An 83,137-nucleotide genomic window follows, 5' to 3' on the forward strand; every position below is an offset into this window, starting at 1 on the left:
GGGTACGGATGCGGACCGATCACCGATCCGACGCAGTAGTACGAGTCGGCGACCGCGCCGACCCAGTGACGCATCGCCTCGTTGCAGGCGTCCTTCAGCGTCCGGCTGCCGGTGCCGACGGGCACCACCTCGGCGCCGAGGGCCTTCATCCGGAACACGTTGAGTTCCTGTCGTTCGATGTCCCGCTCGCCCATGAACACCGTGGCCCGCATGCCGAACAGCGCCGCGGCGGTGGCCGTGGCGACACCGTGCTGGCCGGCCCCGGTCTCGGCGAGCAGCCGGGTGCGACCCATCCGCTGCGCCAGCAGCGCCTGCCCCAGGACGTTGTTGATCTTGTGTGACCCGGTGTGCGCCAGGTCCTCCCGCTTGAGCAGGAGCGTGATGCCCAGTTCGGCGGACAGGTTCCAGGCCGGCGTCAGCGCGGTCGGCCGACCCGCGTAGGCCGTCCGGAACCGGTCGAGCCGCTGGTGGAACCGCGGGTCGGCCCAGGCGTCGCGGAACGCCGCCTCCACTTCCTCGCACGCCGCGATCAGCGACTCCGGCACGAACCTGCCGCCGTGCTGGCCGAACCGCCCGCCGGCGGACGGCTCCGGCATGCCGCCCCGGACCGCGGTGAGCACGCCGCCGTCCGGAAGGGGCCGCGGGATCGACTCCATGGGACCTCCAAAGTTCTAGAACTGTCTGACCAAAGATGTCATACAGTTCCGAGGAAGCCAAGAGCGCGGGATCACACCGGGATGGTCGCTCGGTTCCGCCGCCTGGTGACGAGATATCCGAAGGCGGTGGCGGTGAAGAACATGACGAGGCCGTACACGGCCGCGGGAATCGCCATCTCGGTGCTGTTCAACAGGGTGGGGCTGATCGCGATCGTGATCGCCAGGGTGCTGTTGTGGATGCCGATCTCCATGCCGACGGCGATCGACTCGCGTCGGCCTACCCCGGCCAGCCTCGGCGCGCCGTACCCGATGGCGAGGCTGACCACGTTGAAGATCAGGACCGCGATGCCGACGGCGACGAAGTAGTCCGCGAGGTTCTCGCGCTCCTTGAGCACCGCACCGGCGATGACCGCGACCAGCACCACGACGGACAAGATCTTGACCGGCCGAGCCAGGCGGTCGGCGAACCCCGGGAACCGTGCCCGCAGCGCCATGCCGCCGGCGACCGGCACGAGGACGATCGCGAAGACCTGCACCACCTTGTCGAATTGCAGGCCGATGGGCCCGGCGCCGTCGAGGAAGTACGCGGCCGAGAGGTTCACGATGACCGGCAGCGTGACGACCGCGAGGACCGAGTTGACGGCGGTAAGGGTCACGTTGAGCGCCACGTGCCCGCCGAAGAGGTGGCTGTACAGGTTGGCCGTCGTGCCGCCGGGCGACGCGGCGAGCAGCATCATGCCGACCGCCAGTGCGGGCGGCAGGTCCAATGCGACGACCAGTCCGAAGCAGAACGCGGGCAGCAGCAAGGCCTGGCAGCCGAGCGCGATCAGCGCCGCTCTGGGATATCCCACCACGCGGCGGAAGTCCGCCACGGTGAGGCCCAGCCCGAGGCCGAGCATGATGATGCCGAGCGCGATCGGCAGCCCGACAGCCGTCCATGACGAGTCCATGGCGCAGTATTGTGCCCCGGCGCACAGACGTGAGGGATCCTCATTTCGGCTTTTCCGATCGATGAGGTCGTCCACTCCCACCAGCTCACCTAACCGCCGTCGCGGTACTAGGGTTGGTGAGGGTCCTCGCAGACCCGCGCCGCCGACGACGAGGAATGCGATGACCCGGACCAACGACGACGTCGCCCTGGACGCGGCGCTGGACCCGCTGGTCCTCGCGTTGGACATCGGGTCAACCGCCACCCGCGGCGGCGTGCACGACGCGTCGGGTCGGCGGGTACACGGCCTGCAACGCAAGGTGCCGCACGCCTTCACGGTCGCGCCCGACGGCACCTCGGTCATCGACCCCGATCAGGTGACCGCGGAGGTCGAGCAGATCCTCGACGCGGTGGCCGGCGACCCACGACTGGGGACCCGCGTCGCCGGCGTCGCGATGGACACCTTCGCCGCGTCGCTGATCGCGGTCGACGCGGCCGGCCGGGCGCTCACCCCGTGCCTGACCTACGCCGACTCCCGCAGCGCCGGCGCGGTCGCGGCCCTGCGGGAGGAGCTCGACGAGCACGCGGTGCAGCAGCGCACCGGCACCCGCCTGCATACCAGCTACCACGCCCCGCGCCTGCGCTGGCTCGCGGCCGTGCAGCCCCGCGTCGTCGCTCAGGCCGCGGCGTGGTGGTCACTGGGCGAATACATTCTGGCCCGGTTGATCGGGCACCCGCTCGCCGGAACATCCACGGTGGCATGGACCGGCCTGCTCGACCGTCGCACCGGCGGGCTCGACGCCGAGCTGCTCGCCGCCGCGGGCATCGGCCCCGAGCAGCTCTCCCCGCCGCGAGACCTGACAGAGCCGGCGCCTTCCGCGGCCCTGCCGCGCTGGCCCGCCCTCGCCCGGGCCGTCTGGTTCCCTGTCATCACCGACGGCTTCGCCAGCAACATCGGGTCCGGAGCGACCGACGCCACGGTGCTCACCGCGGCGACAGCCACCAGCGGTGCGCTGCGGGTGCTGCTCGACGGCCCCGCCGACCCCCTGCCGTTCGGATTGTGGAACTACCGTGTCGACTCGGGACGCACGCTGCTCGGCGGGGCGATCAACGACGTCGGTCGCGCCGTCAGCTGGGCGCAGAGCACGTTGCGCCTCAGCCCCGCACTCGCGGCCGTCCTCACCGCGCCGCCGAGCGACGCCACGCCGCTCGTGCTGCCGTACCTCACCGGCGAACGCGCGCCCGGCTGGGTCGGCGGGGCACGCGCCGTGCTCGGCGGGGTGTCCGCGGCCACCGACGCCGACACCCTGTTCCGCGGCATCGTCGAGGGCGTGGCCATGACCTACGCGCGCGTCGCCGACGAACTGCACCCGGCCGCCCCCCGGGTCCTGGAGGTCGCGGCGGCGGGCCGGGTCAGCAACGACCAGCCCGAGTGGCTCCAGGTCCTGGCGGACGTGCTCGGCCGCCCCGTCACGCACGTGACCCGGCCACGCGCCACACAGCGCGGCACGGCGCTGCTCGCGCTCGACGTGCTGGCACCGGACGTCCCGCGCGCGCCCCGGGCGACCGGGTCCACATACGAGCCCCGGCCCGCGCACGTCGGGCACTACGCGCAACGACGCGCGCGGTTCGCCGAGGTGTACGACGCGCTCCTGCGCGCCTGACGGATCCCGATCAGGCGTCCCACCATGTCCGGCGGGCGGCGACAACCGTACGGTGGGTCGCGTCGGCGGCGAGTCCGCACCTGACCGGCGGTAGTTTGCCGTTGCTCACCCACGGGTTCCCGTGCCTGGTGCAGATCGACATCAAGTCCTTGCGGAAGACGTCGTTCACCCGCTTGAAGCTCGCCTCCGAGGTGTCGAGCCTGAGGTTCCTCGGCCCGAAACTCTTGTTGCCGAAGTCGTGCCGGATACAGGCGGGCTCGAAGATCTTGTCCAGCTCGCCCCCGGTGGGACCGGAACAGCCGTCGGTCCTCCACTGGATGGTGTCCGACTTGTCGACTCCGCGCTGCACGGCCATGAATTCGTCCAGGGTCATCGCCTGCAGTGTCCGCGCCTCGGCCCGCCGATCGGCGGCGGACAACTCCCGGACCCGGGTGGCGCGGCCGTCCCACACGATCGAGCCGCCGACGAAGAAGGAGGCCTTGCCGCCGGCCCAGTCGCCGGACCCGTTCACCTCGTCGGTCAGCGGCATGCCGAGTCTTCCCTCGGCGAAGTTGTTCGCGGCGTAGACGCGGTGGATCTCGCCGTGCACCTCGTGCGCGCCGGTGGCACCGGAGAAGTAGATGGAACCGTTGGCGAACCGGCTGCCCCAGTGGCCGTTGGAGAAGAACTCGCCACCGACGGGCATGCCCAGCAGACCCCGTTCGGCGGCCATCGAGAACCACTTGTCGCGGATCGCGCCGCGTACGTCCCGGGCGCCGGTCCGTGCCGACCAGTAGATCGAGCCGGACGTGAAGTGCTGGCCGAGACCACCGTTGAGCACCCCGAACTCGCCGCTGGTCGGCTGCCCCAGCGGACCGCCCGGCCCGCCGAGCGCCCGGTAGCGGGCCCGGATGTCGTGGCAGACGGCCCGGCCGGAAAACGACTCGCAGCCGGAGTCGCCGTTGCCGTGGTAGCGGGCGGTGCCGTACGCGTACACCTGGCCGGTGCTGGACAGGGCGACAACGCCGCGCCCGTCGGCGGTCAGGTCGAGGGCGATCATCTCGCCGGAGAAGTTTCGCGGGTTGGACTGGGCGGTGGCGGTGCCGTAGGCGTAGAACTGTCCCGCCGAGCTCAGCGCCATTGCGCCCCGGCCGTCGGCGGTGATCGACAGTCCGACGACGCGTCCGGTGAACCCGGACGGGTTGGGCTGCGCCTTCGCGGTGCCGTAGGCGTAGAACTGCCCGGTCGAACTGACCGCCATCGTGCCCTGCCCGTCGGCGGTCAGCGCCACGTCGACGATCTCGCCGCTGAACCCGGACGGGTTGGGCTGTGCTTTCGCCGTGCCGTACGCGTAGAACTGTCCCGCCGAGCTCACCGCCATCGCGCCGCGACCATCCGCGGTGAGCGCGACGCCGGCGATCCGGCCGCTGAACCCGGATGGGTTGCGCTGGGGCGTCGCCGTGCCGGAGGCGTAGAACTGCCCGGTGGAGCTGACCGCCAGCGCGCCTCTGCCGTCGGCGGTGAGCGCCACGTCGACGATGTCGCCGGCGAACCCGGCCGGGTTGCGGACCGCGGCGGCGCCGCCGAAGGCGTACATCTCGCCGCGGGCCGAACTGAGCAGGTAACCGTCTCCGCCGGAGCGGACGTCGATGCCGGTGAAGACCCGGGTCGCGGCCGCGTCGGCGTCCGGGACCAGCGGCGGCGCGACCGCGGCGATCACCGCGGCGGCGAGCACCCCGCCGGTGATCACCCGCCGCCGGGGAATGTGGGGAGATTTAGTCACGCGAATGCCTTTCCGATACTGATAATTGCGGCCGAAACGAACGTATCCGCCCGCGCCGCCGCGGCAGTATCGGGAAATTGCCATTCGATCCCGAACGAATTAATGAGAATCGTCAGGATCTCCGGCCCGGCATTCGGCGTCCCCTGGGCCGTTCAGCCGAAGGCGCGCGGCAGCCCGATCACGACAGGGCCTTGCGCACCGCGGCGACGATCCGCTCCTCGTCGGCCTCGGTGGTCCGCCAGTTGCTGAAGGCCAGGCGGAGCCCGGGCGTTCCGGCGTACACGGTGGGCGTCGCGAACGCCTCGCCGGTCTCGGTGAGCGCGCGGACCACCGTGTCCGGGTCGTCCGGGACCGCCAGGCAGACGACGTTGAGCCGGACCGGGGCGAGCAGACGCACCCCGGGCAGCTCCGCGAGGCGCGCGCCGACCCGCTGTGCCGAGGCGACGTTGCGCTCCACGATGTCGCGGTGCCCCGCCCGGCCGTACGCGGCGAGGGAGAACCAGGCGGCCAGCGCCCGCAGCCGCCGGGAGTTCTCCGGGGTCAGGTGGACGAAGTCCGGCTGCTCGGTGATCGGGCCGAGGTACGCGGCCGCGTTGCCGAACACCCTGGCCTGCAGGTCCGGCCGGCGGGTGAACTGCACCGCCGAGTCGTACGGCACGTTGAGCCACTTGTGCAGGTCGACGCAGACGGAGTCGGCCTCGACGAGCCCGTCCAGCAGCGGCGCGTACGTGGGGCTGAGCGCGGCGAACGCGCCGAATGCCGCGTCCACGTGCAGCCAGAACGGGAATTCCTCGCGCAGCGCGGCGATCGCCCGCAGGTCGTCGTAGTCGACGGTGTTGACCGTGCCGGCGTTGGCAACCACGATGGCCGGCCGGCCCCGGCGGGCGGCCAGTTCGGCGCGAAGCGCCGCCACGTCGACCGCCTCCCGGTCGGGGAGGACGGGCAGCTGGCGCACCGCCTCGCGACCCAGGCCCAGCATGGACAGCGCCTTGTAGATGCTGGAGTGCGGCGAGCCGGACAGCACCTCGACCGGCCCCAGCGCGTGCACGCCTTGCCGGCCCACGTCCACGCCGAGCTGGTCGCCGAGCCATTCGCGGCCGATCGCCAGGCCCACGAGGTTGGACATGGTCGCTCCGGTGAGGAACGCTCCGGAATGGCGGGCGGGCAGGCCGAACAGCTCCCGCAGCCAGTGCAGCGTCTCGTGCTCCAGAGCGCTGGCCGCGGAGCCGATCTCCGAGCTGGCGTTCTGGTCGAAGACGCTGGTCAGCCAGTCGCCGGCGAGGGCGGCCGGGGTGGTGCCGCCGGTGACGAACCCCAGGTATCGGGGGCCGGCGCTGCCGGAGAGCCCGGGCGCCCAGCGCCGCGCGAACGTGGTCAGCGCCCCGGCCAGCCCGGCGCCCTCCGCGGGCAGCGGTTCGGCGGTGCGCGGCGTGGGCGGGTGGGCCGCCGGGCGGTCGTCCAGGCCGTCGAGTACGTCGGCGGCGTACCTCTGGGTGGACTCCAGGAGCTCCGGTAGCGCCGCGAGGTCGGCGGCGAGTCGAGGATTCATGAGCCCACGCTAGGACTCGCGATGCGACTCCTCATGATCCAATTCCGAGGTCTTGGCCTCGCCGACGATGGTGGCGAAGGCAGCGTCCAGGACCCGGTCGGGAAGGACGCGCGCCAGCACGCTCGTGAGTCGCGAATCGAAGCCCACGCGGTAGCGGGACTTCGGCCGCCGGGCGGTCATCGCGTGCGCGACGGCGTCGGCGAACCGTTCCGGCCGGGTGGCGCTCGCCCTGGCCCGCCGATCGTTGCCTTCCAGGAACCGCAGGAAGGAAGCGCGATACAGCTCGGCGACCTCCACCGGTGCCCCGTCGAGGGTGCGGTGTCCCACCTCGGACACCTTTTCCCAGATCGGCGTCCTGATCGCGCCCGGCTGCACGATGGAGACGGCGACGTCGAAGGGCCGCAGTTCACGCCGGAGGGCGTCGCTGTAGCCCTCCTTGGCGAACTGCGACGCGGCATAGGCGCCCAGGTACGGACTGGCGATCCGGCCGAGACCGGAGCTGACGTTCACGATCCGCCCGTGTGCCGTGCGCAGCAGGGGCAGGCTGGCCTGGATCACCGCGTGGTGGCCGATCAGGTTGGTGTCCAGCTGGTGGCGCAGCTGAGCGGGAGACACGCATTCCAGCGGTGCCGAGACGCAGATGCCGGCGTTATTGACCAGTCCCCACAGGCCACGGTCGCCGACCTGCGCCGACACCAGCGCCGTGGCCCGCGCGACGGACTCCTCGCTGGTCACGTCGAGCATGATGGTGCGCAGCCGGGGCGACGACGCGGCCCGCAGCGCCTCGGCGTCGGCAGACCGGCGGACGCCGGCGAAGACGCGGAAGCCGAGATCGTCCAGGTGGCGGGCGCACGCGCGGCCCAGCCCGGTGGACGCACCCGACACGAGGACCGTGCGGCCTTCTCCGACGAGTTGCTCAGACAACGGTGGTCCTTTCTCGGTGCGGGTCCTCCGCCACGGCGGACAACAGTGTGGTGACGCACGCGTCGGCGAGTCGTTCCGCGCGGGCACGGGGCACGATGCCGTCGACGTACGTGAAGTTCCAGAACAGGTGGTCGTGGGTGGTGTTCACGGTGGCCACGAAGTAGCCGGAGACGGAGATGCCGGCGACGAACTGCGCGCCGGACAGGTGCCACGGGCCGATCTCGTCGGGGAACCGGTGGCGACCGAGGTTGGACAGGCACAGATTGCCCGGCCCCCGCCGCTCCACCCGGCGCACGAACGGGTCGCTCGCCGCCAGGTCGGTCGGGCCCGCCCAGCGCAGCAGACTGATCATGGAGAGGTGCTCGCCGCGCCGCCGCCGGCGGGCGAGATCGCCGGTGACGGCGCGGGCCGCGGGCCACAGCGGTGTGCCCGGCTGGTGGGGGACGAACGAACCGACCGTCGCCACGTACGCGCCAACCTCGTCCGGTGACACCGGTGGGTCCAGCTCCGGTCGGAAGTCGACGGGCGAACCGACGACGACATGACCGCCCGAGCCGATGCCGGCGTCCTCGGCGACAGCGGTCGCCATCGCCGCGGCGAGCGCCCCGTGCACGGTCGAGCCCTCCCGCCGGCACGCGTCGACGAGCGCGTCGACCTGAGCGGCGGACAGCGACCGGTGGATGAACCCGGTGCGCCGGCGGTCGAACGGCACCGCCGCGCTGGCCGCGATCCGCCGGGGTCGCCATCGCAGCCTCGCGATCTGGTCACGCAGCTGGGCGCGGACGACGGCGAGGGCGCCCTTCGTGCCGCGGTGACGACGCGGGAACAGGTCTTCCGGGGCGGGCAGGCTCCGGGCGCGGGACGGTTCGCCGGCACCCGACCGGCACCCGTCGGCGATCCGGATCCACTGCTGGAGCAGCGAGAGCGCGGTGGTGCCGTCGGCGACGCAGTGCGAGACGGTCAGGATGAGGTCGTGGACGTCGTCGCCGACGGTGACGACGACGGCGCGCAGAAGCGGCCCGGCGCGCCAGTCGAGCCGATCGACCAGTTCCCGGTCGTTGATCTCCCGCTGCCACCGCGTCTCCGCGTCCGCGTCCGTCGCCGTGACCTGCCGCAGCGCGATCGCGGTGGTGCACGGCACGAAGGCCGCCGCCCGGCCGGCCTCGTCGGCGATCGCGACCCGCAGCAGCGGGTGGCGGGCCTGTAGCCCGGCGAGCGAGCGTCGGGCCAGCTCCGGCGGGAACCGTCCGCGCAGTCGGACCCGGGCGATCACGTGGAGCGGCGAGAGCTGGTCGGCGATCCAGTACCACCGTTCGAGCGGGCTCAGCGGCCGCCGGCTCATGGCATCGCCGCGGGGTACGTCAGGACGGACTCGTTCTGCCGGTACAGCACGGAGGCGGGCACCCACCGGAAGTACGCGTCCCGTAACCGCCTCGGCAGGGGACTTTCGAGCTGCTCGATCAGGCTGAGCTGGCGTGACGTCCGCACCATCCGCCGGGTCCGGGCCCGGCGGCGGCTCTCGTAGGTGCGGAGGGCCTGTGGCAGGTCGGTGGCCCCGGCGAGGCTGCCGGCCAGCACGACAGCATCCTCCATCGCGGTGCCCGCGCCCTGGCCGAGGCTGGTCAGCATGGGGTGTGCCGCGTCGCCGAGCAGGGTGACCGGACCGGTTCCCCACTTCTCGAGGAAGGGCCGGTCCCGCGCGGGGACGCTGACGATCGCCTCGGCCGGGGTGACCCGGATGGCCTCGCGCACCTCGTCGGCCCAGCCGGCGTACGCCCGCGCGATCCTGTCCTTGCCGCCGCACCAATCGCGGGCCGCCGCGGCCCGCATGTTCTTCGTGCCCCACCAGTAGACCCGCCCGTGGCCGATGTCGATCAGCCCGAACCGCTGCCCCGCCCCCCAGTAGTGGTGGACCGCGCCGTCGGGGAGCCGCTCGTGGCGCAGGGGTGCGACCGCCAGCCAGCACACGTATCCCGGCTCGTGGGGCCGGGCGGGACCGGCGATCTGGCGGCGGATCACCGAGTGGAATCCGTCGGCGCCGATGAGCACGTCGCCGTGTGCCTCGCCGCCGTCCGCGAACCCGACGCGGACGCCGTCCGGGGTGGCCTCGAAGCCGGTCACGGTGGCACCCAGCTCGATCGGATGCCCGTCGAGGCGGTCGAGCAGGGCCTGCTGCAGTTCGGCGCGGCCGATGTTGACGCTCGGCGCGCCGAGCCGGTCGCCGATCTCCTTCAGCGGCAGCGTCCGGATGGGACGGCCGTCATGGGTCAGGAACTGGAAGGTCTCGATGGCCCGTCCGCGCTTGTCGAGATGCAGGTCGATGCCGAGCGTGCCCAGGGCGGACACCGCGTTGCTCATGATCGACAACGCGGTGCCGGCCGGGCGGAGCTCTGCCGCCCGCTCATAGATCGCCACGTCGATGCCGACCTGACGCAGGGCGACGGCCGCCGTCAACCCGCCGATCCCGGCGCCGACGACGATCACCCGGGGCCGCCGGCCCCGCCTCATCGCGCGCTCCGCTGGGCGCGGGTCAGCTCGTGGATCCGCCGGGCGACCGTGGTGATGTGCGGCGGCTCCATCATCCGCAGGTGGTCTCCGGGCACGTCCACGACGTCGACGCGACCGTTCGTCCAGGTGGACCAGCCGTTCGTCGGGTTCTGGTGCATGCTGCCGACCGCGTGGTGCGCGGGCGCGAGCACGTCCGGCAGCGGTCCGCTGGCCCGCAGCAGCGTGAGGTCCTGGTCGACCGGTTCCGGCCGATAGTCGAGCAGTGCCCGCCAGTTGGCCTCGAACACGCCGAACAGGCGACGAACGTGGGCCGGCGAGCATTCGGCGGGCAGGACACCCGCGTCGACCGCGTGCCGCAGGATGGCGTCGAACGCCTCGTCGTCGTCGAGTCCCCGGGGAAGGGTCGCCGCGGCGGCGGCGCCACCGCGTTCGAGCCACAGCAGCTCCCAGAGGAACCACTCGAACAGCAGGTCCCGGTTCACCGAGGGATACCCGTCCACGGTCGGGATGATCGTGTCGAGCAGCAGGAGGTTGTCCACCTCGGCGTTCGAGGCCCGCAGCTGGCGGGCCATCTCGAACGCGACGAACCCGCCGAACGACCACCCGCCGATGCTGTAGGGGCCGTCCGGTTGCACCCGCCGGATCGCCTCCAGATAGCTGCGTGCGAGGTCGGACAGGTCGCGCAGCGGCTCGGTCCCCGGCTCCGTTCCCGCCGCCTGCAACGCGTACACCGGCTGGTCCGCGGGCAGCGCTTGAGCCAGCCGTACGTAGCACAGCACGTTGCCGCCGATGGGGTGGACCAGGAAGAGCGGTGGCCGGCCGCCCTCGGTCCGGATCGGTACGAGGGGGTCGAAGGCCGCGGGCGTGCCACCGCGAAGCCTGCCGGCCAGCTCGGCGACGGTCGGGGTTCGCACGAACGCCGACAGGGGAACGTTCAGGCCGTAGCGCTTCTCGATCATCACGACGACCCGCATGGCGCTCAGCGACGTACCACCGAGGGCGAAGAAGTCGTCGTGCGCGCCCGGCGTGGGCACCCGGAGCAGCTCGGCGACCAGGTCGGCCACGACGCGCTCGTATTCGTCACGGGGTGGCATGCGCCGCACCCCGACGGACACCGGTGCCAGCGGGACCTCCCGCAGCCGCGCGTCGTCCCGCTTGCCGCTCGGGGTGCGTGGCAGCCGGGGCAGCCAGGCGAACCGCGCCGGAACCAGGTGTTCGGGCAACGACGCGCGCAGCTGCCGTCGCACCTCCTCCACGTCGACCCGCGACTCGTCGCCCACCAGGAACGCGGCCAGATAGGCCTCGGTGTCCCGGCGTCGGGCCACCACGGCCACCTCCCGGATGCTCCGGTGGTGTGCGGCGAGCCCGAGGATGGCCAGCTCCACCTCGGCGGGTTCCACCCGGAAGCCGCGCACCTTCACCTGGGTGTCGACCCGTTCGAGGCAGACGATGTCACCGCCCGGCAGCCGGCGGCCGAGGTCTCCGGTGCGGTACAGGCGGCCGCTGGGGTGCGCGATGAAGCGTTCCCGGGTCAGGTCCGGCCGGCCCTCGTAGCCCTGGGCGAGGCAGGCGCCGCCCACGTAGATCTCTCCCCGGGCCCCCTCGGGCACCGGCCGCAGGCGTGCGTCGAGAAGATGCACCTCGGCGCCGTCGATGGCCCGCCCGATCGGCGGCAGTGCCGGGAAACCGTCCGGATCACCGCTCAGCTCACACGCGGTCACGACGTGCGTCTCGGTCGGGCCGTACTGGTTCTCCAGCAGCGAGCCCCGCAGCGCGCGGCACAAGCGCCGGATGTCGGCGGTGACCCGTAGCTGCTCACCGGAGGAGATCAGCACCCGCAACTTCCGCGGGTGGATGTCCAGGGCCTGCGCGGTCTCGGCGAGCTGTTGGAGAGCGACGTACGGCAGGAAGACCCGTTCGACGCCCTCGCGGTCGAGCAGGCGCAGCAGCGAGGCCATGTCACGCCGCTCGTCCTCGTGGACCAGCCGCAGGATCCCACCGCCGCACAGGGTGGAGAAGATCTCCTGGAAGGAGACGTCGAAGCTCAGCGGCGCGAACTGCAGCGTGGTCCCGCCGGGAGCGCCGCTGGCCCGGCGGTTCTGCCAGGCGACCAGGTTGGCCAGCGCCCGGTGCGGCATCGCCACGCCCTTCGGCTCGCCGGTGGAGCCGGAGGTGAACAGGACGTACGCGACGCTGTCCGGGTCGATCGCCGCCGCCGCGAACCGTTCGTCGGCGGTGTCAGCCGCGGCCGCCGCCCCGGCGCTCAGCAGCGGGTCCGGGTCGTCGGAGTCGCTCAGCAGCAGGTCCGGGTCGTCGAAGTCGCGCAGCAGCAGGTCCGGGTCGTTGAAGTCGCTCAGCAGCAGGTCCGGGTCGTCGAAGAGGTGGGCGTGCCGCGGGTGCGCGATGATCCGGAACGGGCGGGTCACGCCGACCATGGCGGCGATGCGCCGCAGCGGGTAGCTGACGTCGAGCGGGACGCAGGCGGCGCCCGCCTTCGCGATGCCGAGGACGGTGGCGATCATCTCCGGCGAGCGGTCCATCGCGATGCCGACCCGTGCGCCCGGGAGCGCCCCGAGCGCGAGGAGCCGCCGCGCCACCCGGTTCGCGGCAGCGTCCAACTCCTCGTAGGACCACTGCCGGGCGGGCGACCCGAACGACAGAGCGACCGCGTGGGGGTTCCGCAGCGCCTGGTGTTCGAACCAGCGCACCACGTCGGTGCCGCCGACGCTGAGGAACGCGAAGTCCGCGGTCTCGCGCGGGCGATCGACGATCCGACGCAGGATCCGCAGGTAGTGACGTCCGAACAGGTCGGCCAGCGCGGCGGTGACGGTACGGCCGTCGCCGTCGACGCGCAGCTCCAAACGCCCGTCCCGAGGATCGGTGATCGCGTTGACCAGCAGCGCGAAGTTGGTACGTTCCCAGATCTCGAAGTCGCACAGCTCGACGCCCGCCGTCGCCAACAGCGGCGTGAGCTGATGGAAGTTGACGTAGTTGAAGGCGGTCCGCACCTCCACGCCGTGGTCGGCCTGAATGGCGCTGAGGGGATACCGCCGGTACGGGTAGCCGTCCCGCTCCTGGTCGAACACCGCGCGCACCGTGTCGAGCCAGCCGCGTGGCGTCGGGTCGAGCCGGACCGGCACGGTGTTCAGGAACAGCCCGGCGAGCCGATCGGCGTCCGGCTGCTCGGTCCGCCCGTGGGTGACCAAGCCGGTGACGACATCCTCGCCGCCGGTCAGCAGCCGCAACGTGAGGCAGTGCGCCGCCAGCAGCACCGACTTGACGGCCAGCGCGTGGTCGTGGGCGAAGCGGTGGACCGCCCGGTGGAGCCGGTCCGGCAGCGGGACGCGACGGGTGACGGGCGCGCCGTCGCCGGGCGGTTCGTACGGTCGGAAGCTTTCCAGCGCGGCGGGTGCGGCGCCGTGCAGCCGGTCCTCCCAGTACCGCCGGGTCGTCTCGTCGGACAGCGCGTTCCGCTCGGCCCGCACGTAGGCGACCGGCGACGCGGTGAGGGCCGCGGCGACCGGCTCGACGTTCCTCCCGAGCGCGTGCAGATAGTCCCGCACCAGCTCACCGATCAGGTTCGCCACGCTCCAGCCGTCCAGGATCGCGTGGTGAAAGCTGAACACGAGGTCGAGGCGGCCGGGCCGGACGTGCGCCCGGAGCAGGTGCAGCTCGGGTGACTCGAAGGCGTACCTGTGGTGGCGACGTGCGGCGATGTGCTCCCGGACCACGGCCTCCGCCGCGGTCTCGGTGTGTGAGCGCAGGTCGACGACGTCCACCGTCCTTCCCGGGTCGCGGTGCACGACCTGTAACGGCTCGGAGAAGTCGGCCAGGTGCAACGACGAGCGGAGAACGGGATGGCGGGCCACCAGGCCCGCGCGGGCCCGCCGGAAGGCGGCCTCGTCCCAGGCGAGCTTGAGCGTGTAGCGGAAGACGTCGTGGTAGAGGTCCGAGTCGTCGTGCCCGCGGCTGTGGAAGAGCATCCCGAGTTGGAGCCGGGTCATCGGGTAGGCGTCTTGCGCCGCTGCCAGGCGAGCCCGATCGACGCCCGCGACCAGCGCGAAGGCGGGCCCGGGCCCGCCGGCGTCCGGCGCGGTCGTGGTGACGCGCGTGGCCAGCTCCGCGACGGTGGGGTGGGTGATGAGGTCGGTCAGCGCGAAGTGCAGCCCGTGGCCGGCGGCCCTGGCGCGGATGCGGAGCATGAGGATCGAGTCGCCGCCGAGGCCGAAGTAGTTGTCGTGGACGCCGACATCGGTCGTCTCGAGCACGTCGCGCCAGATCGCGGCGAGGGTGGCCTCCACCTCGTTGCGCGGCCGGGTCCCAGGTGCGGCCTCGGCGAGCGACGGTGCCGGCAGGGCGCGCCGGTCGGCCTTCCCGTTCGGCGTCAGCGGGACGCTGTCGATCCGTACGAAGTATGCCGGGATCATGAATTCCGGCAGTGTGGTCGTCAGGTGGGCGCGCAGCAGCACCGGATCGATCTCGTCGGCGGCGACGTAGTACCCGACGAGGTGGAGGCCGCGGACCGCCGTGTGCCGGTCGACGACCACCGCGCCGGCCACCCCGGGCGCTCGCGACAGGGCGTTGCGTACCTCGCCGAGCTCGACCCGGTTACCGCGGATCTTCACCTGGTCGTCGACGCGCCCCAGATATTCGAGGGTTCCGTCGGCGAGCCACCGGGCGAGGTCGCCCGTGCGATACATCCGCTCGCCCGGGTGGAACGGGTCGTCGACGAACTTCTCCCGGGTGAGCTCCGGCCTGTCGAGATATCCGCGGGCCAGCCCGGCGCCGGCTATGCACAGCTCCCCGACGACGCCCACCGGCTGCGGCTGGTCGTCGAGGTCGAGCACGTAGAGCCGGTGGTTGTCGATCGGCCTGCCGATCGGCACCCGGCGCACCGGCCGGGTCGCGTCCGCCGGGCAGTCGAAAAAGGAGACGTCGACGGTCGCCTCGGTCGGGCCGTAGAGGTTCACCAGCCGCGGCGCCCCGGCGGTGGCGAACACCCGGTTGTACCGCTCGACCAGCGTCGCCGGTAGCGCTTCGCCGCTGCAGAAGACATAGCGCAGCGACGCGGCCTCCGCCCGCCGCTCGGGCGCGCTCTCCAGAAGATCAAGAAACGGACCGAACATCGACGGTACGAAGTGGAGCACGGTCACGCCGTGCTCGGCGACGGCGCGCAGGATCCGGCCCGGTTCCTTCTCGGCGCCCGGTGGCAGCAGGGCTACCCGGGCTCCCTCGACCGCCCACCAGAACAGTTCCCAGACCGACACGTCGAACGAGCTCGGTGTCTTCTGCAGCACGACGTCCTCGGCGCCGATCGGGTAGCGCTTCCGCATCCAGGCCAGGCGGTTCACCACCGAGTGGTGCTCGATCATGACGCCCTTGGGCCGCCCGGTCGAGCCGGAGGTGTAGATCACGTAGGCGAGGCTGTGCGGCGACGCGGCCTCGGCGAGCCGCGCCACCGGCCCCGCGTCCGGGCGCAGGGCGGGGTCGTGCGCGGTCAGGACCGCCTTGGCCCCGCTGTCGGCCAGCAGGAACTCTTTCCGGTCGCTCGGATAGCCCGGATCGATCGGCACATACGCCCCGCCCGCCTTCAGGACGCCCAGAAGCGCGACGATCAGGTCGGGGCCGCGCTCGATCTGGACGGCGACCCGGTCGTCCGGCCCCACGCCGCGTCCCCGCAGCGCATGCGCGACGGTGGTGGCGCGCGCATCGAGATCGGCGTAGGTGAGACCGCCGCCCGTCCCGTTTCCGACGACGGCGACGCGGTCCGGTGTCCGGGCGGCCTGCTCGGCGATCAGCGCGTGGAGGGTCACGTCCGCCCGGTACGGCGCCCGCGTGTCGTTGTTACGCCGGACGATGTCGTGGAATTCCTCGCCGGAAATCATCGTCAGGTCGCGTACGGGCGCCAGCGGGTCGTGGATCGCCCGCCGCATCAGTGTTTCCAGGTGCCGGGCCACGGACGCGATGGTGAAATCCTCATCGAACACGTCGAGCGCGTAGTCCAGGTCGATCCTGATCGCGTCGCTGTCGTCGTAGTCCCTGATATACACCGTCAGCACGTCCTGGTCGTGCCCGTGCGGCAGCTGGGACCGTTCCACCGACAATCCGGGAACCTCATCGGAGGCGGACAGCCGGAGATAGGAAACGGTGACGTCGAACAGGCGACGGGGTCCTTCCGCCGTTGACGGCAATGCGCGGAGAACGTCGCCGAGCGACAGTCGCTCGTGGCGTTTGGTGGCGATCGTCGCTGCGGAGATCTGCGTCGCGATATCGGAGGTCGACATGGCGCCCCGCACCGCCACCCGAAGCGGAAGCATGTTCGCGAAATAGCCGACGGTTCGCTTTTCCCGGATGTTGTGCCGGTTGAGATGGGGGATGCCGAGCACCACCTCGTCCGTGCGGTGCACCCGGGCCAGATAGGTGGCCAGCGCCGCGGTGAGAAAGGGGAACACGGACATCTGCCGGTGGCGGATGCGGTCGACCAGCTCCCGTTCGATTCCGAACGTGTGGCGGCCGCTGCGCCGGGTGCCGTCCCCCTCGGCGGCCGGGGTCCTGGCCGGGAACAGCGCGGGACGGACATCCGCGAGGGTGCGCTCGTAGAACGTCCGGTCCCGCTCCCACCGCTGCGATCCCTGGTAGCGCGCGTGTTCCTCGACGTGTGCGAGGTAGGAGCCGGCCGTGATCTCCAGGGCTCGGCCCGTGGTCGTGGCGTGCGCGTAGTCGGCGAGGATCTGCCGTACGAGCTGGTCGACGCCCCAGCCGTCGATGATGATGTGGTGCACCGTCCCGTACAGGTGGGTGACCGAGTCGCTCTCGAGGATCAGGGCCGTCTCGTAGAGCCGCCGGCCGGTGAGATCGACCGGGCGGCGGGCCGCGCGCTCCATCCAGGACCGGCACGCGGCCGCGGGATCCGGCGCGGCGGAGAAGTCGTGGATGTCGATCCGGGCAGGTTCGGGTTGGCGCCACTGGACGGGGGTGCCGTCGCGTTCACCGAACCGGAGTGTGAACGCGTCATTGCGTTCAATGCCTCGTTCGCAACACTCTTTGAGCACCGCGAGGTCCACGTTCCCCGCGAGTCGAGCGGTCGCCGTGACATTGAAGCGGGGGAGCCCCGGAAATCGCGCACTCGCGGCCCAGACGTCGCGTTGGTAGGCGGTCAGCGGAATCAACGAATCGGCGATCATGACATCCTCGCAGATGGTGAGCCGGTCAACATCGGTAGGTTCACAAGCGCGAAACGCGACATTCACACATTCGGCACGGGGCGCTGATGCTTGCAATGTGGACGACCCTATGCGCGGCTCGGCAGCGGTGGGAACCCCTGCCATTCATTGATTCCGGTGACAGATCCAACATCCGCTCCGGGTGGCTACCGGAGGAGATTTCACGTAGCGTCTCGCCGGTCCAAAGCGGAGAGCTGTCGGTAAAGTCAGTTCGAGGCTCGGTGGTGGTGGGCCAGGGCGGTGAGCGCGACGTGCAGGCCGGCCGTCGGCAGCGACGCGTCCGGATCCTGGAACCAGCGGGCGATCGAGGCGCCGCCCGCCACGCTGAGCAGGAATCGCGCGAGCTCCTCGGCCATCGGTGAGGTTCCCGGGACGGTGAACACGGACCCGAGCGAGTCCGCCAACCATCGCCGTAGCGCCGACCGGTACTGCGAGAGTTCGGCCCGCGCCGCTGTGCCGGCGCTGTCCTCGAGCATGCTGATGCCGACCAGCAGGCGAAGGTCGTGCGGGTGCCGGTGGAACAGCTCGTCCACCGAGTCCAGGAACAGGGTGAGCCGCTGGGACTCGTCGCCGCCGGCGACGGTGGCGCTCGGGAGGCCGGCCAGCAGGGCATGTCGGGCCTGCCGCAACACGGCGAGGTAGACACCCTCCTTGCTGCCGAAGTGCCAGTAGATGGAGCTGGCCGGCAGGCCGCAGGCGACCGAGATGCGGGAGATGGACGTGGCGGCGTACCCGTGCCGGGACATGAGCGTGGTCGCCGCTTCCAGGATCGCCTCGCGTGACGGTGTCGCGCGCTCACCGGCCGCCGTGTCCTGCATGGGATGACCATAGGCCGCCGTGCGCGGTTGGCACCATTCGCAGACGCGTAGACGGGCCTCGATCTGTCTGGAACGCTCGTTACAGAGATGTCCGTCCATGACGCGTGCAAGGAGTCCCGATGGCCGACAGCGCCCTACTTCCCGTGCACCCCGTACCCGCTGACCTGGAGCGGCGCCCCGACCCGTACCCCTGGCTCAACCACCTGCGGACCGAAGGTCCGGTGCAGCGGATCCGGCTGCGCGACGGCAGCGAGGCCTGGATGGTCACCCGCCACAGTGACGTTCTCGCCGCCGCCGGAGATCCGCGGTTGTCCAGCGACCCGCGCACGCTCACCGGGCAGCCGGGCCGCACGGCACGTCTCACCGGCAACGCGTTGCCGTCCATGCTGACCACCGACGCGCCCGACCACACCAGGCTGCGCCGCCTGGTGTCGCGGGCGTTCACGGCCCGGCGGGTCGAGGCGATGCGGCCGCGGGTGCGCGATCTCGCGGAAGGTCTGCTCGACGCGATCGTTCCGCGCGGCCACGCCGACCTCGTCGCGGAATTCGCCTTCCCGCTGCCGGTGGCGGTGATCTGTGAACTGCTCGGCGTGCCCTTCGCCGACCGCGCCTACTTCAGCCGCCAGAGCTCCGACCTGCTGCGCCCTCCGGTGGACGCGGCCGGAGTGGCGCTCGCCGACGCCGCCCGTGGCCGGCTGCGCGACTACCTCGCCGACCTGGTGGCGAGCAAGCCGGCGGGCCGCGACGACGACCTGCTCAGCGACCTCGTGGCCGCCAGCGAGGAGCAGCGGCTCACCGATTCCGAACTCATCTCGATGGCCCTGTTGCTGCTGGTCGCCGGCCACGAGACCACGGTCAACCTGATCGGCACCGGCGTGTGGCTGCTGCTGCGGCGGCCGGATCAGCGGGAAGCGCTGCGCGCCGATCCGAGTCTGCTGCCGGCCGCGGTCGAGGAGTTTCTCCGCTTCGACGGGCCCGTGATGACCGGCGTGGCGCGGTACACGACGACCGATGTGGAGATCGGCGGCACGACCATTCCGGCCGATCAGATCGTCATCCTGTCCACCGGCGCCGCCAACCGCGACCCGGAACGGTTCGAGCGTCCCGACGAGGTCCGCTTCGACCGCGCGGACAATCCCCACGTCGCGTTCGGTCACGGCCCGCACTTCTGTCTCGGCGCGGCCCTGGCCAGGGTCGAGGCGGTGGAGGGCATCGGCGCCGTGCTGCGGCGGCTCCCCGCCTTGACCGCGGCGACCGATCCGGCCGAACTCCGGTGGCGCCCCAGCGTGCTCCGCGGCCTGCAGCAGCTTCCGGTCACCTTCGAGACGCGTGGTTGACGGGGTCACTTCTCCACTAGGCGGCCGTCGATCTCGACGTACTCGGCGCCGGTCTCCGGGCACCGCCAGACGCCGTCGCCCCGGTCGGTCAGGGGGCGTCCGGCGCGGCCGACCCAGCCGACCCGGCGGGCCGGCACGCCCACGACGAGGGCGAAGTCGGGCACGTCCTTCGTGACGACCGCGCCCGCCGCCACCAGCGCCCAGCGGCCCACGGTCACCGGCGCGACGCACACGCAGCGTGCGCCGATGGCCGCGCCCTCGCCGATCGTGACTCCGACGGCGGTCCAGTCGGCGTGGGTCTTCGGGCGGCCGTCGGGCGTGACCGCGCGCGGGTACTCGTCGTTGGTCAGCACCGCGGCCGGGCCGATGAACACGCCGTCGCCGAGCCGGGCCGGCTCGTAGACCAGGGCGTGGTTCTGGAGCTTGACGTTGTCGCCGACGACGACACCGGGGCCGACGTAGGCGCCCCGGCCGACATTGCAGTCGCGGCCGAGGGCGGCGTGCTCGCGGATCTGGGCGAGGTGCCAGATCCGCGTGCCCGCGCCGATCGTGGCCCGCGCGTCGACATCGGCGGTCGGCGCGACGGTCACGCCGCCGCGGGCGGGGATCGCGTCGGTCATGGTGGTCCCTTCTGAGCGGGGTCAGGGTAGTGGCGGGACGGTACCCGTTCGTGTCGGAATACCGACCCCAGCGCCCAATGTGGCCGAAGGGCGGCGCTGTCACTGACCGACAGGCGCGGCGCCGGCAACCGAAGGTACCGGCTTGCCCTCCCGGCTCCGCCGTAATTCCGTCAATGATCTGGCGGCGGGCACGAGGGGGTCGGTAGCTTCCCATCGACCGGCGTCGGCATCCGTGCCACCGTCCACGGTCGACTCAGCACCGGCGCGCGTTCTCGCTTTCCCGACGAAGCCCCGGCTTCCAGAACGAAACGGATGTTCTGTGCGTGACGAACCCATCGGAATCGCCGTTGTCGGAGCCGGTTACTGGGGCCCGAACCTGGTCCGCAACTTCCAGTCCGCTCCCGCCTTCCGGCTGCGCTGGCTCTGCGACCTCGACGTCGAGCGGGCACGGCGGGTGATCGGCGGCTACTCCACCGTGCGGGTCTCCGCCGACCTGGACGAGATCCTCGCCGACCCCGCCGTGCACGCCGTCGCCGTCGCCACCCCGGCCGCTACGCATCTGTCGGTCGCGATGGCCGCCCTGCGGGCCGGCAAGAACGTGCTCATCGAGAAGCCGCTCGCCGCCACCGTCCAGGAGGGTCGGCGGCTCGTCGAGGAGGCCGACCGGCGCGGGTTGACCCTGATGTGCGACCACACCTACTGCTACACCCCCGCGGTGCTGCGCATTCGCGAGCTGCTGCGTTCCGGCGAGCTGGGGGAGCTGCACTTCCTCGATTCCGTACGGATCAATCTGGGGCTGGTGCAGCGCGACATCGACGTGGTCTGGGACCTGGCGCCGCACGACCTGTCGATCCTCGACTTCGTGCTGCCGCCGGGCGTGACCCCGGTGGCCGTCGCCGCGCACGGTGCCGACGGCATCGGCGCCGGCCGGGCCTGTGTGGCGTATCTGACGTTGCGGCTCAACACGGGCGCGATCGCGCACATCCACGTCAACTGGCTGTCGCCGGTGAAGGTCCGTACGGCCATCTTCGGCGGCTCCAAACGCACTCTGGTCTGGGACGACCTCAACCCCAGCCAGCGGCTCGCCATCTACGACCGGGGCGTCGACGTCGCGTCGCCGGAGGAGCTGGGTGACGAGCAGCGCCGCGACATTCTGGTCTCCTACCGGTCCGGTGACATGGTCGCGCCGGCGCTGACCGAGCGCGAGGCGCTGCGGACCATGGTGGACGAGTACGCGCGTGCCATCACCACGGGCACGCCCGCGCTGACCGACGGGCGGTCCGGGCTGCGCGTCCTGGAGATCCTGCGGGCCGCCTCGCGCAGCCTGGGCGAGGGCGGAACGATGATCGAGCTCAACGAGAGGCGTGCGGCGTGACGGGCGTGGACATCGAGGGCGCGCGTGCCCTGGTCACCGGCGGGGCGGGCACGATCGGCTCGCACGTCGTCGACGAGCTCGTCCGGGGCGGGGCGGCGGAGGTCGTCGTCCTCGACAACCTCGTGCGCGGCAGGCGGGAAAACCTGGCCCGGGCGACGGCGAACGGCCCGGTGCGGCTGATCGAGGGCGACATCCGGGACCGCGCTCTGGTACGCGAGGTGACCGCCGGCAAGGACCTCGTCTTCCACCTCGCCGCCATCCGCATCACCCAGTGTGCGGAGGAACCGCGGCTGGCCAACGAGGTTCTGGTGGACGGCACGTTCAACGTCGTCGAGGCCGCGGCGGCCGAGAACGTCACCAAGGTCGTCGTCTCCTCGTCGGCGTCGGTGTACGGCCTGGCCGAGGAGTTCCCCACCACCGAGCGGCACCATCCGTACAACAACGACACCTTCTACGGCGCCGCGAAGGCCTTCAACGAGGCGATGCTGCGCAGCTTCCACAGCATGTACGGCCTCGACTACGTCGCCCTGCGCTACTTCAACGTGTACGGCCCCCGAATGGACGTCCACGGCCTCTACACCGAGGTGCTGATCCGCTGGATGGAGCGCATCGAGTCGGGCACCGCGCCGCTGATCCTCGGCGACGGCCTGCAGACCATGGACTTCGTCCACGTCGCCGACATCGCACGCGCCAACATTTTGGCCGCCCGCGCCGACGTCACCGACAAGGTGTTCAACATCGCCAGCGGCACCGAGACCAGCCTCAAGGACCTGGCGCGGGCGCTCAGCGAGGTCATGAAATCCGACCTCGCCCCGGAACACGGTCCGGCCCGCGCGGTCAACGGGGTCACCCGCCGCCTGGCCGACACCGGCGCGGCCGAGCGCGAGCTGGGTTTCCGCGCCGAGATCGGCCTGCGGGAGGGCCTGCAGGGCCTGGTGGACTGGTGGCGGGCGTCCCGATGATTCCCGTCATGGTTCCCCTGCTGGGGGAGGAAGAGGCACAGGCGGCGGCCGACGCCGTCCGGTCCGGCTGGGTCGCGCAGGGTCCCCGCGTCGCCCGCTTCGAGCAGGAGTTCGCGGCGACCGTCGGCGCCGGGCACGGCGTCGCGGTCAGCTCCTGCACCACCGCGCTGCACCTGGCGCTGGTGGTGCTGGGGATAGGGCCCGGCGACGAGGTCGTCGTGCCGTCGTTGTCGTTCATCGCCACCGCCAACGCGGTCCGCTACGTCGGCGCGACGCCGGTCTTCGCCGACGTCGACCTCGCCACCGGCAACCTCACGGTCGATACGATCGACGCCGTAACCACGCCGCGGACCCGGGCGGTCATCGCCGTGCACCAGGGCGGCGTGCCGTTCGACACCGCGGCGCTGCGCAAGGCCGCCGACGGCTGGGGTGTATGCCTGGTCGAGGATGCCGCGTGCGCGGCCGGCTCCACCGCGTACGGGCAACCGGCCGGCGCCGGTGCCGCGATCGCGGCCTGGTCGTTCCACCCGCGAAAACTCATCACGACCGGCGAGGGCGGCATGGTCACCGTCGACGACGCCCGGTGGGCCGCGCGCCTGCGCCAGCTGCGCGAGCACGGCATGAGCGTCTCCGCCGCCGACCGGCACGCCAGCGCTCAGCCGGTGCAGGAGGCGTACCTGGAGACCGCCTACAACTACCGGATGACCGACATCCAGGCGGCGGTCGGTCTGGTGCAGTTGGGCCGGCTGCCCGCTCTGGTCGCGCAGCGCCGGGCGCTCGCCGCCCGCTACCAGGACCTGCTCGCCGGCATCGACGGCCTGGTGCCGGTCCGGGACCCCGTGTACGGGCAGACCAACTACCAGTCGTTCTGGGTGCTGCTGAACCCGTCGTTCGGCACGGGCCGGGACGAGACGCTGGCGGAGCTGGCCGCTCGCGGTGTGTCCGCCCGGCGCGGCATCATGGCCGCGCACCTCGAGCCGGCGTACGCCGACGTGACGCCCGGACCGTTGCCGGTGACCGAGCGGCTGACCCGCGACTCGCTGATCCTGCCGCTGCACCACGCGCTGACCGAGGACGACCAGAACCACATCGTCGGCATCCTGCGCGACCTGGCCAGCCGGTGAGAGATCTCGTCATCGTCGGTGCGGGCGGCTTCGCCCGGGAGACGGCCGCCGCCGCGGCGGCGACCTGGCGGGTCCGCGGATTCGTCGACGACGACCCCGCGCTGCACGGCACCACGCGCTCCGGGCTGCCGATCCTCGGTGGAGTCGACAGCGTGCTCGATATGCCGGAGGCGGCGGTCGTGGTGTGCGTGGGCAACCCGCGCGCCTACGACGTGCGGCAGCGCATCGTGGAGCGCCTCGGCCTGCCGGGGGAGCGGTACGCCACGGTCGTGCATCCGGCCGCGGAGATCGGCGCCGGCAGCCTGGTCGGTCCGGGCAGTGTGCTGCTGGCCGGTACGGTGCTGACCGCCGACGTCACCGTCGGAGCGCACGTGGCGGTCATGCCCCAGGCCGTACTGACCCACGACGACCGGGTGGGCGACTACGCGACCGTGGCCTCCGGCGTCCGGCTGGGCGGCGGCGTGGTCCTCGGCACCGGTGCGTACGTCGGGGCCGGCGCCCTCCTCCGGGAGGGAGTGACCGTGGGCGCCCGGTCGCTGGTCGGCATGGGTTCCGTCGTGCTCGGGGACGTTCCGCCGGGTCAGATCTGGGCCGGCAACCCGGCCCGCAAGCTACGTGACGCCTCGAGGAGTTGACATCCATGACCCGTATTCCGCTCGTCGACCTGGCCGCCGCCCACGCGGAGGTGGCCGAGGAGGTCGAGGCGGGCTTCAAGCGCGTCCTCGCCGAAACCGCGTTCGTCGGCGGTGCCGAGGTGGCCGCGTTCGAGCGGGAGTACGCCGCGTTCTCGGGCTTGGAGCATTGCGTCGGCGTGGCCAACGGCACCGACGCCCTCGAACTGGCGCTGCGCGCCGTCGGCGTTGGCCCGGGCACCGAGGTGATCCTGCCCGCCAACACGTTCATCGCCACCGCCGAGGCGGTGGCCCGCGCGGGTGCCCGCGTGGTGCTCGTCGACTGTGTACCCGGCACGTACCTGATCGACGTCGAGGCGGCGCTCGCCGCGGTCACGCCCGCCACCCGGGCCGTCGTGCCCGTGCACCTCTACGGCCAGCTGGCTCCGGTCGAGCGGCTGCGGGCGGGCCTCGAGGGACGCGACGTGGCCATCGTCGAGGACGCCGCCCAGTGCCAGGGCGCCACCCGCCACGGCAGCGGCGCCGGCGTGGGCGGCATCGCCGCCACGAGCTTCTACCCGGGCAAGAACCTCGGCGCGTACGGCGACGCCGGCGCGGTCGTCACCGCGTCGCCGGAGCTCGCCACCACGGTACGCACCCTGGGCAGCCACGGCGGCCTCACCAGGTACACCCACGACCTGATCGGCGTGAACAGCCGCCTCGACGGCCTCCAAGCGGTCGTCCTGCGGGCCAAGCTGGCCCGCCTGGCCGCCTGGAACGAGCGCCGCCGCGCCGCCGCGGTCCGCTACGACGAGCTCCTCGCCGGCCTCGACGTGATCCTCCCGGAGACGCTCAACGGCAATGTCCACGTCTGGCACCTCTACTGTGTACGAATTCCTGGTGACGGCACGCCCGCCCGGCGCGACGAGGTGCTGTCGCGCCTGCACACGGCCGGCGTGGGCGCGGCGATCCACTACCCGGTGCCGGTGCACCGCACGGGCGCCTTCGCCGCGCTGGGTGGATCGTTCCCGAACGCCGAGGCCGCCGCGCCCGAACTGCTGTCCCTGCCCATCTACCCGCAGATCACCGCGTCCCAACAGGAGACGGTGGCGGCGGCACTGACCGCCGCACTCGGCTAGACGATTCTGTGGCGTATTTGCCCGACTCCGCCGAATAAAGCCGGTCCGTTATCCGACATTCCCCGGAGTTACCTCTGCCCTATCGGGGGAGTACCCGCAATGCGTCGGGACTCTATTGTCGGGTATGGACAGCGGGCACTTCGGCCACGCAATTTCGCGACACCTGAGCGACACCTGACCTGAATGGTGGAATCGCACCCTCCGATCGGCGGAGGAAAACACATTCCTCATCGGAGAGGCTCGACATCATGGACACAGCAGGCCTATTGCGCAGGTTCGTGGCGATGGGCGCCACCTGCGTCCTGATCGCGGCCGGCGCCGTCGGCAGCGTGTCCGGAGCCGCGTCGGCGGCCGCCTGTTCGCCCAATCCCGTCGTCTGCGAGAACGCCAAGCCCGGCACCGCACCGGATGTCTGGCAGATAACCGGCGCGGGCGACGAGACGCTGCAGGGCTTCGCGACGGACATGAGCGTCAACGCGGGCGGCACGGCGAGCTTCAAGGTGCGGGCCGAGCACGCCTACACGATCGACATCTACCGGCTCGGCTACTACGGCGGCAACGGCGCCCGCAAGGTGACGTCGCTGTCCGGCACGTTCCCGGCCCAGAACCAGAACACCGAGTGCGTGACCGACGTGCCGACGCAGATCTACGACTGCGGCACCTGGGCCGTGTCGGCCAGCTGGCCGGTGCCGGCGACCGCCGTCTCCGGCGTCTACTTCGCCCTGCTGACCCGCACCGACGACGGCGGCGCCAGCCACGTCACGTTCGTCGTCCGCGACGACACCAGCACGTCCGACGTCCTGTTCAAGACCTCCGACGCCACCTGGCAGGCCTACAACAACTACGGCGGCGCGAACTTCTACTCGGGGCCCAACGGCCGGGCCACCAAGATCAGCTACAACCGGCCGTTCGCCACTCGGGGTGCCTTCGACGGGCGCGACTTCCTGTTCAGCACCGAGTATCCGGCGATCCGTTTCCTGGAGCGCAACGGCTACGACGTCACGTACACCACCGACGTCGACAGTGACCGTCGCGGCGGCCTCATCGAGAACCACAAGGTCTTCCTGTCCGTCGGCCACGACGAGTACTGGTCGGGGCCGCAGCGCACGGCGGTCGAGGCCGCCCGGGACGCCGGCACCAGCCTCGCCTTCCTCAGCGGCAACGAGGTCTACTGGAAGACCCGGTGGGAGAGCAGCAAGGACGGCGCCAACGCCGGCCACCGCACGCTGGTCTGCTACAAGGAGACGTGGGACAGCCGCAAGAGCGACCCCACCGCCGAGTGGACCGGCACCTGGCGCGATCCGCGCTTCAGCCCGCCCGCCAACGGCGGCCGGCCGGAGAACGCGCTGACCGGTACCGCCTTCATGGCCAACAGCACCGACCTCACCATGCGGGTCCCGGCGGCACAGGGTAAGAACCGGTTCTGGCGCAACACCTCGGTGGCCACCCAGACGACCGGGGCCACCGCGACGCTCGCCCCGCACACCGTCGGGTACGAATCGGACGAGGACCTGGACAACGGGTTCCGGCCGGCCGGCCTGATCCGGCTGTCGACGACCACCGGCGACACCCCCGAGTACCTGCGTGACTTCGGCGAGGTCGTCACCCCCGGCACCACCACCCACCACATGACGCTCTACCGGGTGCCCAGCGGCGCCCTGGTGTTCGGCGCCGGCACCGTGCAGTACGCGTGGGGGCTCGACGCCGACCACGACAGCTCGTTCGACCCGGTCGCGCCCGCCGACCTCCGGATGCAGCAGGCCACGGTGAACCTCCTGGCGGACATGAGGGTGCAGCCGGCGACGCGGATGAGCGGGCTCGTCGCGGCCACGGCCTCCACGGACACCACCGGGCCGACGGTGACCATCGCCTCGCCGGCCTCGGGTGCCTCCGCCGCGAACGGGGCGACCATCACCGTGTCGGGCACCGCGACCGACGCCGGCGGGGTGGTGGCCGGCGTCGAGGTCTCGCTGGACAACGGCACCACCTGGCATCCGGCGACGGGGACCACGAACTGGTCGTACGCCGGCACCGTCACCGGCGACGGCGCGACGACCATCAAGGTGCGGGCCGCCGACGACAGCGCGAACCTCGGCGCGGCGGCCTCCCGGGCGCTCGCGTTGACCGGCTCGACCAGCCTGTTCGGCAACCGGGTCCCCGGCACCCCCGCGTCCGGCGACGCCTCCGCCGCCGAGCTGGGCGTCAAGGTGCTCCCGCAGACCGACGGGTTCGTCAAGGGTGTGCGCTTCTACAAGGGCGCCGGTAATACGGGCACCCACACGGGCAGCCTCTGGTCGGAGAACGGTGACCTGCTCGCCGGCGGCACCTTCACCGGCGAGACGGCGACCGGCTGGCAGACGCTGATGTTCTCGCCCGCCGTGCCGGTGGTCGCGGGCACGACCTACGTCGCGTCGTACAGCGCTCCCAACGGGCACTACGCGGCGGACCCGTGGGCCTTCGCCTACAGCCCGTACGTCGCGTCGCCGCTGAGCTCGCCGCGCAGCCAGGACTCGGCCGGCAACGGCGTGTACGGTGCGCCGGGCGACTTCCCCGTACGCTCGTACAACGCCACCAACTACTACGTCGACGTGCTGTTCGACTCGTCGGCGCTGACGGTGCCGACCGTCACCTCGGTGACGCCGACGCCGAACGCCGTGTACGTGCCCGTCTCGGCGCAGCCGACCGCGACCTTCAGCAAGCCGATCAACGCGGCCACGGTGCAGTTCACCCTGGCCGCCGCCGGCAACGCCCCGGTCGCCGGGTCCACCTCGTACGACGCCACCTCGAAGACGGCCCGGTTCGCCCCGGCGGAGTCACTCGCGCCCGGACAGCGGTTCACCGCCACGGTGACCGCGTCGGACACCAACGGCAACGCGATGGCGGCGCCCCAGACGTGGACGTTCACCACCGACCCGGCCTCGACCACGGTCAGCAAGCTCTTCTCCGCCGTCGACACGCCGGCCGTGCCGGCGGTCAGGGACTCCGGGGCCATCACGCTCGGCGTGCGGTTCACCCCGAGCGCCGACGGCTCGGTGATCGGCGTGCGCTTCTTCAAGGGCACCGGCAACGGCGGTACGCACGTCGGCAGCGTCTGGTCGTCGACCGGCACCCGGCTGGCCTCGGCGACGTTCGTCAGTGAGTCGTCGAGCGGCTGGCAGACCGTGTACTTCACCGAGCCTGTGCGGGTCACGGCGGGAACGGCCTACGTGGCGTCGTACTTCGCCCCGCGCGGCAACTACGCCGCGACCGGCGGCTTCTTCAACGCGAAGTGGACCAACGGCCCCTTGAGCGCCCCCGCCGGCAACAACGGCGTGTACGTGTACGGCTCGGACGCCTTCCCGACGAATTCGTTCGGCAGCACCAACTACTGGGTCGACCCGCTGTTCGTCGCCGCCCCGACCGAGCCGCAGCCGCCCCAGCCGCCGGTTCCGCCCGGTGCCGTCACCGTGTTCCCCGCCTCGGCGACCCCGGTCAACCCGCAGTGGAACGACCCGGCGGCCATCGAGGTCGGCATGGCCTTCACCTCCGACGCCGCGGGCGCGGTCCATGGCGTGCGGTACTACAAGGGTTCGGACAACAGCGGCACCCACACCGGCTCGCTGTGGTCGGCCTCGGGCGCGCTCCTGGCCACCGGCACCTTCGTCAGCGAATCCGATTCCGGATGGCAGACGATGCTGTTCTCCTCCCCGGTCACCATCACCCCGGGTACGACCTATGTGGTGTCGTACGCCATGACGGATGGGCGCTACGCCGTGGATCTGAACGGGCTCTCGTCGGGAGCGAACAACGTGCCACTGCGTGTGCCGCCGCAGGGCGGACGCTACAGGTACGGAGCCGGGTTCCCGTCGGGGACGACGAACCACAACTTCTGGGTCGACACGATCTTCATCGCCGCCGGCGGATGAGCCGCTAGCGGATACACAGTGTCGGCTGTCCGATTCAATCGATCCCGATGACGGATGGCTGACGCCGCGGTTCGACGCTAGTGTCGGCCGTAATTCCTGGGGAGACGGTCGGTCGAGCGCGTCCGGACGCGCGCCGCACGCTGGCGACTCCGCCGAAGCGCAACCGGCAGAGGAGAACGGCATGGATTTCTGGGACCTCACCAAGCTCCTGGTCCGGCGCTGGTATGTCTCGGTCACTCTGCTGCTGCTGACGATCGCCGGAACGGCGTACACCGCGGTCGCGATCAAGCCCGACTACGCGATCACCGCGTATGTCCAGCTGATCCCGCCGACCGCGGTGTCGGATCCGGCCAAGGCCGCCCAGGCGCAGAATCCGTGGCTCGCGCTCGGCATCACCTCGCTGAGCAACGCCGCCATGGTGTCCACCCAGGACCAGACGTTCCTCGACCAGCTGAAGGTCCAGGACGACAGCGCCAGCTTCGAGATCACCATCGGCGACCGCAATCCGGTCGCCATCGTGGAGGTCATCGCACCGACGCTCGAGCAGGCGGTGTCGGCCACGGCGCTGATCACGAGCCACTACGAGCAGTCCGTGGCCATGCTCCAGAAGCAGTACGGCGTCAAGTCCGCCGACATGATCACCGCCTACCGGCTCGACAAGGGCGAGAACGTCAAGCGACCGGGCGGCAAGGTCAAGCGCGCGGTGGTCGTGGTCTTCGCGATCGGCATCCTGATGACCGGCGGGGTGACCATCCTGTTCGACGCCCTGCTGCGCCGGCGGCGCCGGCCCAGGTCGGCGGCCACCGGGACGGGTGAGGGTGTGCCGCCCATGGTGCGCCAGCGATCCAACCCGGACGTCTCCGTGCCGGAGGACTGGGAGAAGACCACCCAGCTGGGACAATTCGCGCAGGACCGTGACCGCAAGAGCGACAGGGACACGAGGCACCCCTCGGTCGGCAACGGCAGGAATGCCGGCACCGTCGTGATCTCGTCGTCCGCCGCCTCGTCCGACGCGACCATTCTCCTGCCCCGTTCGCCCCGTGCCGGTGAGTCGGGAGCCGACGACGATCGCGGTAGATGACCGTGACCGCACCGGCCTTCCACGCCGCGGACCTCGAGCCGGCACGCTTCGCCGAGCAGACCTACGCGACGCGGCGCCGACGGGTGCGCCTGGACGCGGCCCTGGCCTTCGGGCTGACGATCTGCCTGCTCACCCTGATCCCGTCCCGGCTCATCGTGCCCGGCACGTCGGCCGACGTCGGCCGGCCCGGCACGGTGGTCTGCGTGGTGATGTTCTGCTGGTGGGTCGGCACCCGAGGCAATCCCCGGCTCGCCATGCCGGGCCCGCAGCCGGTGCGTTGGGCCGTCCTGCTCTACCTGCTCTCCCTGCTGATCTCGTACGTGATCGGCTTCGAACGCGGGCTGACGCCGTTGGAGGCGAACGCCGCGGACCGGGCGTTGCTGGCCGGCGGCGCCGCCTTCATCGGCGCGATCCTGGTCGCGGCGGACGGCATCTCCAACTGGGACCGGCTCCGCGTCGCCCTGCAGGTCTTCGTCTGGTGCTGCGTCTACATGTCGGTCATCGGCCTGCTGCAGAAGGCGCTGCCGGTCAACATCGTCGAATACATGACGGTGCCGGGTCTGTCCAACCTCGGCGTTCCCGGCTATCAGGAACGCGGCGGCGGGCTGCGGGTGGCCGCCACGACCACGCACTATCTGGAGCTCGCCGCGACGTTGTCCCTCGCCCTGCCGATCGCCATCCACTTCGCCAAGTTCGCCGCCACCCTGCGCAGCCGCCGCCGGTTCGGCGTCGCCGCGTTCCTGATCGTCGCGGGCATCCTCGTCACCATCTCCCGTACGGGCATCATCTCGGTGGTCATCGCGATCCTGATCCTGATGCCACTCTGGACCTGGCGCACCCGATACAACGTGATCGCCATGGGACTGACGGCCGTGGTCGCGATGTCGGCGGTCCAGCCGTCGACAGTGCGCATGTTCTACGACATCTTCGCCGGCGCGAGCGACGACTCCAGCATCGAGGTCCGCACCGAGCGCTACGCCATGGTGGGCTACTACTACAGCCAGCGGCCGTGGTGGGGCCGGGGCACCGGCACCTGGGAACCCCCGATGTACCAGTTCCTGGACAACCAGTGGCTACGCACCGCCCTCGAGTCCGGCGCCGTCGGCGTGGCGGTTCTCGCCGTGCTGCACCTGACCGCGATCGCGCTCGCCGCGATAGCACTCCGCCGCTCGGCCGAGCCCGCCGACCGACACCTCTGCCTGGTGCTGATCTCGACGCAGGTGGTGGCCCTCTTCATCGCCTACACCTTCGACTCACTCACCTACACGACGTACTCACTGACCCTCGGAATGCTGATCGGAATCTGCGGCACGCTCTGGCGGTTCACCCATCCGTCCCGGGCGGTCCGCACGTCCACGCCCCGATGGTTCGGTTCCTAGCGGAGAAAACCGCGATCGGCAGTCATGGATACGACTGTGCGGTCAATTCCGCACCCGTACGCTCACAAGCGTTGTCTGCCGGGCGCCGGAAGCACGGCTGAACGGCCGAGGAATCCCCTCATCGAAATCGGTATCTTGCGATGTGCACCCGAAATGAGGGGGATCAATGAAGGACGGCGCAGCGTCGATCGTGGACCGACTGATGACCGACGGGCCGGCGTTCCACGCCGGCGGAACGCGGATCTGGAACGCTCTCCCGGACACTCTGGGGCTGCTGGCCGCCCACGTCCGGGCGGGTGACCGGACGATCGAGACGGGCGCCGGCGCCTCCACGGTCATCTTCACGGCGGCGGGCGCGGAACACACCGCGATCAGTCCCGCACCCGGCGAGCACGAGCGCATCCGGTCCTATTGCGAGTCCCTGGGTCTGGACACGAGCCGCCTGGAGTTTCTGGCCGAAACCAGTGACTCCGCGTTGCCCGCGCTGAAGCTCGATCGGCCGGTGGACGTCGCCTTCATCGACGGGAAGCACTCGTTCCCGCATCCCACCATCGACTTCCACTACGTGGAGCGGATGCTGGCGGTCGGCGGCGTGCTTGTCCTCGACGACGTCCCGATGCCGGCCGTGGCGGTCGTGTACGGCTTCATGCGGGGTTCCGCCGACTGGGAGCTGCTCGAGGTGGCCGATCACCGGGCCGCGGCGTTCCGCAAGCTGGCCGAGGCGGACCCGGACGACAACTGGCATCTGCAGCCGTTCAACCGCGGATACCCGGACTACTCGTTCGCTCCGCTGCCCCAGCGCATCCGCCTCAGCACCCACCATCGGGTGCGGCAGGGCGCGCGCAAGCTGCGGGCGCGGCTGCCCGTCGGCCGCCGGCGCGGCACGCCTGGCCAGTGACGGACGCCGAGGCCGCGGAAGAGCCATTCGGCACGGTGGTCCGGCGGGGCCTGGGCTGGAGCTTTCTCAGCAGCGTCGCGACACGCGCCGGCACGGTGCTCAGCGGCATCGTGCTCGCGCGGCTGTTGTCGCCCGAGGACTACGGGCAGTTCACGGTCGCCCTGGTGGTGCTGCTCATTCTGGCGAACATCAACGACCTCGGTCTCGAGCCGACCCTGGTGCGCTGGTCGGGCCGGATCGAGGAGATCGCCCCGACGGCGACGAGCATCATCCTCGGCGCGAGCTTCCTGATCGCCGGCGGAACCTTCCTCGGTGCGCCCGCGATCGCGACGGCGCTCGGCGCGGGCGACGCCGCCGGCATCGTGCGCCTGATGGCCGTCTCCGTGCTGGTCAACGGGCTGTTCGCCGTCCCTTCGGCGATGCTCACCCGGTCGTTCCTGCAGGGCAGGCGGGCCACGGCGGACCTGACCGGCATGGTGGTGACGCTCGGGCTGTCGATCGTCCTGGCCGTGCTGGGCTTCGGCGCCTGGAGCCTGGCGTGGGGACGGTTCGTCGGCAACATCGTCAACGGTGTCCTCCTCTTCGTGTTCGCCCCGGCGCGGTTCCGGCCCGGCTGGTCCCGCGCGGTGGCCCGGCACGTGCTGAGCGCGGGCCTGCCCATCGCCGGGACGCTGCTGCTGGCGGTCGGGCTCATGAACGTCGACTACATCGTGGTCGGGCGCATGCTGGGGCCGGAGGCGCTCGGTCTCTACCTGCTGGCCTTCAACCTGTCGAGCTGGCCGGTGAGCATCCTGTCGGTCGCCGTCGCCCGGGTCTCGGTGCCGGCGTTCGCCCGGCTCCAACACGATCCGGGTGCTCTCAGGGCCGCCTTCTGCCGCTCGCTCACGCTCATCATGGCCCCGACGACGCTGGTCGGCGCTCTGCTCGCCGTCTACGCCCTGCCGGCCACGCGGTTCGTCTATGGGCCGGGCTGGGCGGCCGCCGCCGGGGCGCTGTCCTTCCTCGCGATCCTCGGCGGCCTGCGGGTGGCCATGCAGCTCGCCGCCGACGTGCTGACCGCCGCCGGCAAGGCCCGGCTGACCCTGCTCATCCAGGGCGGCTGGATCCTCGCCCTGTTACCCGCCCTGACCGTCGGTGCCCTGCACGGCGGCATCCGGGGTGCGGGAGTCGCCCATGTGCTCGTCGCCCTGGGGGTCGCGGTTCCGCTGCACCTGGCGGCACTCGCCACCCTCGGCATAAGGCCGCTGGACGTGCTGCGGTCGGCCCGGCGACCCGCGGTCGCCGGAGTGGCCGCGGTGGCGGTGGCCCTCGGCGCGCACCGGCTCGTCGACGGCGACCTGGCCACGCTGCTCGTGGGTGGCCTGGCCAGCACGGCGACGTTCGGGATCGTGGCGTGGCCGTTGGTCCGGCTGCTCAAAGTCACCCGGCGCCAGGCGGTGCCGACTACGTCCGGGGTGTGAGCCGCGCGAGTCGGCTGATCCTCGCCCGCAGCGCCTGCGGCACCGCGCCTCCCGCGACCCGGACCGCGGCGGTGCGTACGCCGTCCGCCGCCCGCACCCGCAGCGCCGGCCGATCCGCGGCCGCCTCCCGGCAGAGATCGTCCAACTGCCGGGTCACGGATTCGAGGGAGTAGTGGCGCACGACGAAATCCCGGGAGACGGCGCCCAGTTCGGCGAACCGTTCCGGCGCGCCGACGATCCTCCGCAGCTCGGCGGTGAGCCGGTGGTCGCCCTCGTCGCCGTCGCCGAGGCCGTACATGCCCTGGTAGCGGAACTGATCGGCGGTCTCGTCGGTGAACGCCGACACGAATCCCCGCTCACCCACCACGATGGTCGGCTTGGCGAACGCCAGGGCCCGCAGCGACGATCCGCCCATGCCGACGACCACGTCGGCCGCCGCGTACGCCGGACGGGGGTCGACCAGCGCTCCGGTCAGGACCACCGCGCGGCGGCCGAGCGCCGCGTTGGTCTGCTCGGCGAGGCGCTCGAGGCTCTGGCGCGCGGTGCCGTCACCCACGATGACGAACCGCAACCGGGGCATCTCGCGCCCGAGGACGGCCATGGCGCGTACGGTGCGGCGCAACCCTTCCAGCTTCAGGTGCTCGACGAGGCGTGACACGGTCACGAGCACGGTGTCGTCGGGGCCGAGGCCGTGCCGGGCTCGGAAGTCGCCGCCGTTCGCGGCGTCCGGGGCGTTGTGGTGCACGTCGACCGGAGGCAGGAGCAGGCCGAGCCGGTTCCGCCCCGCCGCGCGTGCCTGGTCGACCAGCTCAGGAGTGCCGAAGGTGGTGAGCACGGCACGCGGGACCAGCCGGGGCACCGCCATCGACATCACCGTGACGAGCAGGGGCACCGCCCGGGTGAGGTGCACCCCGTAGTAGGCGTCGAGGCACTGCGGCCAGTCCCAGGCGTGCACCAAATCGGGTTGCTCGCGGCGGACCGCCTCCCGCAGTGCCCGCATGCGGGACCACGAAGGGTTCCAGGAGGGCTCCGGGGCCGGGAGGAACCGCAGGCCCTTCGCGACGGCCAGCTCCACCATCGGACCCGGCGTCGCGAACAGGACCGGGTCGTGCCCGTGGGCGTCACGCAGTTCCGCGGCCAGCTCGATCGCGTTGACCTGGGTGCCGCCGACCTCCAGCCGGTGCGCGAACACGAGGATCTTCATCAGCGCCGCACCTCCGCCGCGCCGACGCCCAGCAGTTCGGCGATCTGCCGGGCCCGTCGGTCCCAGCTGTGTTCCCGGGCGAATGCCCGCCGGCGTGCGGCGAGTTCCTCCGTACGGGGCAGGGCGAGTGCCTCCCGGACCCGGGCCGCGAACGCCGCCGGCGTCGACGCGGTGTTGACCAGATCGGTGTCCAGCCAGGTCACGGCGGGCAGCGGCGTGGCGACCACCCCCCGGCCGGCGGCGAGGTACTCGAGGGTCTTGAGCGGGAAACTGGCCCGGTTGAACGCGTTGTCCGCGTACGGGGTGAGGCCCACATCGATGAGCCGCAGGTACGACGGCATCTCCGCGTACGGCTTCGGCCCGGTCCAGCAGACGTTGGGGCGTGCCGTCAGCGCCTCGAAGCGGGCGGAGTCGTAGCCGGGCGCCACCGGCCCCACGATCAGCAGCGACGAGGTGTCGGCGACCGCTTCCAGCAGGGCGAGGTCGATGCGGTCGTTGACGTGCCCGAGAAGACCGGCGACCGGCCCTGGCAGGCGGACGTCGGCCGGGACCGGTGCCTCGTCGACAGTGGCGTAGGCGTCCGGCTGGCACCCGTTGGCGACGAGCTCCGCGTGGACGCCGTCGCGGGCGTACCGTTCGCGGATGGACTCGGAGACGACGGCGACCGCGTCCGCCCGGCGCAGGGAGGCGGCTTCCTCGCGCAACAGCCAGTCCCGCGACAGGCCGACCATGCCGGCTCCGGCGACCAGATCGTCGGTGACGTAGAAGACCCGGCGCCGCGCCGGCAGCGGAGCACCCGGATCCCCGAAGCGGCTGCAGACGACCGCCGCCAGCGGCTCCCGCGACGTCGATCCGTACAGCTTCTGGACAGCCCGGCGGGTGGCTCGGCGGACCATCGGCGGCACCAGGCGGTGGACGGCGGGCCGGCTGAACCCGGGCACGACCGGGGTGACCAGGTGGGCCAGCCGCGCCGACAGCACCCGCAGCCGCGGCCGGTCCAGCAGACCGGCGAGTTCGGGACGGTGGAAGCCGGTCAAGGCGGACACGATCGGTTCGACGAAGAGCACCGGACGGAAGCGGCTGAGGGCCTCGGCCATGTGACGGTCGTGCCCGGGCGGGCCGTCCCAGCGGCTGCCCGAGTAGTAGACGACAAGGTCACCGCGGCTTCCTTCGAACATGGGGAGGGCGCTCCGTCTCTCGTCAGTCCGCCGTGACGGGCCGGCCGGTGTCGGCCCAGACGTTGTCCTGCCACACGTTGCCGCTGCCGCCGGAGTCCCAGTAGGCGACCGCGCCGTACTGGCCGCTCTTGGCGAACACCTCGCGGCTGAACACGTTGCCGATCACCCTGATGTTGTACGAGGTGCCCAGCTTGCCCGCGCCCGCGTACAGCGCGTATCCGCCGCCCGCCAGCAGGTTGTGCTCGATGGTCGCGTCGTGTTGGACGCCGAAGTCCTGGAACAGCGCGATCGCCGCGGTCTGTTCGAGGGTGTTGACGACCGTGTTGTGGCGGATCACCAGGCGTTGTCCCGCCGGTGGGCCGGAGTTCGACTGGATCATGTCCGTGTGGTCGCCGTCGAAGTAGACCGGATCGTGCAGATAGTTGCCCTCGATGAGCCCGACGTTCGTCGACAGCGCGTCGGAGACTCCGGAGATGTCGTTGCGCAGGATCGAGATGTCGCCGCTGCCGAGATTCAGGATGGCGTACTGCAGCCGGTCCTTGCCGTTCCCCCGGATCTCGCTGTCCTTGACGACCAGGCCGCTGACCTCCGGTCGTTGCACGATGCCCCAGTTGCCGGCGTTGACCACCCGCGAGTTCTTGATGGTGACGTTGTTCGCCTCGACGCTGATCTCGCCGCGGATGTCGGCGCGGTCGATCACCGTGCCCGCCTTCCGGATGCGCAGGGAGGTGGTCGTCGCCGCCTTGAGCGTCACGCCGGCCGGCACACCGGTGGTGCCGGCGTTCGGAAAGCCCGCTCGGGCGCGGGGAGCGCTGCTGGCTTTCGGCCGGGCGGTGGTGGTGGAGCTGACGCTCACCGACGGGCGCGGGTTCGGTGCCGACGCGCTGGGCGGTCGGGCGGACGGCGTGACCGGCGCGACCGGCGCGGGGGCGCCGCTCGGCGGCACCCGGGCCGCGGTCGGTCGCTGGCTGTTGCTCCGCCCGGCCATCCACCAGGTGGCGGCGGCCAGGAGCGCGACCAGAGCCAGACCGAGAGCGGCCCGCAGGGCGATCGGCTTGCGCACAGAACCCCCTTCGTGGGCCCGGACACGGGGACTCTACCGGCGGTCCGCCGAGTGCGAGAGAACCATGAGTACCGATCGACGTGCCACATTGGTCAGTCCACCCCGCCGGCCGGACGAAAAGTGGCGCCACCGTGTCGGATGGGCGACCCGGGGCGCGGCGGGCCCTGGGGCACGGTCCGGCGGCGGGCTAGGGTCCGGGCATGGGTTCACAGTCCATTCGGGAACGTGTGGTCGACCGCGACGGGTCCTGGGGCGGCCGGCGCCGGGCGCGCCGGTGGGAGTGGCTGGTGCGGGTCTTCCCCGACCTCGCCGAGATGTCGGTGATCGATCTCGGTGGGGACGCGGGGACCTGGACGCGGTCGGCGCCGCATCCGAAGCACGTGCACGTCGTCAACATCGACACCCCACCGGCCGACGTGCCCGACTGGATCACCGTCGACACCGGCGACGCCTGCGCGCTGCCGGAGCGGATCGCCTCCGGTCGCTACGACCTCGTCTTCTCGAACTCCGTCATCGAGCACGTCGGCGGGCACGAGCGGCGGCTGCGGTTCGCCGAGTCCGTGCACCGGCTCGCTCCCGCGCACTGGGTGCAGACGCCGTACCGGTATTTCCCGGTGGAGCCGCACTGGATCGCGCCCGGAATGCAGTTCCTGCCGGTCCGGGCGCGGGCGGTGGTCGCCCGCCGGTGGCCGCTGGCGCACGTGCGCTCCGCCGACCTGCGCGACGCGCTGACCGGCGTGCTCTGGACCGAGCTGCTCGACCGCAGCCAGATGCGGTACTACTTCCCGGACTCGCGGCTGCTCGGCGAGCGGCTCGCCGGGCTGACCAAGTCGCTGATCGCGGTCAGGAAGGGCTGACCACCGCGGGGGACCACGCGTCCGGCACGAGCACCCGGGGTAGCCCCGTGCCGTCGGCGGGCGCCGCCCAGACGTCGCTGGTGGCGGCGCCGGATTCAGCGGTCCGCGGCAGCCCGTAGAGGACGGTCGCGTCGTCGAGCCACACCACCTGGTCGTCGACGCTGCGCGGCTCGGCAAGCACGGTCTCGACCCCGGTGCGCAGGTCGTAGACGGCCAGCCGCCAGCGTCCGGCCGGCAGCTCGCCGTGCTTCTTGAAGCCGACGCGGGTGCCGTCCGGAGACAGCGACGGGCATTCGACGTCTCCGCGCACCGCCGTCATCCGGCGCGCGGAGACGCTGCCGCGGACCAGCCAGGTCCGTCCGCCCGTCGAAGCGGTGGCGTAGAAGGTGTCGTCGTCGGCGAACGTGACGCCCCAGAAGTTGCGGTCCGCGCGGGTCACGGCCCGGCCGTCCACCTCGAGCCGGAACGTCTCCAGGTCGGTGTGCCGGCCGTCGTCGAGGCTGGTGACCGTGGTACGGGTCGAGAACTGGCCCGGGCTCGCGTACGAGTCGCCGTAGACGAACGTCGTCGTGGCCGCCAGGGTGCCGTCGCGCGACAGCCGGGCCCGGCTCGGCAGGCCGGTCAGCGGCAGTTCCCCGGCCGGTGCCCAATCGGTGCCGAGCACCTGCGCCCGGTAGGTGTTGGTGATGCCTCGGCGCGCCGACAGGCACACCGACCGCGCGGCGACCGCGTAGACCCGCTCGCACGACACGTCGGTCAGCGCGCGTGGACCGGCAGGCGCGGTCAGCGGCACCAGCGCGAGCCGGCCGTATCCCTCGCCGAGGGCGGTGTTGCGGAAGACGAGGTGCGGCGCCGCCGACACCGTCGCGAGCTCGGCGCGGGGCGCGCCCGGCGCCGAGTTTGCCGCCGCCTGCTGCTGCCGTACCCGCAGGACGTACGCACCGGCCGCGACGAGGACGACGAGCACGACGCCCGCGAGGACCGCCACCCTGATCCGCCCGCTCATGCTGAGTCTGCCGGGCATGGGCTCCTGGCCCTCACCGTCACGGCCGTCGTTCCGTGCCGCTTGGCGCGGTTCGGTGCAGTCGCTCATGCCTGAGCCTCCACCCGACGCAGCAACCACCAGGCCACAGGCAGGGCGGCGGCGAGTAGGAGTGCGACGAGCAGCAGGGCGTCGCTGCGCCCGACCATGACCCAGAGGCCGCCGAAGCCGATCGCGGCGGCGAAGCGGGTGAGCGCGACGACGGTCTGGGCCGCCGCGATCCCGCTGCCTCTCGCCTCGACGCTGACCAACCGGCTGACGAGGGCGGCGAGTACGCCGTCGGTGGCCGCGTAGAAGGTGCCGAGCAGCAGCAGGACGGCCACCGTCGTGGCGGCGCCGCCGTACGGCCCGCCGGCCGCCACGTAGGCGGCGATCAGGGCGACGTGACCGCCCACGAGCACCCGGGCCCGGCCGATGCGGTCGGCGAGCCGGCCCAGTGGCAGGGCCAGCGCGAGGTACGCGACGTTGGTGCCCACGTACAGCAGGGGGAAGAAGCCGGCGGCGAGGTCGTCGCGCTGTTGCAGGGCGAGGTAGAGGAACCCGTCGCCGACGGTCAGCACACCCAGCAGGGCGGTCGCGGCCAGGGGGCGCCGAAGGCGCGCCCGGCCGACCTCCCGCACCACCTGGCGCAGCCGCACCCGGGCCGCCGCGCCGGTGCGGAGGTCGGGCACGAACAGGACCAGGACGGCGAACCCGACGACACCGACGGCGAAGGACGTGACGAACACCGAGTCGTAGCTTCCCGGCACGGCCATGAGCAGCGCGAAGGCGGCCAAGGGGCCGAGCGCGGCGCCGACCGTGTCGAGGGTGCGGTGCACGCCGAACGCCCGCCCGAGCAGGGCGGGGTCGGACGCCCCGGCGATCAGCGCGTCGCGGGGAGCGGTCCGCAGGCCCTTACCGAGCCGGTCGGCGGTGATGACGGCGGTGACGGCGGCGAAGCCCTGGGCCGGCAGCAGGGCGATCCGGCTGAGCGCCGAGACGCCGTACCCGATCGCCGCGATCCGTTTCGGACGGCCGCCGCGGTCGCCGGCGTATCCACCGGCGATCCGGACCGTCGCGCTCACCCCCTGGTAGAGGCCGTCGACCAGACCGTACGCGAGGAAGCCGAGTCCGACCTGGGCGGTGAGATACAGCGGCAGCACCGCGGCGACCATCTCCGAGGAGACATCGGTGAGCATGCTGACCACGCCGAGGAGCAGCACGGTTCTCGCCACCCGGCCGCCGTGCCGGTCCGCCGGGGCCGCGGGCCGGTCGCGCATCGAGACGTACACGTATCGCCCCGCCTCTCCACTGACTCGTCGGACTCCATCGATACGCGCGCGGGGTGGTCGCCGCACTCGTCCATGTGGACGGTGCGTCACTCCCGACGGTCCTTCCGCGATGGCCGTCCGGCGCGTCCTGGGACCGGGATCCGACAGTCGGTGGTGCGCCCGCGGGGTCGTGGAGATACTGCGTGGGTGATCAGCGTAGTGGTCCCCGCGCATGACGAGGCGCCGGTCATCGGCCGGCTTCTGTGCGGGCTGCTGGTCGGCGCGTCGCCCGGCGAGTTCGAGATCGTCGTCGTGCCCAACGGCTGCACCGACGACACCGAGCGGGTCGCCCGGTCCTTCGGCGACTCCGTCGAGGTGGTGCCGCTCACCCGCGCCGGAAAGTACGCCGCGTTGCGCGCCGGCGACGACCGCGTCACCGGCGCCGAGGTCGTCTACATCGACGCCGACGTGGAGATCGGCGCGGCCGACGTGCGCCGCCTGGCCGTCGCGCTGCGCGAGCCCGGAGTGCTGGCGGTCGCCCCGGAACGGGTCGTCGCGACCGAGCGCTCGTCCTGGCCGGTGCGCTGGTACTACGACTTCTGGCAGGAGCTGCCGGTGGTTCGCGAGGGGCTGTTCGGTCGCGGCGTGATCGCGGTCTCGCCGGAGGCCAGGCGGCGGCTGCGGGCGCTGCCCGAGGTGATGGGCGACGACCTCGCCGCGTCGGTCGCGTTCACCCCGGCGCAGCGGCGGGTGGTGCCCGGAGCCCGGGTGGTGGTGCACGCGCCGCGGACCCTGGGCGACCTCCTGCGCCGCCGCGTCCGGTCGGTCACCGCGACGGTTCAGCTGCGGCGGCTCTCGAAAGACGCGGTGGACTCCGCGCGTACCAGCCGCGCGGACCTGTTCCGGGTCGTTCGTGGGCGGCCGTCGGCGGCGCTGAAGCTGGTGGTCTTTCTCGCTGTCACGGCGGTCACCCGCTGGCGGGCGCGCCGTCCCATCCGCTCCGGCGACTTCACGACGTGGCTGCGCGACGACAGCAGCCGCGCGGCATGAGCGCCGAGGCCGAAGCCGGTGCCGGCTCCGGCGTGCCCACGGTGGCCGTGGTCGTGGTGACCTACAACAGTGCCGCCGTCCTGCCGGGGCTGCTGAGCTCCCTGGATGACGGCCTGCGGGGCCTGTCCTGGCACCTCGTCGTCGCGGACAACGCCTCCGCCGACGACAGCGTGGCGCTCGCCCGACGGATGGTGCCCGGGTGCCGCGTCGCGCAGACCGGGCGCAATGCCGGTTACGCCGCCGCGTTCAACGCCGCGGTGCGGATCGCGGAGCCGTACGACGCGGTGCTGATCCTCAACCCGGACGTACGGCTGAGCACCGGTTCGGTGGCGACGATGATGGCCCGGCTCGGCGGGGACGACGGGCGGCGCGTCGGCATCGCCGTGCCGCGCATCCTCGACGAGGACGGCGGCGTGGCCCTGTCGCTGCGCCGCGAACCGACCATCTTCCGCGCCCTCGGCGAGGCGCTGCTCGGCCAGCGCGCCGGGCGGCTCGCGGGGCTCGGCGAGACGGTCGTCGATCACGACGCGTACTTCCGTGACGGCCCGGTGGACTGGGCCACCGGCGCGGTCATGCTGATCTCCCGTGAGTGCCTCGCGTCCTGCGGGCCGTGGGAGGAGCGGTTCTTCCTCTACTCCGAGGAGACCGAGTTCGCACTGCGGGCCCGAGACCATGGCTTCCTGACCGCGTTGGTGGCTCGCGCCGAGGTGGTGCACCTCGGCGGGGAGTCGCGGGTGTCGCCGGCGCTCTGGAGCCTGCTGACGGTCAACCGCGTCCGGCTGTTCGGAATGCGCCATTCACGGGTCGCCACGGCCCTCTTCTGGTCGGTGGTCCTGCTCCGCGAGGCGTCCCGGGCGGCGCTGGGGCATCCCCGCAGCCGCCGCGCCGCCGCCGCGCTCGTACGCCCGAAGCGGCTGCCGTTCCCACCCGCGTCCTAACCGGCGTCTTTTTGTTGGCGTGCCGTTCACCCGCCATTTCCTCTCCGGCTCGTCGAAACGGTGACTGATGTCAATCCGGTCCGACCGGCGGGCATTGACCGTTCCGAGGATCCGCACCGCCCGGTCGGTTGGAGAAATCGGAAGGCGCTGAGCGAAACGGTCATGACGCCATGTCAGCTAGCCGTCACATCTTCCGGCGGGAGGACCGTCCTCAGTAGCCTCATTTTCGGCTCCTCGGTTTCCGTGGAGGGCCGGTGCGCTCGTGCCTGCCCTCGCTGTCGACGCCGTCTGCCGTGGTTACCGGAATCGTCTACCAGCCAAGGGAATGCGGCTACTCCGCCTCTGCCGATCGGACGCGGTTCATCCGTCCTATGTGGATGCGGAGTCGCCCTTTGCCGCCCTCCGGAAGGACGACATGACGCCAGCACCCGCGAGATTCGCTCACCTTGACGGTGAAACCGGTGAGCTGACAAAACGCCTCATCACGCTCGCATCGCGCGGATTGCCCACAATGTATCGCGCGGATACCGACGAATTCGCCTTTTCGCGTACGTTCGCCACCACGAATGGCCGCACCACCTCGCGACTGGCCGGCACGAGCCTGCGTTATGCCGCGATTGTGGCCCTGGGGGTGTCCCGGTTGCCGGCCGACGCGCGGCCCGCATTGCTGGGCGGCCACCGACTCGACGAATTCGTCGCCCTGCTCGTGCGGCGGCAGGCGGCCAGCCGCAACCTGGGCGACATCGCGCTGATCGCCTGGTGCGCCGCCCGGACCGGTCACCCTCTCCTGCCGGATGCGATCCGGCGGCTGCGCGAGTTCGACCGCGGGACCGCGCCCGAATATGTCGTCGAGAGCGCCTGGGTCGTCTCGGCGCTGGCCGAGGCCCGTGCCCAGATCGACGTCGAGGTGGAGCTGGCCCTCGCCCGGCGGCGGCTGCTCGACTGCGTCCTCCCGGGCAGCCCGGTGTTTCCCCACGTCACCGGGCCCGGTCTGGTGAGGTCCTACCGCGACCACGTGTCCTGCTTCGCCGATCAGGTCTATCCGGTGCAGGCACTCGCCCGACTGCACCGCTCGGGCGACGACCCGGTGGCCCTCGCGGCGGCCCGGACCACCGCGGAGCAGATCTGCCGGCTGCAGGGCCCCGGCGGGCAGTGGTGGTGGCACTACGACGCCCGCACCGGCGCCGTCATCGAGGGCTATCCCGTCTATTCGGTGCACCAGCACGCGATGGCGCCGATGGCGCTGCTGGACCTGACCGAGGCGGGCGGCGGCGACTACGGCGAGCCGATCCGCCGGGGTCTGCGCTGGCTGCTTCGCCCCGATGAACTGGGCGATGCCGGGGAGCCGTTGCTGCTCGACGACGAGGGACTGACCGTCCGCAAGGTCCACCGCGGCGACCCTCGCAAGATCGTCCGGGGTCTGCACGCGGTCACCACGCGCGCCCGCTCCGGACTTCGCCTGCCGGTCGTCGACCGGGTGTACCGGCCGACCTCGCTCGACCGGGAGTGCCGGCCGTACGAGTTCGGCTGGCTGTTGTTCACGTGGTCCTCCTCCGATGGCAAGGGACGGTGACGGCGATGCAGGCGGATCGTCTGGTCGGGCGGGAGCACACCCGGCACGACCTCTTCGGGATACCCGTCGACGCGCTCAGCCTCGGCGAAGCCGTCGAGGTCTGCATGGACGCGGTGGATCGCGGCGAGCTGCTCGAGGTCGGCGTGGTCAACGCCGCGAAGATCGTCAAGATGTGCCAGGACGCGGCCCTGCGCGACGCGGTGCTGGGCTGCGACCTCATCGTCGCGGACGGGCAGTCCGTGGTGTGGGCCAGTCGCCTGCTGCACCGCCGGCTGCCCGAGCGGGTGGCCGGTATCGACCTGTTCCAGCGCCTGCTCTACATGGCGGAGGTCGAGGACCGCTCCGTCTACTTCCTCGGCGCCCGCCCGGAGGTGCTCGAGCGCATGGTCGAGCGCGTCGGGGCCCAGCATCCCGATCTGCGCATCGCCGGGAGCCACCACGGCTACTACTGCGAGGACGAGACCGCCGCGATCGCCGAGGCCGTCAAGGCCAGCGGCGCGGATCTGCTGTTCCTCGGCATGACCTCGCCGAAGAAGGAGGTCTTCGTGGCCACCTACGGCGCCCGGACCGGCGCCAAGGTGGTGCACGGCGTGGGCGGCTCCTTCGACGTGCTGGCCGGTGTGGTCCAGCGCGCGCCGCTGATCTGGCAGCGGATGGGCTTCGAATGGCTGTACCGCGTCCTGCAGGAGCCGCGCCGACTCGGCGGCCGCTACCTGACCACCAACGTCGCGTTCGTCCGGCTCGTCGCCCGCGAGTGGGCGCGGTCCGCGCGATCCGCGCGGGCCGGCAAGACCAACTGAGGAGACAGCCATGCGAGTCGTCATCGCCGGCCTGGGGTACGTCGGGCTGCCGCTGGCCGTCCGAGCGGCCGAGGTCGGCCACGAGATCGTCGGGTACGACGTCGACACCGTCCGCGTCGGCCGCCTGGCGCGGGGCGAGTCGTACGTGGAGGACGTCCCGGCCCAGCGGCTGCGCGCCGTCCTGGCCGAGGGGTCCTTTCGCGCCAGCACCGACCCGGCGGACTGCGCCGGATTCGACGTGGCCCTGATCAGCGTGCCCACCCCGCTGCGCGACGGCGTCCCGGACCTGTCGTACGTCGAGGCGTGCGCCGAGCTGCTCGCCGACCACCTGCGCCCGGGCGCCACCGTGGTGCTGGAGTCGACCACCTATCCGGGCACCACCGAGGAGGTGGTCCAGCCGATCCTCGAGAAGGTCTCCGGGCTGACCGCGGGCACCGACTTCGCGCTCGGCTTCAGCCCCGAGCGCATCGACCCGGGCAACCCCACCTGGAACGTCGTCAACACCCCGAAGATCGTCTCCGGCGTGGACGAGACCTCGCTGCGGCGGATCAAGGAGTTCTACGACACCGTCGTGGACACCACGGTGACCGTGTCGTCGCCGCGGGAGGCCGAGCTCGCCAAGCTCATCGAGAACACCTTCCGCCATGTCAACATCGCCCTGGTCAACGAGATCGCCATGATCTCCAACGATCTGGGCATCGACGTCTGGCAGGCGATCGACGCGGCGTCGACCAAGCCCTTCGGCTTCATGCGCTTCACCCCGGGCCCCGGCGTCGGCGGTCACTGCCTGCCGGTCGACCCGTCCTATCTGTCCTGGCGGGCGCAGCGCGCCCTCGGTCACAGCGTCCGGTTCGTCGACCTGGCCAACGACATCAACAACCACATGCCCGACTACGTGGTACGCCGGCTCATCGACGCGCTCAACCGCCGGCAGCGCTCGGTCTCCGGCAGTCGGATCCTGCTGCTCGGGTTGGCGTACAAGAAGAACACGGGTGACGCCCGCGAGTCGCCGGCGGTCCGGATCGTGCAGCTGTTGCGGCAGATGGGTGCGGAGGTCCGGGTGGCGGATCCGCACGTGGTCGAGGCCGCGCACGGGGCGCCCGACCTGGCCATGGTGGCGCTGACCGCCGAGGAGCTGCGCGGCGCCGACGCCGTGGTGCTGCTCGCCGACCACGACGAGTTCGACTACGACCTCATCGGCAGCGAGGCGAAGTGCCTGCTCGACACCCGCCGGCGGCTACACGGTCCCACGGTCGAGGTGATCTGAGCGTGCCCCGGATCGTCTGCGTGGCCGGCGCCCGGCCTAACTTCATGAAGGTCAAGCCGGTCATGGACGCCCTCGAGGCACGCGGCGCGGAGGTGGTGCTGGTGCACACCGGCCAGCACTACGACGCCGCGATGAACGACGTGTTCTTCAGCGACCTCGGCCTGCGCCCGCCGGACCGCCACCTCGGCACCGGGTCCGGCACGCACGCGGAGCAGACCGCCCGGGTGATGACCGCGTTCGAGCCGATCGTCGACGAGCTCGCCCCGGACGCGGTCGTCGTCGTCGGCGACGTCACCTCGACGGTGGCCTGCGCCCTGGTCGCCGCCAAGGCCGGGGTGCCGGTCGGCCACGTCGAGGCCGGCCTGCGCAGCCGCGACTGGCGCATGCCCGAGGAGGTCAACCGGGTCGTCACCGACCGGCTCAGCGACCTGCTGTTCGCGCCGTCGCCGGACGGCGTCGACAACCTGCGCGCCGAGGGCTACCACGCCGACCAGATCCACCTGGTCGGCAACGTCATGATCGACACTCTGTACGCGAACCTCGACCGGGCGCTGGCCTCCGACGCGCTGCACCGCCACGGGCTCACCGCCGGCGGGTACGCCCTGGCGACGCTGCACCGGCCGGCCAACGTCGACGACGCGGACATGCTCGGCGGGCTGCTGCGCGCGCTCGGCGAGGTGGCCCGGAGGTTGACGGTCGTCCTGCCCGTGCATCCCCGCACGGCCGTACGGCTGAAGCAGGTCGGCCTGCCCGGCGGCATCCGGCTGGTGCCGCCCGCCGGATACCTCGACTTCATCGCTCTGCAGGCCTCGGCCCGGCTGGTGCTGACCGATTCGGGCGGGGTGCAGGAGGAGACGACGGCACTCGGCGTGCCGTGCCTCACCATGCGCGACTCGACCGAGCGGCCGATCACCCTCACCGAGGGCACCAACACCCTCGTCGGGCGCGATCCGGAGCGGATCGTCGCCACCGCCGACCGGGTCCTCGCCGTCCCACCGGCCAAACTGTCGCCGGCCCTCTGGGACGGCCACGCGGGCGCCCGCGTGGCCGACGCCCTGCTGGCCCACCTGGCCGCGCCCGCCCGGCCGCGTCCGACGGACGCCCGCGGCTCTATGACCGCTGCCTGACCCCCTGCTCGGCATATGCCGAACAAGCGTCGTAGTGGGGGAGCAGGCCGGCGGCGCGGGCCTGCGCCAGCGTCGGCGCGGCCCCGTCCTTCGCGGACAGCTCCGGCACGCCGGCCGGCCACGGCAGCCCCAGCTCCGGGTCGAGCGGATGGATGCCGTGCTCGTGCCCGGGCCGGTAGGTGGACGAGCACAGGTACGCCACGGTCGCGTTCTCGGTCAGCGCGCAGAAGCCGTGCCCGAGCCCCTCGGCGAGATAGACGGCGCGCCGGTCCTGGTCGTCGAGCGGCACGGCCTCCCAGGCGCCGTACGTGGGTGAGCCGACCCGGATGTCCACCACCACGTCGAGCACGGCCCCCGCGACGCAGGTGAGGTACTTGGCCTGTCCCGGCGGCACGTCGGCGAAATGGATGCCCCGGACGACGCCGCGCGCGGAGGTCGAGAGGTTGGCCTGGGCGAGGTCCAGCGGACGGCCCACGGCGGCGGCCAGGGCGTCGAACCTGTACCACTCAAGGAACGTGCCGCGGCCGTCGCGGTGCTGCTGCGGGGTGACTTCGTACGCACCCTCGATGCTCAGCGAGCGGATCTTCATCGGGCGCCGCCGTAACGGCCGGCGTCCAGCAGCCGCACGAGATACTCGCCGTACCCGCTCTTCAGCAACGGCCCGGCCAGCTCGCGCAGCTCATCGTCGGAGATGAAGCCCAGCCGCCAGGCCGCCTCCTCGACGCACCCGATCTTCAGACCCTGCCGCTCCTCGATGACCCGCACGTACTCGGACGCCTGCACCATCGACTGGAACGTGCCGGTGTCGAGCCACACCGTGCCCCGGTCCAGGACCGTCACGGTGAGCCGGCCCTGGCGCAGGTATTCCTCGTTCACCGCGGTGATCTCCAGCTCCCCGCGGGCGCTGGGCTCCAGCTTCTCCGCGATCCGGACCACGTCGGCGTCGTAGAAATAGAGGCCGGGCACCACGTACGTGGACTTGGGCCGCTCCGGTTTCTCCTCGATGGACAGCACCCGCCCGGTGTCGTCGAACTCGACCACGCCGTAGCGCTGGGGATCCGCGACCGGATAGGCGAACACCCGCCCGCCGACCGGTGCCCCGAAACGGGCCAGCTGCCGGCCCAGGCCGACGCCGTGGAAGATGTTGTCGCCGAGGATGAGGGCGACCTGCTGGTCGCCGATGAAGTCGGCGCCGATCCGGAACGCCTGCGCGATGCCCTCCGGTCGGGCCTGCTCCGCGTACGACAGGGACAGCCCGAATCGGCCCCCGTCGCCGAGCAACCGCTGGAAATGCGGCTGGTCCTCGGGTGTCGTGATGACCAGGACCTCCCGGATCCCGGCGGAGACCAACGTGGTGAGCGGGTAGTACACCATCGGTTTGTCGAAGATGGGCATCAGCTGTTTCGACATCGCCATCGTGATCGGCCACAGCCGCGAGCCGGTGCCACCGGCGAGCAGAATTCCACGCACGACGGAAGCCTATGCATCAGTAGCCGTGGGACTACACTCGCCAACTGTGCGGATTTTTGTCACCGGCGGCGCCGGTTTCATCGGTTCGGCCTATGTCCGGGCCCTCCTTCAGGATGAATACGCAGGTGCCGCCGGTGCCCACGTGACTGTTCTGGACCTGTTGTCGTATTCCGGAAATCGCGCCAACCTGCCCGTGACGGACTCCCGACTCCACTTCGTGCAAGGCGATATCGCCGATTCCGACCTGCTGCGCGAATTGTTACCCGGCCATGACGCCGTCGTTCATTTCGCGGCCGAGTCCCATGTGGACAGGTCGATCGCCGGCGCCCTGCCGTTCGTTACCACCAACGTGCTGGGCACACAGACGCTGCTCGACGAGGCGCGGGCCGCGGGCATCGGCCGGTTCGTGCACGTCTCCACCGACGAGGTGTACGGCTCGATCGAGGACGGCTCGTGGACCGAGAGCTGGCCGCTCGCGCCGAACTCGCCGTACGCCGCCTCCAAGGCCGGGTCGGACCTGCTGGCCCTGGCCGCCCACCGCACCCACGGGATGGACGTGGTGGTGACCCGCTGCTCCAACAACTACGGCCCGTACCAGTTCCCGGAAAAGGTCATCCCGCTGTTCGTCACCAACCTCCTGGACGGCGAGCGGGTGCCGCTCTACGGCGACGGCGGCAACGTCCGTGACTGGTTGCACGTCGCCGACCATTGCCGCGGCATCCAGCTGGTCCTCGAGAAGGGCCGGGCCGGCGAGGTCTACCACATCGGCGGCGGCACCGAGCTGACCAACCGGGAGCTGACCGGCCGACTGCTCGACGCCTGCGGCGCCGGCTGGGACATGGTCCGGCCCGTGGCCGACCGCAAGGGCCACGACCGCCGGTATTCCCTGGACATCACCAAGATCAGCGAGGAGCTCGGGTACGCGCCCCGGATCGCTCTGGACCAGGGGCTGGCGTCCACGGTCGCCTGGTATCGCGACAACCGGGACTGGTGGGAGCCGCTCAAGGCGCGGGGCACCGCCTGATGCGCTGGCTGGTCACCGGCGCCGGCGGCATGCTCGGCCGGGACCTGTGCGCCGCCCTGGCCGAGGCGGGGGAGCGGGACGTGCTGGCGGCGACCCGCTCCGACCTCGACGTGGCCGACCCCGCCGCGGTCCGTGACGCCGTCGCCGGCGTCGACGTCGTGGTCAACACGGCGGCGTGGACCGACGTCGACGGCGCCGAGACCGCCGAGGAGGCCGCCACCGCGGTCAACGGCCATGCCGTGCGGGGCCTCGCCGCCGTGGCCGGCGAGCGGCTGATCCACCTCTCCACCGACTACGTCTTCGACGGCACCGCCGCGTCCCCGTATGCCGAGGACACGGCCCAGGCGCCGATCAACGCGTACGGGCGGGGAAAGGCGCTGGGCGAGCGGGCCGTCCTGGCGGCCGGCGGTTACGTCGTGCGGACCGCCTGGCTCTACGGGGAGCACGGCCCCAACTTCGTCCGCACCATGCTGCGGCTCGCCGCCGAGCGCGACACCGTCGATGTGGTCGACGACCAGCGGGGGCCGCCCACGTGGTCGTACGCCCTCGCCCGGCAGCTCATCGCGCTCGCCGCCGCGGCCACGGCCGGTCGTGCCGCCCCGGGCGCTTACCACGGCACCGCCGCCGGAGCGACCACCTGGCACGGCCTGGCCCGGGCGGTCTTCGCCGAGGCTGGCCTCGACCCGGACCGGGTATGCCCGACCACCAGCGACCGCTTCCGGCGCCCGGCCCGGCGGCCCGCCTACAGCGTGCTCGGCCACGACCGCTGGGCGGGAACCGGCGTCGCGCCGCTGCCCGGCTGGCGCGTGATGCTCGCCGAGGCGATGCCGGCCCTGCTCCGCTGACTAGGAGGTCTCGGCGGCCTTTTTGATCGAGGCGGCTTCCGTGTCGACGTACCTGTTCGTCAGCGACCGGGTCATCAGCCAGCCGATCCCGGACAGCGGACCGGACACGGTCAGGGCGAGGGTGAGCCGGCTCCCGTCGGGGTGCGGCTCGACGGCGTGCGTGGCGGTGACGGTGACGCCGGGCGAGCTCGACGTCCAGGTGTACGACGTCCCGTCGGCGAACTCGGTGACGGTCCACACCCCCGGGGGCAGGCGAGGCTGCTGCAACCGGGTTCGGGAGCCGACGGCCAGCGGCCCGTCGTCGAGGCGCTCCACGGCGTCGACCGTCGGGATCCGCTCGGGCCAGCGCTCGACGTCGACGAGCACCGCCCAGACCCGCTCGGGCGGGGCCGCGATGGTGACGCTGTGCTGCAGGCCGGGCATGCGCCGAGTGTACGACGGACTAGGGCACGTGGCGCGACGGTGCGATCATCGCCCGCATGTCGATCAGTCGAAGGCTTCTCGCGTTCTGGGCGGCGCTGGCGTTGGCGGGGTGCGGTGCCACGGAGCCGGCGCCCCACGCCGCCGCGACCGGCACACCGACCGGCACTCCGACCGGCCAGGCCGCGCGGGCGTCGTCCGGTCCGCCGCCGGTCGAGTCGACGTCAGGCCGCACCGGCACGTCGGCGCCGCCCCGGAGTGGGGCGTTGCCGCCGGTGGTGAACCACGGCCCTCGGAGTGGAGCGCGGGTGGCGTTGACCTTCGACGCCGACATGACCGACGCTATGATCGCTCGGCTGCGGCGGGGCGAGGTGGCCTCGTACGCGAACCTCTCGGTGTTGGATCTGCTCGAGAAGCGCAAGACACCCGCGACCTTCTTCGTTACCGGCCAGTGGGCGGAGCAGTATCCGGAGGTGACCCGTAGGCTCGCCGCCAATCCCCGGTTCGAGCTGGCCAACCACAGCTATGAACACGCGGCGTTCACGGGCGACTGCTATGGGCTACCACAACTGCCGGCCGACCGGATGACCGGCGACGTCGCCAGGACGTTCCGGGTGCTGGAACCCTTCGGCGGGCGACAGACCCGATACTTCCGGTTCCCAGGTCTTTGTCATGACAAGGCGGCGCTTCGGGCCCTCGCGCCGCTCGGCGTGACCGTGGTCGACGGCGATGTGGTCAGCGGTGACCCGTTCGCCCGGAGCGCGGCGCCCGTGGTGGAGGCGGTCCTGTCGAAGGTGCGCCCCGGCTCGATCGTGATCATGCATGTCACGCAGGCGAACGCCCAGTACACCGACGACGCGCTGCCGCTGATCCTCGCGGGGCTCCAGCGTCGCGGCCTGGAGCCGGTCACCCTCTCGGAGCTGTTGAGTGAGCGGGATCGGGCCCCGGTTTCCTAGGCCGAAAGGACACGATCCGATACCAACCCACGATGTGATCGCCATCAATGGTTAGTGTCTCGCCAGCGGTGACCAGCCGTCGCCGCGTTTGTCCGTACCCATAGGACGAGGTGAACACGATGCGTGCATCAGGGATGCGGGCGAGGAGACTTCGGACGGTCGTCGCCGCCGGTGCCATCGCGGCGCTGGCGATCGGCGCGGCCGGCTGCGCGGAAAGCGACCGCGGTGGCAACGGGGGCAAGGCCGCCAACGGCGGCACCTTCATCTTCGCGGGTGCCGGCGATCCGAAGAACTTCGACCCGATCTTCAACGATGACGGTGAGTCGTTCCGGCCGATCCGGCAGATGTACGACACCCTCATCGCCCATAAGCCCGGCACCGCCGAGCTGGCGGGTGGCCTGGCGGAGAGCTGGTCCAACGACCCGACCGGCAAGATCTGGACGTTCAAGCTGCGCCAGGGCGTCAAGTTCCACGATGGCACCGCGCTGGACGCCGCCGCGGTCTGCGCGAACTTCGACCGTTGGTACAACATGAAGGGCGCGGCGGCCCAGTCCCAGATGATCTACTACACCGACGTCTTCGGTGGATTCGCCGGCAGCCCGGACGCCGTCTACGACAACTGCAAGGCACAGGACGCCGCCACCGCCGTCGTGACGATGAAGAGGTACAAGGGCGCCTTTCCGGGCGCGTTCGCGCTGACCGCGTTCTCCATCGCCAGCCCGACCGCGATGCAGAAGCACGGCGCCGACACGGTCACGCAGAACGGTGACTCCTTCTCGTACAGCGCGTTCGCGAACGAGCACCCGACCGGCACCGGCGCTTTCACGTTCGGCGGCTGGAACAAGGCCACCGGCGAGATCACCCTGAACCGGAACCCCGACTACTGGGGCGACAAGGCCAAGGTCGACAAGGCGATCATCAAGATCATCAAGGACGAGAACACCCGGAAGCAGGAGCTGCGCGCCGGCACGGTGCACGCGATCGACTTCCCGGCCCCGGCCGACCGCAAGGCGCTGGCGGGCGAGGGTTACAAGGTGCTCGACCGGCCCGCCTTCAACATCCTCTACCTGGGCATCAACCAGAAGAACAACCCGAAGCTGAAGGACCTGCGGGTCCGCCAGGCGATCGCGTACGCGCTCAACCGCGCCCAGCTGGTGCAGACCAAGGGCCCGGGCGGCTCGGCGGTGGCTGACCAGTTCCTGCCGAACTCGGTGCTCGGCTACGCCCCGGACGTGCAGAAGTACGAGTACAACGTGGACAAGGCCAAGCAGCTGCTGTCCGAGGCCGGCGCGACCGGGCTGACGCTCAACTTCTACTACCCGACCGAGGTGTCCCGGCCGTACATGCCGAACCCGCAGGAGATCTTCACCGTACTGGCGAACGACCTGCAGGCCGCCGGCATCAAGGTCAACGGCGTCCCGCGGCCGTGGAACGGCGGCTTCAAGGACGACGTGCAGCAGTTCGGCAAGCAGGACCTGCACATGCTCGGGTGGACCGGCGACTACAACGACCCGGGCAACTTCGTCGGCACCTTCTTCGGCCGGGCCAAGACCGAGTTCGGCGACGCGTCGATGACCGACATGTTCACCGCCATCGGCAAGGCCGACGCGACCGTCGACCCGACGGCCAAGAAGGCCGCGTTCGAGCAGGTCAACCGCGACCTCGCCGCCAAGTGGCTGCCGGCCGTCCCGATCTGGCACGCCCCGCCGGCCGTGGTCACCACGAAGAACGTCCAGGGTCTGGCGCCGAGCCCGCTCACCGCCGAGAAGTTCGACACCGTCTCGCTCACCAAGTAGCTCCGTAGTACCAGGCACCGCCGGGGCCCGGACCTCGATGATCGAGGTCCGGGCCGTCCGGCGCGAATCAAGGATGCGTCATTTCTCATGGTGAGAGTCATCGCGCGCCGCCTGATCCAGCTGGTCGTCACCCTGATCGCCCTGATGACCCTGGTCTTCTTCTGGCTGCGCAGCCTTCCCGGCGGACCCGTCGACGCGTTGCTGGGCGAACGCGCGACCCCGCAGACCCGCGAGCTGCTGATCCGGGCCCTCGGCTACGACCAGCCGATCTGGGTCCAGTACGGTCGCTTCCTGAAAAACGTGGTGACCGGCAACTTCGGCAACTCCATCCGCACCGGCGAGCCGGTGACGGACGTGATCAGCCGGTCCTTCCCGGCGACCATCGAACTGGCCATCGCGGCGATCATCATCGCGATCGGGCTGGGCATCCCGCTGGGATACCTCGCGGCCCGGCACCGCGGGCGGCTGCTCGACAACGCGACAATCATCGTCACCCTGGTCGGCATCTCGATCCCGATCTTCTTCCTCGGCTACCTGCTCAAGGACTGGCTGACGCAGGACGTCCACGTCTTCCCGCCGTCCGGCCGGATCACCACCGGCCTGGGAAACACCGACGTGACCGGCTTCTTCGTGCTGGACGGGCTGCTGACCCGCGAGCTGGACGCCTCCGCCGACGCCCTCTGGCATCTGGTGCTGCCCGCCTTCACCCTGGCGACGATCCCGCTGGCGATCATCATCCGGATCACCCGGGCGAGCGTGCTGGACGTTCTCGACGAGGACTACATCCGCACCGCGGACGCCAAGGGCCTGCGCAACGCCACCGTGCGCAAGCGGCATGTGCTGCGCAACGCGCTGCTGCCGGTGGTCACCACCATCGGCCTGCAGACCGGCGCGCTGCTGGCCGGCGCGGTGCTGACCGAGAAGGTCTACAACTGGGGCGGCCTGGGCACGCTGATCACCGACTCGATCAGCGGCGGCCGCGACTATCCGGTGCTCCAGGCGCTGATCCTGCTCGCGGCCGTCGTCTTCATCGTGGTCAACCTGCTGGTCGACCTCTCGTACGCGATCATCGACCCGAGGGTGCGTGTGCAGTGAGCGGAACCGGCGGAATCTCGACGCTCGCCGACCACAAGCGCCGCCGCATCGACGAGCTGACCGCGCGGACCGCCGAGGCCGGCGGCGTCAGCCTGATCCGCGAGGCCGGCCGCCGGCTGCTGCGCAACCCCGCCGCGATCGTCGGCGCGGCCATCATCCTGCTGTTCCTCGTCATCGCGGTCTTCGCGCCGCTGGTGGCGCCGCACGACCCGGTGCAGCGGTTCCCGGAGCTGACCAAGGAACTGACCGTCGACTCGATCCCGGGAGCCACCGCCGGGCACCCGCTCGGCAGCGACCCGCTGGGCCGCGACTTCGCGTCCCGCATGACCTACGGCGCCCGGCAGACGCTCTTCGTCGGCGTCCTGGCCACCCTCATCGGCCTGCTGCTCGGCGTGCTCCTCGGCGCGATCGCCGGCGCCGTCGGCGGCTGGGTCGACGTGCTGATCATGCGGATCACCGACGTCATGCTGGCCCTGCCCAGCCTGCTGCTGGCGATCACGCTGGTCGCCCTGGCCAGCAGGTCCACGCAGTGGACGGTGATCATCGCGGTCGCGGTGGTGAACGTGCCCATCTTCGCCCGGCTGCTGCGCGGATCGATGCTGGCGCAACGGGAGAGCGACCATGTGCTCGCGGCCCGCGCGCTGGGCGTGAAGCGGAAGGACATCGTGCTGCGGCACATGCTGCCGAACTCGCTCACCGCGGTCATCGTGCAAGCCACCCTGACCTTCGCGGTGGCGATCCTGGACGCGGCCGCGCTGTCGTTCCTGGGCCTCGGCGACCCGGACATCAACCGCGCCGAGTGGGGTCTGATGCTCGGCGTGGACGGCGTCCGATACTTCGAGGTCCGCCCGGAGCTCGCCTACTTCCCGGCGTGCGCGATCATCCTCGTCGCCCTCGGCTTCACCTTGCTCGGCGAGAGCATGCGCGAGGCGCTCGACCCGAAGAACCGGCGGTGAATCATGCCCCTCCTCGACGTTCGTGACCTGTCGGTCGTCTTCCAGCGCAAGGGCGCCAAGCCCTTCACGGCGGTCGACGGCGTCAGCTTCTCCGTGGAACCCGGCCAGACGGTCGGGCTGGTCGGCGAGTCCGGCTGCGGCAAGTCGGTGACCAGCCTGGCGATCATGGGTCTGCTGCCGCGCCGCGGCAACAAGGTCACCGGCGAGGTCCGCTTCGCCGACACCGACCTGCTCAAGCTGCGCCCCCAGGAGCTGCGGGACCGGCGCGGCCGGGACATCGGCATGATCTTCCAGGACCCGCTGTCCTCGCTGAACCCGGTGATCCCGCTCGGCCTGCAGGTGGCCGAGGTGCTCGAACGCCACCAGGGCCGGACCCGGCAGGCGGCGCTGAGGGAGGCCAGGGGACTGCTCGACGCGGTCGGCATCCCCGATCCGAAGCGGCGGCTCAAGGAATTCCCGCACCAGCTCTCCGGCGGCATGCGGCAGCGGGCGCTGATCGCCATCGCCCTGGCCTGCGAGCCACGCCTGCTGATCGCCGACGAGCCGACGACCGCGCTGGACGTGACTATCCAGGCGCAGATCCTCACGCTGCTCAAGGACCTGGTCGACCGGTCCGGCACCGCGCTGATGATGATCACCCATGACCTCGGGGTGGTGGCCGGGCTCTGCGACACGGTCAACGTCCTCTACGCCGGCAAGGTGGTCGAGCGGGCCGGACGCCATGACCTGTTCGCGGACCCGCGGCACCCGTACACGCACGGGTTGTTGCAGTCCGTGCCCCGCCTGGATGTCGACCGCGGCGCTCGGCTGCACCAGATCCGCGGCTCGGTCAACGACAACATCCCCTGGTCGGAGGGTTGCGCCTTCGCGCCCCGCTGCGATCGGGTGATCGACGACTGCGTCGGCGAGACGGTTCCCCTCGAGCCCACCCTCCGCGGCGGCGCGCTGCGGTGCACGAACCCCGTCCCCCAGGAGGTCCCGGCGTGAACGACGCGCTTGTCGAGATCGACGACCTCAAGGTCCACTTTCCGATCAAGAGCGGACTGCTGTTCGACCGTACGGTCGGCTATGTCTATGCCGTCGACGGGGTCTCGCTGAAGGTCAAGCGTGGCGAGACCTACGGTCTGGTCGGCGAGTCCGGGTGCGGCAAGTCGACGCTCGGCCGCGGCCTGCTGCGCCTGGTCGAGCCGACCAGCGGTGCGATCACCTTCGACGGCACGGACGTCCGCTCGCTCAAGGGCGAGCGGATGCGGCTGTTCCGCCGGCGCATCCAGATGGTGTTCCAGGACCCGATGTCGAGCCTGGACCCCCGCCAGTCGGTGGAATCCCTGCTCGTCGAGGGCCTCAAGGCGCACGGCCTGCACAAGGACAAGGCCGAGGTGCAGCGGCGGCTGAGGTCCACCCTGGACTCGGTCGGCCTGCCGGCGTCGGCGCTGAACAAGTACCCGCACGAGTTCTCCGGCGGGCAGCGCCAGCGGATCGGCATCGCCCGGGCCCTGGTGCTCGGACCCGAGCTGATCGTGGCCGACGAGCCGGTGTCCGCGCTGGACGTGTCGATCCAGGCGCAGGTGGTCAACCTCCTCGGCGACCTGCAGGACTCGTTGGGGCTGACCTACCTGGTCATCGCGCACGACCTCGCGGTCGTCCGGCACATCTCCGACACCATCGGCGTGATGTACCTGGGCTCGCTGGTCGAGGAGGCGGACGGCGACCAGCTGTACGAGCGCCCGCTGCACCCGTACACCCGGGCTCTGCTCTCGGCCGTGCCCATCCCCGACCCGCGGGTGGAGGACCGGCGGGAGCGGATCCTGCTGGCCGGCGACCTTCCGTCGCCGGCCAACCCGCCGAGCGGATGCCGGTTCCGCACGCGCTGCCCCTGGTCGCAGAGCCGCTGCGCCGAACAGCGGCCGGAACTGCGGGTGTTCGACGACTCGGGACAGCGGGTGGCCTGCCACTTCGCCGAGGAGATCCTGGGCGGTGAGCTGAGGATGCATGAGGTGCGCGCGGAGCTCGTCCGCCCCGGTTCGGACGCGGCACCCAGCGTGGGCACCGAGCTGATCCAGACCCGCACGGACCTGCCCGCGCCGTAGTCGACCCTGCTCTATGTCCGGGGGTCACGAGCACGCAAATAGGTCGGATCGATAGCGCTGTCGCCCACGAAACAAGCGTAGTCCCCGCCTCGAGGGGTCGCGGCCGTTCTAGCAGGGCTCTGTCACGTTCGAGTGGGTGACGGTGACAGGCCGCCGCCGATCTTGGTGTGGTGGGTCCATGAACACCGCCGAGGTGCGACGGCTGACCGATGACCTGGACGCGATAGCGACCTCGATGCGCTCCCCGGGGAGCATCCGATGCGACTGATCATGTTCAACACCACCATGGGAGTGGCCGCGGGAGTCGCCCTTCTGCTCGTCCCTCGCTTCTGGGCGGTCGTCCGCGGCGACCACCCGCCGCTGCTGCTCGTCAACCGCGACCGGGCGGCCGGCGGCTGGGCCGCGACGTTCGGCGTCCTCGGGACCATCCTCACCAGCCTCGGCTTCGTCATGACGGTGTGGCATCCCCTGGCCCCCGCCAAGGACTACATCGACACGATCTTCGGCGAGCCGACCCTGATCCTCGGCGTCCTGCTCCTCGCCGCGGCCTGGCACCTCGCCCGCACCGGCGACCCCCTCGACCCGGACCGGCTACGCACCGCGCTGTCGCCGGCGAGCTGGGTGGTCTTCTGGCTCGGCATTATCCTCGCCTGGTGCGCCGCCGCGATCGCCCGCTTCAACGCGGTGGGCTCGGCGCCGGCCGAAGAGCCCATCACCGGCCTGCTGCACGACTACCCGATGATCGAGAACCTGTTCTTCGCCATCGTCCTATACGGCCTAGCCGCCGTCGGCTGCCTCGCCTTCCCGTTCGCGATCCGCCCGAACAGCCGCGTCGCCTGGCAGCTCATGTACTGGTCCTGGACCGTGTCCGGCGTCGCGTTCGCGCTGTTCTCGGCGATGAACTTCTACACCCACACCGGCCTCTTGGTGAACCTCGGCACAGAAGGCCCGGACTTCCCCTGGTGACCTGCGGCCAGCCGCTTCCGGTGCGCGTAGATCCGGACTCGTCGGCGCCCCACGTAACGTCGTAGATGGCCCGGCTATCCGGCCGTGGCTGGTGCGGGCTCTTCGACGTGTGGAGTCGGGCGGGTTGCCAGGGCCCAGCGCACCACCGGTGGGACCAGGCAGCCGATCAGCGCGAACGCCGTACCCAGCAGCAGCCAGCCGGGCGTGCCCCAGCCGACCGTCAGGGCCGTCACCAGCAGCGGGGCGAGCATCTGACCCAGTTGCATCCCCATCGAGTACGCGCCCTGGTACTGCCCGTGGGCGTCGGCCGGTGCCAGGCCGAACGAGATGCCCCAGCCGGCCGCGGCGTGCCACAGTTCGCCGAACACGTGCACGGCCGCGCCGGCGATGAGGAGTCCCACGGTCACCGCGCTGGTGGTGGCGCCGGATGCCGCGAACAACACGCAAGCTATCAGGAGCGCGAATCCGGCCCGTCGGGAAGCGCGGGCGGCGCCGCCCAGGTGGTCGGTTCCGCGGGCGGCGCGGACCTGGAACAGCACCACCGCGCCGGTGTTGACCAGGAACAACACCGCGATCAACCAATGCGGTGCATCCGTACGCAGGTAGATCCACAGTGGCAGCGCCACCTCGAACAGGCCGAAGTGGGTGGCCATCAGCCCGTCGAGCACCACGAACACGAGAAACGGCCGGTCGCGTAGTGCTACCAGCCGGGGGCCGGTGGTCGGGGCGGGTGTGGGCGCGATCGGAGCGAGCCGGCTCAGTAGCGCCGCCGCCAGCACGAATGTCGTGGCGTTGCCGAGAATCAGCGACACGTAGGCGGCCCGGGTGTCGACCACCAGGCCGATGCCGGCGCACGCCGCACCGGCGGCGATTCCCACGTTGGTCAACGAGCGCAGGTAGGCGCGGGTGTACACGCGCCGGTCGGGGGCCACGGCGCCGGCGATGACCGCACCCCTGGCGGCGCGTTGAGCGGCGTCGGCCACGGCCATCGGCAGGGCGACGAGCAGGAACGCCCCGAAGGAGTCGACGAGCGTCATCGCCGCCGTGCCGGTAGCGAGCGCGAGCAGTCCGGCGACGAGAATGCCGCGCGGCCCGCGGCGGTCGGCGACGTATCCCATCGGCACGCTGGCGGTCATGCTCACCAGCGCGGCCAGGGTCAACGCCAACCCGGTCTGTCCGACGGAGAGCCCGACGGATCTGGTCAGAAACAGTGCGCTCGACGCCATCCAGAGTCCGTTGCCGAACGTGTTGACCAATGTCGACGCGGCCAGGAGTCGTAGGGGGCCGGGCTCCGGGACGATGTTCATGCCGCCATTAAACAGTACGGACGTACGGTTTGCTATCCCGGGTTGCCCAACCCCGCGGTCGGCAGGCCATCGCGGAAGACGACCGCGCCGTCGGCGGTGATCGAGCTGGCCGGGCGGAGGTCCACCGGAAACGTCCAGTGCACGGGGGAGTTGTTCGCGCTGCCGGTCGGGGTGTGGCCCTGTCCCAGGGAGATCGACATCATTCCCGCGATCTTGGTGTCGATCAGTGCGTAGCCGACCGGGCCGGGCGCGCCGGGGTTCATGCCGAGGCCTATCTCGCCGATCCGGCCGGCGGCGTCGTCCACCGCCAGGGCGGCCTCGACCTGTTCAGCGCCCGTGGAGCATTGCCAACGACTCACCCGGCCGGCGGTGAACTCCAGGCGCAGCTCGCGGACCTCCGTGTCGTGCAGGTACGCCGCCCCGGAGGCCCGGACCCAGCCGGTGACGCTGTTCTCGACAGGCGCCAGGTTCAACTCGCCGTCCGGCAGGTTCTGCCGGCCACAAGAGTTGTCCACCGGCCGGCCCTCCAGCGACATGCGCAGATCGAGGTCTGTGCCGACGATGTGGAGTTCCCGGGCACCGGCCAGCCGGTCGGCGACGCGCTGCTGGTCGTCTCGCACGCGACGCCAGGCCAGGACGGGATCCTCGCGATCAGTGAGCATGACTCGATGCACCAGATCCGTATACCGCGCAAGACTCATCCCGGCGCTCCGGGCGTACCCCTCGGTCGGGAAGTGTGTCGTGCAGCGGCGCAGCGTGCCCGCCGACAGGCGGCGCAGCTGCTGGTAGATCAGGCTGAAGCGGGATTCCTGCCGCGCCTCCTGCTCGGCGGGCGGATAGGCGCGCAGCGCATAGGGGTGGTCCTCGCTCTCGATGCGGATGATCACGTCCGCGGTGTCGTAGAGGTGGGTCAGCATCGGATCCGCCCGGCGGTGCAGCGCGGGATCGAGGGTCGCGGCGAGCACGAGGGCGTCCTCGTCCGCGACGTGGGTGTAGACCGACGGAAGAGCGCCGCGGGACAGGCACTGTGCGTAGAGCTCCCGGACGAGCGGCGAACCGGCCGGCCCGGTCGAGCGGAGCAGCACGGTCTCGCCGGCTACCACTTCCAGGGAGTAATCCAGCAGGGTACGGGCCATCCGGGCGACGCGGTTGTCGGTCATTTCGAGGCCTCCAGGAACGCATCGAGCACGGAAGCGGCGAACGGCCAGCCGCCCGGCGGTTGCAGGTTGTAGACGAGGGCCACACCGGCCAGGCCATCCGAGGTGGCCTGGAGCTGACAGCCCGAGCCTTGGATTCCACCCGGGTGTCCGAACCTGGCGATGCCGGCGCGGCTGCCGACGTAGAGGCCCAAGCCGTACCCGTCGAGTTCCTGATCCACCGTGTCCGCGTGCCGGACCGTCATGGCCTCGGGTACGCGCGTCAAGAATCGGGCCAGGTCCGAGGCGCTGCTGTAGGCGAAGCCGGCGGCGGCATAGACCGCGTTGTCGAAGGCCGGACGTTGGACGGCGGGTGGATCGCCCACGTGGCATTGCGCGGGGGTCCACGTGATCGCATCGGTCAACCGCCACGACGTGTGTCTCATGCCGAGCGGGCGAAGGACGTGCCGGTCGACGAGATCCGCGATGGACGCTCCGGTCGCCAGTTCGGCGGCGTGGGCGGCGAGGGCGAACCCGGGATTGCTGTAGCACCACCGTTGCCCCGGGGGCGAGACCAGGGCGGGCGGCTGCCCGGCCCAGAGGCGCAACGCGTCGGGTGCTGTCGGCCCGTACAGATTGCTCGGGGTGATCGGATCCGCGGGCAGCCCGCCGGTGTGGCTGAGCAGCTGGCGCAGGGTCATCCCCCAGGGCAGCGGCTCGTCAAGATCCAGCACCTTGTCATCGGCCAGGGCCAGGATGGCCGCGGTGGTCAGCGGCTTGGTCGTGGAGCCGATGCGGAACGGGGTATCCACGGTGACCGGGGCCGGTTGCTCGACGCTGGTCACGCCGAACGCCGCTGTATAGCGGTGACTGTCTCGCCAGGCGACCAACGCGGCGCCGGGAATGCCGGCGCGGCGCGCCTCGTGGGCGAGCAGCTCGTCAAGATCGCGCATGGCAGAACCGTAGAGCGAAACAAGTTGCGATACAATCCGCACTTGTATGGATACAAAGTGGCATCCCACGCCCCGGGCCGGGGCCGGCCCGCTCTACCTCCGCCTCGCCGATGGCATCGCCCACGACATCGAGGCCGGGCGGTTGCCGGACGGCTGGCGACTGCCGACAGTGCGGGCGGTGGCACACCGGCTCGGCACCACGCCGGGAACCGTGGCCAGGGCTTACGCCGAGCTGGGACACCGCGGGCTCACCAGCGGCGAAGCCGGCCGGGGCACGTTTGTCCGGCCCACGCGAGGAGCCACCAGCTTCGAGGCACCGCCGGACAGCGCCGGGAAGGTCGTGGACCTCGCCGGCAACTACGCGGCCCCGCCGTCATCGACCCTGCTCCGCGAACTCGCCGGGGCCTGGGACCAGGGTTCTCTCGCCACACTCGTCGCCACCGGCGGAGGGGAGGATCCGGGCGTCCTGGGAGCGGATTACCTGGACACGTTCGGGTTGCGCGTCTCGACGCATCAGGTGTTGGGCACCTCCGGAGGGCAGCACGCGCTCTTCGTCGCGCTCGCCGCGCTCACCCGGCCCGGCGACCGGATCGCCGTGGACGAGCTGGCCAATCCGGGGGTACGTGCGGCGGCCCGGCTGCTGCGACTGCGGCTCGTCCCCGTACCGCACGACGGCGACGGGCTCCACCCCGACGCGCTCCCGAAGCAGGGAGTGAGCGTCGTGGTGACCACGCCGACGCTGCACAACCCGACCGGCGCCACCATGTCGGCGGACCGGCGTGCCGAACTGGCCGACGCGCTCCGCGAGCACCGGCTGATCCTGCTCGAAGACGACCCCTTCGCACCCCTGGCCGCCGACGCTCCGCCGCCGGTGAGCTCGTTCGCCCCGGAGCGCTGTGTCTATCTGGCCAGCACCAGCAAAGCCGTCGCGCCGGGCCTGCGACTCGCGTTCCTGAGCTGTCCGCCAGCGCTGCACGACGCGATGCTGGCCGCCGCCCGAAGCTCTGCCTGGATGCCGCCGTCGCTGGTCGTCGACCTGGTGCGCCGACTGGTGGTCGACGGGCTGGTGACCCGGCTGGCCGACAGTCGCCGGGCCGAGTCGGTCGCCCGGCTGGCCCTGGTCGAACAGTTGTTGCCCACCGCCCGAAGGTGCGGCGTGGGCGGAGCGCACGCCTGGGTGGAACTAGCCGACGAGTGGCGAGGCGCTGACCTGGCCGCGCTCGGGCGGGTGCACGGCGTGTCCGTGGCCCCGGCGGGTGAGTTCGGCGGCAAGCGACCAGGGTTCCGGATCGGATTCGGGGCTCCGCTGTCCCGGCATGAACTGGCACGCGGCCTGACCGCCGTCGACCACATGCTGGCCACCGGGCCGGTGGTGCCCCGGTAACGCCACCGCCGCCACGACCGCCACCCCGCCGGCTGGCCGCGTCACCTCGCCGGCGGCGGACAGCGAGTACGCCACCAGCCGCGGAAATGCGTGAGGCTGACGGTTGATCTACCACCAACGGAGGAAATGTGAGTGGTCGACACCTTGGCCAGGCTTTGCCGCGGGCAAGTTCCGCCACAGTCGTCATGACGGCGACCATGCTCGCGCTGGCCGCCTGCGGTGCGCCCGACCAGGCCGCGGGACCGGCTCCGGCGGCGACCGCTACGGCGGCGACCACGCCCTCCGAGGCAGTCGCGAGTGCGGAAGCGGCTTCCACGAAGGTGAAAGCTCCGAAGCCCGCCAAGATTGAGGTGCCCCGCGGGGTCGGCTTGGACTATCAGTCAGCACAGGATCTTTGGCGCGCGGCCGGCCTGCACGTGGCGCCGGCGAAGGACGTCACGGGCGCGAACCGGATTCCAGTCATCGACTCGAACTGGATCGTCGTGTCACAGGACCCGAAGGCCGGCTCGACGGTGGCCGAGGGCTCCTTCATCACCGCGACCGTCAAGAAGGACAGCGACGACTGAAGCGGAGCGCGGTGCCGCTCCTGGCCAGCCGAGAGCGGCACCGCGTCCGGTCAGACGGTACGGCGACGTGTGGTGAGCAGCCCGAGGCCGATCATGGCGATGCCCAGGAAGAAGTGCAGCCAGTCGTCGGCGGTGTTGACCGGGACGAAGTTGGCGGCGCTGGCGTGGTCAATGATCAGCCCGTAGAGCCAGAGCACCAGGTAGATGGCGCCGCCGCCGATGAGGAAGAGGCGCGCCATCGCCGCGGTGCGTGCCATCGCCAGGCCCGCGGCGCCGAACAGCAGATGCACGATGTTGTGCAGCACGGACACCTGGAACACGCCGAGCAGCTCGGCGTCGGACTCGTGTCCGGCGAAGGTCATGGCGTCGTAGCCGGTCGTGACGCCGGGGATGAAGCCCAGGACGCCGACGAGCAGGAACACGACGCCGACAGCGAGGGCCACGGTCTGAACGAGTGAGCGGTGCGACGCCGCGCGCGCCCGAGCGGTAGTCATTGATCGATCACCTCCGACAAGAGTGATGGGGGAGGCGCGTACCCCGCTTGTCGGCAAAACATGCGCGTGCGACGCACCCGGACCGCAACCGGTCCCACACCCTGCCGCGCCCGGGGCCGGCGATTCTGGTTGAACCCAGCTCCCCACGAACAGCGAGGCATGATGACTCACGTCCGTACGGGCAACCGCTCAGTGTTCCGAACGGCGTTTCGGCGCGCCGCGTCGATCTCGACCGCGCTCGCCGCCGTCGCGGTGCTCCTGCCCGTTGTGCCCGCGCGGGCGGTCGCCGCCGCGGACAGCGTCGGCGTGCGGAGCGAGGCGTCCGCCTCGGCCGGCGAGGTGGGCCTGGGCGTCAACGTGGGCGGTATCAGCGACTGGATGCCCGAGTGGCAGTTCGTGGACGCCTTCCGGACCTCCCGCTACTGGATCTCGCAGCGGGTGGGGGCCGGCTGGGGTCTGGGCCCCGCGCTCAACCTCGACGCCGACGGCTGGGTGACCAAACTCGAGAAGGACGCGTCGGTGGACGCCGCGATCCTGCTCAGCCCTTCCCCGTACCCGGCGGGCAAGTTCGTCGTCACCTGGAAGGGCAAGGGGAAGGTGTCGATCTGGGGCGGCGGCACGACCAGCAACGTGACCGCGAACCGGTTCGAGTTCGAGGTCGGCAACCCCGGTGGCCACTTCCTGCGGATCAGCGAGACCGATCCCCTTGACTACGTGCGCGACATCCACGTGTGGATGCCGGGTTACGAGCACACCGGTGCCGAGCAGGAGTTCCACCCGCTGTTCCTGGAGCGCCTGCGGGGCATGAAGACGCTGCGGTTCATGGACTGGATGGAGGCCAACAACTCGCACCAGGTCACCTGGGACCAGTATCCGACCGAGCACTCCGCGCGGCAGGGCAATGGCGCCGCACCGCAGATCATGGCGCGGCTGGCGAACCGGGTCGGCGCCGACCCCTGGTTCACGATGCCGCATCTCGCCGACGACAACTGGATCCGCCAGTTCGCGACCACGATCCGCGACACTGTCGACCCGGACCGCAAGATCTACGTCGAGTTCTCCAACGAGGTCTGGAACGGCATCTTCGCGCAGGCGAAGTGGGCGCAGCAGCAAGGCGTCGCCAAGGGCATGTTCAATCCCGGATGGGAATGGCAGGCCAAGCTGCACATGCAGGCGCAACGCTCGGTCGAGATCTTCCGGATCTGGCGGGAGGTCTTCGGTGCCGACGCCGACCGTCGCGTGGTGCGGGTCCTGGCCACCCAGGCCGCCTTCCCGGCCAGCGGCGAGGCCGTCCTGTCCTGGCAGAACGCCTACCGGGAGGCCGACGCGGTGGCGATCGCGCCCTACTTCAGCTGCGACGGCGACTACCTGCGCACCGGCAAGCTCATCAACCCCGGCGCTCCCACGGCCGCCGCGGGCGTGCTGAAGGCCGGCGTGAACGGCGTACTCGACAACTGTCAGCGCGCCATCAACCAGGAGATCCGCGTCTGGATCACCCTGTACAAGGCGCTCGCCGACAAGTACGACCTGGACCTCATCGGGTACGAGGGCGGCCAGCACCTGGCCGGCATCGCCGGCGGCGAGAACAACGAGGCCGTCAACAAGATCATGTACGCCGCGAACCGCCACCCCCGCATGCGCACCATGTACGCGCAGTACCTGAGCCAGTGGCGCGAGCTGGGCGGCGGCACCCTCGCGTTGTTCGCCTCGGGCGGCTCGGTGTCCAAGTGGGGTTCGTGGGGTCTCGTCGAGTACGAGGGTCAGCCGATCGACCAGGCGCCGAAGTACCTCGCGGTCGACGAGGCTATGCAGGGTCTGGGCCAGCGCCCCGCCGTCATCGCCCGGCCGACGGTCACCGCGTTGTCGACCCGCGGCGGCGCCACCACCGGCGGAAGCACCATGACGATCAGAGGCACGAACCTGGCGAGCGTGAGCGCGGTCCGCTTCGGCAAGGTCCGCGCCACGCTCAAGACCGTCACCCCGACTCAGCTGACCGCGACCGTTCCGCCGAGCGTCGCCGGTGGCGTGGTGGATGTGACGGTGGAGAACCCGATCGGCACCACCACGGCGACACCCGCGACCACCTACACCTACATCCCGCCGCCGGCCGTACAGGCGCTCAGCACGTCGACGGCGTCGGTCGTCAACGGCACCGAGGTTACGATCACCGGCACGGACCTGTCGGGCGCCACCACGGTGACGGTGGGCAAGGCCGTGGTTCGCAAGGTCAAGGTCCTGTCGCCGACCGCGCTCACGTTCACCGCCCCGCCGAGTGCGGCCGGAACGGTCGACGTCACGGTGACCACACCGTACGGGACCAGCAAGGCCGTGGCGGCCGGTCGTCTGACGTACGTGAACCCGCCGCGACCGGCCGTCACCGGCCTCTCCGTCGACCAGGGGATGAGCAACGTCTCGACCACGGTCGTCCTCACCGGCACCGACTTCACCGGCACCACCGCCGTGACGGTCGGCCCGGCGCGGGCGTCGTTCACGGTGCTGTCCAACACCCAGCTGCGAGCGGTGTTCCCCGCCCAGAAGGCGGGCACGTGGGACAACGTCCGGGTGACCACACCGGGCGGCACCAGCGCCGGCACCCCCGCGAACTACTTCCGCTACCTCGCACCGCCCAAGCCGACGGTGACCGCCCTGTCGGTGCACCGGGGCACGATGAAGGCGACGACGGTCGTCGTGACCGGCACCAACTTCACCGGCACGAAGCTGGTGATGGCGGCGGGGGTCAAGGCCACGTTCAAGGTGACGTCGGCGACCCAGCTGACGATCACCGTGCCGGGGCGCGCCGCCCGGGCGACCGGACACGTGATCGTGACGAACGCCGGCGGCGAGAGCACCGCGGCGGGCGACCGGACCGCGTTCTCCTGGTAGCCCGTCCAGGTGAGACAGAACGTCCGGCCGTCTGAGGTCTGGGGAACGTATCGATGATCGGCTCGTTGGTCCGAGTGTGGCACTGATCGAGGTTGATCAGTGGTCGGTGGAGTCGGACCGGCCGCATGCCCGGATCGCGGGCCGGTTCACCCGCTCGGAGCCGCGCCGGCGTGCCCGGCAGTACCTGACAGGGCTGGTCGCCGGCCTGGACCGTAAGAACGGGTGGCCGTCGGCCGAGCAGGCCGGGGACACCTCACCCGACGGGATGCAGCTCCTGCTGCGCTGGGCGGACTGGGACGTCGACGCCGTCCGTGCTAAGTGCCGTTGCAGTATTGAGGGCGCTTGTGCGGTGGTCGGAAGGGGTGAGGTGGCGCCGCGCGGTCGCCACAGCGTCGGCTTGGGTGGCGTGCCGAGCGGGACAGGCCGGCTGCCGGAGCAGGCAGGTGCCCCGGCAGCCGTCTGGTAGCTCAGCGCACCCTTAGCAGCGTTGCCTTGGGCTGCCGGACCGGTGCCGCGGCCGGTGTTCCGTTGAGGTTGTACTGCCTGAGCACGACGGTGAGGTTCTCGCTGTTGCCGCCCTTGAACGTACCGCCGATGGTGCCGGCGGCCCGGGCACCACTGCCGTAGATGTACTCGCCGCTCAGCGTGTATGGCACGGCGACCTTGGCATGCGCGACCGTGACGGTGGCCTCCACGATGGAGCGAGCCGGCACGAGGACGGGCTGTCGCCACGAGAACGACCGGGCCCGCTGCACCGAACCGCCGTCGGTGCCACTGTACGAACCTTCCGCGGAAACGGTGACCTTGCCGTCGGCGAAGATGGGGAATCCGACCTTGATAGAGGTGGAGACCGTCACCTTGACACTCTTGGTGTTCGACCAGGTCTCGGTGTCGGTCGTGGTCTTGGAGCCGCTGATCTCGGTGGACTGCTGCACCGCGGTGTCATTGCGGTTGGTCACCTTGTCGAGCTGCTCCAACGACATCTCGGTCAGGACAGCATGGTCCATATCGTATGCGATGTCATGGGCCTCAAACTGGACGATACCGTCCATCGCGGCGCAGCGCTCCGTGTTTCCACCCGTGCCCACGCCGACCGCCAGGACGCAGATGGTGTGCTGTCCCGGCGACGCCGGCACCCACACGTCGAAGCCGTGGGCGGCCCCGAATCGTGGATAGGCGGCGGCGACGTCAGGCCGGTGCACGGTCGCGTTTACGGCGTTCACCTCATTGCCGTCGACCTTGACGTGGACGGTCAGGGCCGTGGTGGGACCATCCGGGTCGGCGGTCCAGCCTTGGACGTGGACCGACGACTGGGACGTGTCCTGCTGTGCCAAGTCGATGAAAAGCTTGGGGGCATGCGTGGTACCGCCACCGCCACCGCCGCCCCCGCCACAGATGGGCGGCGGTTCCGGCACGTCGCAGTTCGGCTCAGCGGCGGCGGGTTGCACCATCGCCAGCACCATGCCGCATCCAGTCAGGATGGCGCCCATGGCGGCGGCGCTACGTCGAAGGAACATTGACCCTACTCTCTGTCGGATGATTGTTTCGGACATGGTGGGCGCACCGGTGGTAAGGCATCCACGATTCGGGTGTCACCGAATCCTGGCCTCCGACGCCGCCCCAAGGAGGTGGGAGCCGAGCTGATCCGCGGAGGCAGGGCGCTGGGCGCTGGCCCGATCGGCGCGGCGCGGCACCTGGGTCTACTACTGGGTCAAGACCGCGGCTTTCCGCTCCACGACGTGGCGCAGCTTGCCCAGGCCTTTCATGAAGCCGAGTTCCGGTGGCAGGGGCGGTTGGTCTCCGATCGTCGCGGAATGCGGCGGCGACCCCGTCGCCAGAGTTGGCGGGACCGCGCGCGATATGTGCCATGGGAAAGCGGTTCCAGAGGTGGGTAACGTTTGGCCATGGGCCATTCACCGCTGACCTACGCGGGCGCCGCCGCGCTGCTGGGAAAGATCGACCGGCCGGTCCTGGACGTCGTCGATCGGGCTGTCGGCTCAGGCATTCTGCTCGGCGCCATCGTATTCCCGCCCGCGCTCGGCCTGGTCGACGCGAAGATGGAGCTGACCCGGATCGTGCGAGGCCTGCTCGACACGGTGAGTGGACGGGTGCGCGGCGCACAGGGCCGCGACCGGCACGATCTCATCGCCGCGGCGCACACGACGCTGGTGCTCTCCGCGTTGTTCGACGCCATCAGCGAGCACATCGGTCCGAGCTTCGGCGCGCTCGAGCTCAGCGACGCCGAGAAGGTGCAGCTGGCGAGCGCGCCAGGGGACGTCGTCACGCAGACGTCCTGGATCGATCACCTGGTCCGGCTCGACCTGCCGTTGCCGTCACCGCGCGCCGGGTTCGAGGAGAACATCCAGCTCGAGCTGGTCGGCCGGGTCGACCGGCTGATCCGGGACGCGGTGGCCTTCTTCGAGGGGCTCCGGGTCTGGAAGCACCTCGGCGTCGACTCGCAGGCTCTACGCACGAGCGCGGTGCGGCGTTGGGAGGTGCTCTACCGGGAGCGGTACCTGCGGCTGGGCGTCGACGCGCCGGAGTTTCTTGTCTGGGCGAGCCTGGGCGAGCACGCCGCTACCCGGTTCGACATCGGTGCGATGGGTGCCCGGGTCACCTCGCTGCTGCGGTCGCAATCCGAGACCCTGGGAAAACTGTACGATCTGCTCGCGCTCACCGTGGCGGCGCAACGACCGGAGCGCGCCTCCTACCGCTGGAAGCTGATCTCGGCCGCGACGGCGGTCCTGCAGAAGCCGTTGCTGCGTTCCGAGTCCACCCCGGACGGGCTCTCCTTCCCCTCTGTGGCCGACGGGTTCATCACGCCGCGGTTTCGCGTCGCGGTCGCCGATCCGTCGGCCGCGCCGGCGCAGGAGTCCTGGTGGTCGCGGCAGCCCGTGCGCACGGATCTGGACGAGTTCATGGCCGGCTATCTGGCGCATCCCGACGCGGCCCGGTGTCCGCTCGTCGTCCTCGGGCATCCCGGGGCGGGCAAGTCACTGCTCAGCAACGTCCTCGCCGCTCGACTGCCGGCCGAGGGATTCACCGTCGTCCCGGTGCAGCTGCGCAGGGTCAACCCCGAGGACAGCATTCTCAACCAGGTCGAGTCGGCGTTGCGTGACGTCCTGCACGACACGGTCACCTGGGGCCGACTGGCGGATGAGAGCGCGGGGTTGACCCGCGTCATCATCCTGGACGGATTCGACGAACTGGTGCAGGCCACCGGGGTTACCCAATCGGGGTACCTCGCCGAAGTCAGGCGCTTCCAGACCGAGGAACACGACCTCGGCCGCGCTGTGGCGGTGATCGTCACGTCGCGGACACTGGTGGTGGACCGTGCGCGCGTACCTGAAGGCTCCCTCCTGATGAAGCTCGAGGACTTCGACGACGAGCAGATCGCCGCCTGGCTCTCCAACTGGAACAGGGCCAACCGGGGCTCGCCCGGCTTCCGGCCGCTCAGCCTGGCCGCGGTCCGGGTCCACCGCGCGCTGGCCGGGCAGCCGCTGCTGCTGACCATGCTCGCGATGTACGCGGCGGATCGCGACGCGCCGACGCTCGACGACGCCGAAATGTCGATGGCCACCCTCTACGAGAGGCTGCTGGACACCTTCATTAGGCGCCAGGTGATCGACAAACAAGACCGGGCGCCGACCGGAACCGAACTGGAAAGGCTGCTCAATGAGCGCCGGTGGCGGCTCAGTGTCGCGGCGTTCGCCATGTTCAACCGGGGACGTCAGCACGTCAGCGACCACCATCTCGACCATGACCTGGACGCGCTGACCCGGGCCGAGGCGACGGTGCCGCAGAGCGGTTTCCACGCACCGCTGACCCACGGTCAGCGAACGGTCGCGGACTTCTTCTTCATCCACACCGCCCAGGCGGACAAGGGCAGCGGGGACGACCGGCGCACCTACGAGTTCCTGCACGCCACGTTCGGCGAATACCTGATCGCCGAGCGGCTGCTTCGGCTGATAGCGGGATTCGCGGCGGGGAATCAGCTCTACCTCTCGGACCCGTCCGCACACGAGCCCGCCGACGACAGCATGATCCGGGCGCTGCTGTCGCACGAGCCGCTGCAGCAGCGCCGCCCGGTCGTCGAGTTCGCCCAGCAGATCGCCGCACGGATGCCCGCCACCCGGCGCGGCGCGGCCCGAGCGGCCGTCGGTGATCTGCTGGCCACCGCACGGGCTCGGTCGGCGGGAAGCTACGGCCGCTACGAGCCGGTGCCGGTCGACGTCGTGCGGATGATCGCCGCCTACACCGCCAACCTCGTCACCTTCGCGGTGCTCCTCTCCGACCGGCCGCCCTCGCTGCGGCAGTTGGCGCCGCCCGGCGCGGACTGCGTCGACTGGTGGCGGTCGACGGTGCGATTGTGGCGCAGCGGGTTGACGTCCGCGCCGTGGCGGAGTCTCGTGACGGGCCTTGTTCTCGACTCCGGTGACGACGGTGCGTCCCGTTGCGTCGAGCTGGTCAATGGGGACGCCGACGCCAATCCCCAGGCGATCGAGTCGCTGGAAGCCGCGCTGCTGCGCTGACAGTCACAGCCAAGGTCGGGTATGCCCCGACTCGGCGTACTGGGTAGCGACATGATGGAGCAAATGGTTCGTTCGGTTACGGTCCAGAGCCTTGTCCCACAGGGCCTCGAACCCCGCGAGGTGCCGTCGCACTTCCGTCGGGTCCTCCACCGTCGTGGCGTCCTCGACCGTGTCGTAGTACAGAGTGACGCCGTCCTCGACCGCGCGATGCTCGATCAGCACGAGGCCGCCCGGATACCCGTAGGCGCCCGCCTCGAACGGGTAGATCCGCAGGTCTGTGTTCGGACGGCGGGACATTTCCGCCAGCCGTAGGAGCTGGCGAGCCATGACGGTGGCGTCCGCGACAGCGCGGTACAACACCGACTCGTCGAGCAGCAGCGTCACCTGCGGCGCGTCGGGTCGCGTCAATACCGACTGCCGCGCGAGCCGAAGCGCGGTCCGACTCGTGGTTTCGTCGCTCGGCACCGGGCCAAACTGCGCGGTCACCGACGCATGGGCGTACTCGTCGGTCTGGAACAGGTGGGGAATCTCCGTGGTCGCCAACATCCTCAAGGCGGCAGCGTCGGACTCGAGGTCGACGAGAGTAGCCATCGAGGCGGGCATGACGGCCTTGTAGGGATGCCACCAACTCCTTCCCTTCGCGCGCTCCCGGTAGTGCAGAAGTTGTTCCTGAACGCTGGGCCCGACGCCGTAGAACACGCAGAGCGCGAGGAGATCGCTGGCGCCGATCGACACCGTCCCGCCTTCGATCCGGGTGAACTTCGAGATCGACCAGTCAAGCTCGGCAGCGACCTGGTTCTGGGTGAGACCCAGGTTTTCCCGGATCCGGCGCAGCGTCGACCGCAGCCGTCGGCGGGCGCTGAAGGCAGTAAGGCCGTCGTCGGTCATGGTGAGCCGGATCTCCGATCGACAGAAACTCCATCCTCCACTGCCGGATCATACGAGCGGGCGACCCGCGACGCCGCCGCGAGCAAACCACGCGCGCACGTCGCCCAGGGCGGCGCACGACCAGAAAGGCCACAACGAACACCGTGACCGTAAGCGTGACGGCATGACGGTTCGGCCGCAGCATCGGCGCAACACATCCCTAACGGCGCGGTAACGCGCCGATCCGAGGAGGACCGCCGTGCGGACCATGGACAAACCCTCACCGACCGCTCGACGGTCGCGCCGGATTCTCGCGGCCACCGCGGCGGCGCTGCTCGCCGCGACCGCCGCCGGCTGCCAGAAGGACACCGCCGGCAACAGGAACGCGGCCGGTGGCGAGGTCAGGTACCCGACGAAGACACTGCAGCTGATGGTGCCGGCCGCGCCGGGCGGCGGATGGGACCTGACGGCGCGCACCATGCAGAAGGTCATGACCGACGGCAAGCTGCTCGACGAGGGTGTCGAGGTCTCCAACGTGACGGGCGCCGCGGGCACCATCGGCCTGGCGCAACTCGTCTCCAAGAACCAGGGCGACCCGCATCACCTGATGGTCATGGGGCTCGTGATGGTCGGCGGCGTGGTGGCGAACAAGTCGCCGGTCAAGCTCGATCAGATCACCCCGATCGCCACGCTGACCGCCGAGCAGGAGGTCATCGTCGTGCCGGCGGCGTCGAAGTACACGACGCTCAAGCAGCTGATGGACGACGCCAAGGCGAACCCGGCCTCGGTCAACTGGGGTGGGGGCTCGGCCGGCGGCACCGACCAGATCCTGGTGGGGCTGCTCGCCAAGGCGGCCGGCGCCGACCCCAAGGCGATGAAGTACGTCGCGTACTCCGGCGGCGGTGAGGCGAAGGCGGCGCTGCTCGCCGGCGACCTCACCGCGGCGGTCTCCGGGCAGAGCGAGTTCAAGGACCTGGTCGCCGCGGGCAAGGTCAGGGCCCTGGCGGTCTCCGGCGCCACGGGCGTCGACGTGGGCGGCGGCAAGCCCGCACCGACCGTCAAGGAGCAGGGGTTCGACGTGGAGCTGATGAACTGGCGCGGGGTCGTGGCACCGCCCGGCATCAGCGCCGCCGACAAGACCGCGATCACCGCGTTCATCGACAAGCTGCACTCGTCTCCGGGCTGGACCTCGGCGATGCGGGCACAGGGCTGGGAAGACTTCTACAAGAGCGGTGACGAGGCGGCCGCCTTCTTCAAGAGCGAGAACGAGCGCATCACGACCGTCCTGACCGACATCGGGCTGGGCTAGATGGAGCCGCGTTCCGAACCGGTGGGGCGGTCCGCCACGGGCCGCCGCACCGGCGTCTCCGCACAAGCCGTCCTCGCGGGCGTCCTGCTCGTCGCGGGCCTTCTGCTGCTCTGGTCGGCGCTGACGGCCGAGGGCGACTTCGGCCTGCGGGGCCCGCGGCTCGCGCCGGTCGTCGTGACCGTCGCGTGGGTGGCCGTCGCCGGTGTCTACCTCGTCACGCAGCTCCGGCCCCGGCAGCGACCGATGCCCGATGTCGCCGGCGAAACGACCGTGGATGCCACCGAGGCGACCGACCAGGAGCAGCACAAGCCCGGATGGTGGGCTCCGGCCGGCGTGCTGGCCGCCCTGGTGGGCTTCGCCGTCGCGCTCGAGTACGCCGGGTTTGTCGTCTCCGCCGCGCTGTTCACCGTCGCCACCGCGCGGGTGCTCGGCAGCCGCAACCTGGTCCGTGACGTCATCGTCGCCGTGGTGCTGCCGATCGCCGTCTACCTGGGCTTCACCCGGTTCCTCGACATCTTCCTGCCCGCGGGGGTGTTTCCGCTGTGAACGTCTTCGGTGATCTGCTCGCCGGCTTCGGCACGGTGCTCACGGGCGAATATCTTCTGTACGCGGCGATCGGCGTCACCCTCGGCACCTTCGTCGGCGTGCTGCCCGGCATCGGCCCCGCGCTGACCATCGCCCTGCTGCTGCCCGTCACGTTCAGCCTGGACGACCCGATCGGCACGTTCATCATGTTCGCCGGCATCTACTACGGCGCCATGTACGGCGGTTCGACCACGTCCATCCTGCTGAACACGCCCGGCGAGTCCTCGTCCGTGGCGACCGCCATCGAGGGCTATCAGATGGCCCGGCGCGGCCGCGCCAAGGCGGCCCTCGCGACGGCGGCGATCGGATCGTTCGTCGCGGGCACGATCTCCACGTTGCTGCTGAGTCTGTTCGCCCAGCCGGTGGCGAAACTGGCCACCACGTTCCGCGCCGCCGACTATTTCGCGCTGGCGCTGCTGGCCATGGTCGCGGTCACGGCTCTGGTCGGCCGTTCCCTCGTACGCGGAATGATGTCTTTGATCTTCGGTCTGTTCCTCGGTCTCGTCGGGATCGACGGGCTGACCGGTCAGGCCCGGTTCACCTTCGGCACGATGGAACTGTTGGAGGGCATCGACATCGTGGTGGTGATCGTCGGGCTCTTCGCGATCGGTGAGACGCTGCACGTGGCCAGCAGGCTGCGCGGCCTGCCCGAGCACGTGACTCCGCTGGAGCCCGGCTCATCGGGGCGGGGCTGGCTGAGCCGTGACGACCTGCGCCGCTCGTGGGCGCCGTGGCTGCGCGGCACCGCGGTCGGATTCCCGTTCGGTGCCCTGCCTTCCGGCGGCGCGGACGTCCCCACGTTCCTGTCGTACACCTACGAGAAGCACCGCTCGAAGAACCGTGCCGAGTTCGGCAAGGGCGCGATCGAAGGCGTCGCCGGTCCGGAGGCGGCCAACAACGCCGCCTTCTCGGGCGTCCTGGTGCCGCTGCTGACCCTAGGCATTCCGACGTCCGCGACCGCCGCCGTCATGCTGGCCGCGTTCCAGATCTTCAACCTGCAGCCCGGCCCGCAGCTCTTCGACCGCTCACCCGAGCTGGTCTGGGCGCTGATCGCCTCGCTCTACGTCGGGAATGTGCTGCTGCTGGCCCTGAACCTCCCGCTGATCCGGGTCTGGGTCAAAGTCCTGCAGATCCCCAGACCCATTCTGTACGCGGGCATCCTCGTCTTCGCCACCCTGGGCGTGTATGCCGCGACCGGCAGTGTCAACCAGGTCTTCATCGCGTACGGCGTGGGGGTGATCGGTTTCGGGATGCGCCACTTCGACTTTCCGATCGCACCGGTCATCCTCGGGCTGATCCTCGGGCCGATGATGGAGCTCCAGTTCCGCCGGGCGCTCGTGCTTTCCGACGGGGACCTGACGGTCTTTGTGACCCGTCCGCTCACCGTGACCCTGCTCGCCCTGGTGGTGGTGGCGCTCCTGGTGCCGTACCTGCCGCGGATCGTGGCACGGCTGCGGGGACGTCCCGCCGTTACCGAGCGGCTGGCGTTCGCGGAAGACGATTGATCCTTCCTCTCTTGGCTTCGGTTTTCCGCCGCGGGCTGGCTCAGCTACCGCGATCAGGCCTGGGCGGTGACGCCGAGCCGGTTCAGGACGCCGGCCACCCGGCCGCGCTCGTCCGCCATGAACCGGGCGAAGGCGTCACCGGCCAGGTAGGCGTCGGTCCAGCCGAAGCGGGCCCGCGCGTCGGCCCACTCCGGCGACGCGTCGAGCGCCGCGATCAAGGCCCGGATCGCCTCAGGCGCGGCCAGGCCGGGCGGGGCGACGATTCCGCGCCAGTTGTTGACGACGATGTCGATCCCGGCCGAGCGTACGGTCGGTGCGGCGACCTGGTCGACCGGGCGCTCGCTGGTCACGGCGAGCGCCCGCAGCTGACCCGACTTGATCTGGTCGGCGTACTCGCTCAGCCCGGACATCGCGAACTCCACCTCGCGGCCGAGGATCGCCGCGAGCAGGTCGCCGCCGCCGTCCTGCCGGGTGTACGCCACGCGCGCGGGGGACAGGCCGATCGCTTCGGCGAGCAGCATGGTGGCCAGGTGGTCCGGTCCGCCGATCGACGAGCCGCCGCCGACCCGCACGCCGGCCGGGTCGGCCCGCCACCCGTCGATCAGCTCGTCCAGCGAGCCGTACGGCGAGTCGCGGCGGACCACGACGATGGCCGGCTCCTCGACCAGGCGGGCGACGGGCGTGGTGCCCGCCAGGGTCGCGGGCGCGCCGGCGGCGAGTTCGGCGCCCACCAGCCCCAGTCCCATCACCATCACGAGGCGGTCGTTGCCCTGCTCGTACGCGAGGCGCCGCAGCCCGACCACCCCGCTGCCGCCGGGCAGGTTGAACACCTCCACGCCGCGGGCGATGCCGGCCGCGTCCAGCGCGCGGGCCAGGACCCGGGCAGTGATGTCGTACCCGCTGCCGGGCGGATTCGGCACCATCACCCGCAGATCCGAAAAATCGCCCGCGGGGGAACAACCCTGCAGAACGGCCGCCAACGCACCACCCAGCGCGCCCGTGAGCATCGTTCGCCGCCGCAATCCGCACCTCCTTCGCACCGCATCTTGCGCTGTTCCCGCGGACGACGCCAGATCGGTCTTGCATCCGCGGCGCCGACGCACTTTGCTGTGGAACGCACGCCGCCGACCAGGAGGTGCACCGTGAGGCAGCGTCTGTCGCTCGCCGGCCAGCTGTTGATTCTGCAACTGGCCATCGTGCTGCTGGTCGTCTGCGCCGTCGCCGCGGTGTCCATCACCGAGTCGGACGCCGCCTTCCGCCGCGTCGAGGGTGAGCGGCTGAGGTCCGTCGGCGAGAACACGGCCATCAACCGGACCGTGCGGCTCGGCCTGGGCAACCCGCTCGGCCGCGAGGCCCTGGAGACGGTCGCGGAGAGCGCCCGAGCGGTGTCCGGCGCGTCGTACGTGATGGTCATCGACGCCGCCGGCACGATCGTGACCGGCCCGGACGCGGGCCGCGCGGCGGCGATGGGCGACAGCCCGGGGCTCACCGGTCGGTCCTGGGTGGGCGTCAGCTTCCAGGGCGGCAAGTCGCTGACCGCGCACGTGCCGGTCCTCGACGAGCGGGACGGCCGTTTCATCGGCCTGATCATCGTCGGCCGCACCTATCCGACCCTGGTCGACCAGCTCGCCGACGCCCTGGCGAACCTGCTCACCTACCTCGTGCTCGGCACGGTGCTGGGCGCCGGCGGCTCGCTCCTGCTGGCCCGGCGGGTCAAACGGCAGACACTCGGCCTGGAGCCCGGGGAGATCGTCGGGCTGGTCGAGCACCGCGAGGCGATGCTGCACGGCATCAAGGAAGGCGTCATCGGCACCGATCCCGCGCACCGCGTCACCCTCGCCAACGACGAGGCCATCCGGCTGCTCGGCATGCCGGCCGACGCGGTCGGCCGTTCGCTGCACGACCAGGGCCTGGAACCGGCGCTGCTGGACGTGCTCACCGGTCGTTCGGAGGGCGTCGACCAGGTCGTACTCAGCGACGACCGGGTCGTCGTGCTCAACCGGCAGCCGGTGGTCATGCGCGACCGCGCGGTCGGGTCGGTGACCACGCTGCGCGACCGCACCGAGCTGACCGCCCTGCGCCGCGAGCTGGACGTCAGCAGGCACACCACCGACACGCTGCGGGCCCAGGCACACGAGTTCGTCAACCGCCTGCACACCATCGCCGGACTGGTCGAACTCGGCGAGCACGACGAGGTGGTCCGCTACATCAACCGCACCAGCGAGCTGCACGAGAGCCTCGACCGCGAGGTCACCCAGGTCGTCCGGGACACCGCGCTGGCCGCGCTGCTGATCGCCAAGGCGAGCCTCGCCGGCGAGCAGGGTGTCACGCTGGCCATCGGCGACGGCACCGACCTGCCGCCGGTCAGCGACCGGCTCTCCGGCGACCTTGTCACCGTGGTGGGCAATCTGGTCGACAACGCCCTCGACGCGGTCGACGCGGGCGGTCGCATCACCGTGACCGTACGGTCGGGGGAGGGCGAGGTGCTGGTGACGGTCACCGACACGGGCCCCGGCGTCGACCCCGAGTTGGCCAGCCGGGTCTTCCAGCAGGGCTACAGCACCAAGGACGAGGCGCGGGGCCACCACGGGCTCGGGCTGGCGATGATCCGGCTGATCTGCGTGCACCGCGGCGGGACCGTGGGGGTCTCCGGCTCGACGTTCACGGCCCGTCTTCCGTACGAGCTCGAGGCGATCTCATGATCCGGGTACTCGTCGTCGACGACGACTTCATGGTGGCCCGGGTGCACCGCGGCTTCGTGGACCGGGTGCCCGGATACCAGACGGTCGGGGTCGTGCACACCGGCGCCGACGCGCTGGCCCAGGTGGAAGCGTTGCGGCCGGACCTGGTGCTGCTGGACATCTACCTGCCGGACTTCAGCGGCCTGGAGGTGCTGCGGCGGCTACGGGAAGGCGGAGGCGACGGCCCCGATGTGCTGGCGGTGACCGCCGCCCGGGACGTGTCGACGGTCCGCTCGGCCCTGCACGGCGGCGTCGTGCACTACGTGCTCAAGCCGTTCACCTTCGACGTGCTCCGCGACCGGCTCGAACGCTACGCCGCGGCGTACGGCCGGCTCTCCGAGACGACGGACGTGGAACAAGCCGACGTGGACAATCTGTTCGCGGCGCTGCGTACGGCGGCCGCGCCGCTGCCCAAGGGCCTGACGGCGGACACGTCCGCACTGATCGCCGCGGCGATGCGCGCCTGCGACGGCGACCTCTCGGCGGGCGAGTGCGCCGAACGGATCGGCCTGTCCCGGGTCAGCACGCGCCGATACCTCGAGCACTTCGTCACGGCGGGCAAGGCGGAGGTCCGGCTCCGGTACGGCTCGGCCGGACGACCGCAGCGTCGCTACCGCTGGGCCGGCTGACGCGCGTCGTTCGCTGGCGCCCATTCCATGACCGCCACGCACCCGGCCGGGCCCGGCACCGGGCCGTCCGGCTCGCCCGGGCCGTTCGGCTTGCTCGGGCCGTTCGGCTTGCTCGGGCCGTTCGGCTTGCTCGGGCCGGCTCGTCCGGCTCGGCCCGCCGCCCGGCGACGGCTTGTAGCGGCCGCCGCCCGGCGACGGCTTGTAGCGGCCGCCGCCAGGACAGCGCACATTTCTCCGGTTCCGGCTGGTGACGTGGCCCACTGCGAAGCGGGCGGCGGGGGCCTTGCGCCGCTGTCGTTCAGGCAAGCGTCGGATAGTCGGTGTAGCCGCGGTGGTCGCCGCCGAAGAAGGCGGCCGGGTCGGGGCTGTTGAACGGGCCACCGGCGGCGAGGCGTACCGGAAGATCGGGGTTGGCCAGGAAAAGGGCGCCGAAGGCGATGACGTCGGCGGTGCCGTCCTCGATCAGTTCCAGCGCCTCGGGCCCGGTCGGTGCGGGGTGGGTGAAGGGGTTGAGGATGAACGTGGTGGGCCATTCCTTGCGCAGCCGGCGGGTCAGATCGCGGTCGGCGCTCTCGACCAGGTGCAGGTAGGCCAGGCTTAGCGGAGCCAGCCGGTCGACCAGCGCGACGTAGACGGCGTCCGTTTCGTCCTCGACGATGTCGTTGTAGGGGTTGCTCGGCGAGATGCGGAAGCCGACCCGCTCCGCGCCGATGGCGTCGGCGACTGCGGCAGCGACCTCGGCACCGAACCGGATGCGACCCTCGACGGTGCCACCCCAGGCGTCGGTGCGCTGGTTGGCGTTGGCCGACAGGAACTGGTGGACCAGGTAGCCGTTGGCGCCGTGGATCTCGACGCCGTCGAAGCCGGCGGCGATCGCGTTACGGGCCGCGGTCGCGAAGTCGCGGATCGTCTCCGTGATCTCCTGCTCGGTCAGCTCTCTCGGCGTGGTGAAGTCCTGCGGTCCCTGAGAGGTGTAGATCTGGCCGGCGGGAGCGACCGCGGACGGTCCGACGGGGGTCAGGCCGTCCGGCAGCAGGCTGGGGTGACCGATGCGCCCGGCATGCATGAGCTGAGCGAAGATCACACCACCCTTGGCGTGTACGGCATCAGTCACCGTGCGCCACGCGGCGACCTGCTCGTCCGAGTGCAGACCGGGGGTGTGGGGGTAGCCCTGCCCCACGACCGACGGCTGAACGCCTTCGCTGATGATCAAACCCGCGGAGGCCCGCTGCGCGTAGTACGTGGCCATCGCGTCTGTCGGTGTCGCGCCGGGACCGTAGGCACGGCTGCGCGTCATGGGAGCCATCGCGATGCGGTTCGCCAGGCGCTTGCCGCCCAGCTCGTGCGAGTCGAATGCTGACGTCATGTTCCAGTCCTTGTCGCTGGCGGGCGTCGCAACGGGTCGCTCGACGCCACTTCACGAATTGCCTGTCCGAACAAGTAAATCAGCAGATCGGGCGTCGTGGACCGCACCGTAACCGACGTCACTACGGAGGGAAGCTGCTCTCGCGCCAGCACCGGGTGGATTTAGGGCCTTCCGATAGACTGGTAGTCCCCATATTGCCTGCCTGCACAACGTTTAGGTCGAGGAGCGCCCGTGTCAGCCGAAGGGCCCACCTGTCCCGACACGAATCCCGCGGAGGGCGTGCCGGTCCCGGCCTGCGCTCGGAACGGACCGGTCAGTCACGCGATCTTCCGCGTCGCCCGGCTGCACCGGATGCACGTGGGGCAGCTGCTACGCCGGGTGGGCCTGCACCCCGGCCAGGAACTGGTCATGATGCACCTGTGGGACCGGGGCCCCCAGCGTGCGGCCGACCTCGTACGCCTGCTCGACTCGGACGCCGCCACCATGACCCGCACCATCCAGCGGCTGGAGCACGCGGGCTTCGTGCGGCGCTGCCCGTGCGCCACCGACAAGCGCGCCACCATCATCGAACCCACCGCCGCCAGCCTCGCCCTGCGACAGCAGGTCGAGAACATCTGGACAGAGCTCGAGAACAGAACTCTCGGCGACCTGACCGCCGCCGAACGCACCGAAACGCTCAGCATCCTCGAACGCATCGAGCACAACCTCATCCGCGCGGCCACACAGGACGACTGAGCGCCGCGTGCGGGTGATCGAGACCTCGCACGCTTGTGGAAAAGCGCCGAGAGCTCTTCCGATCGGTAGAGGTGCTCGGGTCGCTCGGTAGAAGAACGGCGCGGAGTTTCCTGCGATTCTTGGTGTCGATCCCGGATGTCGATGGCTCGCCGGTTCGGCACCCACGTCATCCTCGTGGATCGGACGGTAGCCGGCGATCTGCATTCCTTTCTGCCGTGCGCGACAATTGGACAATCGACGATTGCCCCGGCCTGAAAATGGCGCGGGGCCTACCTCTATTTCCCTCCTTTTTGCTGCTCGGAAATTTATTTCGCTGCATTGAACCGAATGCGTTGTCGGCCACGTAGGGACGGTCAACTGTCACCCGAAGTGCAGCCGATTTCGAGGAGGTAACCATGCAAGGTGTGAAGGGAAGGAAGGGAATCAAGATCGCCATTGCCGTGGCCGCGGTGGCGGCGGCCGGCGCGATGACGACGATTCCGGGCATCAGTTCGGCAATGGAGAACAACCGCACCGCCCGGACCAACTGCGACGTGCGTTCCCTCTCGGGAGCCAACGCGAACAGCGCCGGAGCCGGCCGGATCCAGAACAACCAGAACCAAGGTCAGGGTCAGCGGGGCCAGAACCAGGGTCAGAACCAGGGCCAGAACCAGGGCCAGGGGCAAGGCCAGAACCAGAACCAGGGCCAGAACCAGAACCAGGGCCAGAACCAGAACCAGGGCCAGAACCAGAACCAGAACCAGGGGCAGGGCCAGGGGCAGGGGCAGGGCCAGGGCCAAGGCCAGGGGCAGGGCCAAGGCCAGGGCCAGCAGGGTGGTGTGCAACAGGCCCGGAACCAATTCGACGCCGCGCGGCGGACTTTCTTCACGCAGTTGAGGCAGTTCCGGGTCGAGCGGGCGAAGGCCCAGCGAGCGGTGCAGGCGGCACGGGCGGCGCAGCGGAATGCTGCGGCAAACAGGGGCAACAACGCGGCGCAGCAGGACGCGCAGAACAAGGCTGCAAATGCGCGGGCCGCGCTCGGACAGCTGCGCGCCGCGAGGGCGAGTGCTGTTAAGGCGCTCAACAATGCGCGCCAGGCACTCGCGCAGCTGCGCGCTGCGCAACAGCAGAACCAGCAGGGTCAGAACGGCCAGGGTCAGAACGGCCAGGGTCAGAACCAGCAGGGTCAGAACCAGCAGGGTCAGAACCAGCAGGGTCAGAACCAGCAGGGTCAGAACCAGCAGGGTCAGAACCAGCAGGGTCAGAACCAGCAGGG

General features: G+C 70.9%; 66 protein-coding genes and 1 pseudogene (1 of these 67 cut by a window edge). 39 read left to right on the forward strand and 28 right to left on the reverse strand.

The features are described 5' to 3' along the window. Together trpB and AB0M36_RS06490 are read right to left on the reverse strand one after the other, a co-directional pair. Positions 1-596, reverse strand: partial view of a tryptophan synthase subunit beta gene (gene trpB, locus AB0M36_RS06485; RefSeq protein WP_364154277.1) — the 5' portion only. Its footprint begins 565 nt before the window's first position; 596 of the gene's 1,161 nt are visible here — the first part of the coding sequence; its start codon is at positions 594-596; the stop codon falls past the left edge of the window. 131 nt (positions 597-727) lie between these two features. Beyond that, positions 728-1,606, reverse strand: a complete 879-nt coding sequence (locus AB0M36_RS06490) for a bile acid:sodium symporter family protein (protein WP_364153355.1) — start codon at positions 1,604-1,606, stop codon at positions 728-730. 160 nt (positions 1,607-1,766) lie between these two features. On the opposite strand from AB0M36_RS06490, the gene AB0M36_RS06495 reads away from it, so the two are divergent. Next, positions 1,767-3,248, forward strand: coding sequence for a gluconokinase (locus AB0M36_RS06495; protein ID WP_364153358.1), 1,482 nt, complete (start codon positions 1,767-1,769; stop codon positions 3,246-3,248). A gap of 10 nt (positions 3,249-3,258) precedes the next feature. Here AB0M36_RS06495 and AB0M36_RS06500 read toward each other — a convergent pair whose 3' ends face one another. The 7 genes from AB0M36_RS06500 to AB0M36_RS06530 form a co-directional block, all read right to left on the reverse strand. Further along, complete coding sequence (locus AB0M36_RS06500; protein ID WP_364153360.1) at positions 3,259-5,010, reverse strand: phospholipase A2; 1,752 nt, start codon at positions 5,008-5,010, stop codon at positions 3,259-3,261. 178 nt (positions 5,011-5,188) lie between these two features. After that, complete coding sequence (locus AB0M36_RS06505) at positions 5,189-6,559, reverse strand: pyridoxal-dependent decarboxylase (RefSeq protein WP_364153363.1); 1,371 nt, start codon at positions 6,557-6,559, stop codon at positions 5,189-5,191. Positions 6,560-6,568: 9 nt separating this feature from the next. Beyond that, entirely contained in the window at positions 6,569-7,483 is a 915-nt protein-coding gene (locus tag AB0M36_RS06510) for an SDR family NAD(P)-dependent oxidoreductase (RefSeq protein ID WP_364153365.1), read from the reverse strand. Next, positions 7,476-8,825, reverse strand: a complete 1,350-nt coding sequence (locus AB0M36_RS06515) for a condensation domain-containing protein (RefSeq protein WP_364153368.1) — start codon at positions 8,823-8,825, stop codon at positions 7,476-7,478. The genes AB0M36_RS06510 and AB0M36_RS06515 overlap by 8 nt, the downstream gene beginning before the upstream one ends. Then, a complete protein-coding gene (locus AB0M36_RS06520; protein WP_364153370.1) occupies positions 8,822-9,991 on the reverse strand; it encodes an FAD-dependent monooxygenase in 1,170 nt (389 codons plus the stop codon). Before AB0M36_RS06520 ends, AB0M36_RS06515 begins: the two co-directional genes overlap by 4 nt. Then, a complete protein-coding gene (locus tag AB0M36_RS06525) occupies positions 9,988-17,175 on the reverse strand; it encodes an amino acid adenylation domain-containing protein (RefSeq protein WP_364153373.1) in 7,188 nt (2,395 codons plus the stop codon). The genes AB0M36_RS06520 and AB0M36_RS06525 overlap by 4 nt, the downstream gene beginning before the upstream one ends. 245 nt (positions 17,176-17,420) lie before the next feature. Further along, positions 17,421-18,032, reverse strand: a complete 612-nt coding sequence (locus AB0M36_RS06530; RefSeq protein ID WP_364153376.1) for a TetR/AcrR family transcriptional regulator — start codon at positions 18,030-18,032, stop codon at positions 17,421-17,423. Between the two features lie 119 nt (positions 18,033-18,151). On the opposite strand from AB0M36_RS06530, the gene AB0M36_RS06535 reads away from it, so the two are divergent. Beyond that, the gene (locus AB0M36_RS06535; protein ID WP_364153379.1) at positions 18,152-19,369 is read left to right on the forward strand and encodes a cytochrome P450; all 1,218 of its coding nucleotides are present in this window, start codon (positions 18,152-18,154) and stop codon (positions 19,367-19,369) included. 5 nt (positions 19,370-19,374) lie between these two features. Here AB0M36_RS06535 and AB0M36_RS06540 read toward each other — a convergent pair whose 3' ends face one another. Then, entirely contained in the window at positions 19,375-19,989 is a 615-nt protein-coding gene (locus AB0M36_RS06540; protein ID WP_364153382.1) for an acyltransferase, read from the reverse strand. Positions 19,990-20,308: 319 nt separating this feature from the next. Between AB0M36_RS06540 and AB0M36_RS06545 the strand changes: the two genes are divergently transcribed. The 10 genes from AB0M36_RS06545 (at position 20,309) to AB0M36_RS06590 (ending at position 33,923) form a co-directional block, all read left to right on the forward strand. Then, the gene (locus AB0M36_RS06545; RefSeq protein WP_364153385.1) at positions 20,309-21,364 is read left to right on the forward strand and encodes a Gfo/Idh/MocA family oxidoreductase; all 1,056 of its coding nucleotides are present in this window, start codon (positions 20,309-20,311) and stop codon (positions 21,362-21,364) included. Next, positions 21,361-22,326, forward strand: coding sequence for an NAD-dependent epimerase/dehydratase family protein (locus AB0M36_RS06550; RefSeq protein ID WP_364153387.1), 966 nt, complete (start codon positions 21,361-21,363; stop codon positions 22,324-22,326). The genes AB0M36_RS06545 and AB0M36_RS06550 overlap by 4 nt, the downstream gene beginning before the upstream one ends. Before the next feature lie 8 nt (positions 22,327-22,334). Beyond that, a complete protein-coding gene (locus AB0M36_RS06555; RefSeq protein WP_364153389.1) occupies positions 22,335-23,450 on the forward strand; it encodes a DegT/DnrJ/EryC1/StrS family aminotransferase in 1,116 nt (371 codons plus the stop codon). After that, complete coding sequence (locus AB0M36_RS06560; RefSeq protein ID WP_364153392.1) at positions 23,447-24,085, forward strand: NeuD/PglB/VioB family sugar acetyltransferase; 639 nt, start codon at positions 23,447-23,449, stop codon at positions 24,083-24,085. The genes AB0M36_RS06555 and AB0M36_RS06560 overlap by 4 nt, the downstream gene beginning before the upstream one ends. Before the next feature lie 5 nt (positions 24,086-24,090). Further along, positions 24,091-25,200 (forward strand): DegT/DnrJ/EryC1/StrS family aminotransferase, encoded by a 1,110-nt coding sequence (locus AB0M36_RS06565; RefSeq protein ID WP_364153394.1) that lies wholly within the window; start codon positions 24,091-24,093, stop codon positions 25,198-25,200. A gap of 248 nt (positions 25,201-25,448) precedes the next feature. After that, positions 25,449-29,105 carry a DUF4082 domain-containing protein gene (locus AB0M36_RS06570; RefSeq protein WP_364153396.1) on the forward strand — a complete coding sequence of 1,219 codons (3,657 nt, stop codon included), beginning with the start codon at positions 25,449-25,451 and terminating at the stop codon, positions 29,103-29,105. A 181-nt stretch (positions 29,106-29,286) separates the two neighbouring features. After that, positions 29,287-30,186 (forward strand): hypothetical protein, encoded by a 900-nt coding sequence (locus AB0M36_RS06575; protein ID WP_364153399.1) that lies wholly within the window; start codon positions 29,287-29,289, stop codon positions 30,184-30,186. Then, positions 30,183-31,565, forward strand: a complete 1,383-nt coding sequence (locus tag AB0M36_RS06580) for an O-antigen ligase family protein (RefSeq protein ID WP_364153402.1) — start codon at positions 30,183-30,185, stop codon at positions 31,563-31,565. The genes AB0M36_RS06575 and AB0M36_RS06580 overlap by 4 nt, the downstream gene beginning before the upstream one ends. 166 nt (positions 31,566-31,731) lie before the next feature. Next, positions 31,732-32,463 carry a class I SAM-dependent methyltransferase gene (locus tag AB0M36_RS06585; protein ID WP_364153405.1) on the forward strand — a complete coding sequence of 244 codons (732 nt, stop codon included), beginning with the start codon at positions 31,732-31,734 and terminating at the stop codon, positions 32,461-32,463. Next, positions 32,460-33,923, forward strand: a complete 1,464-nt coding sequence (locus tag AB0M36_RS06590) for a lipopolysaccharide biosynthesis protein (protein ID WP_364153408.1) — start codon at positions 32,460-32,462, stop codon at positions 33,921-33,923. The genes AB0M36_RS06585 and AB0M36_RS06590 overlap by 4 nt, the downstream gene beginning before the upstream one ends. On the opposite strand, the gene AB0M36_RS06595 is transcribed toward AB0M36_RS06590, so the two are convergent. Genes AB0M36_RS06595 through AB0M36_RS06605 form a run of 3 tightly spaced genes read right to left on the reverse strand, consistent with a single transcriptional unit; the run spans position 33,907 to position 37,368 of the window. After that, entirely contained in the window at positions 33,907-35,127 is a 1,221-nt protein-coding gene (locus AB0M36_RS06595) for a glycosyltransferase family 4 protein (protein ID WP_364153411.1), read from the reverse strand. The genes AB0M36_RS06590 and AB0M36_RS06595 overlap by 17 nt on opposite strands. After that, entirely contained in the window at positions 35,127-36,305 is a 1,179-nt protein-coding gene (locus AB0M36_RS06600) for a glycosyltransferase (protein WP_364153413.1), read from the reverse strand. Before AB0M36_RS06600 ends, AB0M36_RS06595 begins: the two co-directional genes overlap by 1 nt. A gap of 22 nt (positions 36,306-36,327) precedes the next feature. Beyond that, positions 36,328-37,368, reverse strand: coding sequence for a hypothetical protein (locus AB0M36_RS06605; RefSeq protein WP_364153416.1), 1,041 nt, complete (start codon positions 37,366-37,368; stop codon positions 36,328-36,330). Positions 37,369-37,568: 200 nt separating this feature from the next. Here AB0M36_RS06605 and AB0M36_RS06610 point away from each other — a divergent pair, with 200 nt between their 5' ends. Then, entirely contained in the window at positions 37,569-38,225 is a 657-nt protein-coding gene (locus AB0M36_RS06610; RefSeq protein ID WP_364153418.1) for a class I SAM-dependent methyltransferase, read from the forward strand. On the opposite strand, the gene AB0M36_RS06615 is transcribed toward AB0M36_RS06610, so the two are convergent. Together AB0M36_RS06615 and AB0M36_RS06620 are read right to left on the reverse strand one after the other, a co-directional pair. Continuing rightward, positions 38,212-39,249 carry a hypothetical protein gene (locus AB0M36_RS06615; RefSeq protein ID WP_364153421.1) on the reverse strand — a complete coding sequence of 346 codons (1,038 nt, stop codon included), beginning with the start codon at positions 39,247-39,249 and terminating at the stop codon, positions 38,212-38,214. The two genes, AB0M36_RS06610 and AB0M36_RS06615, sit on opposite strands and share 14 nt — an antisense overlap. A gap of 65 nt (positions 39,250-39,314) precedes the next feature. After that, positions 39,315-40,538 (reverse strand): MFS transporter, encoded by a 1,224-nt coding sequence (locus AB0M36_RS06620; RefSeq protein WP_364153423.1) that lies wholly within the window; start codon positions 40,536-40,538, stop codon positions 39,315-39,317. A gap of 186 nt (positions 40,539-40,724) precedes the next feature. On the opposite strand from AB0M36_RS06620, the gene AB0M36_RS06625 reads away from it, so the two are divergent. From AB0M36_RS06625 to wecB, 6 genes are all read left to right on the forward strand, one after another. Further along, positions 40,725-41,567 (forward strand): glycosyltransferase, encoded by an 843-nt coding sequence (locus AB0M36_RS06625; protein WP_364153426.1) that lies wholly within the window; start codon positions 40,725-40,727, stop codon positions 41,565-41,567. Beyond that, the gene (locus AB0M36_RS06630) at positions 41,564-42,505 is read left to right on the forward strand and encodes a glycosyltransferase family 2 protein (protein WP_364153428.1); all 942 of its coding nucleotides are present in this window, start codon (positions 41,564-41,566) and stop codon (positions 42,503-42,505) included. Before AB0M36_RS06625 ends, AB0M36_RS06630 begins: the two co-directional genes overlap by 4 nt. A gap of 511 nt (positions 42,506-43,016) precedes the next feature. Continuing rightward, a complete protein-coding gene (locus AB0M36_RS06635) occupies positions 43,017-44,078 on the forward strand; it encodes a hypothetical protein (RefSeq protein WP_364153430.1) in 1,062 nt (353 codons plus the stop codon). A 5-nt stretch (positions 44,079-44,083) separates the two neighbouring features. Then, complete coding sequence (locus tag AB0M36_RS06640) at positions 44,084-44,878, forward strand: WecB/TagA/CpsF family glycosyltransferase (protein WP_364153432.1); 795 nt, start codon at positions 44,084-44,086, stop codon at positions 44,876-44,878. Between the two features lie 10 nt (positions 44,879-44,888). After that, the gene (locus AB0M36_RS06645) at positions 44,889-46,145 is read left to right on the forward strand and encodes a nucleotide sugar dehydrogenase (RefSeq protein WP_364153434.1); all 1,257 of its coding nucleotides are present in this window, start codon (positions 44,889-44,891) and stop codon (positions 46,143-46,145) included. A 2-nt stretch (positions 46,146-46,147) separates the two neighbouring features. Then, positions 46,148-47,272 carry a UDP-N-acetylglucosamine 2-epimerase (non-hydrolyzing) gene (wecB, locus tag AB0M36_RS06650; protein ID WP_364153436.1) on the forward strand — a complete coding sequence of 375 codons (1,125 nt, stop codon included), beginning with the start codon at positions 46,148-46,150 and terminating at the stop codon, positions 47,270-47,272. Here the strand turns inward: wecB and rfbC are convergent. Continuing rightward, positions 47,256-47,861 carry a dTDP-4-dehydrorhamnose 3,5-epimerase gene (gene rfbC / locus AB0M36_RS06655; protein WP_364153438.1) on the reverse strand — a complete coding sequence of 202 codons (606 nt, stop codon included), beginning with the start codon at positions 47,859-47,861 and terminating at the stop codon, positions 47,256-47,258. The genes wecB and rfbC overlap by 17 nt on opposite strands. Then, entirely contained in the window at positions 47,858-48,742 is an 885-nt protein-coding gene (rfbA, locus tag AB0M36_RS06660; protein WP_364153441.1) for a glucose-1-phosphate thymidylyltransferase RfbA, read from the reverse strand. Before rfbA ends, rfbC begins: the two co-directional genes overlap by 4 nt. Before the next feature lie 46 nt (positions 48,743-48,788). Here rfbA and rfbB point away from each other — a divergent pair, with 46 nt between their 5' ends. Together rfbB and rfbD are read left to right on the forward strand one after the other, a co-directional pair. Then, entirely contained in the window at positions 48,789-49,766 is a 978-nt protein-coding gene (gene rfbB / locus AB0M36_RS06665) for a dTDP-glucose 4,6-dehydratase (RefSeq protein ID WP_364153444.1), read from the forward strand. Next, entirely contained in the window at positions 49,766-50,611 is an 846-nt protein-coding gene (gene rfbD, locus AB0M36_RS06670) for a dTDP-4-dehydrorhamnose reductase (RefSeq protein WP_364153447.1), read from the forward strand. Before rfbB ends, rfbD begins: the two co-directional genes overlap by 1 nt. Here the strand turns inward: rfbD and AB0M36_RS06675 are convergent, their stop codons facing one another. Both AB0M36_RS06675 and AB0M36_RS06680 read right to left on the reverse strand, forming a co-directional pair. Further along, a complete protein-coding gene (locus AB0M36_RS06675) occupies positions 50,612-51,034 on the reverse strand; it encodes an SRPBCC family protein (protein WP_364153450.1) in 423 nt (140 codons plus the stop codon). It lies immediately after the preceding gene. 19 nt (positions 51,035-51,053) lie between these two features. Next, positions 51,054-51,365, reverse strand: a complete 312-nt coding sequence (locus tag AB0M36_RS06680) for a hypothetical protein (protein ID WP_364153453.1) — start codon at positions 51,363-51,365, stop codon at positions 51,054-51,056. Here AB0M36_RS06680 and AB0M36_RS06685 point away from each other — a divergent pair. The 7 genes from AB0M36_RS06685 to AB0M36_RS06715 all read left to right on the forward strand — a co-directional run bounded on the left by AB0M36_RS06685 (position 51,364) and on the right by AB0M36_RS06715 (position 58,890). After that, on the forward strand, positions 51,364-51,987 hold the full coding sequence (locus tag AB0M36_RS06685) for a polysaccharide deacetylase family protein (RefSeq protein WP_364153455.1): 624 nt from the start codon (positions 51,364-51,366) through the stop codon (positions 51,985-51,987). The two genes, AB0M36_RS06680 and AB0M36_RS06685, sit on opposite strands and share 2 nt — an antisense overlap. Positions 51,988-52,106: 119 nt before the next feature. Continuing rightward, positions 52,107-53,783, forward strand: coding sequence for an ABC transporter substrate-binding protein (locus AB0M36_RS06690; protein ID WP_364153457.1), 1,677 nt, complete (start codon positions 52,107-52,109; stop codon positions 53,781-53,783). Between the two features lie 87 nt (positions 53,784-53,870). Further along, entirely contained in the window at positions 53,871-54,878 is a 1,008-nt protein-coding gene (locus AB0M36_RS06695) for an ABC transporter permease (RefSeq protein ID WP_364153460.1), read from the forward strand. 14 nt (positions 54,879-54,892) lie between these two features. After that, positions 54,893-55,834 carry an ABC transporter permease gene (locus tag AB0M36_RS06700; protein ID WP_364154279.1) on the forward strand — a complete coding sequence of 314 codons (942 nt, stop codon included), beginning with the start codon at positions 54,893-54,895 and terminating at the stop codon, positions 55,832-55,834. A gap of 3 nt (positions 55,835-55,837) precedes the next feature. Further along, positions 55,838-56,821: an ABC transporter ATP-binding protein gene (locus AB0M36_RS06705; protein WP_364153463.1), complete on the forward strand. Its 984-nt coding sequence runs from the start codon at positions 55,838-55,840 to the stop codon at positions 56,819-56,821. Next, on the forward strand, positions 56,818-57,924 hold the full coding sequence (locus AB0M36_RS06710; protein WP_364153466.1) for an oligopeptide/dipeptide ABC transporter ATP-binding protein: 1,107 nt from the start codon (positions 56,818-56,820) through the stop codon (positions 57,922-57,924). The genes AB0M36_RS06705 and AB0M36_RS06710 overlap by 4 nt, the downstream gene beginning before the upstream one ends. Positions 57,925-58,182: 258 nt before the next feature. Beyond that, complete coding sequence (locus AB0M36_RS06715; protein ID WP_364153468.1) at positions 58,183-58,890, forward strand: DUF981 family protein; 708 nt, start codon at positions 58,183-58,185, stop codon at positions 58,888-58,890. Between the two features lie 74 nt (positions 58,891-58,964). On the opposite strand, the gene AB0M36_RS06720 is transcribed toward AB0M36_RS06715, so the two are convergent. Genes AB0M36_RS06720 through AB0M36_RS06730 form a run of 3 tightly spaced genes read right to left on the reverse strand, consistent with a single transcriptional unit; the run spans position 58,965 to position 62,286 of the window. Further along, complete coding sequence (locus tag AB0M36_RS06720; protein WP_364153470.1) at positions 58,965-60,197, reverse strand: MFS transporter; 1,233 nt, start codon at positions 60,195-60,197, stop codon at positions 58,965-58,967. Positions 60,198-60,229: 32 nt separating this feature from the next. Continuing rightward, a complete protein-coding gene (locus AB0M36_RS06725) occupies positions 60,230-61,357 on the reverse strand; it encodes an aminopeptidase (protein ID WP_364153473.1) in 1,128 nt (375 codons plus the stop codon). Continuing rightward, positions 61,354-62,286: a serine hydrolase domain-containing protein gene (locus AB0M36_RS06730; protein ID WP_364153476.1), complete on the reverse strand. Its 933-nt coding sequence runs from the start codon at positions 62,284-62,286 to the stop codon at positions 61,354-61,356. Before AB0M36_RS06730 ends, AB0M36_RS06725 begins: the two co-directional genes overlap by 4 nt. A 46-nt stretch (positions 62,287-62,332) precedes the next feature. Here AB0M36_RS06730 and AB0M36_RS06735 point away from each other — a divergent pair, with 46 nt between their 5' ends. Together AB0M36_RS06735 and AB0M36_RS06740 are read left to right on the forward strand one after the other, a co-directional pair. After that, positions 62,333-63,670 (forward strand): PLP-dependent aminotransferase family protein, encoded by a 1,338-nt coding sequence (locus AB0M36_RS06735; protein ID WP_364153478.1) that lies wholly within the window; start codon positions 62,333-62,335, stop codon positions 63,668-63,670. A gap of 197 nt (positions 63,671-63,867) precedes the next feature. Then, positions 63,868-64,236: a PASTA domain-containing protein gene (locus tag AB0M36_RS06740; RefSeq protein WP_364153481.1), complete on the forward strand. Its 369-nt coding sequence runs from the start codon at positions 63,868-63,870 to the stop codon at positions 64,234-64,236. A 50-nt stretch (positions 64,237-64,286) separates the two neighbouring features. Here the strand turns inward: AB0M36_RS06740 and AB0M36_RS06745 are convergent, their stop codons facing one another. Continuing rightward, positions 64,287-64,730, reverse strand: a complete 444-nt coding sequence (locus AB0M36_RS06745) for a DUF4383 domain-containing protein (RefSeq protein WP_364153483.1) — start codon at positions 64,728-64,730, stop codon at positions 64,287-64,289. Positions 64,731-64,889: 159 nt separating this feature from the next. Between AB0M36_RS06745 and AB0M36_RS06750 the strand changes: the two genes are divergently transcribed. Together AB0M36_RS06750 and AB0M36_RS06755 are read left to right on the forward strand one after the other, a co-directional pair. Further along, complete coding sequence (locus tag AB0M36_RS06750) at positions 64,890-67,613, forward strand: IPT/TIG domain-containing protein (protein WP_364153485.1); 2,724 nt, start codon at positions 64,890-64,892, stop codon at positions 67,611-67,613. An 85-nt stretch (positions 67,614-67,698) separates the two neighbouring features. Then, positions 67,699-67,926 (forward strand): annotated as a pseudogene (locus AB0M36_RS06755) (IS701 family transposase); the annotation flags it as partial. 154 nt (positions 67,927-68,080) lie between these two features. Here AB0M36_RS06755 and AB0M36_RS06760 read toward each other — a convergent pair. Next, positions 68,081-69,130 (reverse strand): ETX/MTX2 family pore-forming toxin, encoded by a 1,050-nt coding sequence (locus AB0M36_RS06760; protein ID WP_364153488.1) that lies wholly within the window; start codon positions 69,128-69,130, stop codon positions 68,081-68,083. A 387-nt stretch (positions 69,131-69,517) separates the two neighbouring features. Here AB0M36_RS06760 and AB0M36_RS06765 point away from each other — a divergent pair, with 387 nt between their 5' ends. Further along, positions 69,518-72,145 (forward strand): hypothetical protein, encoded by a 2,628-nt coding sequence (locus AB0M36_RS06765; RefSeq protein WP_364153490.1) that lies wholly within the window; start codon positions 69,518-69,520, stop codon positions 72,143-72,145. Positions 72,146-72,148: 3 nt separating this feature from the next. Here the strand turns inward: AB0M36_RS06765 and AB0M36_RS06770 are convergent, their stop codons facing one another. Continuing rightward, positions 72,149-73,033 (reverse strand): helix-turn-helix transcriptional regulator, encoded by an 885-nt coding sequence (locus AB0M36_RS06770; RefSeq protein ID WP_364153493.1) that lies wholly within the window; start codon positions 73,031-73,033, stop codon positions 72,149-72,151. 247 nt (positions 73,034-73,280) lie between these two features. On the opposite strand from AB0M36_RS06770, the gene AB0M36_RS06775 reads away from it, so the two are divergent. The 3 genes from AB0M36_RS06775 to AB0M36_RS06785 are packed head-to-tail and all read left to right on the forward strand — an operon-like array spanning position 73,281 to position 76,411. Then, positions 73,281-74,321 carry a tripartite tricarboxylate transporter substrate binding protein gene (locus AB0M36_RS06775; protein WP_364154281.1) on the forward strand — a complete coding sequence of 347 codons (1,041 nt, stop codon included), beginning with the start codon at positions 73,281-73,283 and terminating at the stop codon, positions 74,319-74,321. Continuing rightward, positions 74,322-74,867: a tripartite tricarboxylate transporter TctB family protein gene (locus AB0M36_RS06780; RefSeq protein ID WP_364153495.1), complete on the forward strand. Its 546-nt coding sequence runs from the start codon at positions 74,322-74,324 to the stop codon at positions 74,865-74,867. Next, positions 74,864-76,411, forward strand: a complete 1,548-nt coding sequence (locus AB0M36_RS06785; RefSeq protein ID WP_364153498.1) for a tripartite tricarboxylate transporter permease — start codon at positions 74,864-74,866, stop codon at positions 76,409-76,411. The genes AB0M36_RS06780 and AB0M36_RS06785 overlap by 4 nt, the downstream gene beginning before the upstream one ends. 53 nt (positions 76,412-76,464) lie before the next feature. Here the strand turns inward: AB0M36_RS06785 and AB0M36_RS06790 are convergent, their stop codons facing one another. Beyond that, positions 76,465-77,433, reverse strand: a complete 969-nt coding sequence (locus tag AB0M36_RS06790) for a tripartite tricarboxylate transporter substrate-binding protein (protein ID WP_364153501.1) — start codon at positions 77,431-77,433, stop codon at positions 76,465-76,467. Between the two features lie 120 nt (positions 77,434-77,553). Between AB0M36_RS06790 and AB0M36_RS06795 the strand changes: the two genes are divergently transcribed. Together AB0M36_RS06795 and AB0M36_RS06800 are read left to right on the forward strand one after the other, a co-directional pair. Then, positions 77,554-79,113, forward strand: a complete 1,560-nt coding sequence (locus AB0M36_RS06795; protein WP_364153503.1) for a sensor histidine kinase — start codon at positions 77,554-77,556, stop codon at positions 79,111-79,113. Further along, complete coding sequence (locus tag AB0M36_RS06800) at positions 79,110-79,781, forward strand: response regulator (protein ID WP_364153505.1); 672 nt, start codon at positions 79,110-79,112, stop codon at positions 79,779-79,781. The genes AB0M36_RS06795 and AB0M36_RS06800 overlap by 4 nt, the downstream gene beginning before the upstream one ends. 298 nt (positions 79,782-80,079) lie before the next feature. On the opposite strand, the gene AB0M36_RS06805 is transcribed toward AB0M36_RS06800, so the two are convergent. Continuing rightward, positions 80,080-81,147: an alkene reductase gene (locus tag AB0M36_RS06805; protein WP_364153508.1), complete on the reverse strand. Its 1,068-nt coding sequence runs from the start codon at positions 81,145-81,147 to the stop codon at positions 80,080-80,082. Between the two features lie 231 nt (positions 81,148-81,378). Between AB0M36_RS06805 and AB0M36_RS06810 the strand changes: the two genes are divergently transcribed. After that, on the forward strand, positions 81,379-81,882 hold the full coding sequence (locus tag AB0M36_RS06810; protein WP_364153511.1) for a MarR family winged helix-turn-helix transcriptional regulator: 504 nt from the start codon (positions 81,379-81,381) through the stop codon (positions 81,880-81,882). A gap of 353 nt (positions 81,883-82,235) precedes the next feature. Here the strand turns inward: AB0M36_RS06810 and AB0M36_RS06815 are convergent. Further along, positions 82,236-83,137, reverse strand: a 902-nt coding sequence (locus AB0M36_RS06815; protein ID WP_364153514.1) for a hypothetical protein, incomplete at its 5' end; no start/stop codon positions are given.

The organism is Actinoplanes sp. NPDC051346 (assembly GCF_040682215.1).
In the GTDB taxonomy this organism is placed as follows: Bacteria; Actinomycetota; Actinomycetes; order Mycobacteriales; family Micromonosporaceae; genus Actinoplanes.

Bases quoted from the DNA above. Each gene is read 5' to 3' on its own strand.
- AB0M36_RS06760 (WP_364153488.1), bottom strand. From the start codon at position 69,130: ATGTTCCTTCGACGTAGCGCCGCCGCCATGGGCGCCATCCTGACTGGA.
- AB0M36_RS06555 (WP_364153389.1), top strand. From the start codon at position 22,335: ATGGTTCCCCTGCTGGGGGAGGAAGAGGCACAGGCGGCGGCCGACGCC.
- AB0M36_RS06600 (WP_364153413.1), bottom strand. From the start codon at position 36,305: ATGTTCGAAGGAAGCCGCGGTGACCTTGTCGTCTACTACTCGGGCAGC.
- AB0M36_RS06770 (WP_364153493.1), bottom strand. From the start codon at position 73,033: ATGACCGACGACGGCCTTACTGCCTTCAGCGCCCGCCGACGGCTGCGG.
- AB0M36_RS06585 (WP_364153405.1), top strand. From the start codon at position 31,732: ATGAAGGACGGCGCAGCGTCGATCGTGGACCGACTGATGACCGACGGG.
- AB0M36_RS06530 (WP_364153376.1), bottom strand. From the start codon at position 18,032: ATGCAGGACACGGCGGCCGGTGAGCGCGCGACACCGTCACGCGAGGCG.
- AB0M36_RS06735 (WP_364153478.1), top strand. From the start codon at position 62,333: ATGGATACAAAGTGGCATCCCACGCCCCGGGCCGGGGCCGGCCCGCTC.
- AB0M36_RS06525 (WP_364153373.1), bottom strand. From the start codon at position 17,175: ATGATCGCCGATTCGTTGATTCCGCTGACCGCCTACCAACGCGACGTC.
- rfbD (WP_364153447.1), top strand. From the start codon at position 49,766: ATGCGCTGGCTGGTCACCGGCGCCGGCGGCATGCTCGGCCGGGACCTG.
- AB0M36_RS06740 (WP_364153481.1), top strand. From the start codon at position 63,868: ATGCTCGCGCTGGCCGCCTGCGGTGCGCCCGACCAGGCCGCGGGACCG.
- AB0M36_RS06750 (WP_364153485.1), top strand. From the start codon at position 64,890: ATGATGACTCACGTCCGTACGGGCAACCGCTCAGTGTTCCGAACGGCG.
- AB0M36_RS06725 (WP_364153473.1), bottom strand. From the start codon at position 61,357: ATGACCGACAACCGCGTCGCCCGGATGGCCCGTACCCTGCTGGATTAC.
- AB0M36_RS06780 (WP_364153495.1), top strand. From the start codon at position 74,322: ATGGAGCCGCGTTCCGAACCGGTGGGGCGGTCCGCCACGGGCCGCCGC.
- AB0M36_RS06800 (WP_364153505.1), top strand. From the start codon at position 79,110: ATGATCCGGGTACTCGTCGTCGACGACGACTTCATGGTGGCCCGGGTG.
- AB0M36_RS06630 (WP_364153428.1), top strand. From the start codon at position 41,564: ATGAGCGCCGAGGCCGAAGCCGGTGCCGGCTCCGGCGTGCCCACGGTG.
- AB0M36_RS06595 (WP_364153411.1), bottom strand. From the start codon at position 35,127: ATGAAGATCCTCGTGTTCGCGCACCGGCTGGAGGTCGGCGGCACCCAG.
- AB0M36_RS06720 (WP_364153470.1), bottom strand. From the start codon at position 60,197: ATGAACATCGTCCCGGAGCCCGGCCCCCTACGACTCCTGGCCGCGTCG.
- AB0M36_RS06745 (WP_364153483.1), bottom strand. From the start codon at position 64,730: ATGACTACCGCTCGGGCGCGCGCGGCGTCGCACCGCTCACTCGTTCAG.
- AB0M36_RS06490 (WP_364153355.1), bottom strand. From the start codon at position 1,606: ATGGACTCGTCATGGACGGCTGTCGGGCTGCCGATCGCGCTCGGCATC.
- AB0M36_RS06715 (WP_364153468.1), top strand. From the start codon at position 58,183: ATGCGACTGATCATGTTCAACACCACCATGGGAGTGGCCGCGGGAGTC.
- AB0M36_RS06575 (WP_364153399.1), top strand. From the start codon at position 29,287: ATGGATTTCTGGGACCTCACCAAGCTCCTGGTCCGGCGCTGGTATGTC.
- AB0M36_RS06635 (WP_364153430.1), top strand. From the start codon at position 43,017: ATGTATCGCGCGGATACCGACGAATTCGCCTTTTCGCGTACGTTCGCC.
- AB0M36_RS06570 (WP_364153396.1), top strand. From the start codon at position 25,449: ATGGACACAGCAGGCCTATTGCGCAGGTTCGTGGCGATGGGCGCCACC.
- AB0M36_RS06805 (WP_364153508.1), bottom strand. From the start codon at position 81,147: ATGACGTCAGCATTCGACTCGCACGAGCTGGGCGGCAAGCGCCTGGCG.
- AB0M36_RS06610 (WP_364153418.1), top strand. From the start codon at position 37,569: ATGGGTTCACAGTCCATTCGGGAACGTGTGGTCGACCGCGACGGGTCC.
- AB0M36_RS06705 (WP_364153463.1), top strand. From the start codon at position 55,838: ATGCCCCTCCTCGACGTTCGTGACCTGTCGGTCGTCTTCCAGCGCAAG.
- AB0M36_RS06565 (WP_364153394.1), top strand. From the start codon at position 24,091: ATGACCCGTATTCCGCTCGTCGACCTGGCCGCCGCCCACGCGGAGGTG.
- AB0M36_RS06775 (WP_364154281.1), top strand. From the start codon at position 73,281: ATGGACAAACCCTCACCGACCGCTCGACGGTCGCGCCGGATTCTCGCG.
- AB0M36_RS06765 (WP_364153490.1), top strand. From the start codon at position 69,518: ATGGGCCATTCACCGCTGACCTACGCGGGCGCCGCCGCGCTGCTGGGA.
- AB0M36_RS06520 (WP_364153370.1), bottom strand. From the start codon at position 9,991: ATGAGGCGGGGCCGGCGGCCCCGGGTGATCGTCGTCGGCGCCGGGATC.
- AB0M36_RS06640 (WP_364153432.1), top strand. From the start codon at position 44,084: ATGCAGGCGGATCGTCTGGTCGGGCGGGAGCACACCCGGCACGACCTC.
- AB0M36_RS06535 (WP_364153379.1), top strand. From the start codon at position 18,152: ATGGCCGACAGCGCCCTACTTCCCGTGCACCCCGTACCCGCTGACCTG.
- AB0M36_RS06730 (WP_364153476.1), bottom strand. From the start codon at position 62,286: ATGCGCGATCTTGACGAGCTGCTCGCCCACGAGGCGCGCCGCGCCGGC.
- AB0M36_RS06680 (WP_364153453.1), bottom strand. From the start codon at position 51,365: ATGTCGGCGTCGAAGGTCAACGCCACCCGCGCTCCACTCCGAGGGCCG.
- AB0M36_RS06505 (WP_364153363.1), bottom strand. From the start codon at position 6,559: ATGAATCCTCGACTCGCCGCCGACCTCGCGGCGCTACCGGAGCTCCTG.
- AB0M36_RS06615 (WP_364153421.1), bottom strand. From the start codon at position 39,249: ATGCCCGGCAGACTCAGCATGAGCGGGCGGATCAGGGTGGCGGTCCTC.
- AB0M36_RS06515 (WP_364153368.1), bottom strand. From the start codon at position 8,825: ATGAGCCGGCGGCCGCTGAGCCCGCTCGAACGGTGGTACTGGATCGCC.
- AB0M36_RS06540 (WP_364153382.1), bottom strand. From the start codon at position 19,989: ATGACCGACGCGATCCCCGCCCGCGGCGGCGTGACCGTCGCGCCGACC.
- AB0M36_RS06645 (WP_364153434.1), top strand. From the start codon at position 44,889: ATGCGAGTCGTCATCGCCGGCCTGGGGTACGTCGGGCTGCCGCTGGCC.
- AB0M36_RS06580 (WP_364153402.1), top strand. From the start codon at position 30,183: ATGACCGTGACCGCACCGGCCTTCCACGCCGCGGACCTCGAGCCGGCA.
- AB0M36_RS06675 (WP_364153450.1), bottom strand. From the start codon at position 51,034: ATGCCCGGCCTGCAGCACAGCGTCACCATCGCGGCCCCGCCCGAGCGG.
- AB0M36_RS06695 (WP_364153460.1), top strand. From the start codon at position 53,871: ATGGTGAGAGTCATCGCGCGCCGCCTGATCCAGCTGGTCGTCACCCTG.
- AB0M36_RS06685 (WP_364153455.1), top strand. From the start codon at position 51,364: ATGACCGACGCTATGATCGCTCGGCTGCGGCGGGGCGAGGTGGCCTCG.
- AB0M36_RS06690 (WP_364153457.1), top strand. From the start codon at position 52,107: ATGCGTGCATCAGGGATGCGGGCGAGGAGACTTCGGACGGTCGTCGCC.
- rfbC (WP_364153438.1), bottom strand. From the start codon at position 47,861: ATGAAGATCCGCTCGCTGAGCATCGAGGGTGCGTACGAAGTCACCCCG.
- AB0M36_RS06495 (WP_364153358.1), top strand. From the start codon at position 1,767: ATGACCCGGACCAACGACGACGTCGCCCTGGACGCGGCGCTGGACCCG.